At 72.0% G+C, this 115,343-nt stretch carries 91 protein-coding genes and 2 pseudogenes (2 of these 93 only partly in view); 61 read left to right on the top strand and 32 right to left on the bottom strand.

Annotated features, from left to right (window positions below; translation table 11 throughout):
• Both Pma05_RS18155 and Pma05_RS18150 read right to left on the bottom strand, forming a co-directional pair.
• On the bottom strand, nt 1-4,265 hold the 5' portion of the coding sequence (locus tag Pma05_RS18155; RefSeq protein WP_203858582.1) for a non-ribosomal peptide synthetase. It extends 859 nt beyond the left edge of the window; only the first 4,265 of its 5,124 coding nucleotides appear in the window; its start codon is at nt 4,263-4,265; the stop codon falls past the left edge of the window.
• 252 nt (nt 4,266-4,517) lie between these two features.
• The gene (locus Pma05_RS18150; RefSeq protein WP_203858581.1) at nt 4,518-5,168 is read right to left on the bottom strand and encodes a TetR/AcrR family transcriptional regulator; all 651 of its coding nucleotides are present in this window, start codon (nt 5,166-5,168) and stop codon (nt 4,518-4,520) included.
• Nucleotides 5,169-5,328: 160 nt separating this feature from the next.
• On the opposite strand from Pma05_RS18150, the gene Pma05_RS18145 reads away from it, so the two are divergent.
• On the top strand, nt 5,329-6,606 hold the full coding sequence (locus tag Pma05_RS18145; protein WP_203858580.1) for a DUF418 domain-containing protein: 1,278 nt from the start codon (nt 5,329-5,331) through the stop codon (nt 6,604-6,606).
• 140 nt (nt 6,607-6,746) lie between these two features.
• Nucleotides 6,747-7,241, top strand: coding sequence for a nucleoside-diphosphate kinase (locus tag Pma05_RS18140; RefSeq protein WP_239312541.1), 495 nt, complete (start codon nt 6,747-6,749; stop codon nt 7,239-7,241).
• A gap of 112 nt (nt 7,242-7,353) precedes the next feature.
• Here the strand turns inward: Pma05_RS18140 and Pma05_RS18135 are convergent, their stop codons facing one another.
• Genes Pma05_RS18135 through Pma05_RS18120 form a run of 4 tightly spaced genes read right to left on the bottom strand, consistent with a single transcriptional unit; the run spans nt 7,354 to nt 11,392 of the window.
• Nucleotides 7,354-7,974 carry a GTP-binding protein gene (locus Pma05_RS18135; protein WP_203858578.1) on the bottom strand — a complete coding sequence of 207 codons (621 nt, stop codon included), beginning with the start codon at nt 7,972-7,974 and terminating at the stop codon, nt 7,354-7,356.
• Nucleotides 7,955-8,341: a DUF742 domain-containing protein gene (locus Pma05_RS18130; RefSeq protein WP_203858577.1), complete on the bottom strand. Its 387-nt coding sequence runs from the start codon at nt 8,339-8,341 to the stop codon at nt 7,955-7,957. The genes Pma05_RS18135 and Pma05_RS18130 overlap by 20 nt, the downstream gene beginning before the upstream one ends.
• A gap of 9 nt (nt 8,342-8,350) precedes the next feature.
• On the bottom strand, nt 8,351-8,770 hold the full coding sequence (locus Pma05_RS18125; protein WP_203858576.1) for a roadblock/LC7 domain-containing protein: 420 nt from the start codon (nt 8,768-8,770) through the stop codon (nt 8,351-8,353).
• Between the two features lie 51 nt (nt 8,771-8,821).
• Nucleotides 8,822-11,392: a sensor histidine kinase gene (locus Pma05_RS18120; protein WP_203858575.1), complete on the bottom strand. Its 2,571-nt coding sequence runs from the start codon at nt 11,390-11,392 to the stop codon at nt 8,822-8,824.
• Between the two features lie 446 nt (nt 11,393-11,838).
• Here Pma05_RS18120 and Pma05_RS18115 point away from each other — a divergent pair, with 446 nt between their 5' ends.
• Nucleotides 11,839-12,519, top strand: a complete 681-nt coding sequence (locus Pma05_RS18115) for a GNAT family N-acetyltransferase (RefSeq protein WP_203858574.1) — start codon at nt 11,839-11,841, stop codon at nt 12,517-12,519.
• 255 nt (nt 12,520-12,774) lie between these two features.
• Nucleotides 12,775-13,374, top strand: a complete 600-nt coding sequence (locus tag Pma05_RS18110; protein ID WP_203858573.1) for a VanZ family protein — start codon at nt 12,775-12,777, stop codon at nt 13,372-13,374.
• A 135-nt stretch (nt 13,375-13,509) separates the two neighbouring features.
• Here Pma05_RS18110 and Pma05_RS18105 read toward each other — a convergent pair whose 3' ends face one another.
• Nucleotides 13,510-14,961: a glycoside hydrolase family 3 N-terminal domain-containing protein gene (locus Pma05_RS18105; protein WP_203858572.1), complete on the bottom strand. Its 1,452-nt coding sequence runs from the start codon at nt 14,959-14,961 to the stop codon at nt 13,510-13,512.
• A 196-nt stretch (nt 14,962-15,157) separates the two neighbouring features.
• On the opposite strand from Pma05_RS18105, the gene Pma05_RS18100 reads away from it, so the two are divergent.
• A complete protein-coding gene (locus tag Pma05_RS18100) occupies nt 15,158-16,333 on the top strand; it encodes an ROK family transcriptional regulator (protein ID WP_203858571.1) in 1,176 nt (391 codons plus the stop codon).
• A gap of 931 nt (nt 16,334-17,264) precedes the next feature.
• On the top strand, nt 17,265-18,188 hold the full coding sequence (locus Pma05_RS44330; protein WP_203858733.1) for a golvesin C-terminal-like domain-containing protein: 924 nt from the start codon (nt 17,265-17,267) through the stop codon (nt 18,186-18,188).
• A gap of 62 nt (nt 18,189-18,250) precedes the next feature.
• On the opposite strand, the gene Pma05_RS18090 is transcribed toward Pma05_RS44330, so the two are convergent.
• Both Pma05_RS18090 and Pma05_RS18085 read right to left on the bottom strand, forming a co-directional pair.
• Complete coding sequence (locus Pma05_RS18090; protein ID WP_203858570.1) at nt 18,251-19,252, bottom strand: ABC transporter permease subunit; 1,002 nt, start codon at nt 19,250-19,252, stop codon at nt 18,251-18,253.
• On the bottom strand, nt 19,249-20,274 hold the full coding sequence (locus Pma05_RS18085; RefSeq protein ID WP_203858569.1) for an ATP-binding cassette domain-containing protein: 1,026 nt from the start codon (nt 20,272-20,274) through the stop codon (nt 19,249-19,251). The genes Pma05_RS18090 and Pma05_RS18085 overlap by 4 nt, the downstream gene beginning before the upstream one ends.
• Nucleotides 20,275-20,372: 98 nt before the next feature.
• Between Pma05_RS18085 and Pma05_RS18080 the strand changes: the two genes are divergently transcribed.
• The gene (locus tag Pma05_RS18080; RefSeq protein ID WP_239312539.1) at nt 20,373-21,212 is read left to right on the top strand and encodes an ABC transporter ATP-binding protein; all 840 of its coding nucleotides are present in this window, start codon (nt 20,373-20,375) and stop codon (nt 21,210-21,212) included.
• Nucleotides 21,213-21,419: 207 nt separating this feature from the next.
• Here the strand turns inward: Pma05_RS18080 and Pma05_RS18075 are convergent, their stop codons facing one another.
• Entirely contained in the window at nt 21,420-22,415 is a 996-nt protein-coding gene (locus tag Pma05_RS18075; RefSeq protein ID WP_203858568.1) for an LLM class flavin-dependent oxidoreductase, read from the bottom strand.
• 77 nt (nt 22,416-22,492) lie between these two features.
• Here Pma05_RS18075 and Pma05_RS18070 point away from each other — a divergent pair, with 77 nt between their 5' ends.
• The 13 genes from Pma05_RS18070 (at nt 22,493) to Pma05_RS18010 (ending at nt 38,289) form a co-directional block, all read left to right on the top strand.
• Nucleotides 22,493-23,419: a ribokinase gene (locus Pma05_RS18070; RefSeq protein ID WP_203858567.1), complete on the top strand. Its 927-nt coding sequence runs from the start codon at nt 22,493-22,495 to the stop codon at nt 23,417-23,419.
• Between the two features lie 22 nt (nt 23,420-23,441).
• A complete protein-coding gene (locus tag Pma05_RS18065; RefSeq protein ID WP_203858566.1) occupies nt 23,442-23,861 on the top strand; it encodes a YccF domain-containing protein in 420 nt (139 codons plus the stop codon).
• 260 nt (nt 23,862-24,121) lie between these two features.
• Nucleotides 24,122-25,258: a LacI family DNA-binding transcriptional regulator gene (locus tag Pma05_RS18060; protein WP_239312538.1), complete on the top strand. Its 1,137-nt coding sequence runs from the start codon at nt 24,122-24,124 to the stop codon at nt 25,256-25,258.
• The gene (locus Pma05_RS18055; RefSeq protein WP_239312537.1) at nt 25,255-26,190 is read left to right on the top strand and encodes a carbohydrate ABC transporter permease; all 936 of its coding nucleotides are present in this window, start codon (nt 25,255-25,257) and stop codon (nt 26,188-26,190) included. Before Pma05_RS18060 ends, Pma05_RS18055 begins: the two co-directional genes overlap by 4 nt.
• A 2-nt stretch (nt 26,191-26,192) precedes the next feature.
• Nucleotides 26,193-27,125 (top strand): carbohydrate ABC transporter permease, encoded by a 933-nt coding sequence (locus Pma05_RS18050; protein WP_203858565.1) that lies wholly within the window; start codon nt 26,193-26,195, stop codon nt 27,123-27,125.
• Nucleotides 27,126-27,154: 29 nt separating this feature from the next.
• Nucleotides 27,155-28,462: an ABC transporter substrate-binding protein gene (locus Pma05_RS18045; protein WP_203858564.1), complete on the top strand. Its 1,308-nt coding sequence runs from the start codon at nt 27,155-27,157 to the stop codon at nt 28,460-28,462.
• 2 nt (nt 28,463-28,464) lie between these two features.
• Entirely contained in the window at nt 28,465-29,598 is a 1,134-nt protein-coding gene (locus Pma05_RS18040) for an ADP-ribosylglycohydrolase family protein (protein ID WP_203858563.1), read from the top strand.
• Entirely contained in the window at nt 29,595-31,031 is a 1,437-nt protein-coding gene (locus tag Pma05_RS18035) for an ADP-ribosylglycohydrolase family protein (RefSeq protein WP_203858562.1), read from the top strand. Before Pma05_RS18040 ends, Pma05_RS18035 begins: the two co-directional genes overlap by 4 nt.
• A gap of 58 nt (nt 31,032-31,089) precedes the next feature.
• Nucleotides 31,090-32,082, top strand: coding sequence for a ribokinase (locus Pma05_RS18030; RefSeq protein WP_203858561.1), 993 nt, complete (start codon nt 31,090-31,092; stop codon nt 32,080-32,082).
• Nucleotides 32,079-34,031 (top strand): SUMF1/EgtB/PvdO family nonheme iron enzyme, encoded by a 1,953-nt coding sequence (locus Pma05_RS18025; RefSeq protein ID WP_203858560.1) that lies wholly within the window; start codon nt 32,079-32,081, stop codon nt 34,029-34,031. The genes Pma05_RS18030 and Pma05_RS18025 overlap by 4 nt, the downstream gene beginning before the upstream one ends.
• A 30-nt stretch (nt 34,032-34,061) precedes the next feature.
• Nucleotides 34,062-36,233: an alpha/beta hydrolase-fold protein gene (locus tag Pma05_RS18020; protein ID WP_203858559.1), complete on the top strand. Its 2,172-nt coding sequence runs from the start codon at nt 34,062-34,064 to the stop codon at nt 36,231-36,233.
• Nucleotides 36,230-37,462, top strand: coding sequence for a CaiB/BaiF CoA transferase family protein (locus Pma05_RS18015; RefSeq protein WP_239312535.1), 1,233 nt, complete (start codon nt 36,230-36,232; stop codon nt 37,460-37,462). The genes Pma05_RS18020 and Pma05_RS18015 overlap by 4 nt, the downstream gene beginning before the upstream one ends.
• On the top strand, nt 37,462-38,289 hold the full coding sequence (locus tag Pma05_RS18010) for an HpcH/HpaI aldolase/citrate lyase family protein (protein ID WP_203858558.1): 828 nt from the start codon (nt 37,462-37,464) through the stop codon (nt 38,287-38,289). Before Pma05_RS18015 ends, Pma05_RS18010 begins: the two co-directional genes overlap by 1 nt.
• Before the next feature lie 64 nt (nt 38,290-38,353).
• Here the strand turns inward: Pma05_RS18010 and Pma05_RS18005 are convergent, their stop codons facing one another.
• Entirely contained in the window at nt 38,354-39,619 is a 1,266-nt protein-coding gene (locus Pma05_RS18005; protein WP_203858557.1) for a hypothetical protein, read from the bottom strand.
• Nucleotides 39,620-40,263: 644 nt separating this feature from the next.
• Nucleotides 40,264-41,490: a DUF418 domain-containing protein gene (locus Pma05_RS18000; protein WP_203858556.1), complete on the bottom strand. Its 1,227-nt coding sequence runs from the start codon at nt 41,488-41,490 to the stop codon at nt 40,264-40,266.
• 143 nt (nt 41,491-41,633) lie between these two features.
• On the opposite strand from Pma05_RS18000, the gene Pma05_RS17995 reads away from it, so the two are divergent.
• Both Pma05_RS17995 and Pma05_RS17990 read left to right on the top strand, forming a co-directional pair.
• Nucleotides 41,634-42,812, top strand: coding sequence for a sensor histidine kinase (locus tag Pma05_RS17995; protein ID WP_203858555.1), 1,179 nt, complete (start codon nt 41,634-41,636; stop codon nt 42,810-42,812).
• Nucleotides 42,809-43,471, top strand: a complete 663-nt coding sequence (locus tag Pma05_RS17990; RefSeq protein WP_275414703.1) for a response regulator — start codon at nt 42,809-42,811, stop codon at nt 43,469-43,471. The genes Pma05_RS17995 and Pma05_RS17990 overlap by 4 nt, the downstream gene beginning before the upstream one ends.
• 116 nt (nt 43,472-43,587) lie before the next feature.
• Here Pma05_RS17990 and Pma05_RS17985 read toward each other — a convergent pair whose 3' ends face one another.
• The 6 genes from Pma05_RS17985 to Pma05_RS17960 form a co-directional block, all read right to left on the bottom strand.
• Nucleotides 43,588-44,478, bottom strand: a complete 891-nt coding sequence (locus tag Pma05_RS17985; protein ID WP_203858554.1) for a hypothetical protein — start codon at nt 44,476-44,478, stop codon at nt 43,588-43,590.
• Nucleotides 44,479-44,605: 127 nt separating this feature from the next.
• Complete coding sequence (locus Pma05_RS17980) at nt 44,606-45,088, bottom strand: DUF6232 family protein (RefSeq protein ID WP_203858553.1); 483 nt, start codon at nt 45,086-45,088, stop codon at nt 44,606-44,608.
• Between the two features lie 72 nt (nt 45,089-45,160).
• Nucleotides 45,161-46,081: a carbohydrate ABC transporter permease gene (locus tag Pma05_RS17975; RefSeq protein WP_203858552.1), complete on the bottom strand. Its 921-nt coding sequence runs from the start codon at nt 46,079-46,081 to the stop codon at nt 45,161-45,163.
• Nucleotides 46,078-47,040 (bottom strand): carbohydrate ABC transporter permease, encoded by a 963-nt coding sequence (locus tag Pma05_RS17970; protein WP_239312533.1) that lies wholly within the window; start codon nt 47,038-47,040, stop codon nt 46,078-46,080. Before Pma05_RS17970 ends, Pma05_RS17975 begins: the two co-directional genes overlap by 4 nt.
• Before the next feature lie 13 nt (nt 47,041-47,053).
• Nucleotides 47,054-48,376 (bottom strand): ABC transporter substrate-binding protein, encoded by a 1,323-nt coding sequence (locus Pma05_RS17965; RefSeq protein ID WP_203858551.1) that lies wholly within the window; start codon nt 48,374-48,376, stop codon nt 47,054-47,056.
• 135 nt (nt 48,377-48,511) lie between these two features.
• On the bottom strand, nt 48,512-48,985 hold the full coding sequence (locus tag Pma05_RS17960) for a DUF6232 family protein (RefSeq protein ID WP_203858726.1): 474 nt from the start codon (nt 48,983-48,985) through the stop codon (nt 48,512-48,514).
• Nucleotides 48,986-49,128: 143 nt separating this feature from the next.
• On the opposite strand from Pma05_RS17960, the gene Pma05_RS17955 reads away from it, so the two are divergent.
• A complete protein-coding gene (locus Pma05_RS17955) occupies nt 49,129-49,902 on the top strand; it encodes an enoyl-CoA hydratase-related protein (RefSeq protein WP_203858550.1) in 774 nt (257 codons plus the stop codon).
• Between the two features lie 110 nt (nt 49,903-50,012).
• A complete protein-coding gene (locus Pma05_RS17950; RefSeq protein ID WP_203858549.1) occupies nt 50,013-51,635 on the top strand; it encodes an acetolactate synthase in 1,623 nt (540 codons plus the stop codon).
• Between the two features lie 27 nt (nt 51,636-51,662).
• Here Pma05_RS17950 and Pma05_RS17945 read toward each other — a convergent pair whose 3' ends face one another.
• Complete coding sequence (locus tag Pma05_RS17945; protein WP_203858548.1) at nt 51,663-53,705, bottom strand: ICP22 family protein; 2,043 nt, start codon at nt 53,703-53,705, stop codon at nt 51,663-51,665.
• Between the two features lie 242 nt (nt 53,706-53,947).
• On the opposite strand from Pma05_RS17945, the gene Pma05_RS17940 reads away from it, so the two are divergent.
• Nucleotides 53,948-54,910 (top strand): ATP-binding cassette domain-containing protein, encoded by a 963-nt coding sequence (locus Pma05_RS17940; RefSeq protein ID WP_203858547.1) that lies wholly within the window; start codon nt 53,948-53,950, stop codon nt 54,908-54,910.
• On the top strand, nt 54,907-55,713 hold the full coding sequence (locus Pma05_RS17935) for an ABC transporter permease (protein WP_203858546.1): 807 nt from the start codon (nt 54,907-54,909) through the stop codon (nt 55,711-55,713). The genes Pma05_RS17940 and Pma05_RS17935 overlap by 4 nt, the downstream gene beginning before the upstream one ends.
• Before the next feature lie 186 nt (nt 55,714-55,899).
• Here Pma05_RS17935 and Pma05_RS17930 read toward each other — a convergent pair.
• The 4 genes and pseudogenes from Pma05_RS17930 to Pma05_RS17915 form a co-directional block, all read right to left on the bottom strand.
• Nucleotides 55,900-56,109 (bottom strand): annotated as a pseudogene (locus Pma05_RS17930) (AfsR/SARP family transcriptional regulator); the annotation flags it as partial.
• Nucleotides 56,110-56,235: 126 nt separating this feature from the next.
• Nucleotides 56,236-56,661, bottom strand: a complete 426-nt coding sequence (locus Pma05_RS17925) for a PLD nuclease N-terminal domain-containing protein (RefSeq protein WP_203858545.1) — start codon at nt 56,659-56,661, stop codon at nt 56,236-56,238.
• A 27-nt stretch (nt 56,662-56,688) separates the two neighbouring features.
• Nucleotides 56,689-57,003: a DUF202 domain-containing protein gene (locus tag Pma05_RS17920; RefSeq protein ID WP_203858544.1), complete on the bottom strand. Its 315-nt coding sequence runs from the start codon at nt 57,001-57,003 to the stop codon at nt 56,689-56,691.
• A 26-nt stretch (nt 57,004-57,029) separates the two neighbouring features.
• Nucleotides 57,030-57,422, bottom strand: a complete 393-nt coding sequence (locus Pma05_RS17915) for a YidH family protein (protein WP_203858543.1) — start codon at nt 57,420-57,422, stop codon at nt 57,030-57,032.
• Nucleotides 57,423-57,464: 42 nt separating this feature from the next.
• Between Pma05_RS17915 and Pma05_RS17910 the strand changes: the two genes are divergently transcribed.
• The 10 genes from Pma05_RS17910 (at nt 57,465) to Pma05_RS17865 (ending at nt 67,281) form a co-directional block, all read left to right on the top strand.
• Entirely contained in the window at nt 57,465-58,286 is an 822-nt protein-coding gene (locus tag Pma05_RS17910) for a GNAT family N-acetyltransferase (RefSeq protein WP_203858542.1), read from the top strand.
• On the top strand, nt 58,283-58,690 hold the full coding sequence (locus tag Pma05_RS17905; protein WP_203858541.1) for a hypothetical protein: 408 nt from the start codon (nt 58,283-58,285) through the stop codon (nt 58,688-58,690). The genes Pma05_RS17910 and Pma05_RS17905 overlap by 4 nt, the downstream gene beginning before the upstream one ends.
• A gap of 242 nt (nt 58,691-58,932) precedes the next feature.
• Nucleotides 58,933-59,712, top strand: coding sequence for an electron transfer flavoprotein subunit beta/FixA family protein (locus tag Pma05_RS17900; protein ID WP_203858540.1), 780 nt, complete (start codon nt 58,933-58,935; stop codon nt 59,710-59,712).
• 28 nt (nt 59,713-59,740) lie between these two features.
• Nucleotides 59,741-60,700: an electron transfer flavoprotein subunit alpha/FixB family protein gene (locus Pma05_RS17895; RefSeq protein ID WP_203858539.1), complete on the top strand. Its 960-nt coding sequence runs from the start codon at nt 59,741-59,743 to the stop codon at nt 60,698-60,700.
• 200 nt (nt 60,701-60,900) lie between these two features.
• Nucleotides 60,901-62,079 (top strand): cysteine desulfurase family protein, encoded by a 1,179-nt coding sequence (locus Pma05_RS17890; RefSeq protein WP_203858538.1) that lies wholly within the window; start codon nt 60,901-60,903, stop codon nt 62,077-62,079.
• Between the two features lie 85 nt (nt 62,080-62,164).
• Nucleotides 62,165-63,244 carry a tRNA 2-thiouridine(34) synthase MnmA gene (gene mnmA, locus Pma05_RS17885; RefSeq protein WP_203858537.1) on the top strand — a complete coding sequence of 360 codons (1,080 nt, stop codon included), beginning with the start codon at nt 62,165-62,167 and terminating at the stop codon, nt 63,242-63,244.
• A 153-nt stretch (nt 63,245-63,397) separates the two neighbouring features.
• Nucleotides 63,398-64,648, top strand: coding sequence for a low temperature requirement protein A (locus tag Pma05_RS17880; RefSeq protein WP_203858536.1), 1,251 nt, complete (start codon nt 63,398-63,400; stop codon nt 64,646-64,648).
• A gap of 111 nt (nt 64,649-64,759) precedes the next feature.
• Nucleotides 64,760-65,707, top strand: coding sequence for a uroporphyrinogen decarboxylase/cobalamine-independent methonine synthase family protein (locus Pma05_RS17875; RefSeq protein ID WP_203858725.1), 948 nt, complete (start codon nt 64,760-64,762; stop codon nt 65,705-65,707).
• A 36-nt stretch (nt 65,708-65,743) separates the two neighbouring features.
• Complete coding sequence (locus Pma05_RS17870; protein ID WP_203858535.1) at nt 65,744-66,118, top strand: VOC family protein; 375 nt, start codon at nt 65,744-65,746, stop codon at nt 66,116-66,118.
• A gap of 131 nt (nt 66,119-66,249) precedes the next feature.
• The gene (locus Pma05_RS17865) at nt 66,250-67,281 is read left to right on the top strand and encodes an ADP-ribosylglycohydrolase family protein (RefSeq protein WP_203858534.1); all 1,032 of its coding nucleotides are present in this window, start codon (nt 66,250-66,252) and stop codon (nt 67,279-67,281) included.
• A 119-nt stretch (nt 67,282-67,400) separates the two neighbouring features.
• On the opposite strand, the gene Pma05_RS17860 is transcribed toward Pma05_RS17865, so the two are convergent.
• Nucleotides 67,401-68,366 (bottom strand): DMT family transporter, encoded by a 966-nt coding sequence (locus tag Pma05_RS17860; protein ID WP_203858533.1) that lies wholly within the window; start codon nt 68,364-68,366, stop codon nt 67,401-67,403.
• 96 nt (nt 68,367-68,462) lie between these two features.
• Between Pma05_RS17860 and Pma05_RS17855 the strand changes: the two genes are divergently transcribed.
• From Pma05_RS17855 to gatA, 5 genes and pseudogenes are all read left to right on the top strand, one after another.
• Nucleotides 68,463-69,371, top strand: a complete 909-nt coding sequence (locus tag Pma05_RS17855; protein WP_203858532.1) for a LysR family transcriptional regulator — start codon at nt 68,463-68,465, stop codon at nt 69,369-69,371.
• A gap of 288 nt (nt 69,372-69,659) precedes the next feature.
• The gene (gene ligA, locus Pma05_RS17850) at nt 69,660-71,789 is read left to right on the top strand and encodes an NAD-dependent DNA ligase LigA (protein WP_203858531.1); all 2,130 of its coding nucleotides are present in this window, start codon (nt 69,660-69,662) and stop codon (nt 71,787-71,789) included.
• Nucleotides 71,790-71,970: 181 nt separating this feature from the next.
• Nucleotides 71,971-74,034 (top strand): annotated as a pseudogene (locus Pma05_RS17845) (putative bifunctional diguanylate cyclase/phosphodiesterase); the annotation flags it as partial.
• A gap of 758 nt (nt 74,035-74,792) precedes the next feature.
• On the top strand, nt 74,793-75,134 hold the full coding sequence (gatC, locus tag Pma05_RS17840; protein ID WP_101371937.1) for an Asp-tRNA(Asn)/Glu-tRNA(Gln) amidotransferase subunit GatC: 342 nt from the start codon (nt 74,793-74,795) through the stop codon (nt 75,132-75,134).
• A 5-nt stretch (nt 75,135-75,139) separates the two neighbouring features.
• Nucleotides 75,140-76,615 carry an Asp-tRNA(Asn)/Glu-tRNA(Gln) amidotransferase subunit GatA gene (gene gatA / locus Pma05_RS17835; RefSeq protein ID WP_203858724.1) on the top strand — a complete coding sequence of 492 codons (1,476 nt, stop codon included), beginning with the start codon at nt 75,140-75,142 and terminating at the stop codon, nt 76,613-76,615.
• Nucleotides 76,616-76,740: 125 nt separating this feature from the next.
• Here the strand turns inward: gatA and Pma05_RS17830 are convergent, their stop codons facing one another.
• A complete protein-coding gene (locus Pma05_RS17830) occupies nt 76,741-77,340 on the bottom strand; it encodes an NADPH-dependent FMN reductase (protein ID WP_203858530.1) in 600 nt (199 codons plus the stop codon).
• 176 nt (nt 77,341-77,516) lie between these two features.
• Here Pma05_RS17830 and Pma05_RS17825 point away from each other — a divergent pair, with 176 nt between their 5' ends.
• Genes Pma05_RS17825 through Pma05_RS43780 form a run of 3 tightly spaced genes read left to right on the top strand, consistent with a single transcriptional unit; the run spans nt 77,517 to nt 79,130 of the window.
• Entirely contained in the window at nt 77,517-78,071 is a 555-nt protein-coding gene (locus Pma05_RS17825; protein ID WP_203858529.1) for a Panacea domain-containing protein, read from the top strand.
• The gene (locus Pma05_RS17820) at nt 78,064-78,372 is read left to right on the top strand and encodes a hypothetical protein (RefSeq protein WP_203858528.1); all 309 of its coding nucleotides are present in this window, start codon (nt 78,064-78,066) and stop codon (nt 78,370-78,372) included. The genes Pma05_RS17825 and Pma05_RS17820 overlap by 8 nt, the downstream gene beginning before the upstream one ends.
• Nucleotides 78,369-79,130 carry a hypothetical protein gene (locus tag Pma05_RS43780; RefSeq protein ID WP_307836861.1) on the top strand — a complete coding sequence of 254 codons (762 nt, stop codon included), beginning with the start codon at nt 78,369-78,371 and terminating at the stop codon, nt 79,128-79,130. Before Pma05_RS17820 ends, Pma05_RS43780 begins: the two co-directional genes overlap by 4 nt.
• Nucleotides 79,131-79,201: 71 nt before the next feature.
• Here Pma05_RS43780 and Pma05_RS17810 read toward each other — a convergent pair whose 3' ends face one another.
• Entirely contained in the window at nt 79,202-80,089 is an 888-nt protein-coding gene (locus Pma05_RS17810) for an alpha/beta fold hydrolase (protein WP_203858527.1), read from the bottom strand.
• Nucleotides 80,090-80,316: 227 nt separating this feature from the next.
• Nucleotides 80,317-81,156: a metallophosphoesterase gene (locus Pma05_RS17805; RefSeq protein WP_203858526.1), complete on the bottom strand. Its 840-nt coding sequence runs from the start codon at nt 81,154-81,156 to the stop codon at nt 80,317-80,319.
• Between the two features lie 349 nt (nt 81,157-81,505).
• On the opposite strand from Pma05_RS17805, the gene Pma05_RS17800 reads away from it, so the two are divergent.
• The 9 genes from Pma05_RS17800 to gatB all read left to right on the top strand — a co-directional run bounded on the left by Pma05_RS17800 (nt 81,506) and on the right by gatB (nt 90,561).
• Nucleotides 81,506-81,823 (top strand): hypothetical protein, encoded by a 318-nt coding sequence (locus tag Pma05_RS17800; protein ID WP_203858525.1) that lies wholly within the window; start codon nt 81,506-81,508, stop codon nt 81,821-81,823.
• Between the two features lie 63 nt (nt 81,824-81,886).
• Nucleotides 81,887-82,813 carry a WXG100 family type VII secretion target gene (locus Pma05_RS17795; protein WP_203858524.1) on the top strand — a complete coding sequence of 309 codons (927 nt, stop codon included), beginning with the start codon at nt 81,887-81,889 and terminating at the stop codon, nt 82,811-82,813.
• 61 nt (nt 82,814-82,874) lie between these two features.
• The gene (locus tag Pma05_RS17790; protein WP_203858523.1) at nt 82,875-83,204 is read left to right on the top strand and encodes a YbaB/EbfC family nucleoid-associated protein; all 330 of its coding nucleotides are present in this window, start codon (nt 82,875-82,877) and stop codon (nt 83,202-83,204) included.
• A 3-nt stretch (nt 83,205-83,207) separates the two neighbouring features.
• Complete coding sequence (locus tag Pma05_RS17785; RefSeq protein WP_203858522.1) at nt 83,208-83,825, top strand: hypothetical protein; 618 nt, start codon at nt 83,208-83,210, stop codon at nt 83,823-83,825.
• A gap of 8 nt (nt 83,826-83,833) precedes the next feature.
• Entirely contained in the window at nt 83,834-84,574 is a 741-nt protein-coding gene (locus Pma05_RS17780; RefSeq protein WP_203858521.1) for a DUF1129 domain-containing protein, read from the top strand.
• A 179-nt stretch (nt 84,575-84,753) separates the two neighbouring features.
• Nucleotides 84,754-86,022, top strand: coding sequence for a sensor histidine kinase (locus Pma05_RS17775; protein WP_203858520.1), 1,269 nt, complete (start codon nt 84,754-84,756; stop codon nt 86,020-86,022).
• Entirely contained in the window at nt 86,019-86,702 is a 684-nt protein-coding gene (locus Pma05_RS17770) for a response regulator (protein ID WP_203858519.1), read from the top strand. Before Pma05_RS17775 ends, Pma05_RS17770 begins: the two co-directional genes overlap by 4 nt.
• A gap of 188 nt (nt 86,703-86,890) precedes the next feature.
• The gene (locus Pma05_RS17765) at nt 86,891-88,882 is read left to right on the top strand and encodes an arabinofuranosyltransferase (RefSeq protein ID WP_203858518.1); all 1,992 of its coding nucleotides are present in this window, start codon (nt 86,891-86,893) and stop codon (nt 88,880-88,882) included.
• Between the two features lie 161 nt (nt 88,883-89,043).
• Nucleotides 89,044-90,561 (top strand): Asp-tRNA(Asn)/Glu-tRNA(Gln) amidotransferase subunit GatB, encoded by a 1,518-nt coding sequence (gene gatB, locus Pma05_RS17760; RefSeq protein WP_203858517.1) that lies wholly within the window; start codon nt 89,044-89,046, stop codon nt 90,559-90,561.
• Nucleotides 90,562-90,709: 148 nt separating this feature from the next.
• On the opposite strand, the gene Pma05_RS17755 is transcribed toward gatB, so the two are convergent.
• A complete protein-coding gene (locus tag Pma05_RS17755; RefSeq protein ID WP_203858516.1) occupies nt 90,710-92,359 on the bottom strand; it encodes a metallophosphoesterase family protein in 1,650 nt (549 codons plus the stop codon).
• 228 nt (nt 92,360-92,587) lie between these two features.
• The gene (locus tag Pma05_RS17750) at nt 92,588-93,769 is read right to left on the bottom strand and encodes a PQQ-dependent sugar dehydrogenase (RefSeq protein ID WP_239312595.1); all 1,182 of its coding nucleotides are present in this window, start codon (nt 93,767-93,769) and stop codon (nt 92,588-92,590) included.
• A gap of 146 nt (nt 93,770-93,915) precedes the next feature.
• Here Pma05_RS17750 and Pma05_RS17745 point away from each other — a divergent pair, with 146 nt between their 5' ends.
• Complete coding sequence (locus Pma05_RS17745; RefSeq protein WP_203858514.1) at nt 93,916-94,842, top strand: 2-hydroxyacid dehydrogenase; 927 nt, start codon at nt 93,916-93,918, stop codon at nt 94,840-94,842.
• A gap of 94 nt (nt 94,843-94,936) precedes the next feature.
• On the opposite strand, the gene Pma05_RS17740 is transcribed toward Pma05_RS17745, so the two are convergent.
• Nucleotides 94,937-95,335, bottom strand: coding sequence for a PH domain-containing protein (locus tag Pma05_RS17740; protein ID WP_203858513.1), 399 nt, complete (start codon nt 95,333-95,335; stop codon nt 94,937-94,939).
• A gap of 372 nt (nt 95,336-95,707) precedes the next feature.
• Between Pma05_RS17740 and Pma05_RS17735 the strand changes: the two genes are divergently transcribed.
• Nucleotides 95,708-98,353, top strand: coding sequence for a putative bifunctional diguanylate cyclase/phosphodiesterase (locus Pma05_RS17735; protein ID WP_203858512.1), 2,646 nt, complete (start codon nt 95,708-95,710; stop codon nt 98,351-98,353).
• 63 nt (nt 98,354-98,416) lie between these two features.
• Here the strand turns inward: Pma05_RS17735 and glyA are convergent, their stop codons facing one another.
• Both glyA and Pma05_RS17725 read right to left on the bottom strand, forming a co-directional pair.
• On the bottom strand, nt 98,417-99,685 hold the full coding sequence (glyA, locus tag Pma05_RS17730) for a serine hydroxymethyltransferase (RefSeq protein ID WP_203858511.1): 1,269 nt from the start codon (nt 99,683-99,685) through the stop codon (nt 98,417-98,419).
• A gap of 121 nt (nt 99,686-99,806) precedes the next feature.
• Nucleotides 99,807-100,826, bottom strand: coding sequence for a LacI family DNA-binding transcriptional regulator (locus tag Pma05_RS17725; protein WP_239312530.1), 1,020 nt, complete (start codon nt 100,824-100,826; stop codon nt 99,807-99,809).
• 396 nt (nt 100,827-101,222) lie between these two features.
• On the opposite strand from Pma05_RS17725, the gene Pma05_RS17720 reads away from it, so the two are divergent.
• The 6 genes from Pma05_RS17720 to Pma05_RS17695 all read left to right on the top strand — a co-directional run.
• On the top strand, nt 101,223-103,694 hold the full coding sequence (locus Pma05_RS17720; protein WP_203858723.1) for a glycoside hydrolase family 2 protein: 2,472 nt from the start codon (nt 101,223-101,225) through the stop codon (nt 103,692-103,694).
• Nucleotides 103,695-104,265: 571 nt separating this feature from the next.
• Nucleotides 104,266-105,321: a hypothetical protein gene (locus Pma05_RS17715; RefSeq protein ID WP_203858509.1), complete on the top strand. Its 1,056-nt coding sequence runs from the start codon at nt 104,266-104,268 to the stop codon at nt 105,319-105,321.
• Between the two features lie 49 nt (nt 105,322-105,370).
• Nucleotides 105,371-106,519 (top strand): serine/threonine-protein kinase, encoded by a 1,149-nt coding sequence (locus Pma05_RS17710; RefSeq protein WP_307836860.1) that lies wholly within the window; start codon nt 105,371-105,373, stop codon nt 106,517-106,519.
• A gap of 67 nt (nt 106,520-106,586) precedes the next feature.
• Entirely contained in the window at nt 106,587-109,403 is a 2,817-nt protein-coding gene (locus Pma05_RS17705; protein WP_203858508.1) for a helicase-related protein, read from the top strand.
• Nucleotides 109,400-114,343, top strand: coding sequence for a DNA methyltransferase family protein (locus Pma05_RS17700; protein WP_203858507.1), 4,944 nt, complete (start codon nt 109,400-109,402; stop codon nt 114,341-114,343). The genes Pma05_RS17705 and Pma05_RS17700 overlap by 4 nt, the downstream gene beginning before the upstream one ends.
• Nucleotides 114,344-114,428: 85 nt before the next feature.
• A protein-coding gene (locus Pma05_RS17695) for a TIGR02391 family protein (protein ID WP_203858506.1) crosses the window boundary here: on the top strand, nt 114,429-115,343 show its 5' portion. Its footprint extends 318 nt past the window's final position; only the first 915 of its 1,233 coding nucleotides appear in the window; it begins with the start codon at nt 114,429-114,431; the stop codon falls past the right edge of the window.

Genomic DNA, 115,343 nt, shown 5'->3' with positions numbered 1-115,343 from the left:
ACTCCGGCGCCGCCGATCCAGAGTTCCCCGACCACGCCGGGCGGAGCGAGCCGACCCGACCGGTCGAGCACGTAGAGCCGGGCGCCCCGGATCGGCCCGCCGATCGGCACCGGACCGGCGATCCCGGGCGGGATCGGATGGCAGGTCACCAGGACGGTCGCCTCGGTCGGCCCGTACCCGTCGAAGAGCTGGCCCACCACCTTGGTCAGCTCGTCGGCGAGCCCCGCGTCCAGCGGCTCCCCGCAACTGATCACCCGGACCCGCGGGCCGCCGCGCCAGCCCGCCGCCAGCATCAGCCGCAGCGTCGACGGGGTGACCAGCATCGCCGTCACCCCGGTCTGCTCGACCCGGGCGGCCAGGACCGGACCGTCCACGGCGGTGTCCCGGCCGACGACGACGGTCCGGGCCCCGACCATCAGGGCCAGCCACAGCTCGAAACAGGAGAGGTCGAAGGAGAGCGGGGCGACGGCCAGGAAGACGTCGGCCGGGCCGTACCCGGGATCGCCGCGCATCGCCGCCAGATAGCCGGCCAGGTTGCCGTGGGTGACCTCCACGCCCTTCGGTCGACCGGTCGAGCCGGAGGTGTAGAGCACGTACGCCAGCGCGTCGGCGTCCGGCATCGGCGGCAGCGGCACCCCGTCGGCGGCCGGTACGGCGGTCGCGTCGACCAGTCGGACCCCGGACAGCCCGGCGACCGCGGCGGCGGTGGCCGGGGTGACCAGGACGAGTCGTACCCCGCCCTCGGTCGCCTGGTGCCGGAGCCGGTCGACCGGCTGGTCCGGCTCGAGCGGCAGGTACGCGCTGCCGGCCCGGAGTACGCCGAGCAGTGTCGCCGGCAGCAGGTGGTCCCGGGGCAGGCAGACCCCGACCGGCGCGTCCGGCCCGGCACCGAGCGCGACCAGGTGCGCGGCGACCCGTTCGGCATGCGCGGCGAGGCCGGCGTAGTCGAGGGTGCCGCTCGGCCCGACCACCGCGACCGCCTCCGGGGTGGCGGCGGCCCGCGCGAAGATCGCCGGCAGTACGGTCGGCGGGCTCTCCGCCGGCACCGGGCCGCCGTCGCCGACCCGCAGCAGCCAGCTCCGTTCCGCCTCGTCGAGCAGCGGCAGTGTCGAGACCGGCCGGTCCGGCTCGGCGACCGCCGCGCCGAGCAACCGGAGTAGCCGGTCCGCCATCCGTTCCCCGTCGGCGGCCTCGAACCGGCCGGTGTCGTACTCGACGTGCAGCTCGGGGCCGTCCGCGCTGGCGTTTACGTAGACGGTCAGCTCGTTCTGCGCGGTGGCGGTGTCGAGTTCGCCGAGCAGGCGTACCGTGCCGCCGTCCTCGGTCAGCTCCATCGGCAGGTCGTCCGGCTGGACCGAGAGCACGACCGGGGTGAGGCCGGCGCCGAGCGGGCGTACCACGCCGGTGAGCCGGGGCAGGTCGCCGACGGCCACGTCCCGGTGCGCCAGTACCCGCGCGGTGTTCGCGGCCACCCGGGCGGCCAGGCCGGCGAAGGACGGGTCGTCGGCGCAGTCGACCCGGACCGGGAGTACGTCCATCAGCGCGCCGACGAGCCGGTCCAGCCCCGGCCGGTCACGGTTGGCGGCGGCGACCCCGAGCAGGGTGTCCGGCCGCCCGGTGAGCCCGTCCAGGAGCACGACCAGGGCGGCGGCCCACATCGCGTACGGGGTCAGCCCGTCCCGCTCGCCCAGCGCGGCGATCCCGGCCCGCAACCCGGAGTCGATCGGCCGGACGACCCGGCGCCCGGCGTGCCGGCTCGGGCCCAGCCGTGGCTTCCCCGGCAGGTCGTAGGGCGGAGTGGCACCGTCGAGTGTGGATTTCCAGAACTCCTCCACGGCCGGTCCGGCGGCCGAGCGGGCCTGTTCGTCGGCGACCGCCACGTCGGAGACCTGCACCGGCAGCGGCGGGAGCGCGGCAACGGGATCGGCACCGGCCCGGACCGCCGCCAGGGCGGTGGCCAGCTCCCGCATGAGCACCCCGATCGACACCCCGTCGAAGCCGGTGTGGTCGACCGCGATCGCGAGTTCGGCCTCGTCCGGCCCGGTCCAGAGCACGCCGACCCGGATCATCGGCACGTCACCGGCCAGCTCGAACGGCTGCGCCGCGAAACCGGCGGCCAGCTTGCGCCGCCGCTCGGCGTCGAGGATTCCGGGTACCCCGGTTGTCGTCGGCGTCCCCATCGACGGCGAGCCGGTGGACCGGTCGACGGGATCGTCCGTCGTGTCGGCTCCGCCGGTGGTGGTGCCGGCTCGGTCGGTCAGCTCGGTCACCGGCACCGGGGCGGGCGGCGCCACCACGGCGTACGGGCCGTCGTCGCCGTCGAGGATCCGGGTGCGCAGTGACTCGTGCCGGACCACCACGGCGGCCAGCGCGGCGCGAAGGTGTTCCACATCGGAGAGTCCGGTGACCGCCAGCCGAAGTCCCACCGTGGAGGCCCACGGTGTGCCGGTCACCTGGCGCAGCATCCAGAAGACCCGCTGCATGTCGGTGAGCGGGTGCCGGTCGCGGTGCTCCCGGACCAGCACCGGCCGGGCCCGGTCCGGAGCCAGTTCCCGGGCCAGCTCGGCCACGGTCGGCGCGCCGAGGAACCGGCCGAGCGACACCGCGACCCCGTGCCGGTCGGCGACCCGGGCCAGTAGCCGGGCGGCGGCCAGCGAGTGCCCGCCCAGCTCGGTGAAGCGGTCGTGCCGGCCGACCCGGGCCACGCCGAGTACCTCGGCCACCAGCCGGGCCAGCTCGGTTTCGGTGTCGCCCTGCGGCGCGATGTACGTCTCGTCGTCGGCGCGGGCGAACTCGACCTCGGGCAGGGCGGCCCGGTCCACCTTGCCGGTCGGGCCCAGCGGCAGCCGGTCCAGCACCGCGATCCGGGACGGCACCATGAACCCGGGGAGCCGGTCGCGCAGGTATGCCGTCAGCTCCGGTTCGGTCACCGGCGCGGACGGCTCGACGTAGCCCACCAGCCGGCGGGTCCCGTACGGGTCGACCGGGGCCAGCACCACGGCGGCGCGTACGTCGGGGTGGCCGGCGAGCGCCGCCTGCACCTCGCCCGGCTCGACCCGGAACCCGCGTACCTTCACCTGGTCGTCGCGCCGGCCGACGAACGCGTACCGGTCGTCGCGGCGCCGGATCAGGTCCCCGGTGCGGTAGTGGTGCCGGCCGTCCCGCTCGACGTAGCGCTGGGCGGTCAGCTCGGGGCGACCGAGGTAGCCGGTGCCGACCCCCGGCCCGGCGATCCACAGCTCCCCGGCCTCACCGTCGGCGACCGGCCGGCCGTGATCGTCCCGGATCGACAGCACCGCATCGGCGATCGGCCGGCCGAGGCACGGCTCGCCGCCCGGCGGCACCTCGTCGGCGAGTACCGCGGTGGTGGTCTCGGTCGGGCCGTAGATGTTGACCACGCGGCGCAGCCCCGGGTTGGCGTACGCCCGGGCGCAGAGCGCCGAGGTCAGTACCTCGCCGCCGAAGGTGATGGTCCGGACCCCGGCCGGCAGCGGGCGGCCCAGCAGGACGGAGAGCGCGGACGGCGGTCCGCAGAGCATCGTCACCTCGTCCCGGGCCGGCAGGTGGGGCAGTGCGAAGACGGTCTCGGCCAGGATGACGGTGCCGCCGGTGAGCAGCGGAGCGAAGATCTCCAGCACCGAGAAGTCGAAGCAGACCGAGGCGCCGGCCAGGCTGCCCCGCAGTTCGTCCGGGCCGTACGCGGCGGCGGCCCAGCGCAGGAACGCCATGGCGTTGCGGTGGGCCAGCGGTACTCCCTTGGGCTGTCCGGTGGAGCCGGAGGTGTAGAGCACGTACGCCAGGTCGTCGTCGGATCCGCCCTCGCCCCGCTGCCGCACCGGCTCGGCGGGAAGTTCGGCGGGCAGGTCGGCGACGTCGAGTACGCCGGCTCCGGCCGCCGCCGCCAGGGCGGTGCTCGACCGGTCGCAGACCACCAGGCGCAGCCGGGCGTCCTCGGCGATCAGCCGGAGCCGGTCGGCGGGATAGCCGGGATCGAGCGGCACGTACGCCGCCCCGGACTTGAGTACGCCCAGCAGCGCCGGGACCAGCCAGGCGGTCCGGGGCAGGCAGACGCCGACCAGGTCGCCCCGGCCGATGCCCCGGGCGCGCAACGCCGAGGCGACCCGGTCGGCACGGTTGCCGAGATCGGTGTAACTGAACCGTTCCCGGTCCACCACGAGGGCGGTCGCGGTGGGCGACCGCCCCGCCTGTGCGTCGAATGCCTCGTGGATCAGCCCGACGGGTGCGTGCTCGGCCTGGAGCGACACGGCGTCCCCTCTCGTTCGCCAGCAACGGTTCACGTGTGCGGCGTTGACGGATGCCTCGGCGTAACGGTGGCTACGCCGGCCGATCTTTACACAACCGGACCAGCGTCAAGTGACCGTGCGACAACGCTGGGCAACCGCCTGCAAACCAGGGAAACTGCGGCCTTGCCGTACCGGAGACGGGGTTATCGCCATTCATTCGGCTATCGGCCGCATTGCCGCAGGGAACCGGGTATCCACAGTGGATCGGCGGAGTCAGCCCGTCGAGGAGGGCCGGCCCGTCGGCTGCCGGTCCTTCGGCCAGATGCCGACGGCGGGCAGGATCGCCTGGTCGACGATGGCGGCGAGCACCTCGTCGCCGGGCAGGTGGTCGTTGTCGGTGCTGTACTTGAGCACCAGCGCCTCGCCGATGTCCATCACCACCGGGGTGAGCAGCGCGGGATCGACCTCCCCCCGGATGGCGTAGTGCCGCAGGACGGTACTGGTGAAGGTGCCGCCCCGGGCGTCGAAGACCCGGGTGTACAACGCCGCCACCAGGTCCGGGTGGCGGTGCCGCTCCATGACGATCGCCACCACGGCGTTGGCGGCCGGGGTGGTCATCCAGGCGACGAGTTGCCGCAGTGCCCGGATCAGGTCGCCGCGCAGGTCGTCCGCGCCGGGGGACGGTACCTCCTGCGGATGTGCCTCGTGCAGCGCGTCGAGCAGCAGTTCCCGGGGGGACGACCAGCGCCGGTACAGCGAGGTCTTGGCGGTGGCGGCCTCCTTGGCGATGCCCTCCATGGTGAGACCCCCGACGCCGACCTCGGCCACCTGGCGGAGTACGGCGGCGTGGATGGCCCGGACCAGCTCGTCACCGCGCCGCCGGGTACGCCGCTCCGGCTCCCGGCCGGCTTCTTTCTCGCGCATGCTGCCTCTCCACTAAGAAACGCTTGCGTATCTTATCCGCCGAAGGTTAGATACACATCCGTAGCTAATCGTCGCAGTCGACTGGATTCTGCCGGCTCCCGGCCGCCGTCCGTTCGCCGCGACCTGCCGTGCCCACATTCCTGGACCAACGGGGGGAACCATGTCCAGACTCTCCGACCCCACCGACCGCCCCGCCCCGCCCCGGACTCGTCCCGACCGAGCCGCGGGCGACGTTCGTGGATCGGGGGCGCCGGCCGCCCGGTCCCTCGCCCCGGACCTCGCCCGGGGCACGATGCTGCTGCTCATCGCGCTGGCCCACGCCCACATGTACCTCTACGGCCACGAGACCCTGTTCCGGGGCTACCGCATCGACGGCGGCACCGTAGACCGGGTGGTCGCCGGCCTCCAGGTGCTGCTGGTGGACGGCCGCGCGCTGCCGATGTTCGCCGCGCTCTTCGGCTACGGGATGGTCCGGCTGGCCGACCGGCGTGCCGCGTCCGGCGCCGACTGGCCGCAGGTACGCGGCCTGCTGCGCCGGCGCAACCGCTGGCTGATCGTGTTCGGCTTCGTACACGCGCTGCTGCTGTTCTTCGGCGACATCCTCGCCACGTACGGCCTGCTCGGGCTGGTGCTGGTCGGCATGCTCCGGGCCCGGGACCGTACCCTGCTCCTGGTCGCCGGGCTCTGGACGCTGGTCTTCGCCGCGATCGCCGTCGTCCCCCCGTTCGGGATCATCGAGAGCGGCTCGACGCCGTATCCGACCAGCGCCGAGTCCCCGCTCGCCGCGATCGGTCCCCGGGTCGGGACCTGGGCGGTACTCGCCCCGATGCTGGCGCTGGACGTGGTCACCCCGATGCTGCTCGGCATCTGGGCCGCCCGGCGCCGGCTGCTCGACGAGCCCGGCCGGCACCGGCGACTGCTGACCCGGGTCGCGCTGGGCGGGATCGGCCTCGCGGTGCTCGGCGGTACCCCGCTGGCGCTGATCGACGCGCGGATCTGGACGGACTGGAGCGCCGCCACCGCCGTGCCGGCGTACGTCCTGCACAGCGTCACCGGCATCGGCGCGGGGCTCGGCTACGCCGCGCTGGCCGGCCTGGTCGCGTACCGGCTCGGCACCGCACCGGGCCGCAGCGGTACGCCCGGTCGGGTGGCCACCGCGCTCGCCGCCTGCGGACAGCGCTCGCTGACCTGCTACCTGCTCCAGTCGGTGGCGTTCGTGGCGCTCTTCTCGCCCTGGGCCGGCGGGCTCGGTGGCCGGCTCGGTGACGCGGGTGCCTCGGCGGTGGCTCTCGGCATCTGGCTCGGCACCGTGCTGCTCGCCGAGCTGATGCGCCGGTCGGGGCGGCGCGGTCCGGCCGAGGTACTGCTCCGGCGGCTCAGCTACCGGCAGACCTCGCTGGCCGTCGCCGGCCAGACCGGGCCGGCGACCGGGCGGTAGCACCGAACCGGCCGAACCGGGCCGACTACTATCGTGATCTCAGCGGCCTGTCGCTGGAGCGGGCGCCCGACGGCCAGGTGTCGGGCGCCCCGGCGTCCAGCTCGTGGGGGCCCGACCAGATGATCGAGGAAGGGGCCACGGTGGCGGCCATAGAACGTACTCTTGTCCTGCTCAAGCCCGACGCGGTAGCGCGCGGGCTGACCGGACGCCTGGTGCAGCGCTTCGAGGACGCCGGCCTGAAGATCGTCGGCGTCAAGATGAAGCAGATGGACGCGGACTTCACCCGCCGGCACTACTTCGACCTGGAGGAGCGGTACGGCAAGGGCGTCTACGACGCCACCGCCAGCTACATGCAGCAGGGGCCGGTGGTGGCGCTGCTGCTGGAGGGTGTCGAGGCGGTGGCGAACGTCCGCCGCATGATCGGCCCGACCTTCCCGGGGCAGGCGGCGCCGGGCACCATCCGGGGCGACTTCGCACACATGTCGAAGGCGTACGCCGAGGCGACCGGCAAGGCCATCGCCAACCTGGTGCACGCCTCCGGCAGCGTCGACGAGGCGAAGTACGAGTCGGAACTCTGGTTCGGCGCCGACGAGCAGTTCGACTACCGGGGCCTCGCCGAGCGGTACGTCTTCTGAGCGGCACCACCCCGACGGACTGACGATCCCGGGGCGGCTGGTCGGTGCGACTCGTCCGCGCCGTTGCGGACGAGTGCACGACCGGGCCGGGGCCCCGCCCCGGGTGGGCGGCTCAGCCGGCGGTGGCCGGCGACATCGCCCGGTGGCTGCGCATCGCGTGTTCGAGGACGGCGATCAGCACCGCCTTGCCGGACTCCCGGCTCCGGGCGTCGCAGAGCATCACCGGTACGCCCGGATCGAGGTTCAGCGCCTGGGTCACCTCGTCGAGCCGGTGCTGCCGGGCGCCCTCGAAGCAGTTGACCGCGACCACGAACGGCGTGCCGTGCTTCTCGAAGTAGTCGACCGACGGGAAGCAGTCGGCGAGCCGCCGGGTGTCGGCGAGTATTACCGCGCCGAGCGCACCGAGTGCCAGCTCGTCCCAGACGAACCAGAACCGGTCCTGCCCGGGTGTGCCGAACAGATAGAGCACCAGCTCCTCGTTGATGCTGATCCGGCCGAAGTCCATCGCCACCGTCGTGGTGGTCTTCGCCTCCACCCCGGAGAGGTCGTCGACGCTGACGCCCTCCTCGGTGAGGAGTTCCTCGGTCCGGAGTGGACGGGTCTCGCTGACCGCGCCGACCAGGGTGGTCTTGCCGACACCGAAGCCGCCCGCGATGAGGATCTTCACGGCGGTCGGCATCAGTTCGCCGGTCGTCCCGGTCTGGTCGGCACCGTCAGAGTGCGCGTAGCCCATTTATCACCTGTTCAAAGACGCTGTCATCGGTAAGGACCGGTGCCGGCCGTGGCTCGAACACCCGGACGAGTTGTCGTTCGAGCAGATCACCGAGCAGCACCCGGACGGTGCCGAGCGGCAGGTCCAGGTGTGCCGCGACCTCGGCGACCGAGAGCCGCCGCCCGCAGAGCGTGACGATCGCCAGGTGCTCCGGCCCGAGCCCGATGTCCTGGGAGGAGACCGTCCGTACCGTGCACACCTGCGAGGTCAGGTCGAACTTGCCGGTCACCGGCCGGGCCCGACCCCGGGTCACCGCGTAGGGCCGGACCACCGGGCCGGCCTGCTCGTCGACCCAGTGGACCTCGGGCGGCTCCTCGTACTCGGCCATCGCCCGGGATCACTGCCGTCGGACCGGCGCGTCAGGTGCCCGGCTGCTCGACGCGAGGTACTTCCCGGCCCGGGTCACCAGCATCGCCATCTCGTACGCGACCAGGCCGACGTCCGCGTCCTCCGACGCGAGTACGGCGAGACAGGCGCCGTGCCCGGCCGCGGTGACGAACAGGAACGCCGAGCGCATCTCGATGATGGTCTGCTGCACCGGTCCGCCGCCGAACCGCCTGCCGGCACCCCGGGCCAGGCTCTGTACGCCCGAGGCCACCGCGGCCAGGTGTTCCGCGTCGTCCCGGTCCAACTCCCGCGACGAGGCCATCAACAGCCCGTCGACGGAGAGCAGGATGGCGTGCTGGGTCTGTTTCACCCGACCGACCAGGTCGTCGAGCAACCAGGTCAGGTCGAGGTTCGACGCTGTCTTCTGCACGGATTTGTACCTCTCTACCGGTGATATCGCCAGCTCGGACGGGGTGGGCGGTCAGGCTTCGGGCGGAGCCGACCCGGTGGCGCCACCGTCGTCCAGCGGGCGCGCGGCGTCGGACCGTCCGCGCCGGGTGCCCGATTGGTAGGAACTCATCATCCGGCGGATCTGTTCAGGAGTACGCGGGGCGGGTTCCTCCGCCGGCTCGGGTTCGGGCCGGCCGTCAGCGTCGCGCAGCGGTGCGGCGAGGTTCGCCTGCCGGACCCGGACCGGCAGCCCCGACGGGGTAAGCGAGGCCGACCCGATCGCCGGCGCCAGATCCGGAGTCGGCGGCGCCAGATTCGGGGCTGGCGGTGCGAGGTCCGGGGTCGGCGGCGCCAGATTCGGGGCTGGCGCTGCGAGGTCCGGGGTCGGCGGCGCCAGATCCGGGACTGGCGGTGCGAGGTCCGGCTTCGGCGGTGCGCCGGCCGGCCGGCTGGGGGTGCCGAGCAGGTTGTCGGCTCCGAGCCCCCACTCGGCACTCCGGGGCGACTCCTGCGCCGGATCCGATTCAGGCTCCCGCCCCGGGCGTTGCCCCGATTCGCGGCCCGATTCGCGGCCCGGCTCGCGGCCCGGCTCCGGCCCGGACCGGAGTGCCGACTCCCGCTCCGACAGGCGGCCGACTTCCCGGCCCGGCGGTCGCCGTACGCTGCCGCCGATCGCGCTCGCCGCGAGCCGCTCGACCGGCATCGAGCCGGTGGTCGGCTCGCCCTCCGTACTGCGGTCGGTGATCAGGTGCGGCGGCAGCAGTACCACCGCCGTGGTGCCGCCGTACGGCGACTCCTTCAGCCGGACCCGTACGCCGTGCCGCTCGGTGAGCCGGCTGACCACGTACAGGCCGAGTTGGGCGGCGCCGCCGGTGAGGGTGAACTCGTGCGGGGTGGCGATCCGCTCGTTGGCGGCGGCCCGGTCCTCGGCGCTCATGCCGAGCCCTCGGTCCTCGATCTCCACGGCGTAGCCGTTGGCGACCAGTTGACCGCTGACCCGCACCGCCGTGTGCGGGGGAGAGAAGGAGAGCGCGTTCTCGACCAGTTCCGCGATCAGGTGGATCACGTCGCCGACCGCCCGGCCGGCCAGGTCCACCGCGCCGGCCGGCAGCACGGTGACCCGGGCGTAGTCCTCGACCTCGGCCACCGCGCCCCGCAGTACGTCGATCATCGGGACGTTCCGCCGCCAGGCCCGGCCCGGCGTCGAACCGGAGAGCACGATCAGGTTCTCCGCGTTGCGCCGCATCCGGGTGGCGAGGTGGTCTACCCGGAACAGCTCCTCCAACTCCTCCGGGTCGTTCTCCCGGCGCTCCATCGCGTCCAGCAGGGTGAGCTGGCGGTGGATCAGCGCCTGGGTACGCCGGGCCAGGTTGAGGAAGATGTCTCGGACGCCGCGACGCAGCTCGGCCTGCTCCACCGCGGTCCGTACGGCGGTCTCCTGGGCGACGTTGAACGCCCGAGCCACCTGCCCGATCTCGTCCGGACCGGCCTCCAGCGGTGGTGCCTCCGCGCCGACGTCGACCGTCTCACCCCGGCCGAGCCGGCCGACCACGTCCGGCAGCCGCTCGCTGGCGAGCTTGAGGGCGGCCTCGCGGAGCCGGTCTAGCTGGCGCACCGTCGACCGCGCGGTGTTCACCGAGAGGACGACGGCGACCAGGCCGAGGATGGCCATGATCAGCATCTGGACGATGGTGCCGATCGCACCGGGGATGGCGGCCTTGACCACCTCGTCGCTGTCGGCGACCTGCAACCGGAGCAGTTCCTGCAACCCGGGGTCGATGGTGCCGCGCCACTCGTCCGCCGGGACCGCCGGACGGCCGCCCGGGCGTCCATTCTGGACGATCTGGTCCTGGACGGCGCGCAGCCGGGCGAGGGGTCCCTGCTGGAGCGCCTGACGGTAGCGGTCCTGATCGGCCCGGGGCAGCTCGGCCATCGCCTCGTCCGCGATCATCCGCTCGGCGCCGATCAGCTGGATCACCCGGGCGTGCTCGGCTTGGCTGATCCGGTTGGCGGCGTACGCCCCGGTCAGCAGCGCGTCGGCCTGGGAGGCCAGTTCCCGTGCCTTGGTGAACCGGATCAGGCTCTCGACCCGGCGGTCGACGTCACCGGCGTCGACACTGCCGAGCGAGCCGTAGATCCGGAAGATCGTCTCGATCACGTCGGTGAACGCCTGCGCCGCGGCCTGCCGGTCCACCCGGCGGGTGTCGACCGCCTCCCGTACGGCCGCCAGCCCGTCGAGCTTGGCCAGCGCCTCGTCGATCCGGCGTTCGAGTTCCGGCCGGGCCGCCAGTTCCGTGAACCAGGACTGCGCGTCGGCCCGGAAGACGGCCACGTCCGCGCGTACCTTGCGGCGCTCGGTCTCCAACTGCTCCCGGGGCGGTGCCTCCGGTGCGCCCAGGTAGCCCAGCGAGAGCCGCCGCTCGTTCTGGAGCTTCAGGACCAGTGGCTCGGTCGGCGCGTACACCTGGGCTTCCAGGGTCCGCACCCAGACCAGGTTCAACCCGTCGCGGAGGGTGACCCACGCGCCGAAGGCCCAGAGCGCGGTCAGGGTGAGCAGCACGGCGACGACCTTGGTACGCAGGCGCGAAGCACGAAAGCTCATTACACCGTCCCGTACCCGTCGGAGGCCGACGATCGACTGTTCGCCATGCTCTGGCGTCGCGAGCACCGTGGGTCGCAGCCACGATCTTCGAGTACCCCGCGCACGCTAGCAGCGCCCGGTGTGATGCCTCAACCCCCGGTTTGGTTAAGGATCACCTTTTTGGCCCGTCCCGGGCGGTTGGCCTGCTGACCGGGGGACGGCCGTGAATCTCCACCTCCGGGTCTGTCCACTTCGGCCGGTGCCGCCGCCCCGGTCGCCCATGGCGCCGACGGGGGCGGCTGGCATTGAACCTTTCAACCTCCCCTTGCGGTCCGGTGGACCCTAAGGTCGGACACGGTGCCCGAGCGCCACGCGGTTCAGGTGGAAAAGGTTCATTGATAATCTTCGTTGAGATTGGGTTGTCCGGGCGGGCCCGACAGGGCCGGAGACTGATCGGGGGCGGGCGGATGCTCGACCAGCGGCTGCACCACCATCTGGTGACCTGGCTGGGCCAGTGGCCGGCGGGAGGGTCGTTGGACGTGGTCGGTTCCGAGCGCCGGATCCACCCGGGCTGGGACGGTGAGCCGCATCCGGTCGTCGGCATCGGCAGCCCGCTCGGGATCGTACTCTCGGTGCCGCCGGCCCGGGTCGCCGCCATACGCGCGCTCGGCCCTCGGCCGATCGCGGCGCTGCTGACCGAACTGCCCAGCGTGGTGGCACTGCCCGGCTGGCTCGGCTATCGGGCGGTGTTCCGCTACACGCTCGCCCCGGCGCCGCTCCCGGACCGTGGCGAGTGGGTCGACGCAGGCGATCCGGTGGTGCCGCCGTGGCTGCGGCCGTTCGGCGGTGAGGTGCTGGTGGTGCGGGACTCCGACGGCGGCTACCTGGCCGGGGTGGGCATCAAGCGGCACGACGGCTACGGGCACGAGATCGCCGTCGGCACCGAGCCGGCGGGTCGGGGCCGGGGACTGGCCCGCCGGCTGGTGGCGCAGGCGGCCCGGCGGGTGCTGGACGAGGGCGCCGTGCCGACGTACCTGCACGATCCCGGCAACCTCGGGTCGGCCCGGGTCGCCGAGGCCGCCGGGTTCGACGACCGTGGCTGGTCCGCCTACGGGCTGGAGAAGGACGGCCAGCCGACGGACTCGTGACCCGTTCCGGCGTGGACGCCTGCGTGTCGTCCGCGGACCGTGGACCCGCGCCAGGGTCCACGGTCCGCGTCCTCTCCCAGGCCGAGGTCCAAGTGGTGACGCCGTTCGCGGTGCCGGTAACGCTACGTGTCGGCTCCGTATGCGACAAGCCTGCGACGGCCTCGTCCGAACTGGCCGTTCGGCCGATTTGACCTGCTAAGGAGCAAGCGAGGGCGGCCCGGGTACATTGCACGGTCGGACGGATGCGGAGGCAGCGTGATCAAGGGGTGGCACGGCTGGGTCGGTACGTTCACCGGCGTGGTGCTCATCACGGTGGCCGTACTGCCGTTGGCCGGGCTGGCGGTGTGGGCGCTGGCACGCCGTCGGAGTGTCGCCGGCGCCACGCCGGGGTGGGCGTGGCGGAGGTCGCTGGCCGAGGTCGGCATCGTCTACGGGACGGTGCCGTGGGTATGGATGATCATGTTGCCGGGCAGCCAGGCCGGTGCCGTACCCGGTCGGGTGAGCCTGGTACCGCTGCGGGACCTGTTCACGATCTTTGCCGACGGGGGGCCGGTGACGGCGACGGGACAGGTCGTCGGCAACCTGCTGGTCTTCGCGGCGCTGGGTTTCCTCGCCCCGCTGCGGTTCGCGGCGCTGGCGTCGGTACCGCGGATCCTGGCGCTCGCGGCGGGCTGCTCGGTCCTGGTCGAGACCGCCCAGTACGTCCTGCGGCTGGACCGGGTCTCCTCCGTGGACGACGTACTGCTCAACGCCGCCGGCGCCGGGCTGGCCGCGCTGGCGTCGCGCCGCTGGTGGCGCGCTCCGGCCGGAGCGTCGTCAGACCGACCTCGATCGGCCACGGCACCGGTACGCTGAGCAGTCCGCGGTACGCCGGTCAGCGGCTCGGCACCGTGACGTGAGCGGTAGTCGACGGCGATCCGCTGCCGGGCGAGAAGGCGGTGCCGCGCGACTACCCTGCCGGATCCACAAGCCGAGGGCTCGGAGTGGGGCTTACCGGGTCAGGTGCAGGGTTTCGGCGGCGGCCCGGCCGTTGGCGTGGCTGGCGCCGTACGTGGTGACGAAGGCGCGTACGCCCGCGGGGCGCCAGCCGGAGGGCCAGCCCATCTCGACCACGGTCACCGGGTGGGTACCGGCCAGCGCCTCGACCAGTTCGGGTCCGCCCGGCAGCCGGTGCAGGTGCCGGCCGACCAGCACGATCGGCCGTCCGGCGGCGCGTTCCCGGAGCGTGGCCGGGTCGGTCTCGGCGGCGACGACCCGGAGCTGTTCGGTGCCGTTCAGGTGTGGCCCGAGCCCCCACGGTACCCGCCCCTCGGCGATCGTGGAGGCGGCGAAGAGCTGTACCACCAGGGGTGCGGTGAGCCCGTCGAGGCTGCCCTCGACCCGTACGGCGCGGCGCGCGGCAGCGTACCCGAGGTCTGTTCCGGCGGCCGCGACCGGCGCGGCGGCCCGGGTCCAGGCGGCGAGCGCGGCGGTGCGCCCGGCGGCCTGCTCGACCCGGTCCCGGTCGAGGCGGCCGTCGCGCAGCGCGGCGACGATCTCGGCGACCACCAGCTCGACCAGCTCGGCGTCGACCTGCGCGCCGATGCAGAGCAGGTCCGCACCGGCGGCCAGCGCCCGGACCGCGCCCGGCCCGATGCCGCCGGCGGCCACCGCCGCACCCTTCATCTCCAGCGCGTCGGTCAGCACCACGCCGGTGAAGCCGTATTCGCCCCGGAGCAGGTCGCCCAGCACGGTGGGGCTGAACGTGGCCGGGTCGTCGCCGGTGAGCGCCGGTACCCGGATGTGCGCGGTCATGATCGCCCTGGCGTCCGCGGCGATCACCGCCGCGAAGGGCGGCAGGTCGCGGGTCCGGAGCAATTCCACCGGCACGTCCACAGTGGGCAGTTCGAGGTGGGAGTCGGCGATCGTGGCGCCGTGCCCGGGGAAGTGCTTGGCGCAGGCGGCCACCCCGGCGGACTGGAGCCCGCTGACCGCGGCGGCGGCGTGCGCGGCGACCCGGGTCGGGTCGGCGCCGAACGCCCGGGTGCCGATGATCGGGTTGTCGTCGGCGGTGTTGACGTCGACGGTCGGCGCGAGGTTGAGGTTGACCCCGACCGCCATCAGGTCGTTGCCGATCGCGTGGTAGACCCGCTCGGTCAGCCCGACGTCGTGCACCGCGCCGAGCGCCGCGTTACCCGGGTACGGACTGCCGGTGGCGTGCGCCAGCCGGGTGACGTCGCCACCCTCCTCGTCGATCGCGATCAACACGTCCGGCCGGGCGTCCCGCAGCGCGGCGGTGGTCGCGGCGACCTGGTCGGGGTGCGCGATGTTCCGGCCGAACAGGGTGTGCCCGGCCAGCCCCTCGGCGAGCAGGTCGAGCGCCCAGCCGGGCGGGCTGGTGCCGGGGAAGGCGGCGAGCAGCGTACCCAGCGCCAGCCGGCGGATTCCTGGATCGGTCGGCACGTTCCTCCCCCTTCGGCCCTTTCCCGGCTCCGAGTGTCGCATCGGGGTGGACCATCTCGCGGTCAAGCGCTACCGGATCGGCTTAACACTCCGGCCCCACCGGGCCATTACGCTACGGCTACTCCCACGAAGGTTAGCCTAGCTATTAAGAAAGCTTCTTAAACAAGAGGTACACCGCAACAAGTAGGGACACTGCATGGCGAGCACCCGGCTACCTGGTACACCCCGCCTGCTCCGCGCGCTCAACGACCGGGCGGCGCTGGAGCTGCTGCTCGCGCGCGGGCCGCTCACCCGCGCGCAGTTGGGCGAGCTGACCGGGTTGTCCAAGGTCACCGCGTCCCAATTGGTGGAACGCCTGGAGGAGCGCGGTCTGGTCAGCCGAGTCGGCGAGCAGGCCGGCGGGCGCGGCCCGAACGCGCAGCTCTATGCCGTACGGCCGGGCACCGCGCACGTGGTCGGCGTCGACGTCGGGCCGGATCGGGTGGTGGCGGCCTGTGCCGACATCACCGGTGAGGTGATCGGTCGGGTGGAACAGTCGACCCGGGACACCGACGACCCGGTGGGCGTGGTGCACAACGCGGTGGTGCAGGCGGCGAGCGACGCCGGGGCCCAGTTGTCGACCGTACGCCGGGTGGTGCTCGGCACGCCCGGCCTGGTCGACCCGGCCACCGGGGACATCACCTTCGCGTTCAACCTGCCCCGCTGGCACCGCGGCCTGCTCGCCGCGCTCCGCGAGGACCTGGACACCCCGGTGGTCTTCGAGAACGATGTCAACCTGGCCGCGGTCGCCGAGGCGGAGTCCGGTGCGGCGCGTGGGGTGGACGACTTCGTGCTGGTCTGGCTCGGCGTCGGCGTCGGTCTGGCGATCGTGCTGAACGGCCGGCTGCACCACGGCAGCACCGGCGCGGCCGGCGAGATCGGTTACCTGCCGGTGCCCGGCGCTCCCATTCCCCGGGACGCCTCCCGGCGGGCGAAACCGGCGTTCGGTCAGCTCGCCGGCTCCGACGCGGTCCGCGCGGTGGCCCGCGAGCACGGCTTCCGGGCCGGCGCGGCGGCGGACGCGATCCGGGCCGCCATCGCGGCCGGCACCGAGGGCGGGCCGGTACTCGACGAGGTCGCCCGGCGGCTGGCGCTCGGGGTGGCCAGCAGTTGCGTGGTGCTCGATCCGCCGCTGGTGGTGCTGGCCGGTGAGGTCGGCCAGGCCGGCGGTACCGCGCTGGCCGAGCGGGTGCAGCACGAGGTGGCCGCGATCACCCTGGTCACGCCCCGGGTGGTGCCCACCGAGCTGACCGAGGAGTCGGTGCTGCGCGGTGCCCTCCGGGTGGCGCTCGACGCCGTCCGCGACGAGGTGTTCGGCTCCACGCTCGGCTGATCCGCCACACCGCAGGCATCCGCCACACCGCAGGCGTCCGCCACACCGCAGGCATCCGCCACACCGCAGGCATCCGCCGCGCCCGGGGCATCCATCGCGCCCCAGGGCGCTGGTCCGGTGCACCCGTCGCGCTGGCATGTAGATATTTTTCGTTACCTGCCGGTCAGGTGCAAGCTCTCGACATAGACGGATGTGAGGCTATACGGTACGGCCACCCGGCGTCCCGATTCCCGGGACGTCCATCCTCCGGGGAGGAGTGACGGTGACCGTTCGGAACCCCCAATCGCGTGCGAGCCACCTGCTCGGCGCCACCCTGATCGCGTCCCTCGCCATCGGCCTCACCGGTCAGCCCGCGCTGGCCGGACGACCCGCTCCCGTCGACCTGCCGGCCGCCGCCGGCCCGGCCACGGTGACCGGACCGCTGGCCGCCGCCTTCGACACGGCGTCGACCAGGTACGACGTACCCCGTGACCTGCTGGTGGCGCTCGGTTACGCCGAGACGCACCTCGACGGGCACGCCGGAGCACCCAGCGCCTCCGGCGGCTACGGCGTGATGCACCTGACCAGCAACCCGAAGCTGCGTACCCTGGACGAGGCGGTCGCGCTGACCGGCCTGGGCCGGGACACTCTGCGTACCGACTCGGCCGCCAACGTCACCGGTGCGGCGGCGGTGCTGCGGTCGTACGCCGACGGCGCCGGGCTCACCGCCGCGCAGCGCCGCGACGTCAATCGCTGGTACGGCCAACTCGTCCGGTACGGCGGCGCCAGCACCCCGGCCGTCGCCCGGCTCTACGCCGACACCGTCTACGACCTGCTCGGCTCCGGCATCGACGCCGCCACCGCCGACGGGCCGGTACGGGTGCCCGCCCGCAAGGTCGCCCCGGACCGGGGAGCCCTGCGCGACGTGCCGCCGCTCGGCAGCCCCGACGGGATGGGCATCATGAGCACCGACTACGGGCCGGCGGCCTGGGCCCCGGCGCACTCGGCCAACTACACCGTCTCGAACCGCGAGTCGACGTACCCGATCAACTACGTGGTGATCCACGTGACCCAGGGGTCGTACGCCGGCGCGATCAGCTGGTTCCAGAACCCGGCCGCGCAGGTCAGCGCCCATTACACGATCCGCTCCTCGGACGGCGCGGTGACCCAGTCGGTGCGGGAGAAGGACGTCGCCTGGCACGCCGGCAACTGGACCTACAACACCCAGTCGATCGGCATCGAGCACGAGGGCTACGTCACCCAGCCCTCCTGGTTCACCGACGCGATGTACCGCTCCTCGGCCGCGCTGACCCGGCACCTCTGCGACCGGTACGGCATCCCGAAGGACCGGTCCCGGATCATCGGGCACAACCAGGTCCCCGGCGCCACCCACACCGACCCGGGACCGCACTGGAACTGGACCTACTACATGCAGCTCGTCACCGGCTCGAACCCGCCGCCCGGCGGCTGGTCGCAGACGGTCGACAACTCCACCGCCGGCCGGTTCACCGCCAGCGCCAACTGGGGCACGTCGACGTACTCCGCGCAGAAGCAGGGTGCGGACTACCGGTTCACCGACCCGGTCGAGTCGAGCGACCCGGCCTGGTACAAGGTGGCCATCCCGGAGACCGGCAGCTACCGGGTGGACGCCTGGTATCCGGCCGACCCGGGCTACAACAGCTCGGCGCCGTACATCATCGCCACCACCACCGGCAACCAGACCGTCTACGTCGACCAGCGTTCCGGCGGTGGCGCGTGGCGGACCCTGGGCACCTTCACCCTGGCCGCGGGTGACGCCAACAAGGTGGCGGTGAGCCGCTGGACCGGCGGCACCGGCCTGGTCATCGCGGACGCCATCCGGGTCACCCGGGTCTGACGCCGTGGGCTGGGCGGGGGGTCACGATCCCCCGCCCAGCGGGTCAGGCCAACGCTCAGCAGTCAGGCCAGGTCGCGGCGGTGGAAGGCGGCGAACGCGCCGCCGAGGGCCAGCAGCGTCAGCCCGAGCAGCACGACGAGCCCGGCCGGCCAGAGGATCGAGTACGACAGGTCGCAGTAGCCCGACCCGGCCGCCGGGGCGCAGTCGCCGGCGAGCGCCCAGAGCCGGATCTCACCACCGACCCAGGCGACCACGTAACTGCTCAGCATCAACTGGTCCGGGCGGGCGACGTCGACGATGCCCATCACGATCCGGCCGCCCACCTCCCACACCACCCCGTACGCCGCCGCCACACCGAGCGCCGCCGAGGTGTGCCGGCCCAGCGTGGCCGTCGCGAAACCCAGCGCGGTGACCATCAGCACCAGCAACAGTCCCCGGCTGACGGTGCCCGCCAGGTCGGTCCAGAACTCGCTGTCCGGGCTGCCGGGCAGGCCGCGTACCTCCGCGATGAGCCGGAACGCGCCGAGATAGCCCGCCGAGGCGACCACCGACAGCCCCAGTACGCCGACGAGCAGGGTGCCGAGCTTGGTGCCGAGTACGACCATCCGTTGTGGACGCCAGAGCAGCAGGTTGGTCATCCCGCCGGAGGTGAGGTCCGCGCCGATGTAGGAGGCGCCGACCAGGAAGCCGAAGAGGCAGAGGAAGGCGATCAGGAAGTAGGTCAGGGCGGGGATCTGCCGGTCGAAGACGAAGACCCCGGTCAGGAAGTCGGACCCGTCGATCCGGTTCGGGTCGAGGTCCGCGCAGTCGCCCTGGTACCGCCCGTCCGGGGTGGGCGTACCGGTTCGGTCGGTACCCAGGCAGTCGGCGTACCACCGCATCGCGTCGGCCCGCTGGTGCTCGGCGCGCGCCTCGGCCACCCGGATCTCGAAGTCGGTCGGCTGGTGTGAACCGGCCAGCGTGGTGGCGACGGTGATCCCGAACGCGGTGACCAGCAGCACCAGCATGAGCTGTACGAAGCGACGTGCGGTGAGCCGGCCGATCTCGGCGCGTACCAGGTTCACGGCGCTGCCCTCTTGTCGTCGGAGCTGACGGTGATCTCCAGCGGATCGTCCGTCGGAGCGGCGTTCGGCCGCACCGAGTCGTCGACCTGGCGCGGCACCCCGGGGTGGGGCCGGGTGCCGGTGAGTTCCAGGAAGACGCTCTCCAGATCCGGCGTGAGCGGGGTCAGTTCGCGCAGCCAGACGCCCTGCTCGCCGAGGAGCTGGCTGAGCCGGGCCGGATCGTCGAGTCCGGAGACCACCAGATGGTCGGCGTGCACCGCCACCGGCAGCCCGGCCGCCTGGACCAGTTCGACCGCCCGGGGCTGGTCGTCGGCGACCCGGATCCGGAACTCGCGGTGGTCGAAGCCGGCCAGCACCGCCTCGACGGGTCCGGCGGCCACCCGCTGACCCCGGGAGATAATTGTCACGTGGTCGCAGATCTGCTGGATCTCGGCGAGGATGTGGCTGGAGAGCAGCACGGTGACCCCGGCGGCGGAGAGGTCGCGCATCAGGTCGCGCATGTCCCGGATCCCGGCCGGGTCCAGCCCGTTGGCCGGCTCGTCCAGTATCAGCAGCTCGGGCGCCTTGAGCAGGGCCGAGGCGACCGCCAGCCGCTGCTTCATGCCCAGCGAGTACGCCTTCACCCGCTCGTCGGCCCGGTCCCGCAGCCCGACCTGCTCCAGCACCTCGTCGACCCGGGTGGGCGACACCCCACCGGCGACGGCGAGTAGTCGCAAGGTGCGCCGGCCACTGAAGTTGCCGAAGAACTGCGGGCTCTCCACGATGGCCCCGAGCCGGCTGACCACGGCGGACAGCCGCTGCGGCGCCGGCTCGCCGAACAGGGCCATCCGGCCGCTGTCCGCGCGGACCAGGCCGAGCAGCGTACGCAGCGTGGTGGTCTTGCCGGAGCCGTTCGGGCCGAGGAAGCCGTGCACCTGCCCCGGCTCGACGCGCATGTCGAACCCGTCCAGCGCGACCCGGCGGCCCCTGCGCAGGCCCGTGAACGTCTTGCGCAGGCCGTCGATCTCGATCACCGCCGGCACGCCTCACCTCCCGGCAACGTGACACACGACACGGCGCCTCACCCTACGGCCCGGACGCTGCTCGCGGGGGGATCGGCGCTGCGTGGTTGGATGGTCGGGTGCGTGATGATCCGGTTTCCGTCCCTGCCGACGCCGGCTCCCCGGCACCGGTACCCCCGGACGTGGTGATCGACTTCCACGGGGTCGGCGTACTGCGCTCCGGCACTCCACTGTTGCGTGACGTGACGTGGCGGGTGTGGCCGGACGAGCGCTGGGTGGTCCTCGGGCCCAACGGCGCGGGCAAGACGACACTGCTCAACCTGGCGGCCGGGCGGTTGCACCCGACCACCGGACTGGTGCACGCGCTCGGCGAGCGGATCGGGCGTACCGACCTGGCCGAACTGCGTACCCGGATCGGGCTGACCACGGCGGCGCTGGCCGAGCGGATCCCGACCGAGGAGCGGGTCCGGGACGCGGTGCTGACCGCCGCCTGGTCGGTGGTGGGCCGCTGGCGCGAGCAGTACGACGAGATGGACGAGGCGCGGGCCAACGGCCTGCTCGCCCAGCTCGGCGTGCTGGCCCTGGCCGACCGCGCCTACGGGACCCTCTCCGAGGGCGAGCGGAAGCGCACCCAGATCGCCCGCGCACTGATGACCGACCCGGAGTTGCTGCTGCTCGACGAGCCGGCGGCGGGACTCGACCTCGGCGGCCGGGAGGATCTGGTGGCCCGGCTGGCCGATCTGGCCCACGATCCGGACGCTCCAGCGATGGTGCTGGTCACGCACCACGTCGAGGAGATTCCGCCGGGCTTCACCCACGCCCTGCTGCTCCGTGAGGGTGGCATCGTGACGCAGGGGCCGCTCGCCGACACGGTCACCGGCGAATACCTCTCCAAGACCTTCGGCGTACCGCTGGTGGTGGACCGCTCCGGCGACCGCTTCACCGCCCGCGCCGCCTGACCCCCCCAACCACCCGCTCACCCGCTCACCCGCTCACCGGGCCGCCCGCGCCCGTCGCCGTCGGGCGGTGGCCAGCCCGTCACCTGGACGGTAGAGGCGCTACGGCGCACGGTTGACGTATCTGGTGTCCAGGTGGAGAGCGGCGGGTAGCTGGTGGGCGTGGGCCAGCGGGTGGGCGGGGGTCAGCGGGTGGTGGCGGCCCGCCCGTCAGCGGGTGGTGGCGGCGCGGACCAGCGGGAGCAGCGTCTCGGCCGCCAGGGTGAGCTGGGCGACCGCCGACTGGGCGTCCCGGGGTGGGACGAAGACCACCGCGTCCGCGCTCGCCTCCCGGAGCCGGGTCACCGCCGTCGCGCACTGCTCGGCGCTGCCGGCCGCGGTGAACCGGTCGAGATAGTGCTCGGGCAGGGCCGCCGCCAGCGCCTCGGCACCGGACGAGCCGGCCAGCATGCCGGTGATCTCGTCGGCCAGGTCGGCGTCGGCCGGTGGCAGCCCCCAGCCGCCGGCGAGCTGGGCGGCGAACTCGCGGCGGGCACTGGCCCGGCCCTCGTCGAAGTCCAGGTGGGCGTAGACGGTGAGCCGGTGGTCGTCGGTACGACCGGCCTCCCGGCGCCCCTCGTCGATCAACCCCCGAGCCCAGCGCACGTACGCCGGGCTGGCGCCCTCGGCCAGGATGGTGCCGTCGGCCACCCGGCCGGAGAGCCGCAGCGACCTCTCGGCGCGTACGCCGGTCGAGATCGGGGGCGGCTGCTCCGGCGGGAACTCCAACGCCACCTCGCGCAGTCTGGCGTGCCGGCCGGCGACGGTGACCCGTTCCCCGGCCAGCAGGGCGCGTACCGCCGCCACGGTCTCCTCCAGCACCGCCAGCGGGGACGGGTGGTCGGCGCCGACCTGGCGTACCCAGTCCGGCATCCCGTGGCCGAACCCGGGGAGGATCCGGCCGGGAAAGAGCCGGGCGAGGTTGGCCAGCTCCATGGCGGCCAGCGCGGGATTGCGGAACGCCGCCGGCAGGATGCCGATGCCGATCTTGAGTTTGTCGGTGACCGCCGCGGCGACGGCGGCGCTGGAGACCGCCCCGCCGAAGAAGCAGTCCTCGACCACCCACAGCTCGTCGTAGCCCAGCCGCTCCACCAGCCGGGCGTACGCCGGAAGCTGCTCGGGGGCGGTGTCACAGCGGTACATCACTCCGATCGGCATCTGTCCCATGTCTGGCAGCCTGCCAGAAGACACCGACGACGGCCGGTTCTAGACTCAGGCGGTCGCCGAAACGGGAGGTGGCTCCGGTGAGCCGGCCGCGGGTCGTAGTCATGGGCAGCGCCAACATGGACCTGGTGGTCACCACCGATGCCCTGCCGAAACCCGGTGAGACCGTCTTCGGCACCGACTTCGTGATGGTGGCCGGCGGCAAGGGCGCCAACCAGGCGATCGCGGCCACCCGGGCCGGCGCCGACGGGGCACTGCTCGGCGCGATCGGCTCGGACTCGTTCGGCGTGACGCTCAAGGCCCGGATCTCGGCCGCCGGGGTGGACACCGAGCGGGTCCGGGTGGTCTACGGCGCCTCCGGGGTGGCGGTGGTCACCGTCGACGCCGAGGGCGAGAACACCATCGTGGTCACCCCGGCGGCCAACTCGGCGTTCACCGGGCTCACCGAGGGCGAGCTGACCGCCGTACGCGAGGCGGACGTACTGGTCGCGCAGTTGGAGATTCCGGTCGGTACGGTGGCCGAGGCGGCTCGGGCGGCGCGGTCCGCCGGTACCCGGGTGGTGCTGAACGCGGCGCCCGCCCAGCCGGTACCGGTCGAGTTGCTGGACTCGGTCGACCTGCTGGTGGTCAACGAGGCGGAGGCGCGGGCGATCACCGGGTGCGGCCGGGAGGACCCGGCGGCGCTGCTCGCCGTGGTGCCCCGCGCGGTGCTGACCCTGGGCCGGCACGGCGCCTGGTACGGCGACCGGGACGGCACCGCCGTGCACGTACCCGCGGTCAAGGTGGACCTGGTCGACTCCACGGGGGCCGGTGACGCCTTCACCGGCGCGCTCGCGGTGGCCTGGGGCGAGGGACGGGAGCCGGTCGACGCGGTGCGCTGGGCGAGCGCGGCCGGTGCCGCCTGTGCGCGCCGGCTCGGTGCCTCGGTCTCGCTGCCGCTGCGGGCCGAGATCGACGCCCTCTACGTGCCGGCGGGTGGAGACGCCGGCTCCGTCCCCGCGAGTTGATCGGGAGGCGCACGATGGAGGCATGGTGCGTTTCGTGCTCAACCTGCTCTGGCTGATCTTCGGCAGCGGCATCGCCCTCGCCATCGGCTACGGGATCGCGGCCCTGATCTGCTTCGTGCTGGTCGTGACCATCCCGTTCGGAGTCGCCGCGCTGCGGCTGGCCTACTACTCGCTCTGGCCGTTCGGCCGGACCCTGGTGGCGAAGCCCGGCGCCGGGCTCGGTTCGGGGCTGGCCAACGTGCTCTGGGTGGTACTGGCCGGCTGGTGGCTGGCGCTGGCGCACATCGTCGCCGGGGTCGCGCTCTGCGTCACGATCATCGGAATCCCGTTCGGTATCGCCAACTTCAAGCTGGTCCCGGCGGCGTTCTGGCCGCTCGGCCGCGAGGTGGTGGAGGTCGACGACCTCCGTCGCCCGGCGGCGAGCCCCGCGCCGACGAGCTGACGCCGAGACATCCCGCCACGACGGTCGCCCTGCCCCCGGGTAGCCGCTCCGCTCGGTACGCCGATCCGATCGGTGCGCTGCTCGCCCGCTCGCCCGCCCGGCCGGATCGACACGTGCGCCGAGGGAATTCGCGCGACTCGGTGACGCCACTGTCGCGCTGAGCAGGGACGAAACGTTTTCGTAACGGGGTCTTGACGGGTCGCGGGGAGCGGAGCAGACTCCCCGGAAACGTTTACAAGTCAGGAGCGGAGGTTCGGTGCATGGGTCGTAAACGTTTACAGACCTCCGCCGACGGTCGGCCGACCGTGCACACCGTGGCGGCCCGGGCCGGCGTCTCGATCGCCTCGGCCTCGCGCGTCCTGAACGGGATCGGCGGCAGCGCCGAGACGGTCCGCAAGGTCCGCGCGGCGGCGGCCGAGGTCGGTTACGTGCCGAACGCCATCGCCCGGTCCCTCCAGTCCCAGCGCACCGGCCTGGTCGCGCTCGCCGTCGCCGACATCGGCAACCCGGTCTACGTGGCGATGATGCGGGCCATCGAGGCCGTCGTCACCTCCTCGGGCCGGCAACTCCTGGTACACGCCACCGGCGGCGAGATCGAGAGCGAGACCGACCTGCTGCGCCGGCTGGCCAACCGGTACGTGGACGGCATGATCATGTCCCCGATCCGGATCACCGACCGTCACCTCGACGCGATCGTGGTCAGCCCGATCCCGGTCGTCGTGGTCGGACAGTTGCCCGACGACGCGCCGGTCGACAACGTCCGGACCGACTCCCGGGCCGGCGTGGCGCTCGCCGTCGACCACCTGGTCGCGGCCGGCCGGCAGCGGATCGGCCTCGTCAACGGCCCGCTGGACACGGTGCCGGGGGCGGCCCGGGACGCCGGCTTCCGCGCCGCGCTGGCCAGCCACGGCATCCCGGTCGACGAGCGGCTGATCGAGGTCGGCGACTTCCAGTACGCCGCCGGCCGGGACGCCGCCGCCCGGCTCTTCGCCCGGGCTGAGCCCGACGCGCTGCTCTGCGCCAACGACCTGATCGCGGTCGGCGCCCTGCACGCGCTGCTCACCGAGCGCCGCCGGGTACCCGAGGACGTGGCGCTGGTCGGCATGGACGACACCGAGCTGGCCCAGATGGCCTTTCCGCAGCTCTCCAGCGTCTCGCTCGGCTCCGCGGCCCGGGGACGGCGGGCGGCCGAACTCCTGCTGGAGCGGATCGCCGACCCCGACCTGCCGCCCCGGCGCGAACACGTCGCGCCGAGCCTGGTGGTACGCGCCTCCAGCACCGTCGGCCGCCCGACCCCCGGCGGTACGCCGTCGAGCCGGCGACCGTCGAGCGGCGGGGCCACCCGACCCGGGGGCCGGGCGGCTCCGGCCGACGGCACCGTGGGGGTGACCTCGTGACCACGCTGGCCGAGCGGCCCGACGTCGACCGGACCGGGCCGGGCAACCGCTCCCGGCGTCGCCGTTCTGACCGGACCACCGTCTACCTGCTGCTGCTCCCGTCCCTGCTGCCCGTGCTGGTGCTGTCGGTGTTCCCGCTGCTGCGCGGCATCTACCTCGGCTTCACCGACGCCCGGGCCGGCCGGAACGTCGAGGTCAGCTTCACCGGCCTGGCGAACTACCGGGAACTGCTCGGCGACAGCCTGTTCTGGAGTTCGTTCCGGATCGGCCTGCTCTGGGCGTTCGCGGTGACGGTGCTCCAGTTCCTGCTCGCCCTCGGGCTGGCCCTGCTGCTCGACCAGCGGCTGCGGTTCCGGGGCGTGGCCCGGGTGCTCGCCGTGGTGCCCTGGGCGATGCCACCGGTGGTGGTCGGCATCCTCTGGCGGCTGGTCTACCACCCGGACGCCGGCCTGCTCAACGAGTTTCTCTACCGGATCGGGGCGGACGGGCTCCGTACCACCTGGCTCGGCGACTTCAACACCGCCCTGCCAGCGGTGATCATCGTCGGGGTCTGGGCCGGCATGCCGCAGACCACCGTCGTACTCCTGGCGGGGTTGCAGGGGGTGCCGCGCGAGCTGCACGAGGCGGCGGCGATGGACGGGGCCAGCGCGTGGCAGCGGTTCCGCAACGTGACCCTGCCCTCGCTGATGCCGGTGATCGTGGCGATCACCTCGCTGGACTTCATCTGGAACTTCAACTCGTTCGGCCTGGTCTACGTGCTCACCGCTGGTGGGCCGGGCGGTCGCACCATGCTGCCGATGCTCTTCGCCTACGAGGAGGCGTTCCGGTACGGCAACTACGGCTACGCGGCGGCGCTCGGCAACGTGATGGTGGTGATCGTCGTGGCATTGCTCGCGGTGTACCTCCGTCGCCGGCTACGGGAGGCGAACTGACGATGGCCCGGAACACGACGTCGACCGGCCCGACCACCGGGCCCGGCACCGGGCCGGGAAAGCCCGGCACCGCGACCGCTGGAGCCGGCCGGGCGAAGCCGAGGCGCCGCCGGCGGGTCGGCCGGGGACTGCAATACCTGGCCCTCTCGGGGTACCTGGTCTTCCTGGCGTTCCCGCTGGTGTGGCTGCTCTCCACCTCGTTCAAGCCACCGCGCGAGCTGGTGCAGCTGCATCCGACGCTGATACCTGAGAGCCCGACGCTGAGCAACTTCGTGCAGGCGTTCACCGAGCAGGAACTCGGTCGGGCGGCCTGGAACAGCATCCAGGTGTCGCTCGCCTCGGCACTGCTCACCGTGCTGATCGCGACCCCGGCGTCGTACGCGCTGGCGCGGTTCAAGACCCGGCTGGGCACGGTCGCGCTGGGCTGGGTACTCCTCTCCCAGCTCTTCCCGTTCGTGCTGCTGATCATCCCGATCTTCCTCGTACTCCGGCAGGCCGGGCTGGCCAACACGCACGCCGGGCTGGTGCTGATCTACGTGGTCTGGGCGCTGCCGTTCGCGCTCTGGATGCTCCAGGGATTCGTCCGCAACATCCCGCGCGAGCTGGAGGAGGCGGCCTCGGTCGACGGGGCGAACCGGCTCCAGACGCTGCGCCGGGTGATCTTCCCGTTGTTGACCCCCGGCCTGGTCGCCACCGCGCTGTTCGCGTTCATCTCCGCCTGGAACGAGTTCTTCTTCGCCCTGGTGCTGATCAAGACTCCGGAGCTGGCGACCCTGCCGGTCGCGCTGGCCCGGTTCGTCGGGATCGAGGGCACCGCCCGGCTCGGGCCGCTGGCCGCCGGCTCGCTGCTGGCCACCATCCCGAGCCTGGTCTTCTTCGCCGTCATGCAGCGCCGGCTGGCCTCCGGGTCGCTCGCCGGAGCTGTCAAGGGATAGCCACACAACCACCACAGGAGGTAGCACCCGTGCTCGACAGAGTTTCCCGACGAAGAGTTTCCCGGCGGGTCGTCGCCGCCGCGCTGGCCGGTGTCGTCGGACTCGGCGCGCTCGCCGCGTGCGGCGGCGGAAGCGGAGACGACGAGGGTTCCGGCCCGGTCAAGCTGCGGTTCCTCAGCCTGGCCTGGCAGAAGGAGTCGCTCCAGGCCAACAAGGACCTGGTGGCCAAGTGGAACGCCGAACACCCGGACATCCAGGTCGAGTACGTCCAGGGCGACTGGAACTCCGTACACGACCAGTTGCTGACCGCCTTCGAGGGTGGTGACGCGCCGGACATCGTGCACTACGAGGCGGCGTCGATCGGCGAGTTCAGCAAGCAGGGCTACCTGGCGGACCTCTCCGGCCTGCTCTCCGACGGTTTCAAGGGCCAGATCGACAAGGGGATCTGGGACACCGCGACCTTCGACGGCAAGGTCACCGGCGTGCCGTTCCTGCTGGAGTCGCAGGTCGTGATCGCCAACAAGAAGCTGCTGGACGCGGCCGGCGTGGCCGTGCCGCCGGCCGACGGCGGCTGGACCTGGGACGAGTTCCAGGCCAACGCGCAGAAGCTGACCGGCCCCGGCAAGTACGGCGTGGCCTGGGCGCTGAAGTCGCCGACCAACCGGGTACTGAACCTGGCGCTCAACTTCGACGGCAAGTACTTCTACACCGACGGCGGCAAGACCGAGGTGCGGATCGGGGACGCCGAGAAGGAGGTGCCGAGGCGGATCCACGACATGCTCTACACCAGCAAGACCGCCTCGCCGGAGGCGCTGGGAATGAGCGGCGCCGACACCCTGCCCGGCTTCTTCGCCGGCAAGTACGCGATGATTCCCGGCTCGGTCTCGCTGCGCCAGCAGATGGTCGAGCAGGCGCCGGCCGGCTTCGAGTGGGTGACCATCCCGCCGGTGAAGGGCGTCTCCACCAACCAGGCCGCCAACCCGCAGACCCTCTCGGTCGCGGCCGACTCCGCGCACCAGAAGCAGGCGGCGCAGTTCCTGGAGTACTTCCTCAACCCGACCAACATGGCCGCGCTGGCCAAGGGCGACTGGCTGGTCCCGACCGGTAAGCAGGCGAACGAGGAGCTGGTCAAGACGACCGGCGGCAAGCAGGGCTGGGACGTCGCGGCGGACAGCGCCAAGGACCTGACGGTGGCGCCGTTCCAGATGGTCGACGGCTACCCGGAGTGGAAGCTGAAGTACGCCACCCCGGCCCTCCAGCAGTACTTCGCCAACAAGATCACGCTCGACCAGCTCGGTACCCAGCTCGTCGACGGTGGGAAGCAGGTCCTGAGGTAATCATGGAACACTTGCTCGACAAGTCGGTCGGCTGCCTGGTCGGTGCCGCCGTGGGTGATGCCCTCGGCGGAGCCACCGAAACGGCGCTGCCCGAGCAGATCCGGGCCCGTTACGGCGACTGGGTGCGGGGGGTCGCACCGCCGTTCCACGCCGACTGGGCCACCGCGCGGCCACTGGCGCCGTACCACAAGGGCGACGGGCACATCACCGACGACACGTTGATGACCCACGCGCTGGTGCGGGCGTACGGGAGGAAGCGTGACCATCTCGACGCGTACGACGTGGTGGAACTGCTCGTGCCCGACCTGCTCGAGCGGGTGGTCTACATCCCGGACCTGGAGCGGGAGGGGGTGACCTTCCACCGCCTCGCCGCCGCCGAGCGGTGGCTGGTCACCCGCCTGCACCACGGGCACGCCGACCCGAGGGAGGGCGGTGTCGGCAACATCGTCAACTGTGGTGCGGCGATGTACATGGCCCCGGTGGGGATCGTGAACGCGGGCGACCCGGCGGGCGCGTACGCCGAGGCGGTCGAGATCGCCGGGGCGCACCAGCACAGCTACGGCCGGGAGGCGGCGGCGGTGCTCGCCGCGGCGGTGGCGGCGGCGATGTCGCCCGGCGCGGGCGTGGCCGACGTGCTGACCGCCGTACTCGACCTGGCCAGGGACGGCACCCGGGCGGCGATCGCCGCCGTGGTCAAGGAGGCCGAGGGGTACGCCGACTGGCGCGACGCCATCGCACCGCTGCGCGCCGCGGTCGCCCCGTACGACACGGTGGGCGAGGAGTACCGCAACCCGGGCCTGGGGGCGCGGCGGCCCAGCCGGCTGCACTCGATCGAGGAGTTGCCGGTGGCGCTCGGCATGCTCGTGGTGGCCCGGGGGGACTTCCACGAGGCGGTGCTCGGCGCGGTCAACTACGGCCGGGACGCCGACTCGACCGCGACGATGGCCGGGGCGATCGCCGGGGCGCTCGGTGGCGCGGCGGCGGTCCCGGCCGAGTGGTCGGCGACGGTAGCCGAGGCGTCCCGGACCGACCTGGTGGCGCCGGCCCGGGAGCTTGCCGAGGTGGCGGCGGAGGTCTTCGCGCGGGACCGGGAGCGGTTCGCCCGGCGCGCCGAGCGGTTTGCCGGACTGTCATGAGACTGACCTGGGTACAGCCGGAGGATCTGCTGCCGCACGAGCTGGCGGCCAGCGCCGACGAGGGGCGGGACGTCTCGGCGGTCGCGCGGCGCTGGGCGGCGGCCGGCGGGTCCGTGCTGCCGCCGGTCAGCGGGGCGTCGGCCGAGCCCGCCGGCCCGGAGTTGCGGGCGCTGGCGGCGGAACTGCTCGACGAGTGCGACGCGCTGCCACCGGCCGGATCGGCGGCCGAGCCGACCGAACTGGCCGCGATCCGGGCGAGCTGGCCGACGGAGTACGGGCTGCCGACCGGGGCGCCGGAGCCGGACCGGGTGCACGGCGGCTGGCTGGGCCGGGCGGTCGGCTGCCTGCTGGGCAAGCCGGTGGAGAAGATTCCCCGGCAGGGCATCCGGGAGATCCTGACCGCCACCGGGCGGTGGCCGCTGGCCGGCTACTTCACCGGGGTCGGGTTGCCGGCCGAGGTGGCGGCCCGCTGGCCGTGGAACCGGCGCAGCGCGCCGACCAGCCTGGCCGAGAACATCGACGGGATGCCGGAGGACGACGACCTCAACTTCGCGCTGCTGGCGTTGCGGGTGCTGGAGACGTACGGCCGGGAGTTCAGCAGTGCCGAGGTGGCCCAGGCGTGGCTGGACTGGCTGCCCGGCGGACGGGTCTTCACCGCCGAGCGGGTGGCGTACCGGAACCTGCTGCTCGGGCTGACCCCACCGGAGACCGCGCTGCGGCACAACCCGTTCCGGGAGTGGATCGGTGCCCAGATCCGCACCGACGTGTACGGCTGGGTGCACCCCGGCCGGCCGGACCTGGCGGCCGAACTGGCCCACCGGGACGCGATCGTCAGCCACGTCCGGGGCGGGGTGCACGGGGCGCTCTGGGTGGCGGCGATGACCTCGGCCGCCGTGGTGACGTCCGATGTAGACAGTGTGCTCGACGCGGGCGAGTCGGTGTTGCCGCCGCAGAGCCGCTTCGCGGCGACGGTACGCGAGGCCCGGGCCCTCGGTGCCGAGGCGGCGACCGGCTCGACCGACTGGGAGTCGGTGCTCGACACCCTTTACGCCCGGCACGGCCACCTGCACTGGGTGCACGTACGCAACAACGCCGCCCTGGTCGCGGCGGCCCTGGCGTACGGCCGGGGCGACCTGGTCCGGTCGATCTGCGCGGTGGTCAGCGGCGGCTGGGACACCGACTCGACCGGGGCGACGGTCGGCTCGGTGACCGGGGCGTTGACCGGTGCCGCCGGACTGCCGGCCGAGTGGACCGGACCGCTGCGCGGCCGGCTGCGCAGCAGCATCGCCGGCTTCGACGGTGTCGAGTTCGCCGCGCTGGCCGAGCGGACCGGGCGGCTGGCCCGGACCCAGGTCTCGGGGACCGCTCAGGTGCCGGGGACTGCGGCCGGACCTGTGCCGGACCGTGGTGCGGCCGTCGGGGCGGAATCGTGAGCGCGCGGAGTGGGCCGGTGCTGCGGGCCTCGCAGCCGCGAGCGGAAGGTGCGTCGGCATGACAGGCGAGGAGCCGAAGGCCGAACCCACCGCCGGCCCGGGCGGGTCCGGCGAGGTCCGGGTGGTGGTGGTCGGCAGCGCCAACCTGGACCTGGTGGTGTCGACGCCGACGCTGCCCCGGCCCGGCGAGACGGTGCTCGGCGACGCGCTGCGGACCATTCCCGGCGGCAAGGGCGCCAACCAGGCGGTGGCGGCGGCCAGGGCCGGGGCCAGGTGCGACTTCGTCGGCGCCGTCGGGCAGGACGGCTTCGCCGACCAGCTCCGGGCCAACCTGGCGGAGGCGGGGGTGGAGCTGCGACGGCTGCGTACCGTGCCGGGTCCGTCCGGGGTGGCGCTGATCGCGGTGGACGCCGACGCCGAGAACCTGATCGTGGTGGCGCCGGGCGCCAACGCCGAGCTGACCAGCCTGGACGCGGACGACCGGGCCGCCGTGGCGGCAGCGGACGTGCTGCTGTGCCAGCTGGAGGTGCCGCTGCCGGCGGTGACCCAGGCCGCCGGATGGGGCCGGAACGCCGGTACCACGGTGGTGTTGAACGCCGCGCCGGCCCGGCAGTTGCCGGCGGAGCTGCTCGACGCGGTGGACGTGCTGGTGGTCAACCAGGTCGAGGCGGCGATGGTGGCCGGTCTCGCCGCCGAGACCGGGCTCGACGCCCTGCTGGACGCCCTGCTGCGCCTGGTCCCCCGGGTGGTGCTGACCCTGGGCGCCCGGGGCGCGTGTTACGCCGACCGGTTCGGCCTGCGGCTGACGGTCGAGGCGCCGACGGTCGACGCGGTGGACACCACCGCTGCCGGGGACGCGTTCACCGGCGCGCTGGCGGTGGCCTGGGCGGAGCGGCGCGGGCCGGTCGAGCCGGCGGCGGTGACGGCGGCGCTGCGCTGGGCCTGCGCGGCGGGCGCCGCCTGTGCGCAACGCCCCGGCGCCTCCACCGCGCTGCCCACCCGGGACGAGATCGACGCCCTCTACGCACAGAGCTACCCGGAGCCGGCATGACGTTCAACCCCTACGTCCCGAGGCCGATCGACCTGCCCACGGCCGTGCCGCTGACGGCCGGTGCCGACCTGTCGGAGCTGGACGAGGCGAAGATCTTCGCCGCCCCGGACGACCCGGCGGACTGGCCGGCCTGGCGGGACCGGCTGACCCGCTGGCGGATCGAGGCGCGGGCCCGGCTCGGCTACGACGGCAGCCACTACGCCGAGATCGCCGGGGACTGCTTCACCGTCTGCCTGGCCTGGCTCTGGGACGAGTCGCTCTACGACGCCGAACGGGGCGTCTTCACCGTCGACGCCTTCCTGGACGCGGCGGAACGCGACTTCGGCGGCTTCGACGGGGTGGTGCTCTGGCACGCGTACCCGGTGATCGGGTTGGACGATCGCAACCAGTTCGACTACTACCGGCAGGTACCGGAGCTGCCCGAGGTGGTGCGGACGTTCCAGGCGCGTGGCGTACGGGTGTTCATCGACTACAACCCGTGGGACGTCGGTACCCGCCGGGCCCAGCGCCCCGACGCGGACGAGGTGGCCGCGCTCGTCGGCTGGCTCGGTGTGGACGGGGTGTTCCTGGACACCCTCAAGGAGGGCGCGGGCGAACTGCGGAAGACCCTGGACGCGGCCCGGCCGGGCATCGTGCTGGAGGGGGAGTCCCGGGTGCCGTTGGCCCGGATCGCCGACCACGCGATGTCCTGGGCGCAGTGGTTCGCCGACTCGCCGGTGCCGGGGGTGCTCCGGGCCAAGTGGTTCGAGCGGCGGCACGTGTTGCACCACACCCGGCGCTGGCACCGCAGCCACCTCGACGAGCTGCACTCGGCCTGGCTGAACGGGGTCGGGGTGCTGGTCTGGGAGAGCGTCTTCGGGGTCTGGGTCGGCTGGAACGAGCGGGACCGGGCGGTACTGGCGGCGATGCGCCGGGTGCAGCGGAGCCATCCGGCCTGGCTGCGCGCCGAGGACTGGACCCCGCTCGCCGACCACGTGGCCGGGACCGAGGTGTACGCCTCGCGCTGGCAGCACGACAAGACTCCGTTGTGGACGGTCGTCAACCGGGGCGGGGCGTACGACGGGCCGTGGCTGGTCACCGAGGAGCACCCCGGCCAGCACTGGTACGAGCTGACCACCGGCACCGAGCTGACCGCCACCCCGGCCGGCCCCGGTCGGGTGGCGATCGGCGGGGCACTGCCCGCCGGTGGGATCGCCGCCGTGCTCGCCACGGCCGAGGAGCTGACCCTGCCCCGGTACGCCCCCGCCGACGGTGACCCGAACTTCCCGGCCCGCTCGGCGGTCCGCCGCCCGGCGCCGGTGGTGCGCTCCGGTCACCTTCCGGCGGGCATGCGGGCGGTCGACGGCGGGCGGCGGGAGCTGCTGGTCCGACACCGGCAGCGCGAGACCGGGCTCTACGGCGAGGCGCCGTACGTCGACGAGTGGAAGCCGCTGCCGCCCCGGTTGCACCAGCCGGTGACCCTGCACCGGACCGTCCACCTCGGACGGTTCGGCATCGCCGAGCGCGAGGTGAGCGTCGCCGAGTACGCCGAGTTCGTCCGGGCCACCGGCTACCGCCCGATCCGGCCGGAGCGCTGGCCGTGGGCGGACGGCGGAATGTCGGGCCCGGCCGAGGCGCCGGCCACCCACGTCGAGCTGGCCGACGCCCGGGCGTACGCGGCCTGGGCCGGATTGCGGCTGCCGACCGAGGACGAGTGGCAGGTCGCCGCCGAACTGGGACTGTTGCGCCGGGCCGAGCTACTGAACTGGAACCTGACCGAGAGCGAGCACACCGACGGGCGTACCCGGTTCGTGATCCTCAAGGGCGGCGCGGCGTACCGGGCCGACGGCTCGGACTGGTATCTCGACGGCGGCCCGCAGCCGCCGGAGGTCTCGGTGAAGCTGTTGACCCTCGGCGCCGGACTGACCCGCTCGGAGTCGATCGGCTTCCGCTGCGCGGTCGACCTGTAGCCCGTAGTGCACCTGGGAGGAAGGAACTCGATGAGGAGATTCTGGCGGCTCGGCGGTGCGGCCGGGGTACTGCTGCTCTCGGTCGGCCTGGTCGGCGCGGTACCCGGCGGGGCCGTGGCGGGCCGGGACCGGGCCGGCACCCTGAGCACGGCGAGCGCGCCGTCGGCGGCGCTCGGCTCGCCGATCGACTACACCGTCTACCTGCCGTACGGCTACGCCGACCGGCGCAACGCCACCGTCCGCTATCCGGTGCTCTACCTGCTGCACGGGCGCGGCGACACGATGTCGGCGTGGACCCGGGTCAAGGCCGACCTGGACCGGATGATCGCCGACGGCGAGGTGCCGCCGGTGATCGCGGTACTCCCGGACGCGCCGTGGAGCGGCCGGGGAAGCTGGTACGTCGACTCCGGCTACACCGGGGCGGACGACCCGGGCCGGCCGGTCGAGACGGCGCTCACCCGCGACCTGGTCTCCTATGTGGACGCGACCTACCGGACGGCGGCGCATCGGGGCGCCCGGTTGGTCGGCGGCTATTCGATGGGCGGGGCCGGCGCGCTCCGCTACGCGCTGGCCCACCAGGACCTCTTCGCCAACGCGCTGGTACTCAGCCCGGCGGTCTACCGCCCGCTGCCGCCGGCCGACTCGTCGGCCCGGGAGTACGGCGGCTTCGGCGCCGGCGACGAACGGTTCTCCGCCGACGTCTACGGCCGGCTGAACTATCCGGCCCTGCTGCCGGCCCTCGACCCCGAGCTGCCGGTCCGGCTGTTCGTGGCGGTCGGCGACGACGAGTGGGCGAACCCGGATCCGGCGGACGCGGCACACGACCTCGACTACGAGGCCGCCACGCTCTACAACACCGTCCGGCGCTCCGAGGCGGTCTCGGCGCAGTTCCGGGTGGTGGACGGCGGCCACGACTGGGACGTCTGGCGACCATCCTTCGTGGACGGCATGCGACAGCTCGCCCCGACGCTGAGTGTCACCCCGCCGGCCGGGCTGCCCCGACCGCTGCACGGAACCGCCGGGACCGACTGGGCCGGTGGCATCGCGGCGGACCCGGACGGCGGCGCCACCATCGGGTACGCCGCCTCCGGCCCGGTCGCCGGCCAGCCGTACGCGGGCGGGCTCGACGCCGTACTCACCCGGCTCGGCCCGGACCTGCGTACGCCACAGTGGACGGTACAGTTCGGCACCCCGGCGAACGAGCGGCTCTACGGTGTCGTACCGGTCGCCGACGGTGGGGTGCTGGCCGCCGGCTACACCCGGGGCGACCTGGACGGGGCGCACCCGGGCAGCCCGGCCGACGACGGGTTCGTGGCGAAGCTGACCGGCACCGGGGAGCGGGCCTGGCTGACCCAGCTCGGCGACCCGAGCAAGGCGGACCGGTTCTACGCCATCGCACCCGCCCCGGACGGCGGCGCGTATGTCGCCGGCTACACCAGCGGGGCGTACGCCGGCACCAGCGCCGGGGACAAGGACGCGATCCTGGTCCGGATCGGCCCGGACGGCCAGGTCGGCTGGAGTCGCCAGTTCGGCGGTCCCGGCGAGGACAAGGCGTACGCGGTCGCGGCCGACGCCTCGGGCGTCTACCTCGCCGGCAGTACCTCGGCCGGGATGCCCGGCAGCACACACCTGGGTGGCGTCGACGGCTGGCTGGCCCGGTTCACCCCGGACGGCACCCGGCAGTGGACCGCAGCCGAGGGCGGCGCCGGCGACGACCTGCTGACCGGCCTCGCCATCACCACCGCCGGCACCGTGGTCGCCACCGGCAGTACCGGCGGGGACGCCACGGCCGGCGGCACCGACGCGCTGACCGTGGCGTACGACGGAACCGGCCGGCAGCGGTGGCGGACCGTCAGCGGCGGGGCGGGCGATGACGCCGGCGCCGAGGTGCTGGCGCTGCCCGGCGGCGAGGTGGCGGTGGTCGGATTCACCGGCAGCGCCCTGGGCGTACCGGCCGGCGCGGCAGACGTGCTGACCCTGCGGCTGGACCGGCGCGGCAAGCAGGTGTTGGCGGCGCAGTACGGCACCGCCCGGGACGACGCGGTGGACGCCTTCGGCGAGGAGAACGTCTACGCTACCCGGGCCGAGGACGGGAAACTGCTGGTCAGCGGCTTGACCATCGGCAGTCCGGCCGGCGGCGGCGCGCTCGGCAACGGCGACGTCTTCGTGGCGTCGGTCGACCCGACAGGAGGACTGCCGTGACGACCTCCGATTCTGCTCCGGCCGCGCTGAGCGAGGGTTCTGCTCCGGCCGCGTTGGCCGGAGTGAAGGTGGTGGAGCTGGCGACGCTGTTCGCCGGCCCGCTCGCCACCGCGTTCCTCGGCGACTTCGGGGCCGAGGTGGTCAAGGTGGAGCATCCGGCCAAGCCGGACCCGTCCCGAGGACACGGGCCGGCGAAGGACGGGGTCGGGCTCTGGTGGAAGGTGCTCGGCCGCAACAAGCGGACCGTCACCGCCAACCTCTCCGACCCGGCCGGCGCCGACCTGCTGCGCCGGCTGGTCGCCGACGCCGACGTACTGGTGGAGAACTTCCGACCCGGCACCCTGGAGCGCTGGGGGATCGGGCCGGCCGAGCTGCACGAGGTCAACCCCCGGCTGGTGATCGCCCGGATCAGCGGCTTCGGCCAGCTCGGCCCGTACGCCCGGCGGCCCGGGTTCGGCACCCTCGCCGAGGCGATGAGTGGATTCGCCGCCGCGACCGGTGAGCCGGACGGCCCGCCGACGCTGCCGCCGTTCGGGCTGGCCGACTCGGTGACCGCGCTCGCCACCGCCTATGCGGTGATGCTGGCGCTGCGGGCCCGGGACGTCACCGGCACCGGGCAGGTGGTCGACCTGGCGATCATCGAGCCGATCATGGCGATGCTCGGCCCGCAGATCACCTGGTACGACCAGCTCGGCTATGTCCAGCCCCGGCTCGGCAACCGGTCGAACAACAACGCGCCCCGGAACACGTACCGGTGTGCGGACGGGCGCTGGGTGGCGGTCTCGACCAGTGCGCAGAGCATCGCCGAACGGGTGCTGCGGCTGGTCGGCCGCCCCGAACTGATCGACGAGCCGTGGTTCGGCACCGGCAGCGGTCGGGCCGCGCACGCGGACGTACTGGACGCCGCCGTCGGCGCCTGGGTGGCGGCTCGGGACTCCGACGAGGTGGTGGCCGCGTTCGAGGAGGCGCAGGCGGCGGTCGCGCCGATCTACGACGTACGCGACATCCTGGCCGACCCCCAGTACACCGCGCTCGGCACGGCGGTCTCGGTGCCGGATCCCGACCTCGGGCCGGTACGGATGCAGAACGTGCCGTTCCGGATGTCGGCGACCCCGGGGCAGATCCGGCACACCGGCCGGGCACACGGCCAGGACACCGACGAGGTGCTGACGGCTCTCGGCTTGACCGCGGAGGAGATCGCCGAGTTGCGGGCGGCGGGAGCGATCTGATGCTGCTGACCCTGCTCTACGTGCCCGGTGACCGGCCGGACCGGTTCGGCAAGGCGGTCGACTCCGGCGCGGACGCGGTGATCCTCGACCTGGAAGACGCGGTGGCGGCGACCCGCAAGGGGTACGCCCGGGGCGCCGCCGCCGAGTTCGTCGCGGAGACTCGTCGGGTGCCGGTCTTCGTCCGGGTGAACGAGCTGACCGGGCCGGACGTGGCCGCCGACCTCGACGCCCTGGCCGGGGCACCGGGGCTGGCCGGGCTGCGGCTGCCCAAAGTGGAGTCCCCGAGGTCGGTACGGGCGGTCGCCGCACGGGTGCCGGTACCGCTGCATCCACTGGTCGAGTCGGCGGTCGGGGTGGAGCGGGCGTACGAGATCGCCGGCGCCGATCCGGCGGTCGCCTCGATCGGGCTCGGCGAGGCGGACCTCCGCTCCGACCTCGGCGTGACCGCCGAGGAGGGCCTTGCCTGGGTACGCGGCCGGATCGTCGTCGCCGCCCGCGCCGCCGCCCTGCCCCCGCCGCTGCTGCCGGTCTACCCCAACGTCACCGACCTGTCCGGGCTCGCCGAATCCTGCGCGGCCGGCCGCCGAATGGGCTTCCTCGGCCGGACCGCGATCCACCCCCGGCAGCTACCCGTGATCGTGGCGGCGTTCCGGCCCTCGGCCGAAGAGGTGTCCCAGGCCCGGGAACTGCTCGACGCGGTCGCCGAGGCACAGACCCGCGACACCGGCACGGTGGTACTCCCGGACGGCCGGTTCGCCGACCGCGCGATGGTGGCATCGGCCCGCCGTACCGTCGACCTCGCCGAGCGGTACGCGCGCGGGTCGTGACCGTGCGGAGGGCTTTCCCGGGTACGCCGCCGGCCGGTGACCGCGAGCTGGTGCTGTCAGCCGGTCATCGGATCAGGTTGCGGTGCGCCGCCCACATCCGGTCCGGGTCGACGCCTGCCTTCTCCAGTTGGGCGTCGAGGATGAAATGGGTGTCCGAGACGAGTTGCGGGCGCCGGCTGAACTCGGTGTAGAGGTCGACGGCCCGCTGCCGCCCGCCGACCTGCTCCGCCGCGTGGTAGAACGCCGCCGACAGTTCGTAGTTGAACGAGGTCCGGGTGTCGTCGGCGGAATAGAACCGGGGATTCTGCGGTAACGGCACGTCCCGGTCGCCGCTCATCGGCTTGTACCGGGACCAGTTCCGCTTGACCACGTTCATTCCCGCCCTGGTCTCGGCCGCGCCACCGGCGGTGTTCTCCGCCCACTCGGCGAAGCCCTCCACGGCCCAGAAAGGGCTGTTCAGCCGTTCGGCGTCGTCGCCGTGGTAGGTGTTCCGCAGCAGGTGCGGGCCGATCGCGTGCGCCATCTCGTGCACCATCAGGGTGTAGGCGCGGTGGTCGTCGTCGACCGTCGACATCCTGAGCACGATCCGGCAGCCGGCGACCGATTCCTTCGGGCGGATGACCAGCTTCCGCAGCCCGCTCGGCTCGGCGATGTCGGGACAGTTGACGTACCCGGCGTGGTCGGTGTCGGGCTCTTCGCTTCCGTAGGCGAACCATCGGTCGAACTCGCGGTCGTCCGCCATCAGGACGGCGAAACCCTTCGGCGCGGGTCGGTCGCCCCACAACTTGCGGACGAAGGAGCTGGCCCGGACTGCGATGCCGACATATCTCGCCGGATCCCACCTGCTGTTCCGCGAGGCGAAGACGACCACGTCGCCGCGCCGGGACGCCCGCAGCGGCTCGGCGTCCCAGGGCGCATCGCGGACGGTCGGACCGTTCCTCCGTGGGTTGTTGACGAGAGTCTTCAAGCCAGGAGCGAACACCTCGACGATCCGTACGGTGTCCGCGCTGACGGCGACCTGATAGGCGTAGGCCGCGAAGTGGGGTTGGACGTCGGACTCGAACTGCATGAGTGCGTTGATCGCGAACCGTCCCGTGGCCGGCGGTGCCGCGTTGCTGGTCGGCAGCGAGTCGGACCTGATGTCGAGGGCACCGCCGCTGGCCAGGTCGAATCTCGTCGGCCGTAGCTGTTGCAGGTTGCGGAACCGCATCCGTTCGCGTTCTCGAAGCGCGGTACGCCGCTGGTCCAGATCCGCGAGCCAGGCTTCCTCGTCGCCTCGTAGCATCGCGGCGGACCGCCGGGCGAGCATCTCCCCGACTCGTCGGTGCATTCGATCGTAGGGCGAATCGTAGGACGGGGTGGGACGCGAAGGGTCGGCCGTCGGCTGCTGCCCGTCGTTCCGGAGCACCACGATCACGGTCACCGCGAGCATCAGGACCAGGACGAGACCGCCCGCACCGATGCCCGCCCACGCCCAGCGCGGCAGTCGCCGTCGCCTCGGCCCCGGTGCGGCGTATGACACCGTTGCCCGGCCGGGTCGGATCGGCGGCACCGGGGGCTGCGGCGGACCCGGCGGCGGGGTTGCCGGATCCGGCCGGTACCAGGACCGTTCTGTGGCGTCGGTTGGCTGCCCCTCTTGGTGATTGTGCACTTTGTCCCCCGCGATCATTACATGATCCGTTATGAGATGACTACTCAGCGCGGATCAGGATAGGGGATGATCAATATTCTGGCGGGGTGCCTGTGGATAACCCGAGGATTCCGAGGGCACAGGCTGTCGCCCCTCGAGATGTTGCGTGCCAAGAGGCATCAGGTGACCTCGCAGGACGGCTGGGGGATGTGGCGGCCCGGACCGAATCCGGGCCGCCACATCGGACGGTACGCCGCCCGGCTGCTGAGCAGCGCGTACGTGCCACGTCCGGGGGAGCGGGCACCGGGGACGCCACAACCGGCGGAAACCTGGTGTCTCGGGGGTCAGGCCGACGGCGGGATGACCTGGGCCGGCCGCAACGTCTGCCGGCGCCAGTAGGTCACCGACCGGAGCAGCCACTCCATCGGACCGAAGCGGAACCGGCGCAGCCACCACCGGCTCGCCACGACCTGAACGGCAAAGATCGCGATGGCGATGCCGGCCGTGGCAAGGCTGCCCACGGTACCGATCAGGGCGAGGCCGTAGCCGGTGAACAGGAACGCGCACAGGACCGACTGGCCGAGGTAGTTGCTCAACGCCATCCGTCCGGCCGGGGCGAGCACGCCCGACAGGCGGCGGCCGGCCCGGGTACGCAGGAGCAGCAGCAGGCCGGCCCCGTAGGCGATGGTGAGCGCCGGTACGGTCAGCATGCTGATTCCGCGTATCGCGACGGAGACCGGGTTCGCCTCGGAGATGGGGAAGACGGTGGACAGCGCGGCACCCGGCAGTCCGACCGCCAGCCCGATGACGAGCGCCTGCCGCAGCCGGCGTACCGGGAGGTCCGACCGGTCCAGCAGCCCGTACGCGCCAGCGGCCATCCCGGCCAGGAACAACGCGATGTAGTTGGGCAGCAGCAGCCCCAGCGTCAACGGCGCGAAGCCGGCGAGGTCGCTGAGCCGCTGCCCGACGATGTCGGTGAACGATCCCTGGTACGCCTCCATCGCCGCCGCAGCCGCTGCGACCGCCTCTCCGCCGTCGCTGGCAGCCGGGTCACCGGCGCCTCCGGCGAGTGCCCACCCGAGCGCGAGTACCCAGTGCAGGGCGGCGAGGCCGATCACCGCGCAGACGGCGGCGCGGGCCACCGTACGCGGGGAGAGGTTGCGCATGGCGAGCAGCACCGCCCCGGCGATGGCGTAGCTGGCGAGTACGTCGCCGAAGAACAGGAATACGGCGTGGAGTAACCCGATGACGAGCAGGAACGCCAACCGTCGCCGCATCCGAGGAACGTGTTCCGTGCCCGCCCGCCGCATCTGAATCGCCAGACCGTACCCGAACAGCAGCGCGAACAGCGTGTAGAACTTGTCGGAGAAGGCGAACGTGAGGATGTCCTTGACGAGGCCCGCCGACTCGTCTCCGGGCGGCGGTTCGCCCTGGAAGACGGTGATGTTCACGATCAGGATGCCCAGCAGGGCGAAGCCCCGCAGGACGTCCAGGTTGACGATCCGTTCCGCCACGGATGCCGGTGCGGCGGCGACCGGCCGATGGCTCGGTGGTGCGTGGAGAGTTTCCATGGCGTCAGCATCGGCAGGACGACCCCATCGGGACATCCGGCAACCTGTGCCGGCGGCGTCGGCGGATTGGCGCTGATTTTCGACGCCCAGCTACAACTTTTTACCGATGCCCACCGCTCCGCGCACGGCTAACGTGCCGAGGCATGAGTCGGTGGCACCGTTATTCGGCGGCGATCCGTACCCACCGCAGCCGCCTGTTCGACGCGGTGCTGGTACTCGCGATCGCCGTCACGACGGCGACCGGCGACGGCGGGGCCGCCCGCTCGCTCGGCCCCCACGAGATCGCCTACTTCGACTGGAACCCACCGCTGTGGTTCTCGATTCCGGTGGGTGCGCTGGTCGGGGCCGCGGTGTGGTGGCGACGTCGCTGGCCGGTCGCGGTTGTCGTGGCCGGCGTGTTCGCCTGGGCGACCCTGGCCGCGTTCGTCGCCCTGCTGTTCGCGCAGTACACCATCGCCGAACGCACCAGGTCATGGTGGAAGGTGGCAGCGAGCACCCTGGCAACCGCGCTGGTGGTCGGCATCCCGATCTGGGCCGAGGGTGGGCTCGACGCCGCCGGGCCGCTCAGCGCGGTCATCTGCGCCGCCCCGGCGCTGCTGGGCCTGTACGTCGGCACCCGGCGCGAGTTGGCCGCCCGGGTCCGCGAGCGGGCCGAGCGGGAGCAGCATCAGCGCATCCTTCAGGCGCGCAGCGACGAACGCGCCCAGATCGCCCGGGACATGCACGACGTCGTCACGCACCGGGTGTCGTTGATGGTGCTGCACTCCACCGCGCTGGAGGCGACCGAGGGCCAGGACGCCGTGACCATCGGCAAGCGGATCGGCACCATCGGACGCGAATCCCTGGAGGAGCTTCGGTCCCTGGTACAGGTGCTTCGCGCCGACGACGACGCGCCACTGGCGCCCCAACCAGGGCTCGCCGACCTGACGGACCTGGTCGCCGCGTCCCGCCGCATCGGCCTGCCGGTTACGCTGGAGGTGGTCGACAAGGCCGGCGTCCGGCCACCCGCGCTCGTCGAACACGCGCTCTACCGCGTCGCCCAGGAGGCGTTGATCAACGTACACAAGCACGCAGCCGGGGCCCGGACCCACATCTGCGTCACACACGCCCCGGACGCTCTGCGCCTGGTGGTCACGAACGACCCGGGCCGGCGCGGCAGCCAGCCCGGCCTGCCCGGCGGCGGCCACGGCCTGCTCGGCATCGCCGAGCGGATTCGGCTCGTCGGCGGCGAGCTGACTGCCGGCCCCTTGCCGCACGGCGGGTTCGAGATCGCCGCCGAGGTGCCGCTCAAGCCCGTCCCGAAGTCGGAGGACATCCGGTGAGCGAGCCGATCCGGCTGTTGGTCGTCGACGACGAGTGGATGGTACGCGCGATGCTGCGCACCATCATGCAGACCGCACCGGACATCACCGTGGTGGGTGAGGCGGCCGACGGCGACGAGGCTGTCCACCAGGCACGGCTCCATCGCCCGGATGTCGTACTGCTGGACATCCGAATGCCCCGGGCCGACGGGCTGACCGCCACCGAGCGCCTCGCCCACCTCACGCCGAGGCCGCAGGTCGTCGTGCTCACCACGTTCGACCTCGATGAGTACGTGCACACCGCGCTGCGGCACGGCGCGGCGGGCTTTCTCCTCAAGGACGCCTCGGCAGCGGAGATGCTCGCCGCGGTCCGCAGCGCGACACGCGGCGACGCGATGCTCTCGCCCAAGGTGACCCGGAAACTGCTGCATCGCTTCATCGACGCCGACACGGGTCGATCCGAGGCCGCGCGGAGGCTCACCGTGCTGACCAGCAAGGAACGCGAGGTCCTCGTCGCGGTGGGCGGAGGGCTGTCCAACACCGAGATCGCCACGAACCTCCACATGAGCGGGGCGACGGTCAAGACCCACGTCAGCCGGATCCTCGCCAAGCTCAACCTCACCAACCGGGTGCAGGCCGCCATCCTCGCCCACCAGGCCGGGCTCCTCAGCCAAGCCTGACGCCACCCGATCGTCGACCGGCCATCTGTCGGCGCCACTGGGCTGGCTCACCACCAGGGTCGGGGTGGCGACCGTCGGGGTATCCGGATTGTTGTCGTCCGTAGCTGAACGGCGGCCTATGCGCCGAGGAGGTCGTCGATGGTGGTGGCGTTGACGGCGCGGCGGAGCCAGGTGTCGAGCTGGGTCAGGTCGGTGCAGGCGAGGATCTGCTCGCGGGCCTCGGCGGGTACGGCCACGCCTCGCCCTTCGAGCACGGTCAGGATCGCCCGGGCCTCACCCCGGGCCTCACCCCGGGCCTCGCCTAGCTCTTCGTGCTGGGCGGCCAGCTCTCGCAGCAGCTCGCTGCGGTATTCGGAGCCCACGGTGGTGGTCATAAATGCCTCCCAACGGGTCCGGGCCGCCACCGGCAGTCCGGCCAGTACAACGTCATAATACAAGATCGCCGTCTTCGGATTGACCGAGCGAAGCGCCTCCATCAGCGCCGGGAAGGTGGCTTCGACCTGGGCGTCGTGGCCGTGGCAGATGGCCGAGAGCACGGCCAGCGCCGGGTTGGTCCGAGCCAGGTCCACGTCCACGACCAGCGGCACGTCCGTGGGTACGAAGATCAACGGTCGTAGCGACAGGCTCAGGCCGTCGAACTCGAAGAGCCCGCGATAGCGACGGGCGGTGCGGGGGTCGGGGCAGTAGACCAGCAACGCCGCGTCGACATCCAATTCGGCTTCGAGTTGGGCCACGTAGAGCTTCCAGGTGCGTCGCTTCCCGGAGTCCCAGCCGCGCTGGATCTCCAGTACGACCGCGAGCAGTGGTTGGTCGGCCGGGTCGCAGAAGAGCAGCATGCTGTCCGCGTGGTACGTGCGCGGCACCAGCACCCGTACGTCCGTGGCGTGGGTACGGGCGTGGTGGTAGTCGGGGACCTTCACGTTGAAGACGTTCGTCAGCAACCAGGCCACCAGGCTCGGATCGAGCTTGGCCAGGGCGACCGGGGACTCGTGTTCCGCACTTGGCATGGCGGGTACGTTACGAGACGGGTACGACACTCGAAGTGACGCCGGGGGCAACGTCAGTGCGGCGCCCGCGACGTTGCGGAGCGTGACAGACCGGAGTACGGCGACGAAGCGATCGGCGGGCTGACCGTCACCTCTCCGGGCTGTGTTGCTCGATGGCGCGCTGGATCGCCCGGTAGATCTGCCCGAACCGGAGCGCGTCCGAGCTGCGGAGCAGGATGACCTCCTCACCCCGGTACTGCACCCACAGCTCCTGCACCTTCGCACCCCGCTCGTACGACCGGTCGAGCCAGTACAGCGGCACCTCCAGGAATGGGATCAGTGCCAGTGCGCCGACGACGCAGACCGCCAGGATGATCGCGGCGAGCCGCCACTCGCCCCGGTCCTGTGCCGAGTACGCCAGCGACAGCACGCAGACCACCGCCACCAGCGGCGGGATCGACAGCAGGAAGATGAGTACGCCCCGCCCGGCGAGTCGCCCCCGGGTCCGGGCCGTACCCCGGCCCCGGGCGTGCCAGACGTACGACACCTCGGCGACCGGCACGCTGCGCCCGTTGACGTGGATGGTCTCGGAGGTAACCCGTACCGTGTCGTCCCGGTAATAGAGCGTCACCGTTCCAGCAAAGCGCGGCGCCCGGCGTCGGCGCCACCGTTCCGCATGGTCGGATTCGGGTCAGCCGCAGCCTCAACCCTTGTTGGCGCCCAGCGTCAGCCCGGCGACGAACTGCCGTTGCAGCACGAAGAAGACGATAAGTGTCGGCAGGGCGACCAGGATCGAACCGGCCGCCAGCAGGTTGTAGTCGGTGAAGTAGACCGACCGGAGGTTGTTCAGCGCGCTGGTCACCGGCAGCTTGTCGCCGGTGGACATCAGCACCACCGCCCAGAGGAAGTCGTTGTAGATCCAGGCGAATTCCAGCGTGCCGAGCGCGCCGAGTGCCGGCCGGACCAGCGGCAGCACCACCCGCCAGTACTGCCGCCACACCCCGGCCCCGTCGACGGTGGCCGCCTCGATCAGCTCGCGCGGGATGGTGTCCATGTAGTTGCTGAGCACGAAGACGCAGAACCCGGTCTGGAACGCCACGTGGATCGCGATGATCCCCCAGTACGAGTCGTAGACCAGCTCGGACGGCCAGCTCATCCACCACGGCAGCGGCAGCTTGGTGTACATCAGGTAGAGCGGGGTCAGCACCACCTGCTGCGGCAGCAGGTTGCCGGCGGTGAAGAGGATCAGCAGCAGCCGCCCGCCGGGCAACCGGCGCCGCGAGATCAGGAACGCCACGAACGAGGCGAAGAAGAGCGTCAACAGCACTGCGGGTACGGCCACCAGCAGGGTGTTCAGGAAGTGCCGGGGCAGGTTGCCGCCCTGCCACGCCTGCACGTAGTAGTCGAAGTTCAGCGTCTTCGGCAGCGAGAAATACCCCTCGGCGGCGGTCTCGGCGTACGGCCGCAGCGAGGCGTAGAGCGGCAGCAGCAACGGCACCAGCCAGCCCAGCGCCATCGCCCAGAGGAAGATCCGGACCACCACCCGCCACGGGCTGACCGGGCGCCGGTTGCGCCTGCCGACAGCCGTACCCCGCTCGGCAGCCGTACCCCGCTCGACGGTCATGCCTCGTCCTCCCGCCGGAAGACCTGCACCAGATAGACCGCGATGAAGCCGGTGGAGATCAGCAGCAGGATCACCGCGATCGCCGACCCGTACCCGATCCGGCTGGCCTCCCCGACGATGTTGTCGGTGACCAGCACCGAGAGCAGTTCCAGACCGTTGCGTCCCCGGTTGATCGCGTAGACGACGTCGAACGCGCGCAGCGCCTCGATGACGGTGATCACCAGCACGATCACGTTGACCGGGCGGAGCGTCGGGAAGACCACCCGGAAGAAGGTCTGCGCCTCGTTCGCCCCGTCGATCGCCGCCGCCTCCTTCAGCACCGGGTCGACGGCCTTCAGCCCGGCCAGGTAGAGCAGCATGACGTACCCGACGTGCCGCCAGCCGACCAGCAGCAGCACCGACCAGAGGTTGATCGACGGGTCGCCGAGCCAGTCGACCGGGTTGTCGGTCCGGCCCAGGATCGCGTTCGCCACGCCGTAGTCGCGGGAGAAGATGAGCTGGGCGAGGAAGCCGACCACCGCCAGCGAGAGCACCACCGGCAGATAGAACGCGGTCTGGTAGAAGCGGGTGAACCGCATCTCCCGGTCCAGCAGCACCGCCAGGAAGAGCCCGAACGGGGTGGCGACCAGGCCGAGGAAGGCGAGCCAGAGCAGGTTGTGCCAGACCGCCGGCCAGAACGGCGGGTAGTTGCTGACGATGTTGACGTAGTTGTCCAGCCCGACCGGCCGGATCTCGCCCAGCCCGTCCCACGAGGTGAACGACAGCCCGATCGAGGCTAGGGCCGGACCCCAGATCAACCCCAGGTCGAGCAGCAGCGGCAGGCCGAGCAGCAGCCCGATCACCGCGATGTCGCGCGGGGTGAACCGGCCGATCCGGCGCCGTCGACGCCGGGCCGGCGACCGGGGTACGCCCGCAGCCCGCCCAGCCTCGACCGGCGGTGCCGTCGGAGTCGGAGTCACCGGCGACCGCCCGTCAGGAGGCGAAGATGGTCTTCTTCTGCGACTCGATCCGCCTACACAGCCCGTCGACGTCGTCCGGCGCGTTCAGGAAGCTCTGCAACGAGGGGATCATCACCGTGGAGGCGAAGTCCGGTCGGGTGTCCCGGTCGAGGAACTGGGAGATCTGCTTCGCCCCGCCGACCAGCTCGACCGCCTTCTTCTGCAAGGCGCTGTAGCCGCTGGTGTCGGCGCCGTTGTGCGTGGCGACGTTGTTCGGGTCGCTCTTCAGGTACGCGTTCTGCGCCTTGGCGCTGGCCAGATAGCGGAGCAGCTCCTTCGCCCCGTCGACGTTCTTCACCTTGCTGGAGATCATGAAGCCGTCGATCGGTGCCTCGACCGCGTCCTGCCCGTGCGCCTCGGCGATCTGCGGGAACGGGAAGAAGTCCAGGTCCGCCGCGACCTCGCCCTGGAACTGCTGGCCGACGAACATGCCGAGCAGGTACATCCCGGTCTGCTTCTGGCCCAGCGACTGTGCCGCCTCCTGCCAGGTCCGCCCGTTCGCCCCCGGCTGGCAGTACGGCAGCAGTTCCCGCCAGAGCGTGAAGACCTGCTTGACCCGGCTGTCCTCCCAGGACTCCTTGCCGGCCATCAGGCTGACGTGGAAGTCGTATCCGTTGGTACGCATGTTGACGTAGTCGAAGGTGCCCATCGCCGGCCAGCCGTCCTTGTCGGCCATGGCGATCGGGATCAGCCCGTCCGATTTCATCTTCCCGGCCAGCGCCTTGAGGTCGTCCCAGGTCGTCGGGACCTGGTAGCCCTTCTCCTGGAAGAGACTCTTCCGGTAGAACAGCGCCCACGGGTAGTAGTAGAACGGCACGAAGTATTGCTTGCCGTCGGTACCGGTGGAAGCCTGTTTCATCGCTGCCGAGAAGTCGCCGCCGATCGTCTGCCAGATGTCGGAGATGTCGGTGGCCAGCCCCTGGGCGGCGAAATACTGCATCCGGAACCCGGAGAACCAGGTGAAGACGTCGTCCGGAGTCGCCTGGAGATAGCGGGTGATGTTCTCCTGGAAGGTGTTGTGGTCGACAGTGTTGATTTTCACGTCGAGCCCGGAGTTGGCGAGCACCTCGGCGATCGCCTTCTTCGGCACCTCGTCGGAGTAGTTGGAGCCGAAGGTCACCGTCCCGCCGCCGCTGCCGCCCTCGGTCGGTTTCTCACAGCCGGCCAGCCCCACCGGCAGCGCCAGCGCGCCGGCCGCGTACGCGGCGCCGCCGAGCAGGCGACGTCGGCTGAGCGGACTCGGCGTGGGGCCTGACGGCACCGGGGGGACGGTTCGGCCGGGCTGCACATTCGCCATCGTGTCTCCTCGCGCCGCTGCGGGTGGGACCGACCACCGCTCCGCAACGGCCGATCCGCGCACGAAACCTGCTGGCAACAGTAGGAGGGTAGGCGGAAGGGGGTCAAGAACTTAGATCAATGGATGCCTGATCCGTCAGTGCCGGGCGCTGCCGACCGGGGCCTGCTCGACGGCCCGCTCCAGGGCCCGGTAGACCTGGCCGAACCGCAGCGCGTCGCCGGTGCTGAGCAGCCGGACCGGCACCCCTCGCCACTGTGCCCAGATCTCCAGCCGGTGCGCGCCCCGGGTGTAGCTCCGGTCGACGTGTTCGAGCAGGTAGTCGGCGACCGGGGCGGCGGCGAGCCCGACGAGAATGGAGACGCCGACGATCGCGATGGTGGCGGTCAGCGAGGTGTGCAGGCGTACCGCGATCAGGATGCCGATGGCGGCGGCGACCAGCGGGCCGGCGAGCCCGGCCAGCAGCGCACCCCGGCCGGCGAGGGTGCCCCAGGAGCGGGCGCCCCGGACGTGCCAGATCCGGGCGACCTCGGCCAGCGGATAGGCCCGACCGTCGACGCGGATCGCCTCCGAGGTGATCCGTATCGTGCGGTCGTCGTAGTAGGTGGTCATCGCCATCCGCTCGGCCGAGTCTGACGTGCTCAGCGTATCCGAAACGGTACCCCGCGGGTGCCACCGCGAATCCCCACCGACCTGCCGGGGCTGGCCGAACGCCCGTTAGGGTGAGCCTCGCGACTTCGACGTGGAGGTGGGCTGTGGGCGACTTCGTCCGGGTGGAGACCAACGAGGGTATCGGCACGATCCGGCTGGACCGGCCGCCGATGAATGCCCTGAACACCCAGGTGCAGGAGGAGTTGCGCGCCGCCGCCACCGCGGTCTCCGCCGACCCCGGCGTCCGCGCGGTCATCGTGTACGGCGGGGAGAAGGTCTTCGCGGCCGGCGCGGACATCAAGGAGATGGCCGACATGTCGTACGTCGACATGGCGGAGCGGGCCGCCGACCTCTCCAGCGCGCTCGGCGCGCTCGCCCGGATCCCGAAGCCGGTGGTCGCGGCGATCACCGGGTACGCCCTCGGTGGCGGCTGCGAACTCGCGCTGGCCTGTGACTGGCGGGTGGTCGCCGAGGACGCGAAACTCGGTCAGCCGGAGATCAAGCTCGGGATCATCCCCGGCGCGGGCGGCACCCAGCGGCTGGCCCGGCTGGTCGGCCCGGCCCGGGCCAAGGATCTGATCATGTCCGGTCGGATGGTCGACGCTGCCGAGGCGCTCCGGATCGGCCTCGCCGACCGGGTGGTCCCGGCCGAGTCGGTGTACGCCGAGGCGGTGGCGCTGGTCCGGCCGTACCTGACCGGGCCGGCCCAGGCGCTGCGGGCGGCGAAGCAGGCCGTGGACGGTGGACTGGAGATGGATCTCGCCTCCGGGCTGGCCTGGGAGAGCCAGCTCTTCGCCGCGCTCTTCGCCACCGACGACCGCCGGGAGGGGATGGCCGCCTTCGTCGAGAAGCGTCGTCCCGACTTCACCGGTCGGTAGCCCCTGCCCAGGGATAGCCGAGTGTCGTTCATCTTCTTCCCGACCGGCCGGTAACCTCGCAGGATCACGGCGCGGACGAGCGGCAGGCACGGCGGACGACAGGAGTGGCGATGACGGAACGGATCGAAGGACACGGCGGCGACCTGGCCCTGGCGGCCCTGCGGGCGTACGGCGTGCGGGAGATGTTCACCCTCTCCGGCGGCCACGTCTTCCCGCTGTACGACGCGGCGCACCGTACCGACTTTCCGATCTACGACGTCCGGCACGAGCAGTCCGCTGTCTTCGCCGCCGAGGCGGTCGCCAAGTTGCAGCGCCGGCCAGGGCTGGCCGTCCTCACCGCCGGTCCCGGGGTCACCAACGGGATCTCCGGGCTGACCAGTGCGTTCTTCAACGCCTCCCCGGTGTTGGTGCTCGGCGGTCGCGCCCCGGCCTTCCGCTGGGGTTCGGGCAGCCTCCAGGAGATCGACCACGTCCCGCTGGTCGCCCCGGTCACCAAGCACGCGGCCACGGTCTGGTCGACCGACGACGTGCCGGGTGCGGTGGCCGGGGCGCTGACCGAGGCGCTGACCCCGCACCGGGGGCCGGTCTTCCTGGACCTGCCGCTGGAGGTGGTCTTCTCCACCGGTGAGGTGGCGCCGCCGGCCGGACCGGCGATCGTGCCCGTCGAGCCGGACCCGGACGAGGTGGCGACGGCCGTCCGGCTGATCGCCGGGGCCGAGCGCCCGGTGATCGTCGCCGGCTCCGACGTGTACGCCGGGGATGCCGTCGAGGCGCTGCGGGCCGCCGCCGAGGCGCTCCGGGTACCGGTCTTCACCAACGGGATGGGGCGGGGCGCGCTGCCGCCCGGCCATCCGCTCAGCTTCGCCAAGGCCCGCCGGGCCGCGCTCGGCGGCGCCGACCTGGTCGTGGTGGTCGGCACCCCGCTGGACTTCCGGCTCGGCTTCGGCGACTTCGGCGACGCCCGGGTCGTGCACGTGGTGGACGCGCCCAGCCAGCGGGCCCAGCACGTCGAGCCGGCCGTCAGTCCGGCCGGCGACCTGCGGCTGATCCTGACCGCCTTCGCCGACTACTCCGGTGAGCGGGCCGACCACGAGCAGTGGATCGACGGGCTGCGTACCGCCGAGGAGGCCGCCCGGGCCAGGGACGCGGCGGCGATGGCGGCCGAGACCGACCCGATCAAGCCGGCCCGGGTCTACGGCGAACTGCGCCGGGTACTCGCCCCGGACGCGGTCACCATCGGCGACGGCGGCGACTTCGTCTCGTACGCCGGGCGCTACCTGGAGCCGGCCCAGCCCGGCACCTGGCTCGACCCCGGCCCGTACGGCTGCCTCGGCACCGGGATGGGCTACGCGATGGGAGCCCGGGTGAGCTACCCGGACCGGCAGGTCTGCGTGCTGATGGGCGACGGCGCGGCCGGCTTCTCACTGATGGACGTCGAGTCGCTGGTCCGGCAGAAGCTGCCGGTGGTGATCGTGGTCGGCAACAACGGCATCTGGGGCCTGGAGAAGCACCCGATGCGCGGCATGTACGGCTACGACGTCGCCGCCGACCTCCAGCCCGAGCTGCGGTACGACCAGGTGGTGACCGCGCTCGGCGGTGCCGGTGAGACGGTGGCGAAGGCGGCCGACCTGGGGCCGGCGCTGGAGCGGGCGTTCGACGCCCGGGTGCCGTACCTGGTCAACGTACTGACCGACCCGGCCGACGCCTACCCGCGCTCGTCCAACCTCGCCTGACCCGGCTGCCCGCGCTCGTCGCAGCGGTCAACGGGACCGGTCGGCGGGGTCGGTCCACCACTCGGCCGGGCCGATCGGCGGTGCCCGCAGCCCGGATTCGTCCGCCGCGTCCACCTGCTCGGTCCAGTCGCGCCGCCGGCGCGTTTCGCGCCGGTCCGCCGGGCCGAGCGGGTATGCCGGGTCGGGCCGGTCCGACGGGTCGAGCTGGTCCGTCGTTTCGAGCTGGTGTGCCGGGTCGAGCTGGTGATCCGGGTCGGCCGGGTCGGCGAGGCCGGGTTCGGCGACCACGGTCAGGTCGGTGACCCGTAGCGGCGGCTCCTCGCCGGCCCCGGCCGACCCGCCGGTCCACCAGCCCCGGTTCGCGTCCCGCCCCTCCGGACCGGTCTGTTCCGGGTCACGGGCCGCGAGCAGCGGCAGCAGCAGTACGCCGAGGACGAAGGGCGCGGCCATGTAGCGGGCGGCCTGCGCGTTGTTGACGGCCAGTACCGAGAGCTGGTTGCCGAGGCTCAGGGTGGCCAGGGCCAGCAGGGCCCGGTCCCGCCGACGCCAGGCCAGCAGCCCGACCGTCAGGTACGCCAGATAGGCCCAGGTCGCGCCACGCCACAGCAGCCACTCCGGCTGCCCGACCCGGCTGGCGAGCACGTCCGCCACGTCGCTGACCCGCTCGCTCAACGGCCGGCTGTACGCGACCGCCAGTACCTCCTCCCGCTGGAACCTCGGATCCCGTTCCAGGTAGATCGGCAACGCCCAGGCGGTCGGGTTGGCCCGCAACCCGCCGGCCGGGGTCGGCCGCCAGGCGATCGAGCCCCGGCAGACCCGGGCGGAGAGCACCGTCCCCGGCGACCGGCGTACCAGCCGCCACCAGGCCGACAGCAGTTCGTCGTGGTGCTCCGCCGCAACCTGGCGGTCGAAGTCGGGGTGGTAGACGGTGGAGTCGACGGTGTAACAGTCCGCCGACTGCCGCCAGTGCACCAGCGGCGCCACCTTCGTCATCAGCGCCAGGTCGGCAGCGGGGAAGTCGGCCGGCTGCTCGGCGTACCCGATCGCGAGGTCGGCGAGGAACGCCTCGTAGGCCACTATGGACTCGCTGTCCCGTACCCCGAGGGCGGGCAGCAGGCTCCAGTTGGTCAGCAGTGCGACCGTGGCGGCCACCACCCCGGCGAGCAGGATCCGGAGCGCCACCCCGCGCAGCAGTACCGCCAGCAGCACGGTGACGATCGCCACCACCACGAAGCCGTTCTGCCGGAACAGGCAGGCCAGGGTCAGCTCGGCGACGAGGACACCGAGCAGGCCCCAGGGCATCCGTCGGGCGTTTCCGGCCGGCAGTCGGGCCGCCCAGCGCGCAGGTGCGGCGTGCCGGACGATCGCACCGAGGTCTTCCCGGCTTGGCCAGCCACTCTCCGGGCCACGCCCGGGTGCCGCCGCCCGAGCACCGGTGGCTTCCGTCGTCCGAGCACCGGTGGCGTCCGGTCCGCGTCCGGTGAACATCCGGTCGGTGGCGCGCATCCGGCCTGTGGCGCGCAGGCGACCCACGGCGAACAGCCTGCGTGCGGCGAGCAGCCGGGCCACCGTGCCGAGCAGGAAGACGTGGCAGACGACGAACGGCACGTCCTTCCAGACGCAGACCGTGAAGATGCCGACCGGAGGCAGCGCGACGACCACCACCGCCGCCGTGACCCAGGCCCAGGCCGGGCCGCCGATCCGGCGCAGGCCGGTGACCGCGTACGCCAGGCCGGCCGCCAGGGCGGTGGTCTGCACCAGGGTCAGCGCGCCGATTCCGCCGGTGAGCCGGATCGACAGCCAGACCAGTCCGGTGTAGCTGACCGGGTGGTGGGTGTTCCAGTTGCCGGTGGTGGCCTGCCAGACGTGGTCGAGCGAGTCCGGGCTGAACAGGCCGGGATAGCGGGCGGCCCACCAGAACAGCAGTACCGCCTGGGTCAGCCCGAAGGTCAGCGCGCCGAGCCCCGCCGGTGAACCCCCGAGCCACCGCGGTCGGCGGGGCCGGCGGTCGTCGGGCTCCGGCGACCCGTCAGCCGGCCATACCGGCCCGATCACCACCCCGTGTGCCATGCCTATCGTCCTTCGCCCGGGCGCGGCCACGCGCCAACCAGCGGTGCGAGGGGTGGTGGGCACCGATCTGGGCCATGCTACGGCCGGCCACGGTCACAGGTCCCCGGAACGGCGTACTCCGCACCAGCCGGTCGCCGACCGTGCGTGTCAGCCGGTTGTCAGCACCGAACGGCTGGTGTCAGCCCAGAGTCAGACCCGTTGGTCATGCTGGGGCACCGATGAAGACCGACGGGAGACAGTTGATGAGTTACGCCATCCGGGCCGAGGGGTTGGTCAGACGCTTCGGCGAGACCACCGCCCTGGCCGGAGTGGATCTGGGGGTACGAGCCGGGACCGTCTTCGGCCTGCTCGGCCCGAACGGGGCCGGAAAGACCACCGCGGTACGGGTACTCGCCACCCTGCTCCGGCCGGACGCCGGCACCGCCACGGTCGCCGGGTACGACGTGTTCCGCCAGGCGCACCAGGTGCGGCAGGTGATCGGCCTCACCGGGCAGTACGCCTCGGTCGACGAGACGCTGACCGGCACCGAGAACCTGCTGCTGATCGGCCGGCTGCTCGGGTACTCCCGGGGCGACGCCCGGGCCCGGGCCCGGCAACTGCTCGCCGAGTTCCACCTCTCGGACGCGGCCGACCGGGCGGCGAAGACGTACTCCGGAGGCATGCGGCGGCGGTTGGACCTGGCGGCGAGCCTGGTCGGCCGGCCCCGGGTGCTCTTCCTGGACGAGCCGACCACCGGGCTGGACCCGCGCAGCCGTACCGAACTCTGGGGCATCGTCCGGGACCTCGTCGGATCGGGGGTGACCGTGCTGCTCACCACGCAGTACCTGGAGGAGGCCGACCAGCTCGCCGACGAGATCGCGGTGATCGACCATGGTCGGGTGATCGCCCAGGGCACCTCGGAGGAGCTGAAGGCGAAGGTCGGCGGGCAGGCGCTGGTGGTCCGCCCGGCCGACCCCGGCGACCTGGCCATGGTGGTCGGCGTGCTGCGGGAGGTGGCCGGTGCCGAGCCGGAGCTGAACCAGCACACCGCGACGGTCCCGGTCAGCGGCGGCGACGTGCTGCCCGCGGTGGTACGCCGGCTCGAAGACGCCGACGTCACCATCGCCGAACTCGCGCTGCGGGGCGCGAGCCTGGACGAGGTCTTCCTGTCGCTGACCGGACACCGGGCCGAGGACGGGACCGAACTGGCGGAGGTGCCGGCATGACGACGATCAGCGCACCGGCGCCGGTGCCCACCCGGCGGGTCAGCCCGCTGGTCGGGATCCGGCACACCATGACGCTGGCCTGGCGGAGCCTGGTCCAGATCAAGCACAACCCGATGGAACTGCTCGACCTGAGCATCCAACCGCTGATGTTCGTGCTGCTCTTCACGTACGTCTTCGGTGGCGCGATCGCCGACAGCCCCACCGACTACCTGCGGTTCATGCTGCCCGGCATCATGGTGCAGAACGCGCTCTTCGCCACCATGACCACCGGGTTCGGGCTGAACACCGACCTGACCAAGGGAGTCTTCGACCGGCTCCGCTCGCTGCCGATCGCCCGCTGGGCGCCACTGGCCGGGCGGATCCTCGCCGACACGGTCAAACAGGCGTGGTCGATCGCGCTGCTGCTCGGCATCGGCATGGTGCTCGGCTTCCGGATCGGTACCGGCCCGCTCGGCGTACTCGGCGCGTTCGCGCTGCTGCTCGCCTTCTCGCTGGCCGCCGCCTGGATCTCGGTGTTGGTCGGTGTGCTGGTGAGCGAGCCGGACAAGGTGCAGATCTTCGGCTTCATGGTGATCTTCCCGCTGACCTTCACCAGCAACGTCTTCGTGCCGACCGAGAGCATGCCCGGCTGGCTCCAGGCCTGGGTGAAGGTCAACCCGGTCTCCACGCTGGCCGACGCGCTGCGCGGGCTGCTGGTCTCCGGTCCGGAGTCGGGACCGATCGTCACCTCGCTGCTCTGGGGACTCGGCATCGCGGTGGTCTTCGCCCCGCTGGCCGTCCGGGCGGTGATGCGGCGGGTGTGAGCCGTCCGCCGCCCGGGCGGCGGCATCCCGGGACGCGCCGCCGAGGCGCGGCGCCACGGGAGGTGAGGCGGCTCGGGTGCGGGGCGAGGCGGCCCGGTGCGGCGGCGAGCCGGCCTGGGTGCGGCGGCGCGGGGCCGGTGCCCGGGGCGGGTCGCGGGTCGGATGCGACTCGATCGGCGCGTCCGGCACGGTACGCCGGAGCCGGGAGACCAGCGCCTGCAACGCGTTCGCCGCACCCGCCGGTGGTTCGTTCTCCCACAGCCCGTCGATCAGCCGGCCGGTGTCGACCACCCGGTCGGCGTCGAGCGCGAGCAGGATCAGCAGCCGGCGCAGCCGGGGACCGCTGACCGGCACCGGTGCCCCGGTGTCGGCCGTGACCTCCAGCGGCCCGAGCATGGCGATCTGCACGCGCTCGATTGTGCCTGGCACCGTCACCGGGCAGCCCGCACCATCACCCCGGTGCCCGGGAGCCGTCGGAGCCGGGTGCCGTCGGAGCCGGCTATGGCCGTGGACGGCCGTCGGTCAGGCGTCTGGCTTGTCCTCTTCCCGGGGTGGCGGGCTCTCCCGGCGCCGCAGCTCCTCCTCCCGGCGGCGGAGGTCCCGCTCCCAGGTGTCGAGCAGCTCGCGGTCCCGCTTCGACCGCTCGTCGTCCAGGGAACGGAGGAACTCCGGGTCGTCGTCGGGGGCCAGCGGCGGCCGGCGGTCCCGACCACCGGCCGGGCGACCACCGGCCGGGCGACCACCGGCGACCGGCCGTTCGGGGCTGGCCGGGCGGCCGGCGACGAACCAGGCGATCGAGCCGACCAGCGGGAAGAACAGGATGATCAGAACCCAGGCGAACCGGGGGAGCGCGCGGATCTCGTCGTCCTCGGCCGACAGGCAGCTGATCAGAGCGACGACGGCCAGGATGAGCTGTCCGATGGCGAGGAGCGCGTAGAGGCGGACCATCTGGCCATGATGACGTACTCGATCCCGTCAGCGCACCGACGCCAGCACCAGTAGCAGGCCGAGTCCGGCGAAACCGGCGGTGACCAGCGCGGCCACCGGTAACGCCCGACCGGGGTCGCCGCGCCGGCCGGCGAACCGCGGAAAGGTCGCCACCAGTACGCCGAGCCAGCCCAGCCCGGCCAGCGCGGCGACCAGCGCCCCGACCGTCCCGTTCGACAGGGCCAGCCGGGCGGTGAGCACCGCCACCACGCCGACGGCCAGTACGGTGCGCCGCCACGCCAACCGGGTCCGCTCGCCGGCCAGCCCAGCGTCCCGCCCCGACCCCTCTCGCTCCGACCCCACCTGCCCCGGCCCCTCCCGCTCCGGGCTCACGGGTTCCGGGCGGCCTGCACCAGGACCGCCACCACCAGCAGTACGGCACCGAGCCCGATCAGCAGGGCGAGTACGGCGGGAAACCGCGAGGCCGGAAGCTCGTGGCCGAGCCGGATGGCCCGCTCGGTACGCGCCCAGTGGTCCACCGCCCGCACCGCCACCGTGCCGCCGAGCAGCAGCAGGGCCACGGCGAGTGCCTCGCGCAGGTGCGGTACCGGCATCGGGGGCAGGAACTGCGCCACGGCGAGCCCACCGGCGATCAGCGCCAGCCCGGTACGCAGCCAGGCCAGGAAGGTGCGTTCGTTGGCGAGCGAGAAGCGGTAGTCCGGCGTCTCGCCGACCTCCCGTAGCTCACGGGGGTCGAACCACCGCCGGACCGCCTGGTACACGTTCGGAGATTATCGGGTGGACAGCGCGCTTAGCCTGGGCGGGTGACAGACTTTGACGCCGACCTACTGCGGACGGCCTACGACAACCAGTTGCGGGCCCGCCCGCCGGAGCCGGTGCCGCCGGGTGTGACGGTGGACCGGGACGGTCCGCTGCTGCGGATCGAGGGGCTGGACCGGGCCGGCTTCCTCACCTACCGCGACCTGGGTGGGCTGACCGGGGCGGCGCTGGACGAGTTGATCGCGCGGCAGCGGGACCACTTCGCCGGGCTGGGCCAGTCGGTCGAGTGGAAGCTGCACGGCCACGACCAGCCGGCCGATCTGCCGGACCGGTTGGTGGCCGCCGGTTTCGCCCCGGAGGAGCGGGAGACCGTGGTGATCGGCCCGGTCGCGTCGCTGGCGGCGACGCTGCCGGTGCCGCCGGAGGGGGTACGCCTGCGTGAGGTGACCGAGCGCGCGGACCTGGACCGGATCGCGGAGCTGAAGGCGCGGGTCTGGGGTGGCGACGACGACGGGAGCTGGCTGGCCGACGGGCTGGAACGGGAGCTGGCCGTCGGTGCCGAGCTGGACCAGCCGCCGCTGACCATCGTGGTCGCCGAGACCGACGACGAGCTGGTCAGCGCCGCCTGGATCCGGTTCGTCTCCGGTACCCGGTTCGGCACCCTGTGGGGCGGGGCGACCCTGCCGCACTGGCGCCGCCGGGGCATCTACCGGTCGCTGCTGGCCCACCGGGCCCGGCTGGCCGACGCCCGGGGCTTCAGCCTGTTGCAGGTGGACGCCTCGGAGGACAGCCGGCCGATTCTCCAGCGGCTCGGCTTCGTCCCGGTCACCACCACCACGCCGTACGTCTACACTCCGAATCCGTGACGTTGCCGCTGACCGATGAGGAGCGGGCGACCCTGAAGGGGGCCGCGTTCGGCGCGGTCTTCCTGGTGTCGAGCGCCGAACCCGGCGCGTTCTCCATGATCAAGGAGAGTCTGGCCGCCTCGAACGCCTTCGCCGGCACCACCGGGCTGGTCCGGGAGCTGCTCACCACCGGTGCCCTGCCCCGGCTGCCCGGCGGGTCGCCGGCCGAGGTGCCGGCGACGGTGTTGCCGGCGCTGCGCCGCTCGGTGGAGATCCTCCGCTCGAAGGCACCCGACGAGGTGGCCAGCTATCGCTCGGCGGTGTTGCGGGCCACCGAGGAGGTGGCCCGGGCGCACGACGGGATCAGCCCGAGTGAGGCGGCGATGATGGCGACCGTACGGGAGGCGCTGGACGCGGCCGGCTGACCCCGGGTGCCCCGTCCGGGGGCGGCGGGGCGACGGTGAGTCGGGTCACCGCAGGGCGTCCGGAGCCCTAGGCTACTTGCGGGTAACATTGGCCGTAAGTAACGCCACACCTTTCCGCGCGCCGGGCCGTCGGTCTTCGGTTGACCGATCGTTAAGGAACGCGGGAGGCTGCAACCGAGCAACCGGGCGGGATCGCCACGAACAGCGGGGATCGCCATCAACAGGAGGGTCGTCGAAGCGCGATGAACATCGTCGTACTCGTCAAGCAGGTGCCCGACTCGGGCGCGGACCGCAACCTGCGCGGTGCCGACAACACCGTCGACCGGGGGTCGGCGAACAACGTCATCAACGAGATGGACGAGTACGCCATCGAGGAGGCGTTGCGGATCAAGGAGGCGCACGGCGGCGAGGTGACCGTGCTGACCATGGGCCCGGAGAAGGCCGCCGAGTCGATCCGCAAGGCGCTGTCGATGGGCCCGGACAAGGCCGTGCACGTGCTCGACGACGCCCTGCACGGGTCCTGCGCGGTGGCCACCTCCAAGGTGCTCGCCGCCGCGCTCGGCCAGCTCGGCGCCGACCTGGTGCTCTGCGGTGCCGAGTCGACCGACGGCCGGGTGCAGGTCATGCCGCACATGCTGGCCGAGCGGCTCGGCATCGCCGCGCTGACCGGCGCCCGCAAGCTGACCGTGGACGGCGGCAACCTCACGGTGGAGCGGCAGACCGAGGAGGGCTACGAGGTGGTCGCCGCCGCGACCCCGGCCGTGGTCTCGGTCTGGGACACCATCAACGAGCCGCGCTACCCCTCCTTCAAGGGCATCATGGCGGCCAAGAAGAAGCCGGTGCAGACCCTCGCCCTGGCCGACCTGGGCGTCGCCGCCGACGAGGTGGGCTTCGCCGGCGCCACCAGCACGGTGCTCGCGCACAGCCGCCGCCCGGAGCGGTCCGGCGGCGAGCGGGTCACCGACGACGGTACCGGCGGCACGCGGCTGGTCGAGTTCCTCGCCACCGAGAAGTTCGTCTGAGCGCGACCGGGAATCAGGAGGAGAAGTCATGACCGAGGTTCTCGTCGTCGTCGAGGCCACCCGCGAGTTCGGCGTCAAGAAGGTCACGCTCGAACTGCTCACCCTCGCCCGCGAGCTGGGTACGCCGGCCGCGGTGGTGCTCGGCGGTCCGGGTGCCGCCGCCGCGCTCGGCGACAGGCTGGGCGAGTACGGCGCGGAGAAGATCTACGCGGCCGAGCACGAGGAGATCGACGACTACCTGGTGGCGCCGAAGGCGACCGTACTGGCTGAGCTGGTCCGCCGGGTGCAACCGGCCGCCGTACTGCTCGCCTCCAGCCAGGAGGGCAAGGAGATCGCCGCCCGGCTGGCCGTCAAGCTGGACAACGGGGTACTCACCGACGTGGTCGGACTGGCCGCCGACGGCACCGCCACCCAGGTCGCCTTCGCCGGCTCGACCATCGTCACCTCGAAGGTGACCCGGGGCCTGCCGCTGGTGACCCTGCGGCCGAACTCGGTCACCCCGAGCCCGGCCGCCGCCACGCCCACCGTCGAGCAGCTCGACGTCGCGCTCGGCGAGCCTGACCGGCTGGCCCGGGTGGTCGAGCGGGTGGCCGAGCAGAAGGGCAGCCGGCCGGAGCTGACCGAGGCGTCGGTGGTGGTCTCCGGCGGGCGCGGGATCGGCAACGCCGACAACTTCAAGCTGGTGGAGGAGCTGGCCGACCTGCTCGGCGGCGCGGTGGGCGCGTCCCGGGCGGCGGTCGACTCCGGCTTCTATCCGCACCAGTTCCAGGTGGGCCAGACCGGCAAGACCGTCTCGCCGCAGCTCTACGTGGCGCTCGGCATCTCCGGCGCGATCCAGCACCGGGCCGGCATGCAGACCTCGAAGACGATCGTCGCGGTGAACAAGGACGCCGAGGCGCCGATCTTCGAGCTGGCCGACTTCGGTGTGGTCGGGGACCTGTTCAAGGTCGTACCGCAGGCCGCCGAGGAGATCCGCAAGCGGCGGTAGCCGGCGGGCGCCCTCGGCGGTGAACAGGTCGCCGTGCGCCGTGTGACCTCCGATACCCGGCCGGGCCGCCCCAGGGCACCCGGCTGGGTTCCGTGGCTGGCCGGGAGTGGATCGGCACCTCGGGCGCCGGTGCCGGGCCGGCGGCGCGGGGCCGGGCGTCCGAGGCGCCGGCCCGAACCCTGGCACTAGGCTGGATGCTGATGACTTACCTTGATCACGCGGCCACCACTCCGATGCTCGAAGAGGCGTTGGAGGCGTACGCCGCGACCGCTCGCGAGGTCGGCAACCCGTCGTCACTGCACGCCGCCGGACGGTGTGCCCGACGCCGGGTGGAGGAGTCCCGTGAGCGGATCGCCGCCGTACTGGGTGCCCGGCCGTCCGAGGTGGTCTTCACCGGTGGCGGGACCGAGAGCGACAACCTCGCGGTCAAGGGCATCTTCTGGGCGCGCCGGGCCGCCGACCCGGGCCGGATCCGGGTGGTGGCGAGCGCCGTCGAGCACCACGCCGTACTGGACTCGGTCGAGTGGCTGGCCACCCGCGACGGGGCCACCGCGAGCTGGCTGCCGGTCGACCAGGCGGGTCGACTCGACCCCGACCGGCTGGCGGCCGAACTCGACGCGCACGCCGGCGAGGTCGCCCTGGTCACCGCGATGTGGGCGAACAACGAGGTGGGCACCGTCCAGCCGATCGCCGCGCTCGCCGAGGTGGCCGCCGCGTACGGCATCCCGTTCCACACCGACGCGGTGCAGGCGGTCGGCCAGGTACCGGTCGACTTCGCCGCCAGCGGGGTGGCCGCGCTGACCGTCACCGGGCACAAGCTCGGCGGGCCGGTCGGGGTGGGCGCGCTGCTGCTCGGCCGGGACGTCGGCTGCACACCTGTGCTGCACGGCGGTGGGCAGGAGCGGGACGTCCGGTCCGGCACCCTGGACGCCGCCGGGATCGTCGCCTTCGCCGTCGCGGTCGAGGCCGCCGTCAAGGCCCAGCAGGAGTACGCCGCCCGGGTCGCGGCGCTCCGCGACGACCTGGTGGCCCGGGTCCGGCAGGCGGTGCCGGAGGCGGTGTACAACGGCGACCCGGCCGACCGGCTGCCCGGCAACGCGCACTTCTCCTTCCCCGGCTGCGAGGGGGACGCCCTGCTCATGCTGCTCGACGCGCAGGGGATCGCCTGCTCGACCGGTTCGGCCTGCTCGGCCGGGGTGGCGCAGCCCTCGCACGTGCTGCTGGCGATGGGTGCCGACGACGACCGGGCCCGGTCGTCACTGCGGTTCTCGCTCGGGCACACCTCGACCGCCGAGGACGTCGCCGCGCTGGTCGCCGCGCTGCCCGCAGTGGTCGAGCGGGCCCGCCGGGCCGGCGCGGTCAAGTCCACCCGGAGCTGACCGGCGCCGACCGCTTCCGGCGCCGGTGGCTCGGTCGACGCGCCCGGCGGGCCGGCTACGCTCGTCGGGTGGAGGGGATGGACCGGTGAGGGTACTGGCAGCGATGTCCGGCGGGGTCGACTCGGCGGTCGCCGCCGCGCGGGCGGTGGAGGCCGGACACGACGTCACCGGCGTACACCTGGCGCTGGCGCGCAATCCGCAGACGTACCGGACCGGTGCCCGGGGCTGCTGCACGCTGGAGGACTCCCGGGACGCCCGGCGCGCGGCGGACGTGCTCGGCATCCCGTTCTACGTGTGGGATCTGGCCGACCGGTTCCACGAGGACGTGGTGGAGACCTTCGTCGCCGAGTACGCGGCGGGGCGTACCCCGAATCCCTGTCTGCGCTGTAACGAGAAGATCAAGTTCGCCGCCGTACTGGACCGGGCGGTGGCGCTCGGCTTCGACGCGGTGGTCACCGGTCACCACGCCCGGCTGGGCCCGGACGGGCTGCTCCGGCGCAGCGTCGACCTCGGCAAGGACCAGTCGTACGTGCTGGCGGTGCTCACCCGGGAGCAGCTCGACCGGTCGATCTTCCCGCTCGGCGACTCGACCAAGGCACAGGTACGCGAAGAGGCGGCCCGCCGTGGCCTGGCCGTCGCCGACAAGCCCGACTCGCACGACATCTGCTTCATCGCCGACGGCGACACCCGGGGCTTCCTCGCCGACAAGCTGGGCGAGGCCCCCGGCGAGATCGTCGACGCCCGCACCGGTGCGGTGGTCGGCGCGCACAGCGGCGCGTACGCCTACACGGTGGGGCAGCGCAAGGGGCTGTCGCTCGGCGTACCGGCCCCGGACGGGAAACCCCGGTACGTGCTCTCGATCACCCCGAAGACCAACACCGTGACGGTGGGCCCGGCCGAGGCGCTGGAGGTGTCCACGGTGGCCGGCGAGCGTCCGGTCTGGACCGGCGGGCCCCGGCCGACCGCCGCGCTTGACTGCGAGGTGCAGTTGCGGGCGCACGGTCAGGTGGTGCCGGCCAACGTCCGGCTCGACGGGGCGGGGCTGCGCGCCGAGCTGCGCGAGCCGGTCCGTGGGGTGGCGGCCGGGCAGGCGATCGTGGTGTACCGGCCCGATCCGGGTGGCGACGTCGTGCTCGGTTCCGCCACCATCAGCGCCGCCGCCTGAGCCTGGCTGAGCCATCCCGGCGTACCCCGGGAGCCCGGAGTCCCCGGTCGAGGCCGCCGGGAATGGTCGACCCGCCGGGAATCCTCGTTCGTCCGGAAGCGGAGCGCCGCCCCGTGATACGAATACCGGGACGGACCAGGCAAGGCGGACGAATTGGCGGAGGGGCAGCGAGCGGAGCGGGCGGGACCGGCACGGCTGCTCCGCCAGAGTGAGCACTCCCGGCAGGCGTCGTTCCTGGAACTCTTCTTCGACCTGGCCTTCATCGTCGCGTTCACCCTGCTCTCGGCCCGGATGGTCGGCGACCTCAGTTGGTTCAACCTCGGGCAGACGCTGATCCTGCTGGCCGCCGTCTGGTGGGTGTGGGTCGCCACCGCCTGGTCGACCGACTGGTACGACCCCAACCAGCCGCTGATCCGGGGCCTGGTCCTCGGCGTGATGTTCGTGGGCCTCGTCCAGGCCGCCGCCATCCCGCAGGCGTACGGCCAGCACGGGTTGGTGTTCGCCGGGGCGTACGCCCTGATCCACCTCGGTCGGGCCGCGCTGCTGCTGCCGGCGCTGCGCGGTCACCCGATCCAGCAGCGGAGTCGGCTGGTCGCGGTCTGGTTCGGGCTCTCGGCGATCCCCTGGGTGGTCGGCGCGGTCCTGACCGGGGCGGCTCGGCAGATCCTCTGGCTGGTGGCGATCCTGCTGGACTACGTCATCGCCTCGCTGGGCTGGCCGGTGCCCTGGCTCGGGCGGCTGCGACCGGCCCAGTTGCGGGTGGTCGGCGAGCACCTCTCCGAGCGGTACCAGCAGATCTTCATCGTCGCGCTGGGCGAGATCATCCTGGTCACCGGCCTGACGTACGCCCGGGAGGGGATGGGGCTGGTCCGGACGGTGGCCCTCGCCGTGGTCTTCGTCAACGCCGGCCTGATGCTCTGGATGTACTTCGTACCGGTCAGCCGGCGGCTCGGCGGGGCGATCGAGCGCAACCAGCCCCGGGGCGCGGTCTACGCGGCGTACTTCCACGCGCTCATGATCGCCGGGGCGGTGCTGACCGCGGTCGGCGGCGAGCTGATGATCGTAAATCCGCTCGGCGACGCGCCGGCCTCCTGGTCGATGGCGGTGCTCGGCGGTGCCGTGCTGTTCCTGGCCGGGCGGAGCCTGATGGGCCTGCTGGTCTACGCGCATCCCATCTGGCGCACCAGCACGGCGTTGGGGCTGCTCCTGGCCAGTTCTCCGGGTCTGGTCCGGCTTCCGCCGCTGGTGGTGGGCCTGGTCACCGCCGCCGCCCTGCTCTCGGTGGTCCTCGTCTACGTCTTCCTGCCCGGCCGGCAGAGCCGCGCCGCGCGACAGCGGAGGCAGGACCGCGAAGCGAGGCCGGAGCAGGAAGGGCAGGACCGTGAAGACCAGGAGCCGGGATAACCTGCCGACGTGACCGATCAACAGCAGGTGCCCGATCAACTTGCGGAATCGACGGCGGCGACCGGACCGGCGTGGCCGTGGCCGGCCGGGGCGGCCTCCGGCATCGGGTCGATGCCGGGTACCGACATCGCCGAGGCCCAGCGGATCGTGCTCGGCGAGCTGCCCGTGCCGCACCTGCCCGAGCTGCCCGGCCGGGGACCCGGTGCCGACCTGGTGGGCCGGAGCGCCGGGCTGCTGGTGGAGCTGCCGGTCGAGCTGTACGCCGCCCGCTGGCGGATCGCCGGTCGCCCGGGGCGGGACCTGCGGCAGGCGCTCGACCTGCTGGAACGTGACCTGGACCAGATGACCGAGCAGGCCGGCGAGTTCACCGGCACCTTCAAGGTCCAGGCGACCGGTCCGCTCACCCTGGCCGCCAACGTCGAGCTGCCGGTCGGTGGCTGGATGCTCCGCGACCCGGGTGCGGTCCGGGAACTGACCGAGTCGCTCGCCGAGGGGCTGCGCGGGTACGTGGCGCAGGTCCGCCGCCGGCTGCCTCGGGCGACGGTACTGCTGCAACTGGACGAGCCGGCGCTGCCCGCCGTACTGGCCGGGCGGATTCCGACCGAGAGCGGACTGGGGGCGTACCGGCCGGTTGAGTCGGGTACGGCGACCGGACTGCTCCGTACCGTGGTGTCGGCGGTCGACGCGCCGGTCGTGTTGCACTGCTGTGCCCGGGACGTACCCCTGGAGCTGGTCCGGTCCACCGGGGCGGTCGCGGTCGCGCTCGACCTGGCGCTGGTGGACCGACTCGACCCGGTCGGCGAGGCGATCGACGCCGGGCTCGGGCTCTTCGCCGGGGCGGCATCCACGCTGCCGCCGCCGGCCGGGCGCGGTCCGTCGTCGGCCCAGGTCGCCGATCGGGTACGCCAGCTCTGGGACCGGCTCGGCTTCCCCCGCGCCCGGCTTGCCGAGCAGGTGGTGGTGACCCCCGCCTGCGGGCTGGCCGGCGCCACCGACGAGTACGCCCGGACCGTCCTCACCGCCTGCCGGGACGCCGGTCGGCGACTCGCCGAGGAGTAGGTTTTTCTGTCACATTCCGCGGGCAGGATGGGAGGCATGATCGGTCAACTGCGTTCCGTCGTCATCGACTGCCCTGATCCCCGTACCCTGGCCGGCTTCTATTCGGAGCTGCTCGGGCTGCCCGTGGACGATCGTGGCGCCGACGACGAGGACGGCTGGGTCGTGCTCGGCGGCGATCCCGGCCAGCATCCCCGGCTCGCCTTCCAGAAGGCGGTCAACCTGCGGGAGCCGCGGTGGCCCGACCCGAGCCGGCCACAGCAGTTCCACCTGGACGTCACCGTCGACGACGTCGACGCGGCCGAGGCGCTGGTGCTGGCGCTCGGCGCCACCCGGCTGCCCGGCTCGGGCCAGGGCTTCCGGGTCTACGCCGATCCCGCCGGCCACCCGTTCTGCCTCTGCTGGGACGACTGACCCGGCCGATCTGCCTCTGCTGGCACGACTGGTCCGGCTGCGGGTCCGGGAGGCGGCGGGTCCGGGAGGCGGCCTGAGCCGGCCGAGCGGGCGGGTGGCGGCGCCGGAACGACTCGGGAAAGATGGCCGCCATGCACGATCCGGTTGCCGTCCCGAGCGCCTCGCCGACCGTCACCCGCGCCTCCGGTTCACTGTTCGGGCTCGCCTACGGCGACGCGCTCGGCGCGCCGACCGAGTTCCTGCCGGTCGCCGAGATCCACCGCCGGTACGGCCCGGCCGGCCCGCGCGACCTGGTCGGGGAGCCGGCCCGGGTCACCGACGACACCCAGATGGGCCTGGCGGTGGGCTGGGCGCTGCACGACGCCGGTGCGTCCGCCACCCCGGAGGTACTGGAGCCGCTGCTCCGGCAGCGCTTCGTGGCCTGGGCGCACAGCCCGGAGAACAATCGCGCCCCCGGGATGACCTGCCTGCGCGCCTGCGGCGGGCTGGCCGAGGGGCTGCCCTGGCGGGCGGCGACGATCGCCGACTCGAAGGGGTGCGGCGCCAACATGCGGGTCACCCCGGTCGGCCTGGTCCCCGGCTACGACCTGGAGACGCTGGCCGGAGTCGCCCAGTTGCAGGCCGCGCTGACCCACGGGCACCCGACCGGGCTGGCCGCGAGCGAGCTGACCGCGTACGCGGTCCGGGTGCTGCGGGACGGCGCCGCGCTGACCGAGCTGCCCGGCCTGCTGCGCGACAGGGCGATGCGGCAGCGCACGGTCTACCGGGCGGACTGGCTCGGCGACCTGTGGCAGCGTCCCGCCGTCGATGACCCGGTCACCTTCATCGCCCGGGGCTGGGACGAGTGCCTCGGCGTACTCGACGCGCTCGACGCGGCGTTGGCCATGCCCGACTACGGCGGCGATCCGTGCGCGGCCACCGGTGCGGGCTGGATCGCCGAGGAGGCGCTGGCCACCGCCCTGTACTGCGCGATCCGGCACCACGACGACCCGGTCTCGGCGCTCGCCCGGGGCGCCACCACCTCCGGCGACTCGGACTCCATCGCCTGCCTGGCCGGCGCGTTCGTCGGCGCGGCGTACGGGATGCCGGCCTGGCCCGCCGACTGGCGCGACCGCATCGAGTACGCCGACCAGCTCACCACCCTCGGCGCCGCCTGGGACTGAACACCGGCCCGCCGTGGCCTGCCCGCCGAGCTGGCTCGGCGTGGTGGCGGTGAACAGGGTACGGAAGGCGGCGATCCGCCACGGGGAGTCTGCGGGCCGGGTCTGCCCGTCCGGCGTGTTCACTCGACGCCGGCGGCCCGGACCGGGCGGTCCACCGAGGGCGTGGTGTCGGGCCGCCGGTTCCGACCGCTCAGTCGACCGGGCGTACGACGATGGACCCGGGTGAGGGCGACTCCGAGCAGCACGACGGCCATCCCCGCGATCACCCGGGCGCCGAGCTGTTCGGCCAGCACGAGCGCGCCGAGTGCCACCGAGACCACCGGCAGCAGGTAGCCGACCGTGGCGGCGGCGGTCGGCCCCTCCTCGGCGATCAGCCGGTAGTTCAGGTGGAACGTGATCCCCGTACCGAAGATGCCCAGCACGAGCACGGCGGCGAGTGCGCCGAGCGTGGGCCCGGCCGGGGTCCCGGGCGCGGCGGCCAGTACGGGCACGGCCAGCCCGGTCGCGGCGGAGAGCTGGGCGGCGGAGAGCGCGAGCGGGCCGGTCCGCCGGCCGGCGAGGAACCGGGCCATGTAGGCGAACGCGACCGCGTAGCTGGCCGCCGCGCCGAGCAGGGCCAGCGCGCCCGGGCTGGTCAGGCCGTGCTGTCGCCACGGGGCGAAGATCAGCAGGGTACCGGCGAAGCCGAGCAGCAGGCCGGCGAGCCGGAGCGGGTGCCCGGCCCGTTCGGTGCCGAACGCGAGGCCGATCAGCAGCGACCAGAGCGGCGTGGTGGCGTTGAGCACCCCGGCCACCCCGGAGTCGACGGTCTGCTCGCCGACGCCGAAGAGGAAGAACGGCAGGGTGTTGCAGAACAGCGCGGCGACGACGAGGTGCAGCCAGGTCCGGCGGTCCCGGGGCAGCCGCTGGCCGGCGGCACGGGCCAGTCCGAGGAGTACGGCCGCGCCGAGGGCGCAGCGGGTCACGGTGATCTGGGCCGGGGTGAGGCCGCCGTTCAGCGCGATCTTGATCCAGAGGAAGCCGGAGCCCCAGAGCAGGGCCAGCAGCGCCATCCGGAGGACGGTCCGGGGTTGGCCGGTGGGCACGTACGCCTCCTGTCGGGGTGGTCGGTTCCCACCCTGTCCTGACCAGGCGTTTTCAGACAAGAGAAAAGATCTGCACGTACTGTTAAGCTGCCCTACATGCTCGACGTACGCCGGATGCAGGTGTTGCGGGCGGTGGTGACCAGCGGTTCCGTCACCGCCGCCGCGAGGGAGCTGGGCTACACGCCGTCGGCGGTCAGTCAGCAGATGGCGGCGCTGGAGAAGGAGGCCGGGATCGCCCTGCTGGAGCGGACCGGGCGCGGGGTCCGGCCCACCGAGGCCGGCCGGGTGCTCACCGAGCACGCCGCCGGAATCGACCGGCACGTCGCCGAGGCGGAGAGCGCTCTGGCCGACCTGCGGGCCGGCCGGGCCGGGCGGGTCACGGTCGGCTACTTCGCCACCGCCGGCGCCGCCCTGGTGGCCCCCGCCCTGGCCGAGCTGCGCCGCGACCACCCCGGGGTACGGGTCGAGCTGCGGCTGACCGACCCCGACGACCCGCTGCTGGAGGTACGCGCCGGCCGGGCCGACCTGGCCCTGGTGGTCCGCGCCCCGGACCGGCCACCGGTGGACGGGATCCGCTTCCTGCGACTCTGTGCCGACGGCTACCGGGCGGTGCTGCCCGCCCGGCATCCGCTGGCAGCCCGGCGCGTTCTCGACCTGGCCGAGCTGGCCGCCGAGCCGTGGGTCGGCAGCGAGTGGCCGGGCCCGTGCCTGGACACCATCCTCGACGCCTGTGCCGGCGCCGGTTTCCGTCCCGAGTTCGCGGTGCAGAGCGAGGACTACGCCACCGCACAGGGGTTCGTCGCCGCCGGGCTCGGCGTCAGCCTCGTACCGGAGCTGGGGCTGGGCAACCGGCACCCGGCGGTGGCCGTCCGTCGGGTCCGCAACCCGGAGCCGGTACGGACGATCTACGCCGCCGTCCGCGAGTCGGCCCCGGCCCAGCCCGCGCTGCACGCCCTGCTCGACGCGCTGCGCCGCGCCGCCACCCCGGAGCCGGCCACCCGGTAGCACTCCGCGCCGCCACCCTGAGCTGGCCATTCGGCAGCCTGCCGCGCCGCCACCTCGGAATCGGCCATCCGGTAGCACTCCCCGCCGCCATCCTGGGCCGGGCGACCGGTAGCCCGCCGCTCGGGCGATCAGGCCGGACACCCGGTGGCGAGCCGGATGGACGGCCGACCCGGGCGCCCCGGGCACTGGCCGGACGGGTGCCCACGGGGCCTGCGTACGGTTCGCTCCGGTCCGGTGTGTGTGCCGGGGCCGCCGGTTACGGTTTGCGGGAGGTTGGAGGAGGTCGAGGTGTCCGAGGAAGCGATCCCGCAGCAGGTCGGCCCCGAGCAGGAGGCGGCGGCCGGCGCCGAGCCGACCGCCGGGGCGCGGTACCGGCACGCCGAGCTGAGCACCGAGATCACCGACCACCAGTACCGGTACTACGTGCTCGACGCGCCGATCGTCTCGGACGCCGAGTTCGACACGTTGCTGCGCGAGCTGGAGGCGCTGGAGCAGCACTACCCGGCGCTGCGTACCCCGGAGTCGCCCACCCAGCGGGTCGGCGGCACGTTCTCGACGCTCTTCACCCCGGTGCCGCACATCGAGCGGATGATGTCGCTGGACAACGCCTTCACCCCGGAACAGTTGACCGGCTGGGTGGAGCGGATCGAGCGGGACGCCGGCGGCCCGGTGGACTACCTCTGCGAGCTGAAGGTCGACGGGCTGGCGATCAACCTCACCTACGAGCGGGGCCGGCTGGTCCGGGCCGCCACCCGGGGTGACACCCGGATCGGCGAGGACGTCACCGCCAACGTACGGACCCTGAAGGAGGTGCCGGAGCGGCTGGCCGACAGCACCGAACCCGTCCCCGAGCTGCTGGAGGTGCGGGGCGAGATCTACTTCCCGGTGGCCGCCTTCGCCGACCTGAACGCGGGGCTGGTCGAGCAGGGGAAGCCGCCGTTCGCCAACCCGCGCAACGCGGCGGCGGGCAGCCTGCGGCAGAAGGATCCCCGGATCACGGCGAGCCGGCCGCTTCGGCTGGTCGTACACGGGCTGGGAGCGCGGCAGGGGTTCGCACCGGTCGCCCAGTCCGAGGCGTACGCGGCGCTGCGCGGCTGGGGGCTGCCGACCAGCGACCGCTGGCGGGTGGTACCGGACCTGGCCGGCATCCAGGACTACCTCGGGCACTACGCCGAGCACCGGCACGACGTCGAGCACGAGATCGACGGGGTGGTGGTCAAGGTCGACCCGGTGGCCATCCAGGGCCGGCTCGGCTCGACGAGTCGGGCGCCCCGCTGGGCGATCGCCTTCAAGTACCCGCCCGAGGAGGTCACCACCGAGCTGCTCGACATCGAGGTCAACGTCGGCCGGACCGGCCGGGTGACCCCGTTCGCCGAGTTGCGGCCGGTGAAGGTGGCCGGCTCGACGGTGGCCCGGGCGACCCTGCACAACGCGCACGAGGTGGAGCGCAAGGGCGTACTGATCGGCGACACGGTGGTGATCCGCAAGGCCGGTGACGTGATTCCGGAGGTACTCGGGCCGATCGTGGAGCTGCGCCCGCCGGACGCCCGCCGGTTCGAGATGCCGACCCGCTGCCCGGCCTGCGGCACCGCGCTGGCGCCGTCCCGGGAGGGGGACGTCGACATCCGCTGCCCGAACGCCCGGACCTGCCCGGCCCAGCTCCGCGAGCGGATCTTCTACCTGGCCAGCCGGGAGGCGCTGGACATCGAGGTACTCGGCTTCAAGGCGGTCGGCGCGCTGCTCGACGCGGGAGTGGTCACCGACGAGGGTGACCTCTTCGAGCTGGACGAGGAGCGGCTGGCCCGGGTGCCGTTCTTCGTCAAGAAGGACGGCACGCTGGGGCGCAACGCGCAGAAGCTGCTGGAGAGTCTCGCCGCCGCGAAGGACCGGCCGCTGTCCCGGGTACTGGTGGCGCTCTCGATCCGGCACGTCGGACCGACCGCCGCCGAGGCGCTGGCCCGGGAGTTCGGCTCGATCGCGGCGATCGAGGCGGCCGGCGAGCCGGAACTGTCGGCGGTGGACGGTGTCGGGCCGACGATCGCGGTCAGCCTGCGGGAGTGGTTCGACGTGGACTGGCACCGCGAGGTGCTCCGCAAGTGGGCCGCGGCGGGCGTACGGATGGCCGAGGAGCGGGTCGAGGAGGGGCCGCGCCCGCTGGCGGGGCTGACCGTGGTGGTGACCGGGACGCTGTCCGGGTACACCCGGGACCGGGCGGCGGAGGAGGTGCGGATCCGGGGCGGCAAGGTCAGCGGGTCGGTCTCGAAGAAGACCGACTTCGTGGTGGTCGGCGACAACCCGGGGTCCAAGGCGGAGAAGGCCGCCGCGCTGAAGGTGCCTATGCTCGACGAGGCCGGCTTCGCGGCGCTGTTGGCGGAAGGCCCGGAGGCGGCGGGTAGGCTCGCAACCAGTGACGATTAGTGATGGACTGATCAGCTCTCTGTAGTCGATTTGCGCGGGCAAGATGCGCCGTATTTCAAGTTAGTCACGACTAGACCCGATTCGCGTCTGTCGCCCCCCGCGCGGGCCGGGTCAGGGCGTTTCATGGGAGGCACGTCGCGCGGCAGCCGCCGCGCCCAGACCGAGAGGCTCGGGAGGTCACATGGAGGCCGCCGTGCTGCGGAACTCCGTCCCTCCAGATCGGACGGCACCGTTCTTCGGCTTCGTCTGGGCCGTCGTCGGCCTGGCCGTCGGGGTCTCCGCCGGGTCGCTGCTCGCCCTGCCCGGCGAGCTGTCCCGGCTGCCGCTGGCGTTCTGGCTGATGGCGGCCCTCGCGGTCACCTTCGACGCCCGGCCGTTCAGCCCGCACGCCGAGCGGCGGAGCATGTCCGTCTTCCCGTCGATCTGCTTCACCTTCGCCATCGCTCTGGAGTGGGGTCCGGGGCCGGCCATCGCGGTGCAGGCCGCCGCCGTGCTGGTCTCCGGCTGGCGCATGCGGTACGCCCCGTGGCGCACGATCTTCAACACCGCCCAGTACGCCTGCGCCCTCGCCGCCGCCGACGCGGTCGTCCGGCTCGTACCCGGCGACGACTTCGGGGCGACCAGCCGGCTCCGGGCCCTCGACGTCCTCGTCGCGATCGGTGCGGCGGGCGCCTGGCTGACCGTCAACCACGGCCTGGTCGCCACCGCCGTCCGGCTGCGCTTCGGCGGCCGGTGGTGGACCCGAATCCGGCAGGGGCTCGGCTTCGAGTTGCTCGCCACCGGGTCGCTGCTGCTGCTCGCCCCGGTGTTGGTCGCCGCCGCTCGGACCAGCCCGGCGCTGGTACCGATGACGGTGCTGCCGCTCTACGCGGTCTCCCGGATGGCCCGGCTCTCCGCCGAGCGGGAACAGCTCGCCCGGCAGGATCCGCTGACCGGGCTGGCCAACCGCGAGGCGCTGCTCGTCGAGGTGACCGAGCAGGTGGCGGTGCACGCCGAGCTGGCCGGCAAGCAGGCCCCCGATGCCCAGCTCGCACTGCTGCTGCTCGACCTGGACCGCTTCAAGCACGTCAACGACGCCCTCGGGCACGCCGTCGGGGACCGGCTGCTGATCGAGGTCGCCGCCCGGCTGACCGCCGCCGTACACCCACCGGACGTGATCGCCCGGCTCGGCGGGGACGAGTTCGCCATCCTGGCCACCCGGCTCGACGGGGTGGCCGACGCCCGGCGGGTCGCCGACCGGGTCGTCGGCGAGCTGACCGATCCCGTACCGCTGGACGGGCTGCCGCTGGACGTCGGCGGTTCGATCGGGATCGCCCTCTATCCGGAGCACGGCGCCGACTTCGCCACCCTGATGCGGCACGCCGACGTGGCGATGTACGACGCGAAGCACCGGGGCGACCCGGTGGCGGTCTACGCCGCCGAGTCCGACCACAACTCGGCGGAGCGACTGAGCCTGCTGGCCGACCTGCGCCGGGTACTGGAGACCGGGGCCGACGACGCCGGTGAGATCGCCCTCTACTACCAGCCGCAGATCGCGATCGCCACCGGCGAGGTGGTGGGGGTGGAGGCGCTGCTGCGCTGGCGGCACCCCCGGCGTGGCATGGTCGACCCGGAGGAGCTGATTCGGGTCGCCGAGCAGAGCGCGGTGATGCGGCTGCTGACCCGCCGGGTCGTCGACGACGTGGTGGAGCAGCTCGCCAAGTGGTCCGCCGCCGGGCTGGACCTGCGGGCAGCGGTCAACGTCAGCGTCCGCGACCTGCACACCGGGGAGATCGCCGACCAGATCGCGGAGCGGCTCGCCCAGTACGGCGTACCGCCGTCGCGGATCCAGTTGGAGATGACCGAGGGCGCGCTGATGGCCGACCCGCGCCGGGTGCTGGCCACCATCTCCCGGCTGGACCGGATCGGGGTGGCGATCGCGCTGGACGACTTCGGCACCGGCTACTCCTCGATGCAGCACCTGCGGCGGCTGCCGCTGGCCGAGGTGAAGGTCGACCGGTCGTTCGTACTCGGGATGGTGGCCGACGCCGACGACGCGGCGATCGTCCGGTCGGTGATCGAGCTGGCCGGTGCCCTGGGGTTGCGGGTCGTCGCCGAGGGAGTGGAGGACGAGCGCACCTGGCGGCTGCTGCACGACGCCGGCTGCGAGGTCGCGCAGGGCTGGTTCTTCGCCCGCCCGATGCCGGCGGAGGACCTGGTCACCTGGCTCGCGCGGTACCGGCCGATCAGCCCCGCGACCCGGTCCGGCGCCGGCGACTCCGGCACGGTCGGCGCGGAGCGGGCCGGTTCCGGCAGCCGGACCCGACGGGACGACGGCCGGGGCGGCCGGGACAACGGCCGGGATGGACGGGGCGACCGCCTGGGTGCGCAGGACAACGGCCGGGACGGACGGGGCGACCGCCTGGGTGCGCAGGACAACGGCCGGGATGGAAAGGACGACGGCTCGGGTGGCCAGGACGACGGCCGAGGCGGAGAGTGCGACGGCCGGGCGGCGCGGAACGGCGACCGGGCGGCCCAGCTCGGCGAGCGGCCCGGGCAGCCGGAGCGCCCGGACCGCGTCGACGAGCCCGCGCTCGGCGGCCGGCCGGCCGGAGTGGAGACGCCGACGACCGAGCTGGACGTGCTGGCCGCGCCGGTCGATCCGGCCGCGCCGGTGACGACGCCCGGCGGACCGGCGAAGGCCGAGGCGACCGCCCGGCTCCATCCGAGCGTGGAGTGAACGCGGCTGCCGCCCCCGCCCCGCACCTGCCGTCGGGCTCGGTCCGCACCAGGACGTCGAGCAGGAAGCCGCACCGGGACGTCGGGGAGGAAGCCGGACCCGGGGCGGTCGGGGACGATGCCGGACCGGGGCGGGCGGGTACGGCTCGGGGCCACGGGGGAGTCGGGGACGGCGGCGCTCGGGGTGACAAATAGACTCGCTCAGGTCACGGCGCGCGTGCCACGCTGCGCCGCGAAGGTCGACGGCGGAAGCCGCGTAGACGTCCAGGCATGAAGGGGGCACCGATGTCCGCCATCTCCCGCGAGGAGGTCGCGCACCTGGCGCGACTGTCGCGGCTCGCCGTCACCGAGGAGGAGCTGGACACCTTCGCCGGCCAGCTCGACGTGATCCTCCAGGCCGTCGCGCGGGTCGGTGAGGTGGCCGCCGCCGACATCCCACCCACCTCGCACTCGGTGCCGCTGACCAACGTGCTGCGCGACGACGTGGTGGTGCCCGGGCTGACCCGGGCGGAGGCGCTCTCCGGGGCACCGGACAGCGAGGAGGACCGGTTCCGGGTGCCGCGCATCCTGGACGAGGACGAGCCGCCCAGCCCGCGCGGTGAGGGCCCGGCGGAAGGGAACGCGTGACCACCATGGCTGACGTGACCAGGATGACCGCGACCGAGATCGCGGCCCTCATCGCCACCGGCGAGGCGTCCGCGGTCGAGGTGACCCGGGCGCACCTGGACCGGATCGCCGCGGTCGACGACCGGGTGCACGCCTTCCTGCACGTCGACACCGACGGTGCGCTGGAGGCGGCCCGCGCGGTCGACGCGAAGCGGGCCGCCGGGGAGGAGTTGGGCCCGCTGGCCGGGGTGCCGGTGGCGGTCAAGGACGTGCTCACCGCGAAGGGCGTACCGACCACCGTGGGGTCGAAGATCCTGGAGGGCTGGCGCCCGCCGTACGACTCGACGATCGTGCGCCGGCTGCGCGCCGCCGGCACCGTGATGCTGGGCAAGACCAACATGGACGAGTTCGCGATGGGCTCGTCGACGGAATACTCGGCGTACGGGCCGACGGGGAACCCGTGGGACCTGGGCCGGATTCCGGGCGGCTCCGGCGGGGGCAGCTCGGCCGCGCTGGCCGCGTACGAGGCGCCGCTGGCGATCGGCTCGGACACCGGTGGCTCGATCCGGCAGCCCGGCGCGGTGACCGGTACCGTCGGGGCGAAGCCGACCTACGGCGGCACCTCTCGCTACGGCCTGGTCGCCTTCTCGTCGTCGCTGGACACCCCCGGCCCGTGTGCGCGTACCGTGCTGGACGCGGCGCTGTTGCACGAGGCGATCGGCGGGCACGACCCGCGCGACTCCACCTCCATCCCCGCACCGGTGCCGGACGTGGTCGCCGCAGCCCGGGCCGGCGCCTCCGGGGACCTGACCGGGGTGAAGCTGGGCCTGGTCACCGAGTTCTCCGGCGAGGGTGCCGAGCCGGGCGTGACCGCCGCGTTCCGGGACGCCGTCGACGCGCTGACCAAGCTCGGTGCCGAGGTCGTCGAGGTCTCCTGCCCGCATTTCCAGTACGCGTTGCCGGCCTACTACCTGATCGCGCCGAGCGAGTGCTCGTCCAACCTGGCGCGGTTCGACGGGGTGCGGTTCGGGCTGCGGGTCGGTGACGACGGCAACCGCGGCCTGGAGGAGGTCATGTCGCTGACCCGGGACGCCGGCTTCGGCCCCGAGGTCAAGCGGCGGATCATGCTCGGCACGTACGCCCTCTCGTCCGGCTACTACGACGCCTACTACGGGCAGGCGCAGAAGGTGCGTACCCTGATCACCCGCGACTTCACCGCCGCGTTCGAGCAGGCCGACGTGCTGATCTCGCCGACGACACCGTTCGTGGCGTTCCCGTTCGGCTCGCGCACCGCCGATCCCTACCAGATGTACCTGGCCGACCTCTTCACCATCCCGACCAACCTCTACGGCGGGCCGGGCATCTCGGTGCCGTGCGGGTTGTCCGAGGGGCTCCCGGTCGGGTTGCAGATCATGGCGCCGACGATGGCGGACGACCGGATGTACCGGGTCGGCGCCGCGCTGGAGTCGGTGATCGGCACCCTCACCCCGCCGGAGCTCTGAGCCGGACGTCCCCGCTCGTCCGGCAGCCGCCCGGCCCGCATGTCCGCCCACATGCCGCGCCGGCGGTGCTCTGGGCGTCGGACGGGACGGTGGCCCTGGTAGTCGAGGGTTGCCGTCCCGGAGGTTCACACCGGATAGGGGTTGTCGAGGCGCCCGCTGCGCAGGGTGCTCGCCCACCAGGTCAACTCGTCGAGGGTCGTGTCGGCGGCCTGCCGGGTGGGTGCGTCGACGGTGAGGGTCCCGTCTCGGCCGACGAGGCTCCAGGGTGCGGTGAGCGCGACCGCGTTGCGGGTGGTGGCGGCGTACAACTCGGCGAAGACCAGGCGTAACTGCTCGACGGCCCGGACCCCGCCGGAGGAAGGCCCGTACGAGACGAAGGCGACGGGCTTGAACATCCACTCGCGGTAGTGCCAGTCGATCGCGTTCTTCAACGCGGCCGGAAAGCTGTGGTTGTATTCCGGGGTCACCACCACGAAGCCGTCCGCCGAGGCCAGCCGGCCGGAGATGGGACTGTTCGGGTTGCCACCGGGTGGGGTGCCGTGCAGCGGCAGGGCGACCTCGGCGAGGTCGATGAGGTCGACGGCGAGGTGCGTGCGCTGTCGGGCCGTTTCGGCGAACCAGTCGGCGACCTTCCGGCCGACCCGAGGTCGACGGACGCTGCCGACGATGACGGCGAGGGAGAGTTCCGGGGCGGGGACGGTGGGGGAGCGTTCCTGCTCGGTCATGCGGTCGACGCTAGAACCGCAACGAATGTTGAGGTCAAGCTTCCCGATCGTCATCGCCGATGATCGAGGCGCTGCCGAGGATGTCGGTCGGGCTGGCCATAATCGAACGCATGTCTGACCGAGGATCGCCGCCGGAGTGCCCACCCGGGTCGAGGGTCCCGCACTATCCTGGCCCGATGACCGTGTCCGCGCACGACGTAGCCGCAGCTCTCCGTGACCGGATCCCAGGTCTGACGACGAAGAAACTCCACAAACTGCTCTACTACTGCCAGGGGCACCACCTCGCCGCATTCGGGACGCCGCTGTTCGCCGAAACGATCTCCGCGTGGGACATGGGCCCCGTGGTCGGCGCCCTCTGGTACGCCGAGAAGCAGGGCGAGGTGCCCGCCGAGCGCGCCACGCCCGGCGAGGCCGAGCTGAACACCATCGGGTACGTCGTCAGCCGCTACGGCCGGCTCTCCGGCAACGACCTGGAACGGCTCAGCCACAACGAGCCGCCCTGGCAGTTCGCCAACAGTTCCCGGTTGCCGGGCGAGAGCGTGCGGATGGAGCTGGACCGGCTCCGGGAATACTTCGTCGCCGACGGGGCCGGCGACGCCGACGACGACGAGCCGCTGGTGGACGCGGCCGAGGTGCGGGCGCTGCTCAAGGGTGCCGAGGAGCGGCGTAGCAGCACACCCCGGCTGGACGACCTGGAGTCGCTACGCGCCCGGTTGCGGCCAAGTGCCTGATGAACGCGGGCCGTGGAAGCTGCTGGAGTTCGAACAGCGCCTCGACGGCTGGATCGAGCGCGAGTCGCCGTCCCAGGATCTGGTTCTCGTCGTCGTCAACTGGATCCTGAGCAGGGCGGACGACCCGTACGAGGGCGCCCGGCGGGAGCCCGGGTTCGCCAACCTGTGGTCCGTCCGGATCCGCAACACCGCCGAGGGGCCCAGGACGGGCTTCACGGTGGTGCTCTGCTCGTACTTCATCAACGAGGAGAAGCACCAGGTCGAGGCCGACAACTTCGCCACCCTGAGCTACCCGGTGTGACAGCCGTGCCGGGGTCGGACGAGGACACCGTGGTGCTGTGGCGGCCGGCCGGGCAGGCCGAGTTGGACCTGGTGGCAGCCTCGGGTTGGCGGGCGTGGCCGGCGCGGCTGCCCGAGCAAACGATCTTCTATCCGGTCCTCGACCACGGCTATGCCACCAGGATCACTCGGGAGTGGAACGTCCCGGCCGGTGGGGCCGGGTATGTCACCTCGTTCCAGGTGCGCCGGCAGTTCCTGGACCGCTATCCGCAGCGGCAGGTGGGCGGCGACGATGTTCGCGAGTATTGGATTCCGGCCGAGGATCTGGCCGAGCTCAACGCGAACATCGTGGGCGCGATCGTCGAGAAGGCGGACTACCGGGCGTCGGTGCCGGACGAGGAGTTCACCGTGGCGGAGTCGCTCGGGGCTCCGCTCCCCGCCGCCTGGCGCGGCTACCTACAGAGCGCGTCGTGGTTCCGCCGTGGCTGGTTGCCCAGCGGGTGCTACCTCTGGCTCTACCGACCACAGGAGTCGATCGAACTTCTCGACGCCTGGGGCGAGGTGGCAGCCGCCAACCATCCCGGCATCGCGATCATCGGCGGCAACGGCTCACGCGAGCATCTTGTGCTGGATCTTCGGCAGGATCCGGCACCGGTACTGCTGGTGGACATCACCAGTGAGGGTTGGGCAGCGGCGATCCCACAGGCCGACGACGTCCCGTCCTTCGTCGAGCGGGTCGAGTCAGGTCAGTTCGATTTCGCCTGGGACGAGGCTGAATAGGAACTCGGCGCACCTCGTCCCCTGCCGAGGAAGAACGGTCCATGGACTCGGCACCCGGACGGGCGCCCCCGCTATCGGGCCATCATCGGCTGTCGCTGGGTCCGGCCGAGGAACTCCCGGATCTGTCCGGCGATCTCGTCGACGTGCGTCTCCAGGGCGAAATGGCCGGTGTCGAGCAGGTGGATCTCGGCGTCCGGCAGGTCCCGCTGGAAGGCGCGGGCACCGTCCGGTCCGAAGATCGGGTCGTTGCCGCCCCAGACCGCGAGCAGCGGCAGCCGGGTCTGCCGGAAGCACTCCTGCGCCTTCGGATAGACGTCGAGGTTCGTCTGGTAGTCCCGGAAGAGCTGGAGTTGGTTCTCGTGGTTGCCGGGCCGGCCGAGGACCTCCAACGCGTGGTGCCAGGCGTCCGGGCTGACCAGGCCTACGTCCGGCACGCCGGTCTCGTACTGCGCCCGGACCTCCTTCTCGGTGAAGGCCAGCCGGGCGGCGGCCTCGTTCTGCGGTCCAGGATCCTTCGCGTACGCGAAGAGCGGTTTCCAGAACTCCTCGACGAACCCCTCCTGGTACGCGTTCCCGTTCTGGCTGATGATCGCCGAGATGCTCTCCGGCCGGCGCAGCAGCAGCCGCAGCGCGATCGGCGCACCGTAGTCCTGCATGTAGACGGCGTAGCGGCGGATGTCGAGTTGGTCCAGCAGGCTCATGGTCACGTCGGTGAGCGCGTCGAAGGTGTACGGGAAGTCGCCCAGGGACGGAGCCGCGGAGTAGCCGAAGCCGATGTGGTCCGGCGCCACCAGGTGGTAGTCGTCGGCCAGCGCCGGGATCAGGTTCCGGAACATGTGCGAACTGGTCGGGAAGCCGTGCAACAGGACCAGTGGGGGCGCGTCCGGCGGGCCGGCCTCGCGGTAGAAGACGGCCATGCCGTCGACCGTCGCGGTCCGGTGCTGCACTCCGCCGATCATGGTTCCCCCTGGATCCGCTGCTTTCTGCCCATACTGCCCGAATCCCGGCGGGCATACTGCCCGAATCCCGGCGGGCCTCGGGCGGGTATCGACGCTGGCGGACGTACCCGATCCGGTTTGGGCAACAGCGGGGGCCGGCGCGCCGACGGCGGCCGACCCTGGACGTTAAGCGTGTCGATCGCTCAGTGGGCCCACGGAGGCGACGTGGGCCTGCGGTGGCGACCCGGTCACCGGCCCTCGGGGAGTTCGTGGCCGGTGAGGAGCCGGGCGCCGTCGAGCACCAGCGGCTGCCAGCCGGTCGCGCCGGTACGCCCGTGCTTCGGGTCGATGCCGGTGAAGGTCCGGCCGCCGATGCGTACCCGGACGTGCCGGGTGGACCAGTCGGCGGTGGCGCGCTGGCGTACCCGGCCGGGGCAGCGCCAGGTGCGGTCGGCGAAGCGTACGACCTGGGAGTGCCCGTGCACCTGGCCGAACGGCACGAACCCGCCACCGGCGAAGTACGCCAGCCACGGCTCGTGCAGCTCCCAGCCCGCCTCGGCCCAGAACGGCCCGGCCGCCCGGTCCACCCCGAACTCCCCGCCCCGGAAGAGCAGCGGCTGCGGGCGCTCGTCGAGCAGCCGGGCCGCGAGCGCGGCGCTCGGCGGCTCACCCAGCTCCCGCCAGGCGCCGACCGTCAACCCGGCGTGACAGACCAGCAGGTCAGCCGAGTCAGCCGTCCGGATCGCGACGGCCACCCGCAGCCGGCCCGCCGCCCACCAGGAGCGGAGCAGGTCGGCGTCGGCGTCGACGAGCCGGTCCGGCCAGAACGGCGTACCGCCCGGCAGGTATTGCGCCTCGTGGTTGCCGGCGAGCTGGATCCACCGCTCCGGCTGGTGGTCGAGATACCAGCGGACGATCTCCAGTACCGCGCCGCTGTCCGGGCCACGGTCGACGAGATCGCCGACCTGCACCACCGTGACGTCGTCGGGCAGGCCGGGCCGGTCGGCGTCCGCGCCGAGCGCGTGCAGGGCGCCGCGTAGCTGGTCGGGATGGCCGCCGACGTCGCCGATCAGCGCAATCCGGGCCATCGTTGCTCCTCGGTCGGACGGATCTACCCGCGGCGAGCCTATCTCGGCAGCGGATCTTCCGGCCGTTGTCCCACTCTCGCTCGACCCGTCGACCCGTCGACCCGTCGACCCGTCGACCCGTTGACGCGGAGGCGCCGGCCGAGCCCATCGTGGACGGTCGTCCGGCCGGGTTCGGGGTGGGCGCCCTCGGGTTCCGCCTCCTCGCCAGCGGCGACGTGCGCCGATCCGACCACGCCGGGTGTCGATCCGACGCCAGGGTGTACAAGTCGACCGAACAGGCCCAAATTGGTGCCCTGATCGGTGGTGGGCGGGTCAATGAGCAGGAAGTGATCTATTAGGGTGCCTTGTCATGACTGGCGGTTCAGGTGACGGGTTCACGGTAGACCCGGCGGCACTGGAGACCTTCTCCAAGACCAGCTACGCCCGGGCGGACGACTTCGACGAGATTCGTGGCCGGCTCCGGGAGGGCGCCGTCGAGCGCTCCTCCTTCGGCATCATGCCCGCCTCGTTCACCCTCTACGACCAGTACGAGTCCTGCCTCGACGAGTGCCTCCAGGCCCTGGCCGACGGGGTCGAGGTGATGGAGGTGATCGCCGACGCGATCACCGCCGAGCGGGACTCGTACCTGAACAGCGACGCCGCCGCGCAGGCCCGGTTCGGCGGCTGACCAGGCACTGCCGCGACACGACGCCGGCGCGGTACACCGAAGACCACGAAGGGGGAGCGCCGAGTGTCGACCGTCGCGCTCGAACGCAGCAAGAACTATTTCGAGCAGTTCATCGGCTCCGTACCGGAGCCGCTCCAGGGGTTCACCCGGACGGTGCTGTCACCGTTCGAGCAGTTGCTCGAACAGGTGGCCGGCGATCCGGACGACCTGATGCGGGGCGCGGAACGCTGTCTCGCCGCGTCGACCGACGTACTCGGCATCGCGGCACAGCAGCAGACCGACCGGGCCCAGCTCCAGCCGCCGGCCTGGGGCGGCAGCGCACAGGAGGCGTTCCAGACCGGGCTGACCAACGTCGAGGAGACCATCCGGCAGCTCGCCGAGGGACTGAACGCGGCCAAGGAGGTCTTGATCGAGGCGGCGAACGCGGCCGTCGACGCGTTCAACCTGCTCTGCGAACTGATCTTCGAGTTCCTGACCGCGTTCCTGATCGAGGCGATCATCGCCGCCGCGGCGGCTTTCTTCAGCTTCGGCGCGTCGATCGCCGCATTCGTCGTACGCTGGCTGGCCCGGCTGGCGCTGACGCTGGGCCGGGGTGCCCGGATCGTCAGCAAGCTGGTCCGGGTGCTGGTGAAGCTGGCCCGCAAGCTGGACGACGTCAAGGCGCTGCTCACCCGCTACCGCCAGCGGGTGATGGAGCTGCGCAAGCTGAAGAAGGAGTACGCCATCTGGAAGCAGCAGGGCCGTACCGCACAGGGGCGGGCGATCCTGGCCGAGCACAGCCTCAAGGTCGGCGTACCCCGCTTCGTCTTCAACCAGATCTCGCCGGTCAACCTGAGCGGCAAGGGCGGTGCGGTGCTGGACACCGCCGTCGGCATGCACGACATCTCGGACGGGACGAAGGATCGCAACTACGCGACCGACGGCACCTACCGGGAGGACATCGGCCCGTACACCAAGAGCGCGCAGGATCTGATCGACTCGGTGGGTTGACGGCCGCCCCGGCGGACCGGTCGACCGTGCACCGAAGCGGACGAGGGTAGGAGAGGACGACGTGGCGGAATATCCCGCGCTGGATCGGCTGGAGCAGCTCGCGAACAGCCTGGACGGCTTGCAGTCCCAGATGAACCGGCGGATCGAGGAACTCCAGGCGCAGCCGGTCGAAATGGAGAGCGAGAGCGGCGCCGTACGGGTGGCGGTCGACCACGGCGGCCGGGTGGACCGGGTCGACATCACCTCCCGGGGCATGCGATACAGCCCGGACCAGCTCGGCGCGGAGATCACCGGCACCATCCGGCGGGCGCAGCGGGAGGCGACCCGGCGGTTGCAGGACTCCATGCGGGAGGTGCTGGGCAACGCCGCCGACGACTATCCGCTGGGCTGAGCCGTGCCCACCGACTACCGCCACCTCTACGCCGACGCGGTCACGAGCAAGCTCGAACCGGGTGAGGTGATCGTCGCGCTCAGCGAGGCGAAGCGCCCGCACGGGCTGGCACCGGACCCGCCGCCCCGACCACCGGATCCTGCCCCGGGCGACGGGGCGGCGGTGGCCGGAATGGGGCTGGCCAACGTGGCGCTCAGCGGCATCGAGGCGATCGACAACATCGGCGGCGGGGGTCCGACCGACTGGTTGATCCGGCTGTTCTTCGGCCGCGCCGCACGCGGTCGGCTCGACTCGGTCGCCGCCGACTACGTCCGGGCGGTACCCACCGACGCCAAGCTGCTGGCGGTGGTCACCGACCGGCGGCTCGTGGTGTTCCGGGTCGGCCGCTCCACCGAGGTACGGCCGTTCGGGGAGCGGCGCAGGCCGGTGGTGGCGGCGAAGCTGAAGCCCCTCTGGTCGGTGGCTCGGGCGGAGGTGACCGGGGCACGCCGACGCTGGCATCGGCTGCACGGCGCCCGGCTCCGGGTGACCTTCCGGGACGGCTCCTGGCTGGAGCTGACCGGCCCGCTCTGCCTGGGCCGGCAGCGGGCCGGCGAACTGCGCGACGCCCTCGGCGGTTGAGCCCGACGATGTCCCGGAGTTCACCGCTCGACGACTGGCGCACGACGTTCGCGGCCGAGGCCCGGCGGCGCGGGGTGCCCGGCGCGGAGATCCGCGCGGCACTGACCGAGGTCGACACGTACTGCGCCGATCCGGGGGCGGATCCGACCGAGGCGTTCGGCGAGCCGACCGAATATGCGGCGGCACTCGCCCACGGGCTCCGTTCCGCAGAACCGGAACCGGATCCGGACGGGCGGCGGTCGCCCTGGCTGGGCGGCTTCGTCGCCGCCAGCACCCTGGTCGGGGTGATGGCGCTGCTCGCCGGGGTGCAGGCGGTGACCGGGTACGGGACTGCCGAGGTGACCGCCGGCCAGCTCGGCTCGGCGCTCGCCGGGGTGGCCGGGATCGTCCTCGTCGTCGCACTGCTGTTCCGGCCCGGGCGGGCGTACCGGCCGACTCCGGACTGGCGGTTCGGCCTGGTCGGGGCCGCCGCGATCGCCGTGACGACGGTACCGGTGCTGGTCTGGCAACAGGTGGCTGTCCGACTGCCCGGCTGGCCGCTGCTCGGGGCCGGCGTACTGCTGCTGGTGGCCGCCTGGTGGCCGCTCGCCTCCGGCCGGCTGCTCGCCGACCGGGCGGTCGAGTCGACCTCCGGAGCCCCGGTCCCCGGCCCGGGCTGGCGTACCCGGGTCGTCCGCTGGGGCCTGCCGGTCGCGCTGCTCTGCGTGCTCGTCGTCGCCCTCCTGCTCGACGGCAGCGGCACCGCCTGACCCCGACCGGCCCCGTCGACTCACGCCTTCCGGTACTCCGTCCGGTGTACGTCGTGCTCCACGCGGGCAGCCGCAGGTGTCGGCGGTGGGCTGACGCGGCGCAGGCCCGTGCTGCCTAGCGTCGATCCTGTCGCCCCTCGCCGAGGTGTGCGGCAGGCTTGCCGGCGGAGGAGGCCAGGATGACGACGACGGTACCGCGATCACCGGACCCGGTCGGGGCGGCGGTCGGGCCCGACCAGACCGTGCCGGGGCGCGACGAGGCTCGGATCGGCGGTGCCACCGCCCGGCGCCGGCGAGTCTGGAACAACCTGTCCCTGGTCAACCTGACCCTGCTCGGGGTGCCGGTCGGCACCGCCGTCGCCGGGGCGCCGATCACCTATGAGGGCACCCTGCCGCTGGCCGCCTGGCTCGGCCTGTTCCTGCTGCTGCGCCGCCGCTGGCCGGTGGCGGTACTGCTGGTCAGCCTGGCGGCCGTCACCGCGTTCCGGGTCGCCGAGCTGACCGAGGCCGGCTGGGTCTGGCCGGCGTCGGTGATCTTCTTCGTGCTGGCGGCCGACGACACGCCCCGGCGCCACGGCCTGCGCTGGGCCGTCGGGGCCGGGCTGTTCCAACTGACCTTCGCGGTCAACTGGCAGTGGACGGTCGAGGGTCAGGACGCGCAGCGGGCGATCGGCGAGGTCGGTGGGGAGGCGCTCGGCCTGGCCCTGACCATCGCGGTCGCGGTCGCGCTCCGGAACTGGCTGCGCTGGCGTACCGAACTCGCCGCCGGGCTGGCCCACGCCGAGCAGGAGCGACGGCTGGAGGCGGATCGCCGGGGCGCGGAGGAGCGGTTGCAGATCGCCCGCGAGTTGCACGACGTGGTGGCGCACACGCTGACCGTGGTGGGTGTGCAGTTGCGGGTGGTGGACGAGGCGCTGGACGACTCCACCGCCGAGGCGCGGGCCGCGCTGCGTACCGCCCAGGAGGTCCGGGGCAAGGCGGTGGCCGACCTGCGGTCGCTGATCGACGTACTGCGTGCTCCGGGCGACCGGCCGGACGCGGACAGCGTGCCGGCCCCGCAGGCCGACCTGGGCGGCCTGGCCGAACTCGCCGCCCGGACCCGGGCCAGCGGCCTGGCGGTCGCCCTCGACGTCACCGGCGACCCCGACACGGTCGCCGCGCCGGTGGCGCTGGCCTGCTACCGGGTGATCCAGGAGGCCCTGACCAACACGGTGAACCACGCGGGCGCGCGGCGGGCGACGGTGCGGCTGGTGATCACCCCCGATTCGGTTCGGGTGGAGGTGGTCGACGACGGCAGCGGCCCCGGCCCGGCGACGGTGCCGGGGCACGGCATCAACGGGATGCGGGAACGGGTCGCCGCCCTCGGCGGCACCCTCACCGCCGGAGCCGCCGACGATGGCGGCTACGCGGTGTGCGCCACGATTCCTGTGGCAGGCTTCCGACCGTGACGATCAGCGTGCTGCTCGCCGACGACCAGGCCCTGGTGCGGGCCGGATTCCGCAGCCTGCTGCGCCGGGGACGGGACATCGAGGTGGTCGGCGAGGCGGCCAGCGGCGACGAGGCGGTCCGGCTGGCTCGTACCCTGCGTCCGGACGTGGTGCTGATGGACATCCGGATGCCGGGCCTGGACGGTCTCGCCGCCACCGAGCGGATCGTGACCGATCCGGCGATGTCCGGCTGCCGGGTCATCATCCTGACCACCTTCGAGACCGACGAGTACGTCTTCGCCGCCCTACGGGCCGGCGCCAGCGGATTCCTCACCAAGGAGATCGAGCCGGCCCAGCTCCGCCAGGCGGTCGGGATCGTCGCCGCCGGCGAGGCGCTGCTCTCGCCGAGCGTCACCCGCCGGGTCGTCGAGCAGTTCGCGCACCGGCCGGTGGCGGCCACCGACACGGAGGCGCGGCTGGCGGTACTCACCGAACGGGAGCGCGAGGTCCTCCGGCTGGTCGCCACCGGGCTGTCCAACGAGCAGATCGCCGGGCGCCTCTTCATCAGCCCGCTGACCGCCAAGACCCACATCACCCGGGCGATCGCCAAGCTCGGCGTCCGGGACCGGGTCCAGTTGGTGATCGTGGCGTACGAGACCGGCCTGGTCCGCCCCGGCACGCCGACCGACCCGCCGAGCTGAGCCGAGTCGAGTCGACCTGGGCTGAGCTGAGCCGGGCTGGGCTGAGCCGGGGTCGAGCTGGGCTGGCCGGGGGATGGTCGGGGTGGCCGTTCGACCAGCGGAGGTCGGTGGAACGGCGGAGCGGTACCAGGTCGAGAGTCGGCTACCCTGCTCCGGGTTCTGTCCTCTGGGGAGATGAGCGGGGATACGTGGAACACGGGGTTGCCGAACAGGATCAGCGTGTCCGCGTACCCGAGCGGCCGGTCACCGATCCGGAACCGTCCGGAGCCGCGCCGGCCACCGGCCTCGTCCAGCGTGGCCTGTTGGCGCTCCGGCCACTGCTCTTCGCCGGTGCCGCCGGACTGGTGGTGCTGGCGATCCACGCCCTGGCGGTACGGGCCGGGGTCAGCCCCCGTTCCGGGCGTACCGAGTACGGCCTGCACACCGCCGCGCTCGTCGTCGCCGCCCTCGCCGTGCTCGCGGTCTGGTGGGCCCGGCGCCGTGGCCAGTCCTGGGATGCCGACCTGCTGCCGGCGCTCTTCGGCGGCCTCGCCGCGCTGACCCTGCTCACCGCGTTGCACGGCACCCCGTTCGACGCCAACGGGCTACAGGGCGACCAGACGTTCCGGACCGCCATCGTCACCCGGTTCGCCGACTCGTGGCGGCTCGCCGACTACACCTATCGGGATCTGCCGGCCTACTACGCGCCCGGCTTCTTCTGGCTGCTCGGCCGGGCCGCCGACCTGGCCGGAGTGGCGCCGTGGAAGATGCTCAAGTACGGCCTGGTCGCGGTCGGCTTCCTCACGCCGCTCATCTCGTACCTGCTCTGGCGTCGGCTGGTGCCGGTACGGGTCGCGGCACTGATCTCGGCCGTGCCGCTCGTCGTCCCCGAGCTGTACGAGTCGTACGGCTGGCTGGTGCTGGTCGCGATCGTGCCGTGGTGGCTGGAGGCCGTACACGGGCTGACCCGGCCCGGTCTGCGGCCTCGGCACCCGGTCGTGCTGGGCCTGATCGGCGCGGTGCTGTTCTGCGTCTACTACTACTACTTTTTCGTCTTCGTCATCGTGTTCGCTCTCTTCCTGGCGGTGCAGCGGTGGCGCGGCGAGTTCAGTTGGCGGCTCGCCGGCCGGGGCCTCGGCGTACTGGCCATCGCGGCGGTCGGGGCCTCGCCGTACTGGGCGCCGCTGGCCTGGAACTTCCTGACCGCGCCGCAGTTCGAGTCGCTGAACAACCGGTGGATCACCCTGAACTCCGGCGACCTGGCCCTGCCGATGCTCTCGCCCTCGGTACTCGGCGCGCTCTGCCTCTTCGGCCTCGGCTTCCTGGTGGTGACTCTCCGGGAGGCGCTGTCCCGGTCCCTGCTGATCGTCTTCGTCTCGCTTTATGTCTGGCACGCGCTGGGCTGGCTCCTCGCCGCCGTCGACATGCCGCTGATGTCGTTCCGGGCGAAGGCCCTGGTCCCGGTGGTACTGCTGGCCGGGGCGGCCCTCGGGCTGGTCCGGTTGACCCGGTACGCCGTCGAGCGGCTGCCGGCGCCAGCACAGCCACAGCCACCGGCACCGGCACAGCCACCGGCACCGGATGGCGGCGGCACGGCCACCCGTACCGAGCAGTTCTGGCGGGTGGTGGCCCTCGGCGGTGTGCTGCTCGCGGTCTTCGCCACGGACCGGTTCGTCACCACAGTGGTCGACGACGACCGGATCAGGGTGGCGCACGACGAGACGTTCCCGGACGGCCGGCTGCCCGGCTTCCACGACGAGGAGGCGAAGCCGGAACTGCCGGCCGCCGAGGCGGTGCGCTCGGCGATCTCCGCGCGGTACCGGGGCGCCGGGCATCCGGTCGTACTCTCGGACCGGGCCAACCTCTTCGCCTTCTACCCGTACTACGGGTTCGGGCAGTGGACCGCGAACTACTCCCATCCGACCGCTCGCTACCACGACCGGCTGGACTTCCTGGACGAGGTGGCCCGGGCGGGCAGCCCGGCCGAGTTCGCCGTACGGACGGCCGACAACCCGTACGACCGGATCGACGTCCTGGTGCTGCGGATCGAGAAGGACGATCTGATCTTCCACAGCTCCGACGACGCCTTCCCCTTCGGCACCAAGAGCCGGACGGTCCGGATCCCGGCCCGGCTGATCGGTCCGGAGCACTTCGACAGCACGACGATCGACGGATACCTGGTGGCCGTGCGCCGGCCCTGATCCCTGATCCCTGAGCCCTGATTCCGGCGTCGGCCCCGATCCCGGCTCCGGGCAACGGCGGCGAAACCCGGACGAGCCCGGGTCGGGGCAACGACTAGGCTTGCAGGGTTCTGTCCGGATGCCGCCGGGGGGCCGGCTGCCGCCCGAGAGCTGGAGTCTTGATGAGCACGACCGTCCTGCCCTCGTACGACGACGTCGTCGAGCGCTACGCCCCGGTGATCGGCCTGGAGACCCACGTCGAGCTGGGTACGAAGACCAAGATGTTCTGCGGCTGCCCGACCGACTTCGGTGGCGAGCCGAACACCCGGGTCTGCCCGGTCTGCCTCGGGCTGCCCGGCTCGCTGCCGGTGGCGAACAAGGCCGCGATCGAGGCGACCATCCGGATCGGCCTCGCGCTGAACTGTTCGATCGCGCCGTGGAGCCGGTTCGCCCGGAAGAACTACTTCTACCCCGACATGCCGAAGAACTACCAGATCAGCCAGTACGACGAGCCGCTCTGCGTGGACGGCTGGCTCGATGTCGAAATCGTCGGCGAGGATGGCCAGCCCGAGCTGTTCCGGGTCGGCATCGAGCGGGTGCACCTGGAGGAGGACACCGGCAAGACGCTGCACGTCGGTGGCGCCACCGGGCGGATCCACGGCGCGACGGAGTCGCTGGTCGACTACAACCGGGCCGGCATCCCGCTGGTCGAGATCGTCACCAAGCCGATTCCCGGTACCGGCGCCAAGGCCCCGATCGTGGCCCGGGCGTACGTCACCGAACTGCGGGACGTGGTCCGCTCGCTGGGCGTCTCCGACGTCCGGATGGAGGAGGGCTCGCTGCGCTGTGACGTGAACACGTCGCTGTCGCCGGCCGGCTCCGCCGAGTGGGGCACCCGGACCGAGACCAAGAACGTCAACTCGCTGCGCTCGGTCGAGCGGGCGGTCCGCTCCGAGATGCTGCGCCAGGCCGCCGTACTGGACACCGGTGGCCGGATCGTGCAGGAGACCCGGCACTTCCACGAGGACACCGGCGACACCACCTCGGGCCGGTCCAAGGAGACCGCCACCGACTACCGCTACTTCCCCGAGCCGGACCTGGTGCCGCTGGCCCCGGATCCGGCCTGGGTCGCCGATCTGAAGGCGGCGCTGCCGGAGTTGCCCCGGCTGCACCGGCGGCGCTTGCAGCAGGACTGGGGCCTGAACGACCACGACATGCAGTCGGTGCTGAACGCCGGTGCGGTCGAGCTGATCGAGCAGACCGTGGCCGCCGGGACGACCCCGGCCGGCGCCCGGAAGTGGTGGCTGGGCGAGCTGTCCCGGCGGGCCAACGAGGCCGGCGTCGAGCTGTCCGCCGTCGGCGCCACCCCGGCCCAGGTCGCCGAGCTACAGAAGCTGGTCGACGCGGGCAAGCTCAACGACAAGCTGGCCCGGACCGTGCTGGAGGGTGTGGTGGCCGGCGAGGGCTCGCCGAGCGAGATCATGGCCGCTCGGGGCCTGGAGGTGGTCTCCGACACCGGGGCGCTGACCACGGCCGTGGACGAGGCGATCACCGCCAACCCGGACATCGCGGCCAAGGTGCGGGACGGCAAGGTGGCTGCGGCCGGCGCGCTGGTCGGGGCCGTCATGAAGAGCACCCGGGGCGCGGACGCCAAGACCGTCCGTTCGCTGATCCTGTCCCGGCTCGGCGTCGAGGGCTGACCGACCCCCGGAGGGCTCCGTCCCGTCGCGGCCGGCGCGGGGAGGAGCCCTTTCGGGTACCCGGAGCCGGGTCGCCCCGCTGTGCCGGACCTTTCCGGGTGCCTGCTCCACCTGCCCGACCCGGCCGACGACCACCGAACCGGCGGCGTCAGCCGGTGGGGGTCGGCTCGGGCGGCGGAGCACCGGCCGGTGGGGTCGGGCTGCCCGGGCTGGGCGTACCGGGGGTCGGGGTCGCCGGGACCGGTGGCTCCGGCTGCTCGACCACGTGCCGTTCCAGGTTGACCTGTGCCTCGCCGGTACCGCCGAGCAGGATGTCGTCGTACGCCTGGAGCGCCCGCTGCTGGTCGAAGTAGAGCACGGACATCGCCAGCGGGGTCGGCTTGTCGCCCTCCAGGCCGCGCAGCCCCGCCCCGCCGGTGGAGCCCTGCACCTGGAGTTGGGTCGGCGGCGCGTCCGGCACCTGCGGCAGCTCGCGTACCTCGCGGTTGTGGGTGTGCCCGGCCAGCACCAGCGGTACGACGCCGGAGAGCGCCTCGGCCGACGCCGGATCGTGCACCAGCGCGATGTCGGCCGGCTTGCCCGAGGCCCGGATCGTCGCGGCGAGCTTCTCGCCGGCCCCGGCCACCTGGTCGACCGTCTGCGGCAGGCTGCCGGACCCGGCCGGCGAGGTCTCCTTGTCCGGGGTGAACCGGGGGTCCCCGATGCCGGCGATGGTCAGCCCGGCGACGTTGACGATCGAGTTGTCCAGCACGATCGCGTTCGGCTGCCGGCCGATGGCGGCGGCGGTGGCCGGCGAGTCGTGGTTGCCCCGGATGAAGACGTACGGGACCTTGAGCAGGCCGATCGAGCCGACGAAGGACGCCTCCGGCTCGCTGCCCCAGTCGGTCATGTCCCCGGTGTCGATCACCACGTCGATCTTGAACTGCTCGACCACCGTCCGGACCACCTGCCAGGCGGTCGGGTTCAGGTGCAGGTCGGAGACGTGCAGCACCCGTGCGGTGCCCTGCTCCTGGTCGAAGACCGGCAGGGTGGAGACGGTGGTGTAGAGCTGGCTGACGTTGCCGACCATCCGCTGGAGCTGGTCGGCGTACCGGCCGTAGTCGTTGGCGATCCGCCGGGCGTCGCCGACGATCGCCGGGGCGTTGACCAGTAGGCCCTCGTACCGGGGCTCCTCGATCGAGTCCGGCCGGAAGGTCAGCGCGGCGATGCCCAGGCTGCCGCCGGTGATCACCAGCGCCAGTCCACCGGCCCAGGCCACCCGACGGGTACGCCGGAAGACCAGCGCCGCCAGGATCATGCTGGCCAGTACGGAGACCGCGACCGTCCGTACGCCGACCCGGATCACCCCGTTGGTCACGTCGCTGACGGCGGACTGGCTGGCCAGGCTGATGCTGGCCGGGTCGTCGATCAGCGCCTCGGTGCGGCGCTGGTCGAGCGAGCCGAGCCGGACGGAGAGGTGTGCCGGGCCGGCATGGCTGCTGAGCTGGAGTGCGCCGAGCGGCGGAATGGTGACCGTGGTGCCGCCGTCGACCGAGGGTGTGATCGCCATTTCCGCCCGGAACGGCCCGATGTCGGTCTCCATCCGGCCGCCGAGCAGGGCGCCGACCACGATCCCGACCACCGTGACGCCGATGATCGACAGTGCCAGCCCGGCCCGACGGCTCGGCTTCGAGGTCAGGACGGCGCGGCTGCCCCGGACGACGGTGCGCGCGGCGGCACCCGTCCAGCGCAGCACACGCCGAGCCGCCGGGGGCGGTGTGCCCCCGGCGGCTCGGGTGTCATTCCTCCGCCTGTCCATGCTCCATCATCACCTGCCCAACGCGACATCTTCAAAACCCGCCGCAGGTCAGCGCCATTTCCACCGCCGGTATGAGCTAGCTCTCCCACTCGCGCCGCCCGGCCCGCCGTCGGCCGCCCCGCCACCGGTCGGCCAGTGTGCCAGGTCTGGGCACGCCGGGACGAGGCGGTGACGCGACGCCCCTCCGGGTCCGGGCGGGTGTGCCGCCCGCCCCGGTCGCCGGGGAGGTCAGCTCTTTCCGGCCGCGCCGCCGGAGAAGACCAGCCGGAAGATCCGGTCGTCCTCGGGGGCGGGGTCACGCTTGCCGTCGTGGTTGGAAGTGGAGATCCACAACGAGCCGTCCGGCGCGGCCACCGCGGTGCGGAGCCGGCCGTACTCGCCGACCAGCAGTGGGCGGGGCTGGCCCAGTACGGTGCCGTTGGCGGTGAGTTCCACCAGCCAGAGCCGCTCGCCGCGCAGGCAGGCCGCCACGAACACCCGGTCGATCATCGCCGCCCCGGAACAGGACGCCTCGGCGGTGCTCCAGGTGACCAGCGGCTCGACGTACTTCTCGGCGTCGGCGCCACCTCCGCCGCGCCCCTCGACCTCGGGCCAGCCGTAGTTCTTGCCCGGCGTGATCAGGTTGATCTCGTCCCACTGGTTCTGCCCGAACTCGGTGGCGTAGAGCCGCTTGTTGCTGTCCCAGGCGATGCCCTGCACGTTGCGGTGCCCGTACGACCAGACCAGGGAGTTCGGGTACGGGTTGCCCGGGGCGGGTTTGCCGGCCGGAGTCATCCGGAGGATCTTGCCGCCGAGGCTCTTGAGGTCCTGCGAGAGCCCGCGTTCCGAGGCGTCCCCGGTGGTGGCGTAGAGGAAGCCGTCCGGGCCGAAACCGAGCCGTCCGCCGTTGTGGATGCCGGAGAGCGGGATGCCGGTGACGATCGGCGTCGGCCTGGCCCCCAGGGTCAGCTTGGCGACCCGGTTGTCCTCGGACGTCGAGTAGTAGATGAAGACCGTCTTGTCCCGCTGGTAGGCCGGGGAGACGGCGATGCCGAGCAGGCCGCCCTCGCCGGCCGCGTCGACCTCGTCGACGGTCTGCACGGTGCTGACCTTGAGCCCGTTCGTGTCGGACTCCGGGCCCACCTTCAGGATCTTGGCGGTGTCCCGCTCGGTCACCAGCGCACCGCCGTCGGGCAGGAACGCGATTCCCCACGGGATCTGCAACCTGCTGGCGAGGACGGTGGCCGCGACCTGCTGCCCGGCCCCGCTCTGGCTGGGCGAGACGGACGGGGTGGGGAACCTCGGCGGTTCGCCGGCCGGATCCGGTTCCGGCTCGCCGAAGGCACAACCACTGGTGACGAGCACGGCCGCCGCACAGAGCGCGACCGCCGCGCGCCGACGGCTGAGTCTGGGGTACGGACGAGCGCTCACCCGGACCAGGGTAGTCCGCTCCCGCCGGGTGCCGTCGGTTCGCTCGATCATTGAACCGACCTTCCAGAGTCGTCGCTGGCCAGGCCGCCGCAGGGATCCGAGGGCGGCCACCGGCCACCGGCCGTCGAGGACTATCGTCGGCGTCCGTGAAGGTGTGGATCCCTCATCCCGTGGGCCTGGAACTGCTCGGCGAGATCCCCGACGGCGTCACCGTGGAGGTCGCCCCGGCGCCGGACCGGCTCCCATCGGACCCGGCCGGAGTCCGGTTCTGGGTGCCGCCGTTCCTCGCCCAGCCCGCCGCGGTTCCGGTCGCGGCCAAGCTGCCCGACCTGCGGGTGGTGCAGTTGCTCTCGGCCGGGGCGGACGCCTGGGCCGGCCGGCTGCCCGAGCAGGTCACCCTCTGCGACGCGCGCGGGGTGCACGACTCGTCCACCGCGGAGTGGGTGGTCACGGCGATCCTGTCGTACCTGCGGTCGTTCCCGTTCTTCGCCCGCGCCCAGGTCCGGCACGAGTGGTCGTACGACCAGGTCAACCCCACCGACGAGCTGGCCGGCAAGCGGGTACTCGTCGTCGGCGCCGGTTCGATCGGAGCCGCCGCCCGGGCCCGGCTGGCGCCGTTCGAGGTCGAACTGACCATGGTCGCCCGGACGGCCCGCCCCGCCGAGCGGGTGTACGGCGTCGACGACCTGCCCGCGCTGCTGCCCGAGACGGACGTGGTGGTGCTGCTGGTGCCGCTCACCGAGGCCACCCGGGGCCTGGTCGACGCCGGGTTCCTCGCTGCCATGCGGGACGGTGCCCTGCTGGTCAACGCCGCCCGTGGACCGGTGGTCGACACCGACGCCCTGGTCGCCGAGCTGACGACCGGCCGGATCGCGGCGGCGCTGGACGTCACCGAGCCCGAGCCGCTGCCGGCCGGGCACCCGCTCTGGGATCTGCCCAACGTGCTGCTCACCCCACACGTCGCCGGCTCGGTACGCGGGCTGCTGCCCCGGGGCTACCGGCTGGCCGGCGAGCAACTGCGCCGGTTCGTGGCCGGAACCCCGCTGGTCAACGAGGTGGTCGACGGATACTGACCGGCGACGGGTGCTGACCGTCGACCGGTACTGACCGTCGGCGGATACTGACCGTCGATCGGTGCTGACCGTCGGCGGGTACTGGCCCGAGTGGTCAGTCGTCGGGGTGGTCCGGGGTGGGGCGGGGCTCGCCGAGCGGCTGGCCGCTGGCGGCGACCAGGCCGGGCAGGTCTGCGGCCCGGACCGCCGGCAGGGTGGCGGTACTGCCGTCGCGGAGGCGTACCACCGCCTGTCCGCGCGGGTCGGACGCCAGCTCCGCGATCTCCGACCAGGCGATCCTGCGCTCACCGAGCAGTGCCCGGATCCGTACCCCGGCCCGGTCGGCGTCGGTGCCGGCCCGCCAGGCCCACACTCCGACCGCCACCGGTACCAGCAGCAGCGGGACGAGATACCACCGGGCGGTGGCCAGCGGAAGGGCGCCGAGGAACGCGATGACGGCGGCCACCCAGATCGCCTGGCTGTGCCGGAAGCGGAGTGTGCCGGTCCTACCCACCCGGCGATTTTCGCACCCCGCCCCGGCCGCTCGGGCGTGGGCCTCGGCCGGCCGGGCCGAGTGGGGTCGGCCGGGTGGTCGGGACCGCTGGCCGGGCCGGGGTGGAACGGGCTTGACCGACTGGGGGAAGATTTGCCGAGCAACCAGAGTGCAGACTCCTACCGTTGAACCTTTTCAACCTGACCGGCCCGGGGCAGCCGCCCCGGCCTCCCGCCACGACCCCACGGGCCGCGGCGGGAGGCTGAACAAGGTTCAATACGTAACCACGCCCCCTGTCGATCGTTGGGGGTTGATAGGACTGGTTTCGGCCGTTCGGTCGTACCGGACCTGACCCGCACCACGTCCGTGCCCCCTCTGCGAAGGCATTCCGCAATGTCCGTGGCGCACATCGCGGACGGCCGGGCCCGCCGGCTGGTCGTCCGGGTCACCGAGACCGGTGCCCCACTGCTCGCCGTGGGCGTCCTGTTCGCCGCTCACTTCGGCGCGCTGCCGCCCTTTGCCGCCGTCGCGGTCGCCGTCGGCGTGGTCGCCGCCGTGGCCGCCGCCCGGCTGGTCCGGCTGGCCATCCGACTGCACCGGGGCGGTACGGGCTTCGGCCCGTGCCGGGGCGCCGGCTTCCTCGGCTTCGGCCTGGTCGCCAGTGCGCTCTCCTCGCTCGTCCTCTTCCTGGCGCCGGCGCAGGCCCGGTCGATGGTGGCGCTCGGTGCGCTGGTACTGGCGTTCGCCCTCTACCTGCTCGGCCTGATGCTGCTGCCCGGCGCCGCGGGCACGGTGCCGGTACGGCTGCGTCGTGCCTTCGACGGGCTGAGCCTCGGCATCAGCCTCGCCTTCTCGGCCTGGGTGATCCCGCCGGACGCGCTGCCGCCGCTCGCCATGATCGCCGCGCTCTTCGCCGTCGTCGGTCTGCCGGTGGTCACCATCACCACACTTCGGGCCTACGAATACCGGCGCTCCGCCGCGCTCTGCGGCATCGGCGCGGGACTGGCGGTCTGCGGGCACTCGCTGATCGCGATACTGATCGACTACGGCGCACCGGCGACCGCGCTGCCGCTGGTCGCCATCTCGCTGGTCGCCGGCCCGACGCTGATCGCCGCCGGGGCCCGCCGGGCCAATCCGGTGGCCCAGCCGAGCACCACCCCGACCGGGCCGCAGACCAACCTGACCGCCTATCCGCTGCTGACGATTCCGGCGATCCTGGCGACGCTCTCCGCGCTCTGGCACCTGGTCACCGTCGGCTCATTCGACCACACCTCGATCCTGCTGGGTCTGGCCGTGATCCCGACCCTGGTGGTCCGGGAGGTGCTGGTGATGCTCGACATCCGCCGGTACGCCAAGCGGCTGGCGGACCAGGAGGCGCACTTCCGTTCGCTGGTCTCCGGGGCCAACGACCTGATCGTGATCGTCGGCGAGGACCTGCTGATCCGCTGGCAGTCGCCGACCGCCGCCCGGCTCTTCGGGCTCTCCGATGCCGACGTGCTGGGCCGGGCGTTCCCCAACCTGATGCATCCGGACGACGCCGCCGACGTCACCCAGGTACTCACCGACGTGCTCGCCGGGCGGGACGTGCCGACCGGGCGCCCGCAACTGGTCACCGCCCGGCTGCGGGACGGGCACGGCGCCTGGCGGGACACCGAGTCCACCGTCAGCGACCAGCGGGCGGTGCCCGAGGTGGCCGCGCTGGTGGTGCACGTCCGGGACGTCAGCGAACGGCAGTTGCTGGAGCGCAAGCTCAACGAACTGGCCTTCACCGACGAACTCACCGGGCTGGCCAACCGCCGGGAACTGATGCGGACCATCGTCACCCAGCGGGCGGTGCCGGGGCACAGCGGCGCGCTGCTGGTGATCGACCTGCACGGCATGTCCGGGATCAACGACGTGCACGGGCGGCAGATGGGCGACGCCGTACTGGCCGAGGCGGGTCGACGGCTGCGGCTCGGGGTCGGGGCCGCCGACGTGGTGGCCCGGCTGGGCGGGGACGAGTTCGCGGTGGTGACAGTGGACCGGCCGGTACTGGCGTACGCGATGGGGACGCGGCTGCTGACCGGGCTCTCCGAGCCGTACCCGATGCCCGGCGCGGTGCTCTACCTCGGCACCAGCATCGGCCTCGCCGACCTCTCCGGCGGGGACGGTGTCGACGACGTACTCCGCCGGGCCGACCTGGCCAGGCTGCGCGCCCGGCAGCTCGGCCGCAACCGCGTCGAGTGGTACGACGACGAGTTGGAGGAGCAGTTCACCCGGCGGCTCGACCTGGAGCGCGAGCTGCCCGGTGCGGTGCAGCGGGGCGAACTCGACCTGGTCTACCAGCCGATACTCGACCTCGACGACCAGCAGCCGGTCGGGACCGAGGCGCTGCTGCGCTGGCGCAGCCCGGCGCTCGGCACGGTGCTGCCGGCCGAACTCCTGCCGGTGGCCGAGGACCTGATGCTGGTCGAGGAGTTGGGCCGCTGGGTGCTGGACACCGCCTGCCGGCAGTTGGCCGCCTGGTCGCAGCGGCCCCGACGGCTCTGGATGTCGGTCAACGTCTCGGCCCGCGAGCTGACCGCGCCCGACTTCGTCCGCTGGGTGAGCACCTCACTGGCCGAGCACCGGGTCGAGCCGGACCGGCTGGTGCTGGAGATCGCGGAGCCCCGGGGCGGGGTCGACGTGCCGGCGGTAGTGACCCAGCTCGCCGGGTTGCGGGCGCTCGGGGTACGGACCGCGTTGGACGACTTCGGCAGCGGGCAGGCGTCGCTGGCCCAACTCCGCCGGCTGCCGGTCGACTTCCTCAAGGTCGACCGGACCCTGGTGACCGAGGGCGGCACCCGGGACGGCGAGACCAAGCCCTTCGTCGACGTACTGGTCGGCCTCGGCAAGCGGTTCGGCTTGGAGATCATCGCCGAGGGGCTGGAGTCGCCCGGGCAGGTCGAGCAGGCCCGCAGGGCGGGCTGCAAGCTCGGCCAGGGGTATGCACTGTCCCGACCCGCTCCGGCAGAGCGGGTCGAGGCGTATCTGGAGGAGTTCCCGAGCCCGTCCCGCTGACGACCGACCACGCCGACCCGGCGGGCGGACCGAGTGGGTCAGTCGGCGGGCCGACCGAGTGGGTCAGTCGGCCGCGTAGCCCGGCATCGGGTACGCCGCCAGCAGGTCCCGGACCTCGCCGGCGATCCGGTCGAGGGTGGCCTCGTCGTCCTTGACCGCCGCGCTGACCGCCTCGTCCATCCAGGCCGCGACCTGCGGCATCTGCTCCTCGGTCAGGCCCCGGGTGGTCAGCGCCGGGGTGCCGAGCCGGATGCCGGAGGGGTCGAACGGCTTGCGCGGGTCGTACGGCACGGTGTTGTAGTTCAGCTCGATGCCGGCCCGGTCCAGCGCCTGGGCGGCCGGCTTGCCGGCGATGCCCTTGCCGGTCAGGTCGGCGAGGATCAGGTGGTTGTCCGTACCGCCGGAGGAGAGCGTGAAGCCCCGCTCGGTCAGTGCCGCCGCCAGCGCCTTGGCGTTGGCGACGACCTGGTGGGCGTACCGGCGGAAGTCCTCGGTGCCGGCCTCCCGCAGCGCGACGGCGATGCCGGCGGTGGTGTGGTTGTGCGGGCCGCCCTGTAGGCCGGGGAAGACGGCCTTGTCGATCACGCTGGCGTGCTCGGCGGTGGTCATGATCATGGCGCCACGCGGACCCCGGAGCGTCTTGTGCGTGGTGGTGGTGATCACGTCGGCGTGCCCGACCGGCGACGGGTGGGCACCGCCGGCGACCAGCCCGGCGATGTGCGCGATGTCGGCGACCAGCACGGCGCCGACCTCCCGGGCGATCTCGGCGAAGCCGGCGAAGTCGATGGTGCGCGGCACGGCGGTACCGCCGCAGAAGATCAGCTTGGGGCGTTCCCGGCGGGCCAGGTCGCGTACCTCGTCGAGGTCGATCCGGCCCGTTTCCGCCGAGACGCCGTAGCGGACCGGGTTGAACCACTTTCCGGTGGCCGAGACCGACCAGCCGTGCGTGAGGTGGCCACCCATCGGCAGCGCCATCCCGAGCACCGTGTCGCCGGGGGAGAGGAATGCCAGGTAGACCGCGAGGTTGGCCGGGGAGCCGGAGTATGGCTGCACGTTGGCGTGCGCGACCCCGAAGAGTTCCCGGGCCCGGGTCACCGCGAGCGTCTCGATCGGGTCGACGAACTGCTGGCCCTCGTAGTAGCGGCGGCCGGGGTAGCCCTCGGAGTATTTGTTGGTCAGCACCGTGCCGCTGGCTTCGAGGACGGCGGTCGAGACGTAGTTCTCGGAGGCGATCATCCGCAGCTTGTCGTGCTGCCGAGTCGCCTCGGACTCGATCAGCGTCGCCAACTCCGGGTCGGTGGCGGTCAGGCTGGGAATCGGTGGTACGTGCACGGTGGTCGTCCTCCTGGCTGGTCCACGCCTCGCCGCCGATGTTATCGGTTACCGGACCGGCCAGCTCAGCCGCCGCCGCCCACCCGGCCGGGTCAGGGGTCGCCGGGTCAGGTCTGTCGGGTCAGGTCTGTCGGGGCGGTGCGGTGCTGCCGCGCGGGATGAGGTGCGCGGTCTCGTCCTGGAAGTCGCCGAGCGGCTCCCCGGCGATGGCAGCGAGGAGCCGGCCGGCGGCGTGCGCCCCGTACGCCGGGATGTCCCGGTGCAGCGCGGTCAGCGACGGGTGCACGAGTTGGCAGAGCGGCGAGTCGTCCCAGGCGACGATGGAGACGTCGGAGGGCACGGTCAGCCCCATCTCCTGGGCCACCGAGAGCCCGGCGATCGCCATCACGTCGTTGTCGTACACGATCGCGGTCGGCCGGTCGGCGGAGCTGAGCAGGCGCCGGGTGGCCCGGGCACCCTCCTCGCCGCTGTAGTCGGACGAGACGGTGACCGTACGGTCGAGGCCGAGCCGGCGGCAGACGGTGCCGAACGCCTCGGTGCGGATCTCGGTGTGCAGCAGTCCGGGCAGGCCGCCGACCCGGGCGATCTGGCGGTGGCCGAGCGCGACCAGGTATTCGAGTACCTCGGTCAGGGCCACCGACTCGTCGGACCAGACGTACTCCGGCCCGCCGCCGTCGCCCGGCCCGCCGATCACCACCGCCGGCAGGCGCAGTTCCGCCAGCACCGGCACCCGGCGGTCGTCGACCCGCAGGTCGCAGACGAGTACGCCGTCCACCCGCCGCTCGCCCCACCAGCGCCGGTAGACCGCGATCTCGGCCTCCGGGCTGGCCACCACCTGGAGGGTCAGCGCGTACGACCGGGCGGAGAGTTCCGCCTCGACGCCGCTGATCAGCTCCATGAAGAACGGCTCGATGCCGAGGATCCGGGCGGGTCGGCAGAGCGCCAGTCCGACCGCGTTGGCGGTGGCTCCGGAGAGTGCCCGGGCGGCGCTGTTCGGGTTGAAGCCGATCTCCTGGGCGATGGCGAGAATGCGTTGCCGGGTGGCGTCCGAGACGCCGGGCTGTCCGTTCAGGGCGTAGGAGACGGCGCCCTTGGAGACCCCGGCCCGCCGGGCCACATCCGCGATCGTCGGCCGCTTCACCCGGCGCTCCTTCGTCTGCGACGACCCGAGCCCGGGTGGGCCGGTCGGGTCACCTGCCGCCGCATCCCTGGCCACGTGCGCCGCACATGCTGTGGAGGTGCTGCCGCACGCCGGGAAAGCTCGCGCAAGCCACGGGAGTGAACTTTTCCGGTTAAGCATAGCGGGACCAACTCGGCCATCGAATGTCGGCCATTCGTGGCCGAATTTGGGACCGTTGACAGGGCGGAGGGGCACCCGTACGGTGACTTTACTTATCCGGTTCAGTCGACATCCCTCGATGTCTTGAGGGTGCCTCCCGGTGCGGCGACGGCACCCTCCAGCAGGGAAGGCGCGCCGAGGTCGTGGCCGGTCGCGCCCCGGTGAAGGTCGGCCGCGACCGAGGAAGTTGAGGTGCCCGTGACGTCCTGGCAGAGCCTGCACGACGGTTGGTCGCTGACCGCGATCGGCAACCCGGAGGTCCCGGCGGCGGTCGGGTCCGGCCCGGTCCCGGCCACCGTGCCCGGCTGCGTGCACACCGACCTGCTCGCCGCCGGACTGATCCCGGATCCCTACCTCGACGAGCACGAACTCACGCTGGGCTGGATCGGCCGCACCGACTGGTGTTACCAGACCACCTTCCGGTGGGACGGCGGCGCGGACGGTGACCGGGTCGAACTGGTCTGCGCCGGCCTCGACACGGTCGCCACGGTCACCCTCAACGACGTCGAACTCGGCCGCACCGCCAACATGCACCGGAGCTACGCCTTCGACGTCGGCGAGGTGCTGCGGGTCGGCGACAACGTGCTGCGGGTGCGGTTCGACTCGGCGTACCGGTATGCCGAGGCGGAGCAGCGGCGGCTCGGCGCGCGGCCGAAGGCGTACCCGACGCCGTTCAACTTCATCCGCAAGATGGCCTGCAACTTCGGCTGGGACTGGGGACCGGAGCTGGTCACCGCCGGAATCTGGCAGGAGATCGGGCTACGCACCTGGCGGACCGCGCGGCTGGCCGAGGTCCGCCCGCAGGTCACCGTCGCCGACACCGAGGGCCGGGTCGGGGTACGCGTCGAGGTCGACCGTGCCGACGACGGCGACGGCGCCGCGCCGCTCACCGTCCGGGCCACCGTGGCCGGCGAGGTCGCCGAGACGGTGCTCGCGCCCGGGCAGCGCGTCGCCGAGCTGACCGTCACCGTCGCCGACCCCGAACTGTGGTGGCCCCGGGGGTACGGCGCCCAGCCGCGCTACCCGCTCGCCGTCACCCTGCACACCCGGGACCGGGAACTCGACACCTGGCAGCGGAAGATCGGCTTCCGCTCGGTACGCCTTTCCACCGCCGCCGACGCGCACGGCTCGGCGTTCACCGTCGTCGTCAACGACCTGCCGGTCTTCGCCCGGGGCGTGAACTGGATCCCGGACGACTGCTTCCCGCACCGGGTGACCCGACAGCGCTACGCCGAACGCCTCCGGCAGGCCAGCGACGCGAACGTCAACTTCCTGCGCATCTGGGGCGGCGGTCGGTACGAGTCCGAGGACTTCTACGACCTCGCCGACGAACTGGGCCTGCTCGTCGGGCAGGACTTCCTCTTCTCCTGCGCCGCCTACCCGGAGGAGGAGCCGTTCCGCACCGAGGTCCGGGCCGAGGCGGCCGAGCAGGTCGTCCGACTGGCCAGCCATCCGAGCCTGGTGCTCTGGTTCGGCAACAACGAGAACATCTGGGGCTGGCACGACTGGGGCTGGCAGCAGGAGCTGGCCGACCGCACCTGGGGCGCCGGCTACTACTTCGAGCTGCTGCCGAGCCTGCTGGCCGAGCTGGACCCGAGCCGGCCGTACTGGCCGGGCAGCCCGTGGTCGGGACGGCCGGAGATCCACCCGAACGACCCGGCGCACGGCAGCATGCACATCTGGACGGTCTGGAACCAGCTCGACTACTCGCACTACCGGGACTACCTGCCCCGGTTCGTCGCCGAGTTCGGCTGGCAGGGCCCGGCCAGCCACGCCACGCTGCGCCGGGCGATCTCGGACCGGCGACAACTGGCTGAGGACTCGCCCGCGATGGCACACCGGCAGAAGGCCCGGGACGGGCGGCTCAAGCTGGCCCGGGGACTGGACGCGCACCTGCCGGCACCCCGCGACTTCGACGACTGGCACTACCTGACCCAGCTCAACCAGGCCCGGGCGGTCAGCGTCGGGGTGGAGCACCTGCGGTCGTACCGGCCGGTCTGCATGGGCAGCGTCGTCTGGCAGCTCAACGACTGCTGGCCGGTCACCTCCTGGGCCGCCGTCGACGGTGACGGCCGCCGCAAACCCCTCTGGTACGCGCTGCGCCGCGCGTACGCCGACAAGCTGCTCACCATCCAGCCGAGGCAGGGCGGGCTGGCCCTGGTCGCGGTCAACGACGGCGGCGCACCGTGGACCGGGCGGGTGGACGTGACCCGGCTGACCCTGGCCGGCGAGCCGAGGGGCAAGACGTCGGTCGAGCTGTCGGTGCCGCCGTACTCGGAAATCACCTGGCCGCTGCCGGCGGACCTCGCCACCTCGGACGACCCGCGCGCCGAACTGCTGGTCGCCGATCCCGGCGGGGACGGCGAGCGGAGCTTCTGGTTCTTCGCCGAGGACCGCGAACTGGCCTACCCGCCGGCCGGATACGACGCCACGGTCGAGTCGTCGCCGGACGGCGTACGGGTCCGGGTGACCGCCCGGACGATCCTGCGCGACCTGGTGCTCGCCCCGGATCGGCTCGATCCGGCGGCGGAGGTCGACGAGGCGCTGGTCACGCTGCTACCGGGGGAGTCGACCACGTTCACCGTACGGTCCACGGCCGCGCTGGACCCGGCGGCGCTCACCACCCGCCCGGTACTCCGCTGCGTCAACGACATGGTTCGACGGCACTGATCCGCAGCACTGGTCCGACGCACCGTCTCGCAGCACTGATTCGCCGCACCGGCTCATCGCTCTGATCCGCACCCTGTTTCCGGACACCGCTCCCGGAAGGATCACCACCGCCATGAAGCACCACGTCCCCCTGCTGCTAGCGCTGGCCGGGCTGATGCTCGCGGCCTCGCCAGCACCCGTCTCTGCCGCGCCGGCCGGCCCCGCACAGCCCGCCGGCTTCACCGTGCTGCGGCACCCACCGAGATGTCGTGTGACTCGGCGGCGCTGGCCGACGTACGCGGAATCCTGATCTTCGTCAGCCCGGGCACCCACGACCTGGACTACCTGCGCGCCGAGTGACCGCTTCCGGTTGACGACGTACGGCGGGCCCCTGCCGATCCGGCGGGGCCCGCACCGATTCATGATCGATCGCGTCGAGTTACCCTATAGATACTTAGGGTCGTCGATAGGGGTCGACGTGGCGCCCGATCAGACTCAATCGCTCGGTTCTCCACTCCGGACTATCGAAGGGCTCGACCGCACGCTGCTGGCGCAGTGCGGAATCGCCGACGTCGACGACGTCAGAAGGATCGTGAACCACCCCGGAACGGGTCTTGTCGTCACCGCCAACCAAGGCAACCTACCCGGCGTCTACCGCTGGGCGTGTTACCTGGTGGAGAAGGGCTACGACCGCCCGCTCCTTCTCGACGCGAACCGGTACGGCGGGAACGGTCGACTGCCTGCCACCACACCATTCGACTCGGACTGGTTGGGGCGGCAGCGGGACCTGGGACTGCCGGTGCTCACCGACTCGGGCTACGTGGGACTGGGCGACCTCGACGGGCTCGTCGCGATCCTGCGCCGGACGGCGATGATCGACGACGCGATCGCACTGCTGCCGCTGCACCTGTCCTGGCTCAGAGTGCCGAGTGCCCGAGACGCCCTGCTGCGGCACGTACGCGCCTTCGCCGTACCAATCGCGATCGTCGTCGAACACCAAGCCGACCCGTTCGGCGTACGGGGTGTCGTCGACGGTCTGATCGAACTGTTGAACTGCGAGGTACCGCTGCTCCTGCTGCGCTGCGATATCTCCGCGCTGGGCGCGCTCTGTTGCGGCGCGGTCGCGGCGGCGGTCGGTACCCGCGCCGCCCTGCGCCACCTCTATCCCATGGTCCCGCCGTCGTCGCGCGGCGGTTGGCCCCGCCCGGCGCCGTCCGTGGTCGTGTCCGGTTGCCTTTCCTACAAGCGGCTCGGCACGGTGGCGCGCACGAAGCGACAGCACCCGGACACCAACCTGTGGGGGTGTGGGTGCTCGACCTGCGAGGGCAGGGACCTGGACTGGATACTGCACCGTCCCGAATGGATGCGGGAGCGGCTGGCCTTCCAGCACTCACTCGACGCCCTCGTCGAGTTGCGGGAGCAGCTCATCGGGCCCGATCCCCGGCGGGACCAGTTGACCTGGCGGGCCCGGTGCGCCAATGCCGCGTACTGGCGTCGGGAGGTGGGCTGGGACACGCTACCCGCACTCGACCACTGGCAACAGGCGATCGGGCTACCCCCATCGGATGATCCGTCGCCTCCGCCACGCCGTCCAGGTTGGAGCATTCCGCCGCAACGGAGGAGTGATCGGACGACATCGCCAGAGTGATCGCCGGTAATGTGTTGAGTGCCATCGTTATGGGGAGGCGATCCGGCGCGTGACTGTGCCACCCACCTTGCAGCAGCTCGGCGACTATCGGCTCATCCGTCCACTTGGGTCAGGAGGAATGGGAGACGTCTACTTCGGTGTGTCGCCGACGGCGGACCGGGTCGCAGTCAAAGTCATCCGACGGCACCTACTTGCTGATTCGACGGTGCGGCAGCGGTTTGCGGCCGAGGTGGAGAGTCTGCAACTCGTCTGGGGTTCCCGGGTCGCGCGCCTGGAGGCTGCCGACCCGATCGGCGATCCCGCCTGGTTGGCGGTCGAGTACGTGCCCGGCTCGACCCTGATGGAATACGTCGAGCAGCGCGACCCACTGCCGCTACCACTGGTGGCGATGATCGGGGCAATGCTCGCCGACGGTCTGGACCGGGTGCACCAAGCCGGCCTGCTGCACCGTGACCTGAAGCCGCAGAACATCATCCTCGGCCGGGACGGGCCGGTGCTGATCGACTTCGGCCTGGCGGTGCTCACCGAACGAGACGACTACCTGACCGACCCGGGCGCCGTGGTCGGGACTCCGCACTACATGTCCCCTGAGCGGGTCAAGGGCGAGCGGGACCAGGGCGCCGGCTCGGACATCTACGGACTCGCCGCGACACTGGTCTTCGCGCTCACCGGGCAGAAGCTCTACTCCGCGGCCGGTGGGCTGCCCGGACTGCTGCTCCAGATCGTCGACCCGGACGTGCTACCGAACCTCTCCGGCGTGCCGGGCGAGGTGGCCCCGTTGCTCGGCGCGATGCTCGCACACGATCCGACTGCCCGGCCCAGCCTGCCGGTGGTACGCACCCGGCTGCTCGCGATCGCGACCTCCGGCGGCGTACCCGTGATCGAGATGCGGCGCCGGGTGGGCGAGCTGACCTTCGACGGCAGCACCGAGATCATGGTGCCACCGGAGTTCGCCGACCCGATTCAGAACCCGGAGGAGGACGTTGCCGCAGGCGGTGGCGGTAGCGACGACGGTGCCAGCGACGACGACATCGGCAGACCTGCGAACGACGGGCCGAATACCGGGGTCGACCCCGATCCGCCCCGGCGGCTGCCGACGACGCTTGTGGATCCCGAGCCGTCGGACAGACCACGGGCCGAGGTGGGCTGGCTGACCGACCGGCTGCGCCAGCAGTACGCCCGACGCGGCACCCTCTGACCGCACCGCTACGGCTTGGATCTCCTAGACAACAGAAGACCCCTCCTGCGAAGGACGCCCCCACTCCATGACGCCTCCGCCCGCTCCCTCCGCTATCCAGCAGTTCGCACCCGGCTCGCGCATCCTGGTCCGGGACGAGGAATGGCTGGTCCGGAACGCCAGACCGGTCCGGGACGGCGAGATGATGGTCAAAGCCGTCGGAGTCTCCGAGTTCGTCCAGGACGTCGAGGCGACGTTCTTCACCGAGCTGGACGAAATCCGGGCGATGGTGCCGGAGGAGACCAAACTGGTCCCGGACACCTCGGCACGGTTCCGGCGCAGCCGACTGTTTCTGGAGGCGGTGCTCCGGCGTACCCCGTTGCCGCAGTCGGAGCGCGGCCTGGCGCTGGCCGACCGGTTCCTGCTCGACCCGTTGACCTACCAGCAGCGGCCGGCGGAGTCGGCGCTGGCCGGGCTGCGGCCGCGGATCCTGCTGGCCGATGTTGTCGGGCTCGGCAAGACCCTGGAGATCGGGCTGATCCTGGCCGAGCTGATCCGGCGCGGTCGGGGCGACCGGATTCTGGTGGTCTCGCCGCAGCAGGTGCTGGAGCAGTTCCAGCGCGAGCTGTGGACCCGGTTCGCCATCCCGCTGGTCCGGCTGGACTCGACCGGGATCCAGCGGATCCAGCAGGAGATCCCGGCCGGGCGGAACCCGTTCACCTACTTCAAGCGGGCGATCATCTCGGTCGACACCCTCAAGGACGCCGGGCAGTTCGGTCACCATCTCGATGCGATCGAGTGGGACGCGGTGGTGATCGACGAGTCGCACAATCTGATCAACAAGGGGACTCAGCGCAACGAACTGGCCCGGCGGCTCGCCGCCCGGACCGATGCGCTGCTGCTGGCCAGCGCCACCCCGCACAACGGTGACAAGCGGTCGTTCGCCGAGCTGATCTCGCTGCTCGACCCCACCGCGATCACCGACCCCGACGACTACTCGGCGGAGGACATCGCCCACCTCTACCTGCGCCGGACGAAGATCAGTCCGGAGGTACGGGACCAGATCGGCAACCGCTGGGCCGATCGTGGGCCGTCCCGGGCACTGCACTGCCCCGCCAGTGACGCCGAGGAGCAGATCTTCGCCGAGTTGACCGAGGTGTGGTTGGCCGGCGAGTGGACCGACGGGCCGATCCGGGGACAGGAGCGGCTGTTCCCGTACACCTTGTTGAAGTCCTTCCTCTCCTCGCACGTCGCGCTGGCGGCGACGGTCCGGAGCCGGTCGGCGAAGGCGGTGGGCAGGGAACGGGCGGCGCTGGACCGGCTCGCGGAGCTGACGGCGGCGATGACCGACGACGACTCCAGCAAGCTGGCCAAGCTGGTCGAGGTGCTGCGCGATGAGATCGGCGTCGGGCCGGGCCGCCCGGTCCGGGCGGTGGTCTTCTCCGAGCGGGTACCGACGCTCAAGTGGCTGGCCGAGGTGGTGCCGCGCCGGCTCGGCCTGAAACCCTCGGCGGTACGCGTCCTGCACGGCGGGCTGACCGACGCCGAGGAGCAGCAGGTGTTGCAGGAGTTCGAGCTGGCCGGCAGCGACGTGCGGCTGCTCTTCACCGGCGATGTGGCCTCCGAGGGGGTGAACCTGCACCAGCAGTGCCACCACCTGGTGCACTACGACATCCCGTGGAGCCTGATCCGGATCGAGCAGCGCAACGGCCGGATCGACCGGTACGGCCAGCGGCACGAGCCGCAGTTCCGGGCGCTGATCCTCACCTCGAACGTGCCGGACGCCAAGGACGACCGGACGGTGGCGGAGAAGCTGCTCGATCGCGAGGAGGCGGCCCACCGCAGTCTCGGCAGTGTGGAGGCGATGACCGGCCTCTACGACGCCCGGCTGGAGGAGGACCGGCTGGTCCGCGACCTGCTGGAGGGCAAGACGGTCGACGAGTCGTACGCCGCCGGTTTCGAGGTCGACGTGCTCGCCGACCTGATGGCGTCGGTGGGCGAGGCGCCGGTCGGTGCGGAGCCGAAACGGGTGCAGGTGCCGAAGCTCTTCGCCGCGACCAGCGACTTCGTCGACACCGCGCTGGCCGAGCTCTACGACGACCGGCCCGACGACCGGATCGGGCTGCGCCGGGAGGACGAGCTGATGTCGTTCCTCGCCCCGGCCGACCTGGTGCAGCGGCTCGGCGACCTGCCCCGGTCCTATCTGCGGGCGCACGCCGAGGGGGAGGAGCTGCGGTTGAAGGTGACCTTCGACCGGCGCCTCGCACAGCGGAAACTGGACGAGGCCCGGGAGTCGACGAAACCGACCTGGCCGGAGATCGCCTTCCTCAGCGACGTACATCCGATGCTGGAGTGGCTGGTCGACAAGGTGCTGTCCCGGCTGGGTCGGCAGCAGGCGCTGGTGCTGATGGCAGCCGTACCGGAACCGGTTTTTCTGGTCCAGGGCGTCTACTGCAACCGGCTCGGCCAGCCGACGGTGGTGGAGTGGATGGCGGTCTCCGGGCTGCCGGACGCGCCCCGGGTGGGCCCGATGCTCGACGCGCTGGCCGACGCGAAGGTCGGGCCGCAGATGGCGAACCCGGGCCGGCGGGTTCCGCTCGACCGTCTCGAAGCGCTGGTCCCGGCCGCCGTCCAGGCGGCCCGGGTCGACCTGGCCGCCCGGCGGGCCGAATGGGACGCCGAGATCGCCGCGCCGCTGCGCGAGCACCGCCGCAAGCTGGAGCGGTTCGCGCAGGCCAGCCTCTTCGGCGAGCTGGCGCCGGCCCAGCGGGAGCGCCGCCGGCAGCGGGTGTCCCGGACCGTACGGGAGCAGACCGACCTGGTCACCCGGTTGGAAACCGCTGGCGAGCCGCTGCTGCGGCTGCTCGCCGTCCTCGTCGACGACGCCTCGGAGGGTGTGGCATGAGTTTCGAGTCGCTGACCAACCGGGGTGAATATCTTTCCGCGCACTACCTGGCCGAGGTGCTGCCGACCACCCTCAAGGGTGGCCTCGTCAAGCGCTGGTCGGAGGAGGAGCGCGGCGGCCGGGTGACGCCGAGGGCCGGGCTGCGCGGCTTCCGGCGCGACTACTTCGACCGGAAGATCGAGCTGGCCGACCCGGAGCTGTTCGACCCGGAACGGCTGCAAAAGCTGCACTTCGAGCTGTTGAAGGTGCTCGGCTTCGGCGACCCGCAACGGCAGACGATCACGGTCGAGCGGGCCGGGCAGGAGCAGGAGATCCCGGTCGCGCACGCCGAACTGGGCGGCGCCGGGCACGGCATCGTCGCGCTGGACTGCGGCTGGGCCGTCGACACCGACGCCGCCCAGGATCCGACCGAGGCGGGCCGGCTGCTCGACCCAATCGAGCTGGCCGGCGGGGAGCGCATCGAGACCGGCGCCAAGCTCGCCTCCTGGCTCTTCGCCACCGAGGACCCGCCGAGGTACGTGCTCATCATGAGCGGCGGGGTGATCACCCTCGCCGACCGGAGCGTCTGGGGCGAGGGCCGCTATCTGGCGGTCAGCCTCGACGTGGCGTACGGCCGGAATGACGAACGGGAGCTGGACGTCGTCGCGGCGCTCTTCGGCGCGGACTCGCTGCGCCCGCCCGCCGAGGGCGGCAGCGAGCCGCTGGCCGACCTGGTGGCCGGCTCCCGACAGCACGCGGTCGGGGTCAGCGGCGAGCTGCGGGAAGGGCTGCGTACCTCGGTCGAGCTGATCGCCAACGAGGTGCTGGACCGGATCCGCCTGGCCGGCTACCGTCCCGAGCAGGTCGCCGACCTGGACGAGCTGGCCCGCGACCTGAGCCGGGAGGCGCTGCGCTACCTCTACCGCATCCTCTTCCTGCTCTACGCCGAGGCCCGCCCCGAGCTGGGCGTGCTGCCGGTCAACGATCCCGAGTACGTCTCCGGCTACAGCCTGGCCCGGCTCGGTGACCTGATCTCGCGGCGGCTGCCGCCCTCGGCCGAGGAGGGCTTCCACCTCTACGAGTCGCTGGACCTGCTCTGCCGGATGGTCAACGAGGGCCACCGGCCGCGTGGGGCGGGCGAGGAGGTCGGCGAGCAGACGAGTGAGGACGTGGGGCTGCGGTTCGAGCCGATGCGGTCCGACCTGTTCCTGCCGGAGGCGATCCGGCTGATCGGCCGGCAGATCCCGCAGCCGGGCAGCGACGAGGACGACCCCGACGACCCCGACGACCCGGACGACCCTCACGGGCCGAAGCTGGACACCCGGCTGCGCAACCGCACCCTCTACGAGGTGCTGCGTCGGCTGATGATCACCAAGGGCGGCAAGCGGAAGCGTGGCGGCTTCATCTCGTACGCCCAGTTGGGGATCAACCAGCTCGGCGCGGTCTACGAGGGGCTGATGTCGTACACCGGATTCGTCGCCACCGAGCGGCTCTATGAGGTGGCGAAGCACGGCGACCCGAAGGACGGCTCGTGGATGATCCCCGAGTCGAAGGTGGACGACTACGACGACGAAGTCTTCGTCTTGAAGGAGAACCCGGTCACCGGGGCGAAGAGCCGGATCCCGTACGAGCCGGGTTCGTTCGTCTACCGGCTCGCCGGGCGGGACCGGCAGACCAGCGCCTCCTACTACACCCCGCAGTCGTTGACCGAGGTCACCGTCCAGCTCGCGCTGAAATACCGGATCGAGGAAGCTGGCGATGGGCTGCGCGCCCGGGACCTGCTGGACTGGACGATCTGCGAGCCGGCGCTCGGCTCCGGCGCCTTCCTGAACGAGGCGATCAACCAGGTGGCCGCCGAATACCTGCGGCGGCGCCAGGAGGAGCTGGGGACCGCTCTCGAACCGGAGGCCTATCACCTGGAGTTGCAGCGGGTGAAGGCGTACATCGCGCTGCACAACTGCTATGGCGTCGACCTGAACCGGACCGCGGTCGAGCTGGCCGATGTGTCGCTCTGGCTGAACGTGATGCATGTTGGGTTGCAGGCGCCGTGGTTCGGGCTGCACCTCAAGCGGGGCAACTCGCTGATCGGTGGTGGGCGGCGGCTCTACCGGCCGGAACAGCTTGCCGACAAGTCGTGGCTGAACACGGCACCGGAGGACCGGCCGTTCCGGGACGGGAACATCGAGCCGGGCACCATCCACCACTTCCTGCTCCCGGCCGACGGGTGGGGCGCGGTCGCGGGGGAGAAGGAGGCCCGCGAGCTGGCGCCGGCCGAGACCGAAAAGCTCAAGAAATGGCGTACGGCGATGAAGCGCGTGCCGTCGGCCAAGGGGACGAGGAAACAGCCGTCGCAGGTGGCTCGGTTGCAGGCGCTGGCTGGGCGGGTCGAGTTCCTGTGGAAGCTGGTGGGGCGTCGGCTGGAGATCTCGGAGCGGGAGATCCGTCGGGATATCCCGGTGTGGGAGGTGGAGCCGGAGCGGCCGTTGCCGGCGGCCGACGGGGCGGTGGCCAGGGAGAAGATCCTGGCCGACCTGACGGCGGCCGGTACGCCGTACTGGCGGTTGAAGACCGTGATGGACGCCTGGTGCGCGCTGTGGTTCTGGCCGCTGGACGCCGCTGAACTGCTGGACGGGTCGGCCGAGGTGTATCCGGCCGAGCCGGTCGAGGTCACGCACGTCCGGGAGGTGCCGGCGTACGACGATCCGGCCGTCTACGAGAAGGTCTCGCTCTGGGACGAGGTCGAGCCGCAGCAGTTGAAGATGCCGGTCCGGCAGACCGGGACCCGGAAGGTGAGCTTCGCCGAGCAGTTGCGTCGACCGGTGCCGCTGGCGAACCTGGACGGCTGGCTCATCTTCGCCGAAGCCCTGCTCGGTCGCGCCGACATCCCGGAAGACTCGCTGGTCTCGCAGCTCACCTCGCTGAGTGAGTTGAGCGAGTACGAGGGTCGGCTTGAGGGGCTGATGGGGATGGAGAATCCCTTCCGGTTGGAAGAACGCTTCCCCTGGCTGCACACCGCGACCCGGATCGCCGAGGAACAGGGCTTCTTCCACTGGGAACTGACCTTCGCGCAGGCGTTCGGCAGAGGCGGCTTCGACCTCCAGGTCGGCAATCCACCTTGGGTACGGCCGAGGTGGATGGAGGACGTGGTGCTCGCGGAACATGATCCTTGGTTTAGACTGGCAGAAAAGCCGCCAATAGAACTGTGGCGGCAACGCAAGTTGCTACTGCTCCGAGAGCCTCTTGTGCGATTGCATTTCTTTGCGGAGTTGACAGCGAATTCTGGTGTCCTTTCCTTCTTCGGAAGTATGAGTGAATTTCCATTGCTGGTTGGCACGCAACCCGATATCTATCGCGCTTTTATGTGTCGGGTCTGGTCGCATCTTCGTGCGCCTGGAACAGCGGGGTTGCTCCACCCTGATACTCACCTTGTTGGTCCCAGGGAGCAAAATCTAAGAGCTGCCACTTATGGTTACCTGCGGCTTCACGCTCAATTCTGCAACTATAAGAACCTGTTCCGTGAGATAAACCCGCACACTGAATTTGGGGTGCACGTTTACGGTTCATCTGGACCAACTAATTTCCTTCATCTAGCCCAAGTTTATGACCCTACGGTTCTGATTGCTTCGCTTTCTCATGATGGATCAGGAGAAGTTCCGGGACAGAAGTATAAGGGCAAGTGGGACGTCAGACCGCACCGAACTCGGGTAATCAATGTAAATGCCAATCTCCTTGCTGATTGGGGGCGATTGAGGGGTGATTCGGAAGGCCCGGTGGAGTACACGCAACTACTGTACCCAATCACGACAAATGAGCAAAGCGCTATCCAAGCGCTGGCATCTCAGCCTCGCCGTATCGGTTACTATCGTCCAAGGATAAGTAGCGGGTACCACGAAACTGTTGCTCGGCTTGAGGGCTCTATTCGTTACAAGGTGGGACGTGTTCAATCTCTAAGTGAGGCGATACTGCAAGGAACACATTTCGGTATCGCTACTCCCTTTGCGAAAGAGCCGAATGAACCCTTCCGCAACAACAAGGATTGGTCGTCTTGGGATATTATTGCTTTGAGCTCAAATGCAGTTCCGCGAACGACCTACGTGATGACCGGCGAGGAGACGATTGCCCAGGCTGGTCGGGATGCCGAAGGTGATCATCGATATGAGGAGAGATATCGCCTCTTTTGGAGACGGATGATCGATACGAAAAGCGCAGAAAGGTCTCTCTTTGCTGCCCTGATCCCTCCTGGCCCTACTCACGTTCACGCCGTACACTCGATGGCGCTCCGTGACAATCTTGAAACAGCACTTGCTGCCGGATTCTGGGCCGCCTTGCCACTTGATTATCTACTTCGAATAACGGGACGAGCGGACCTTACTCCCAGTGCCGTAAGGGAAATGCCCGCCGCCGATATCGATCACCCTTTGGTGCAGGCTCTATTGCTTCGTATTCTTCGACTTAATTGCATGACGGACGCCTTCAGTGACCTTTGGTCAGAGCTTTTCAAGGAGGCGTGGCTCGACGAATGCTGGGCGACAAGGTGGCCCGGGCTCGCTGGGCTAAGTGATATTGGTCCTACTTGGAAAAGGTCGACCCCGCTTCGGAGTGAGCGGGGACGTCGAGCAGCTTTGGTTGAAATCGATGCACTAGTGGCGGTTTGGTTTGGGATGGACGCTGAGGCGCTGATAGCGGTTCTACGATCCCGCTATCCGATTCTGACTGATCGTGAGGATCGGATGTGGTTTGATTCCTCAGGTAGAAGAATCTCCGCCGACTCCTACGGCTTCGGGTTCGGGCAGACGAAGGAACACTATCAGCAGTTAGTGGCGTACCTAGAGGATCCAGAGCAGAATCCGGTGCCGGAGGGATACACGGCGCCGTTCTACAAGGCGGACCGGGAGAGTGAGTATCGCCAAGCGCACGCGGAGTTCAGCCGACGACTCGCCGAACATGCGGACAGGGCATGAGACTCGTGCTTGGTCGTGCAGTCGGGCAGACGTCATCATGCTGGCTCACTAGAGAACGACAGGTTGAGTAGAGGAGCAACGAGCCGTGAGCAAGCTGTCGTTGCCAGACAAGACCTTCCTGGAGGCTGTGCTGGGCATGAGTGGTGGACACGTCCTCGATCTCACAAACACATCTTTGGCGCAGCTATTCGACGACCTCGCCGTCGACATCTACGATGATAAGTACGCCGAGTACGGAGTGTCGAAGGCAAACAGGTTGAGGACGCTGTGGAGAATTGGCTCAGATTACGAGGTCGCGGCAGCGCTCGGTACCTTTGCGGACTACATCGAAGCAAAGCAGGCTGCTCCGGGCTTTTCAGGCTTCCGCGAGGAAATCACGGACGACCAGATCGCCAGGATCCGAAGGATCGCGGTGGAGCTCGATGGTGCACCGTCTGCCGGTATGGGGCAGACAACGGCGGCCGACAACGTAGCTGATCCCACCCGCGCAATCTACACCACCGAAGCGACGGTTTCAAAGAACAAGATTCAGATCGAGATCCACGGGGAAATTTACGACCACATCGGGCAGTACTTGGTGACCGGGGATTACTTCCATGCCGTCGAGGAGTCCTACAAGTTGGTGCGCGGGAAGCTTCGCGAGATCACGGGCAAAGAGAAGGCCTCGGACGTCTTCAACAATAGCGCCCAGAACACCGCACATTATGAAGCTCTGTTCGGTAAGGCGACACCTGCCAACGACGCCGAAGCGGACTTCTTCAGAGGTATCGGGTACCTACACTTGGGTGTCCAGCATCTCAGAAATGAGAAGGCCCACACGCCGGCAACATCTCTCGAACCCAACCTTGCCGTGCACTACATCTCGCTGGCGAGCCTCGCCTACGACCTAATCACGCGATACGTCAGCAAAGAAACGATCAGGGAGCTTGAAGACCTGGTTCTCGCCAAGCGACAGAGCTACCCAACCGCAGGTGCCTTTTACCGTGACTTCGAGGATGGC

This window comes from Plantactinospora mayteni (assembly GCF_016862935.1).
Taxonomy (GTDB): domain Bacteria; phylum Actinomycetota; class Actinomycetes; order Mycobacteriales; family Micromonosporaceae; genus Plantactinospora; species Plantactinospora mayteni.
The sequence above is the reverse complement of the archived record's forward strand: the minus strand, read 5'-3'. Positions and strand labels throughout refer to the sequence as shown.

Coding starts and splice junctions, on each gene's coding strand:
- Pma05_RS18150 (WP_203858581.1), bottom strand. CDS start 5,168: ATGCGCGAGAAAGAAGCCGGCCGGGAGCCGGAGCGGCGTACCCGGCGG.
- Pma05_RS18145 (WP_203858580.1), top strand. CDS start 5,329: ATGTCCAGACTCTCCGACCCCACCGACCGCCCCGCCCCGCCCCGGACT.
- Pma05_RS18135 (WP_203858578.1), bottom strand. CDS start 7,974: ATGGGCTACGCGCACTCTGACGGTGCCGACCAGACCGGGACGACCGGC.
- Pma05_RS18130 (WP_203858577.1), bottom strand. CDS start 8,341: ATGGCCGAGTACGAGGAGCCGCCCGAGGTCCACTGGGTCGACGAGCAG.
- Pma05_RS18120 (WP_203858575.1), bottom strand. CDS start 11,392: ATGAGCTTTCGTGCTTCGCGCCTGCGTACCAAGGTCGTCGCCGTGCTG.
- Pma05_RS18115 (WP_203858574.1), top strand. CDS start 11,839: ATGCTCGACCAGCGGCTGCACCACCATCTGGTGACCTGGCTGGGCCAG.
- Pma05_RS18100 (WP_203858571.1), top strand. CDS start 15,158: ATGGCGAGCACCCGGCTACCTGGTACACCCCGCCTGCTCCGCGCGCTC.
- Pma05_RS44330 (WP_203858733.1), top strand. CDS start 17,265: ATGGGCATCATGAGCACCGACTACGGGCCGGCGGCCTGGGCCCCGGCG.
- Pma05_RS18075 (WP_203858568.1), bottom strand. CDS start 22,415: ATGGGACAGATGCCGATCGGAGTGATGTACCGCTGTGACACCGCCCCC.
- Pma05_RS18065 (WP_203858566.1), top strand. CDS start 23,442: ATGGTGCGTTTCGTGCTCAACCTGCTCTGGCTGATCTTCGGCAGCGGC.
- Pma05_RS18060 (WP_239312538.1), top strand. CDS start 24,122: ATGGGTCGTAAACGTTTACAGACCTCCGCCGACGGTCGGCCGACCGTG.
- Pma05_RS18050 (WP_203858565.1), top strand. CDS start 26,193: ATGGCCCGGAACACGACGTCGACCGGCCCGACCACCGGGCCCGGCACC.
- Pma05_RS18040 (WP_203858563.1), top strand. CDS start 28,465: ATGGAACACTTGCTCGACAAGTCGGTCGGCTGCCTGGTCGGTGCCGCC.
- Pma05_RS18035 (WP_203858562.1), top strand. CDS start 29,595: ATGAGACTGACCTGGGTACAGCCGGAGGATCTGCTGCCGCACGAGCTG.
- Pma05_RS18030 (WP_203858561.1), top strand. CDS start 31,090: ATGACAGGCGAGGAGCCGAAGGCCGAACCCACCGCCGGCCCGGGCGGG.
- Pma05_RS18025 (WP_203858560.1), top strand. CDS start 32,079: ATGACGTTCAACCCCTACGTCCCGAGGCCGATCGACCTGCCCACGGCC.
- Pma05_RS18020 (WP_203858559.1), top strand. CDS start 34,062: ATGAGGAGATTCTGGCGGCTCGGCGGTGCGGCCGGGGTACTGCTGCTC.
- Pma05_RS18010 (WP_203858558.1), top strand. CDS start 37,462: ATGCTGCTGACCCTGCTCTACGTGCCCGGTGACCGGCCGGACCGGTTC.
- Pma05_RS18005 (WP_203858557.1), bottom strand. CDS start 39,619: ATGCACCGACGAGTCGGGGAGATGCTCGCCCGGCGGTCCGCCGCGATG.
- Pma05_RS18000 (WP_203858556.1), bottom strand. CDS start 41,490: ATGGAAACTCTCCACGCACCACCGAGCCATCGGCCGGTCGCCGCCGCA.
- Pma05_RS17995 (WP_203858555.1), top strand. CDS start 41,634: ATGAGTCGGTGGCACCGTTATTCGGCGGCGATCCGTACCCACCGCAGC.
- Pma05_RS17985 (WP_203858554.1), bottom strand. CDS start 44,478: ATGCCAAGTGCGGAACACGAGTCCCCGGTCGCCCTGGCCAAGCTCGAT.
- Pma05_RS17975 (WP_203858552.1), bottom strand. CDS start 46,081: ATGACCGTCGAGCGGGGTACGGCTGCCGAGCGGGGTACGGCTGTCGGC.
- Pma05_RS17965 (WP_203858551.1), bottom strand. CDS start 48,376: ATGGCGAATGTGCAGCCCGGCCGAACCGTCCCCCCGGTGCCGTCAGGC.
- Pma05_RS17960 (WP_203858726.1), bottom strand. CDS start 48,985: ATGACCACCTACTACGACGACCGCACGATACGGATCACCTCGGAGGCG.
- Pma05_RS17950 (WP_203858549.1), top strand. CDS start 50,013: ATGACGGAACGGATCGAAGGACACGGCGGCGACCTGGCCCTGGCGGCC.
- Pma05_RS17945 (WP_203858548.1), bottom strand. CDS start 53,705: ATGGCACACGGGGTGGTGATCGGGCCGGTATGGCCGGCTGACGGGTCG.
- Pma05_RS17940 (WP_203858547.1), top strand. CDS start 53,948: ATGAGTTACGCCATCCGGGCCGAGGGGTTGGTCAGACGCTTCGGCGAG.
- Pma05_RS17935 (WP_203858546.1), top strand. CDS start 54,907: ATGACGACGATCAGCGCACCGGCGCCGGTGCCCACCCGGCGGGTCAGC.
- Pma05_RS17925 (WP_203858545.1), bottom strand. CDS start 56,661: ATGGTCCGCCTCTACGCGCTCCTCGCCATCGGACAGCTCATCCTGGCC.
- Pma05_RS17900 (WP_203858540.1), top strand. CDS start 58,933: ATGAACATCGTCGTACTCGTCAAGCAGGTGCCCGACTCGGGCGCGGAC.
- Pma05_RS17895 (WP_203858539.1), top strand. CDS start 59,741: ATGACCGAGGTTCTCGTCGTCGTCGAGGCCACCCGCGAGTTCGGCGTC.
- Pma05_RS17890 (WP_203858538.1), top strand. CDS start 60,901: ATGACTTACCTTGATCACGCGGCCACCACTCCGATGCTCGAAGAGGCG.
- Pma05_RS17875 (WP_203858725.1), top strand. CDS start 64,760: ATGCCGGGTACCGACATCGCCGAGGCCCAGCGGATCGTGCTCGGCGAG.
- Pma05_RS17870 (WP_203858535.1), top strand. CDS start 65,744: ATGATCGGTCAACTGCGTTCCGTCGTCATCGACTGCCCTGATCCCCGT.
- Pma05_RS17865 (WP_203858534.1), top strand. CDS start 66,250: ATGCACGATCCGGTTGCCGTCCCGAGCGCCTCGCCGACCGTCACCCGC.
- Pma05_RS17855 (WP_203858532.1), top strand. CDS start 68,463: ATGCTCGACGTACGCCGGATGCAGGTGTTGCGGGCGGTGGTGACCAGC.
- gatC (WP_101371937.1), top strand. CDS start 74,793: ATGTCCGCCATCTCCCGCGAGGAGGTCGCGCACCTGGCGCGACTGTCG.
- gatA (WP_203858724.1), top strand. CDS start 75,140: ATGGCTGACGTGACCAGGATGACCGCGACCGAGATCGCGGCCCTCATC.
- Pma05_RS17830 (WP_203858530.1), bottom strand. CDS start 77,340: ATGACCGAGCAGGAACGCTCCCCCACCGTCCCCGCCCCGGAACTCTCC.
- Pma05_RS17825 (WP_203858529.1), top strand. CDS start 77,517: ATGACCGTGTCCGCGCACGACGTAGCCGCAGCTCTCCGTGACCGGATC.
- Pma05_RS17810 (WP_203858527.1), bottom strand. CDS start 80,089: ATGATCGGCGGAGTGCAGCACCGGACCGCGACGGTCGACGGCATGGCC.
- Pma05_RS17805 (WP_203858526.1), bottom strand. CDS start 81,156: ATGGCCCGGATTGCGCTGATCGGCGACGTCGGCGGCCATCCCGACCAG.
- Pma05_RS17800 (WP_203858525.1), top strand. CDS start 81,506: ATGACTGGCGGTTCAGGTGACGGGTTCACGGTAGACCCGGCGGCACTG.
- Pma05_RS17780 (WP_203858521.1), top strand. CDS start 83,834: ATGTCCCGGAGTTCACCGCTCGACGACTGGCGCACGACGTTCGCGGCC.
- Pma05_RS17775 (WP_203858520.1), top strand. CDS start 84,754: ATGACGACGACGGTACCGCGATCACCGGACCCGGTCGGGGCGGCGGTC.
- gatB (WP_203858517.1), top strand. CDS start 89,044: ATGAGCACGACCGTCCTGCCCTCGTACGACGACGTCGTCGAGCGCTAC.
- Pma05_RS17755 (WP_203858516.1), bottom strand. CDS start 92,359: ATGGACAGGCGGAGGAATGACACCCGAGCCGCCGGGGGCACACCGCCC.
- Pma05_RS17735 (WP_203858512.1), top strand. CDS start 95,708: ATGTCCGTGGCGCACATCGCGGACGGCCGGGCCCGCCGGCTGGTCGTC.
- Pma05_RS17705 (WP_203858508.1), top strand. CDS start 106,587: ATGACGCCTCCGCCCGCTCCCTCCGCTATCCAGCAGTTCGCACCCGGC.
- Pma05_RS17700 (WP_203858507.1), top strand. CDS start 109,400: ATGAGTTTCGAGTCGCTGACCAACCGGGGTGAATATCTTTCCGCGCAC.